Source organism: Rubrivivax rivuli, assembly GCF_004016505.1.
GTDB lineage: Bacteria > Pseudomonadota > Gammaproteobacteria > Burkholderiales > Burkholderiaceae_C > Rubrivivax > Rubrivivax rivuli.
Genome location: NZ_SACR01000001.1, coordinates 787002 through 901170, shown reverse-complemented (window position 1 = coordinate 901170; position 114169 = coordinate 787002). Strand labels below are relative to the sequence as shown.

General features: G+C 70.8%; 93 protein-coding genes and 1 riboswitch (2 of these 94 only partly in view). Of the genes, 54 read left to right on the top strand and 39 right to left on the bottom strand.

Going from position 1 to position 114169, the window contains the following annotated elements; all coding sequences use genetic code 11:
* Window positions 1-288, top strand: the end of a protein-coding gene (locus tag EOE66_RS22340) for a methyl-accepting chemotaxis protein (protein WP_128227335.1). It extends 1287 nt beyond the left edge of the window; the window shows 288 of its 1575 coding nt (coding positions 1288-1575); the start codon falls outside the window, past its left edge; the stop codon is at window positions 286-288.
* Between the two features lie 45 nt (window positions 289-333).
* Here EOE66_RS22340 and metH read toward each other — a convergent pair whose 3' ends face one another.
* Window positions 334-3057 carry a methionine synthase gene (gene metH, locus EOE66_RS03865; RefSeq protein WP_128227334.1) on the bottom strand — a complete coding sequence of 908 codons (2724 nt, stop codon included), beginning with the start codon at window positions 3055-3057 and terminating at the stop codon, window positions 334-336.
* A gap of 23 nt (window positions 3058-3080) precedes the next feature.
* Window positions 3081-3197: riboswitch (S-adenosyl-L-homocysteine riboswitch) on the bottom strand.
* Window positions 3198-3240: 43 nt separating this feature from the next.
* Window positions 3241-5157 (bottom strand): glucokinase, encoded by a 1917-nt coding sequence (locus EOE66_RS03860; RefSeq protein ID WP_128227333.1) that lies wholly within the window; start codon window positions 5155-5157, stop codon window positions 3241-3243.
* A gap of 234 nt (window positions 5158-5391) precedes the next feature.
* Here EOE66_RS03860 and glk point away from each other — a divergent pair, with 234 nt between their 5' ends.
* Complete coding sequence (gene glk, locus EOE66_RS03855; protein ID WP_128227332.1) at window positions 5392-6459, top strand: glucokinase; 1068 nt, start codon at window positions 5392-5394, stop codon at window positions 6457-6459.
* Between the two features lie 173 nt (window positions 6460-6632).
* Entirely contained in the window at window positions 6633-6806 is a 174-nt protein-coding gene (locus tag EOE66_RS21720) for a hypothetical protein (protein WP_164884989.1), read from the top strand.
* A 69-nt stretch (window positions 6807-6875) separates the two neighbouring features.
* Here EOE66_RS21720 and EOE66_RS03850 read toward each other — a convergent pair whose 3' ends face one another.
* On the bottom strand, window positions 6876-9467 hold the full coding sequence (locus EOE66_RS03850) for an alpha-amylase family glycosyl hydrolase (RefSeq protein ID WP_164884988.1): 2592 nt from the start codon (window positions 9465-9467) through the stop codon (window positions 6876-6878).
* Between the two features lie 347 nt (window positions 9468-9814).
* Between EOE66_RS03850 and EOE66_RS03845 the strand changes: the two genes are divergently transcribed.
* The 4 genes from EOE66_RS03845 to EOE66_RS03830 all read left to right on the top strand — a co-directional run bounded on the left by EOE66_RS03845 (window position 9815) and on the right by EOE66_RS03830 (window position 17020).
* Complete coding sequence (locus tag EOE66_RS03845; protein WP_128227330.1) at window positions 9815-12541, top strand: TonB-dependent receptor; 2727 nt, start codon at window positions 9815-9817, stop codon at window positions 12539-12541.
* A gap of 86 nt (window positions 12542-12627) precedes the next feature.
* Window positions 12628-14238 (top strand): tryptophan halogenase family protein, encoded by a 1611-nt coding sequence (locus EOE66_RS03840; RefSeq protein ID WP_128227329.1) that lies wholly within the window; start codon window positions 12628-12630, stop codon window positions 14236-14238.
* A 5-nt stretch (window positions 14239-14243) separates the two neighbouring features.
* Window positions 14244-14951: a DUF6445 family protein gene (locus EOE66_RS03835; protein WP_128227328.1), complete on the top strand. Its 708-nt coding sequence runs from the start codon at window positions 14244-14246 to the stop codon at window positions 14949-14951.
* Window positions 14952-14977: 26 nt separating this feature from the next.
* The gene (locus EOE66_RS03830) at window positions 14978-17020 is read left to right on the top strand and encodes a S9 family peptidase (protein ID WP_128227327.1); all 2043 of its coding nucleotides are present in this window, start codon (window positions 14978-14980) and stop codon (window positions 17018-17020) included.
* Window positions 17021-17030: 10 nt separating this feature from the next.
* On the opposite strand, the gene EOE66_RS03825 is transcribed toward EOE66_RS03830, so the two are convergent.
* The gene (locus EOE66_RS03825) at window positions 17031-18434 is read right to left on the bottom strand and encodes an MATE family efflux transporter (RefSeq protein ID WP_128227326.1); all 1404 of its coding nucleotides are present in this window, start codon (window positions 18432-18434) and stop codon (window positions 17031-17033) included.
* Window positions 18435-18560: 126 nt separating this feature from the next.
* Here EOE66_RS03825 and EOE66_RS03820 point away from each other — a divergent pair, with 126 nt between their 5' ends.
* The 3 genes from EOE66_RS03820 (at window position 18561) to EOE66_RS03810 (ending at window position 21872) form a co-directional block, all read left to right on the top strand.
* Window positions 18561-20066 (top strand): S41 family peptidase, encoded by a 1506-nt coding sequence (locus EOE66_RS03820; protein WP_128227325.1) that lies wholly within the window; start codon window positions 18561-18563, stop codon window positions 20064-20066.
* Window positions 20067-20189: 123 nt separating this feature from the next.
* Window positions 20190-20885, top strand: coding sequence for a P-loop NTPase family protein (locus tag EOE66_RS03815; RefSeq protein ID WP_128227324.1), 696 nt, complete (start codon window positions 20190-20192; stop codon window positions 20883-20885).
* 75 nt (window positions 20886-20960) lie between these two features.
* On the top strand, window positions 20961-21872 hold the full coding sequence (locus tag EOE66_RS03810) for a caspase family protein (protein ID WP_128227323.1): 912 nt from the start codon (window positions 20961-20963) through the stop codon (window positions 21870-21872).
* Here the strand turns inward: EOE66_RS03810 and EOE66_RS03805 are convergent.
* Window positions 21862-22842 (bottom strand): alpha/beta hydrolase, encoded by a 981-nt coding sequence (locus EOE66_RS03805; RefSeq protein ID WP_128227322.1) that lies wholly within the window; start codon window positions 22840-22842, stop codon window positions 21862-21864. The two genes, EOE66_RS03810 and EOE66_RS03805, sit on opposite strands and share 11 nt — an antisense overlap.
* Window positions 22843-23005: 163 nt before the next feature.
* Here EOE66_RS03805 and EOE66_RS03800 point away from each other — a divergent pair, with 163 nt between their 5' ends.
* Entirely contained in the window at window positions 23006-23194 is a 189-nt protein-coding gene (locus EOE66_RS03800; RefSeq protein ID WP_128227321.1) for a hypothetical protein, read from the top strand.
* 17 nt (window positions 23195-23211) lie between these two features.
* On the opposite strand, the gene EOE66_RS03795 is transcribed toward EOE66_RS03800, so the two are convergent.
* From EOE66_RS03795 to EOE66_RS03770, 6 genes are read right to left on the bottom strand one after another with little or no spacing between them, the layout of a single operon-like run.
* Complete coding sequence (locus EOE66_RS03795) at window positions 23212-25938, bottom strand: glycoside hydrolase family 13 protein (protein ID WP_164884987.1); 2727 nt, start codon at window positions 25936-25938, stop codon at window positions 23212-23214.
* 29 nt (window positions 25939-25967) lie between these two features.
* Window positions 25968-27569, bottom strand: a complete 1602-nt coding sequence (locus EOE66_RS03790; RefSeq protein WP_205702615.1) for a glycoside hydrolase family 13 protein — start codon at window positions 27567-27569, stop codon at window positions 25968-25970.
* Window positions 27566-28456, bottom strand: coding sequence for a maltose ABC transporter permease MalG (gene malG, locus EOE66_RS03785; protein WP_128227319.1), 891 nt, complete (start codon window positions 28454-28456; stop codon window positions 27566-27568). Before malG ends, EOE66_RS03790 begins: the two co-directional genes overlap by 4 nt.
* A gap of 3 nt (window positions 28457-28459) precedes the next feature.
* Entirely contained in the window at window positions 28460-30013 is a 1554-nt protein-coding gene (gene malF / locus EOE66_RS03780) for a maltose ABC transporter permease MalF (protein ID WP_128227318.1), read from the bottom strand.
* Window positions 30010-31215: a maltose/maltodextrin ABC transporter substrate-binding protein MalE gene (malE, locus tag EOE66_RS03775; protein WP_128227317.1), complete on the bottom strand. Its 1206-nt coding sequence runs from the start codon at window positions 31213-31215 to the stop codon at window positions 30010-30012. Before malE ends, malF begins: the two co-directional genes overlap by 4 nt.
* The gene (locus EOE66_RS03770) at window positions 31205-32320 is read right to left on the bottom strand and encodes an ABC transporter ATP-binding protein (protein ID WP_128227316.1); all 1116 of its coding nucleotides are present in this window, start codon (window positions 32318-32320) and stop codon (window positions 31205-31207) included. Before EOE66_RS03770 ends, malE begins: the two co-directional genes overlap by 11 nt.
* A 174-nt stretch (window positions 32321-32494) precedes the next feature.
* On the opposite strand from EOE66_RS03770, the gene glgX reads away from it, so the two are divergent.
* From glgX to EOE66_RS03750, 4 genes are all read left to right on the top strand, one after another.
* Entirely contained in the window at window positions 32495-34570 is a 2076-nt protein-coding gene (gene glgX / locus EOE66_RS03765; protein WP_128227315.1) for a glycogen debranching protein GlgX, read from the top strand.
* 20 nt (window positions 34571-34590) lie between these two features.
* Entirely contained in the window at window positions 34591-36126 is a 1536-nt protein-coding gene (gene malQ / locus EOE66_RS03760; RefSeq protein WP_245478881.1) for a 4-alpha-glucanotransferase, read from the top strand.
* A gap of 35 nt (window positions 36127-36161) precedes the next feature.
* Complete coding sequence (locus tag EOE66_RS03755; RefSeq protein WP_205702614.1) at window positions 36162-37586, top strand: MFS transporter; 1425 nt, start codon at window positions 36162-36164, stop codon at window positions 37584-37586.
* 70 nt (window positions 37587-37656) lie between these two features.
* On the top strand, window positions 37657-38547 hold the full coding sequence (locus tag EOE66_RS03750) for a PEP-CTERM sorting domain-containing protein (protein WP_128227314.1): 891 nt from the start codon (window positions 37657-37659) through the stop codon (window positions 38545-38547).
* 43 nt (window positions 38548-38590) lie between these two features.
* Here the strand turns inward: EOE66_RS03750 and EOE66_RS03745 are convergent, their stop codons facing one another.
* Window positions 38591-40411: an alpha-amylase family glycosyl hydrolase gene (locus tag EOE66_RS03745; RefSeq protein ID WP_128227313.1), complete on the bottom strand. Its 1821-nt coding sequence runs from the start codon at window positions 40409-40411 to the stop codon at window positions 38591-38593.
* A gap of 193 nt (window positions 40412-40604) precedes the next feature.
* Here EOE66_RS03745 and pulA point away from each other — a divergent pair, with 193 nt between their 5' ends.
* The 6 genes from pulA to EOE66_RS03715 all read left to right on the top strand — a co-directional run bounded on the left by pulA (window position 40605) and on the right by EOE66_RS03715 (window position 47131).
* Complete coding sequence (pulA, locus tag EOE66_RS03740) at window positions 40605-43415, top strand: pullulanase-type alpha-1,6-glucosidase (protein WP_128227312.1); 2811 nt, start codon at window positions 40605-40607, stop codon at window positions 43413-43415.
* A 36-nt stretch (window positions 43416-43451) separates the two neighbouring features.
* Complete coding sequence (locus tag EOE66_RS03735; protein WP_128227311.1) at window positions 43452-44072, top strand: lipocalin family protein; 621 nt, start codon at window positions 43452-43454, stop codon at window positions 44070-44072.
* Window positions 44073-44220: 148 nt separating this feature from the next.
* Window positions 44221-44739: a hypothetical protein gene (locus EOE66_RS03730; RefSeq protein WP_128227310.1), complete on the top strand. Its 519-nt coding sequence runs from the start codon at window positions 44221-44223 to the stop codon at window positions 44737-44739.
* Window positions 44740-44760: 21 nt separating this feature from the next.
* On the top strand, window positions 44761-45054 hold the full coding sequence (locus tag EOE66_RS03725) for an HPr-rel-A system PqqD family peptide chaperone (protein ID WP_128227309.1): 294 nt from the start codon (window positions 44761-44763) through the stop codon (window positions 45052-45054).
* Window positions 45054-46004 carry an HprK-related kinase A gene (locus EOE66_RS03720; RefSeq protein WP_164884986.1) on the top strand — a complete coding sequence of 317 codons (951 nt, stop codon included), beginning with the start codon at window positions 45054-45056 and terminating at the stop codon, window positions 46002-46004. Before EOE66_RS03725 ends, EOE66_RS03720 begins: the two co-directional genes overlap by 1 nt.
* Window positions 46001-47131 (top strand): nucleotidyltransferase domain-containing protein, encoded by a 1131-nt coding sequence (locus EOE66_RS03715; protein WP_164884985.1) that lies wholly within the window; start codon window positions 46001-46003, stop codon window positions 47129-47131. The genes EOE66_RS03720 and EOE66_RS03715 overlap by 4 nt, the downstream gene beginning before the upstream one ends.
* Window positions 47132-47139: 8 nt before the next feature.
* Here the strand turns inward: EOE66_RS03715 and EOE66_RS03710 are convergent, their stop codons facing one another.
* From EOE66_RS03710 to EOE66_RS03700, 3 genes are read right to left on the bottom strand one after another with little or no spacing between them, the layout of a single operon-like run.
* On the bottom strand, window positions 47140-49566 hold the full coding sequence (locus tag EOE66_RS03710; RefSeq protein WP_128227306.1) for a xanthine dehydrogenase family protein molybdopterin-binding subunit: 2427 nt from the start codon (window positions 49564-49566) through the stop codon (window positions 47140-47142).
* A complete protein-coding gene (locus EOE66_RS03705; protein ID WP_128227305.1) occupies window positions 49563-50084 on the bottom strand; it encodes a (2Fe-2S)-binding protein in 522 nt (173 codons plus the stop codon). The genes EOE66_RS03710 and EOE66_RS03705 overlap by 4 nt, the downstream gene beginning before the upstream one ends.
* Window positions 50081-50944: an FAD binding domain-containing protein gene (locus EOE66_RS03700; protein WP_128227304.1), complete on the bottom strand. Its 864-nt coding sequence runs from the start codon at window positions 50942-50944 to the stop codon at window positions 50081-50083. Before EOE66_RS03700 ends, EOE66_RS03705 begins: the two co-directional genes overlap by 4 nt.
* A 134-nt stretch (window positions 50945-51078) precedes the next feature.
* On the opposite strand from EOE66_RS03700, the gene EOE66_RS03695 reads away from it, so the two are divergent.
* The 14 genes from EOE66_RS03695 (at window position 51079) to EOE66_RS03630 (ending at window position 66248) form a co-directional block, all read left to right on the top strand.
* Complete coding sequence (locus tag EOE66_RS03695) at window positions 51079-51813, top strand: TetR/AcrR family transcriptional regulator (protein WP_164884984.1); 735 nt, start codon at window positions 51079-51081, stop codon at window positions 51811-51813.
* A gap of 20 nt (window positions 51814-51833) precedes the next feature.
* Complete coding sequence (locus EOE66_RS03690; protein WP_128227302.1) at window positions 51834-52298, top strand: VOC family protein; 465 nt, start codon at window positions 51834-51836, stop codon at window positions 52296-52298.
* Between the two features lie 8 nt (window positions 52299-52306).
* The gene (locus EOE66_RS03685; protein WP_128227301.1) at window positions 52307-53539 is read left to right on the top strand and encodes an FAD binding domain-containing protein; all 1233 of its coding nucleotides are present in this window, start codon (window positions 52307-52309) and stop codon (window positions 53537-53539) included.
* 41 nt (window positions 53540-53580) lie between these two features.
* Window positions 53581-54831: an ABC transporter substrate-binding protein gene (locus EOE66_RS03680; RefSeq protein ID WP_128227300.1), complete on the top strand. Its 1251-nt coding sequence runs from the start codon at window positions 53581-53583 to the stop codon at window positions 54829-54831.
* A 28-nt stretch (window positions 54832-54859) separates the two neighbouring features.
* Complete coding sequence (locus tag EOE66_RS03675; RefSeq protein WP_054137535.1) at window positions 54860-55741, top strand: branched-chain amino acid ABC transporter permease; 882 nt, start codon at window positions 54860-54862, stop codon at window positions 55739-55741.
* A gap of 9 nt (window positions 55742-55750) precedes the next feature.
* On the top strand, window positions 55751-56701 hold the full coding sequence (locus tag EOE66_RS03670; RefSeq protein WP_128227299.1) for a branched-chain amino acid ABC transporter permease: 951 nt from the start codon (window positions 55751-55753) through the stop codon (window positions 56699-56701).
* Window positions 56698-57447: an ABC transporter ATP-binding protein gene (locus EOE66_RS03665; protein WP_128227298.1), complete on the top strand. Its 750-nt coding sequence runs from the start codon at window positions 56698-56700 to the stop codon at window positions 57445-57447. The genes EOE66_RS03670 and EOE66_RS03665 overlap by 4 nt, the downstream gene beginning before the upstream one ends.
* A 5-nt stretch (window positions 57448-57452) precedes the next feature.
* The gene (locus EOE66_RS03660) at window positions 57453-58157 is read left to right on the top strand and encodes an ABC transporter ATP-binding protein (protein ID WP_128227297.1); all 705 of its coding nucleotides are present in this window, start codon (window positions 57453-57455) and stop codon (window positions 58155-58157) included.
* A gap of 45 nt (window positions 58158-58202) precedes the next feature.
* Window positions 58203-59207, top strand: coding sequence for an XdhC family protein (locus EOE66_RS03655; RefSeq protein ID WP_128227296.1), 1005 nt, complete (start codon window positions 58203-58205; stop codon window positions 59205-59207).
* A gap of 66 nt (window positions 59208-59273) precedes the next feature.
* Window positions 59274-60083, top strand: coding sequence for a Rossmann-fold NAD(P)-binding domain-containing protein (locus EOE66_RS03650; RefSeq protein WP_128227295.1), 810 nt, complete (start codon window positions 59274-59276; stop codon window positions 60081-60083).
* 189 nt (window positions 60084-60272) lie between these two features.
* Entirely contained in the window at window positions 60273-62228 is a 1956-nt protein-coding gene (locus EOE66_RS03645) for an alpha/beta hydrolase family protein (RefSeq protein ID WP_164884983.1), read from the top strand.
* Between the two features lie 35 nt (window positions 62229-62263).
* Window positions 62264-63361 (top strand): uroporphyrinogen decarboxylase, encoded by a 1098-nt coding sequence (hemE, locus tag EOE66_RS03640; protein WP_128227293.1) that lies wholly within the window; start codon window positions 62264-62266, stop codon window positions 63359-63361.
* A gap of 451 nt (window positions 63362-63812) precedes the next feature.
* Window positions 63813-65861, top strand: coding sequence for a primosomal protein N' (locus EOE66_RS03635; protein ID WP_128227292.1), 2049 nt, complete (start codon window positions 63813-63815; stop codon window positions 65859-65861).
* Window positions 65862-65885: 24 nt separating this feature from the next.
* On the top strand, window positions 65886-66248 hold the full coding sequence (locus tag EOE66_RS03630) for an ArsC family reductase (RefSeq protein ID WP_128227291.1): 363 nt from the start codon (window positions 65886-65888) through the stop codon (window positions 66246-66248).
* On the opposite strand, the gene EOE66_RS03625 is transcribed toward EOE66_RS03630, so the two are convergent.
* From EOE66_RS03625 to EOE66_RS03615, 3 genes are all read right to left on the bottom strand, one after another.
* The gene (locus tag EOE66_RS03625) at window positions 66229-67254 is read right to left on the bottom strand and encodes a Bug family tripartite tricarboxylate transporter substrate binding protein (protein ID WP_245478880.1); all 1026 of its coding nucleotides are present in this window, start codon (window positions 67252-67254) and stop codon (window positions 66229-66231) included. The two genes, EOE66_RS03630 and EOE66_RS03625, sit on opposite strands and share 20 nt — an antisense overlap.
* 211 nt (window positions 67255-67465) lie before the next feature.
* Window positions 67466-68800 carry a tetratricopeptide repeat protein gene (locus EOE66_RS03620; RefSeq protein ID WP_128227289.1) on the bottom strand — a complete coding sequence of 445 codons (1335 nt, stop codon included), beginning with the start codon at window positions 68798-68800 and terminating at the stop codon, window positions 67466-67468.
* Between the two features lie 72 nt (window positions 68801-68872).
* On the bottom strand, window positions 68873-70402 hold the full coding sequence (locus EOE66_RS03615; RefSeq protein ID WP_128227288.1) for a YifB family Mg chelatase-like AAA ATPase: 1530 nt from the start codon (window positions 70400-70402) through the stop codon (window positions 68873-68875).
* Window positions 70403-70710: 308 nt separating this feature from the next.
* Between EOE66_RS03615 and EOE66_RS03610 the strand changes: the two genes are divergently transcribed.
* The 4 genes from EOE66_RS03610 (at window position 70711) to EOE66_RS03595 (ending at window position 76064) form a co-directional block, all read left to right on the top strand.
* On the top strand, window positions 70711-71049 hold the full coding sequence (locus tag EOE66_RS03610) for a P-II family nitrogen regulator (protein ID WP_054154110.1): 339 nt from the start codon (window positions 70711-70713) through the stop codon (window positions 71047-71049).
* Window positions 71050-71075: 26 nt separating this feature from the next.
* The gene (gene amt, locus EOE66_RS03605) at window positions 71076-72584 is read left to right on the top strand and encodes an ammonium transporter (protein ID WP_128227287.1); all 1509 of its coding nucleotides are present in this window, start codon (window positions 71076-71078) and stop codon (window positions 72582-72584) included.
* Between the two features lie 223 nt (window positions 72585-72807).
* Window positions 72808-74097, top strand: a complete 1290-nt coding sequence (gene gshA / locus EOE66_RS03600; RefSeq protein WP_128227286.1) for a glutamate--cysteine ligase — start codon at window positions 72808-72810, stop codon at window positions 74095-74097.
* 80 nt (window positions 74098-74177) lie between these two features.
* Window positions 74178-76064, top strand: a complete 1887-nt coding sequence (locus tag EOE66_RS03595) for a potassium transporter Kup (protein WP_128227285.1) — start codon at window positions 74178-74180, stop codon at window positions 76062-76064.
* Between the two features lie 106 nt (window positions 76065-76170).
* Here the strand turns inward: EOE66_RS03595 and EOE66_RS03590 are convergent, their stop codons facing one another.
* The 7 genes from EOE66_RS03590 to EOE66_RS03560 form a co-directional block, all read right to left on the bottom strand.
* Window positions 76171-78315: a M14 family metallopeptidase gene (locus EOE66_RS03590; protein ID WP_128227284.1), complete on the bottom strand. Its 2145-nt coding sequence runs from the start codon at window positions 78313-78315 to the stop codon at window positions 76171-76173.
* Between the two features lie 116 nt (window positions 78316-78431).
* Entirely contained in the window at window positions 78432-79493 is a 1062-nt protein-coding gene (locus EOE66_RS03585) for a homocysteine S-methyltransferase family protein (protein ID WP_128227283.1), read from the bottom strand.
* A gap of 40 nt (window positions 79494-79533) precedes the next feature.
* Window positions 79534-80340 carry a hypothetical protein gene (locus tag EOE66_RS21715; RefSeq protein WP_164884982.1) on the bottom strand — a complete coding sequence of 269 codons (807 nt, stop codon included), beginning with the start codon at window positions 80338-80340 and terminating at the stop codon, window positions 79534-79536.
* Window positions 80341-80401: 61 nt separating this feature from the next.
* Window positions 80402-81898, bottom strand: coding sequence for a putative bifunctional diguanylate cyclase/phosphodiesterase (locus EOE66_RS03575; RefSeq protein WP_128227282.1), 1497 nt, complete (start codon window positions 81896-81898; stop codon window positions 80402-80404).
* An 86-nt stretch (window positions 81899-81984) separates the two neighbouring features.
* A complete protein-coding gene (locus EOE66_RS03570) occupies window positions 81985-82611 on the bottom strand; it encodes a cohesin domain-containing protein (protein WP_128227281.1) in 627 nt (208 codons plus the stop codon).
* A gap of 77 nt (window positions 82612-82688) precedes the next feature.
* Window positions 82689-85373 carry a C25 family cysteine peptidase gene (locus EOE66_RS03565; RefSeq protein WP_128227280.1) on the bottom strand — a complete coding sequence of 895 codons (2685 nt, stop codon included), beginning with the start codon at window positions 85371-85373 and terminating at the stop codon, window positions 82689-82691.
* Window positions 85374-85611: 238 nt separating this feature from the next.
* Window positions 85612-86700, bottom strand: coding sequence for a DUF3108 domain-containing protein (locus EOE66_RS03560; protein WP_128227279.1), 1089 nt, complete (start codon window positions 86698-86700; stop codon window positions 85612-85614).
* A gap of 63 nt (window positions 86701-86763) precedes the next feature.
* On the opposite strand from EOE66_RS03560, the gene EOE66_RS03555 reads away from it, so the two are divergent.
* From EOE66_RS03555 to EOE66_RS03545, 3 genes are all read left to right on the top strand, one after another.
* A complete protein-coding gene (locus tag EOE66_RS03555) occupies window positions 86764-87852 on the top strand; it encodes a fumarylacetoacetate hydrolase family protein (RefSeq protein WP_128227278.1) in 1089 nt (362 codons plus the stop codon).
* Window positions 87853-87865: 13 nt separating this feature from the next.
* Window positions 87866-88345, top strand: a complete 480-nt coding sequence (locus EOE66_RS03550; RefSeq protein ID WP_128227277.1) for a retropepsin-like aspartic protease family protein — start codon at window positions 87866-87868, stop codon at window positions 88343-88345.
* A gap of 215 nt (window positions 88346-88560) precedes the next feature.
* Window positions 88561-90213 (top strand): DUF418 domain-containing protein, encoded by a 1653-nt coding sequence (locus EOE66_RS03545; protein WP_164884981.1) that lies wholly within the window; start codon window positions 88561-88563, stop codon window positions 90211-90213.
* Here EOE66_RS03545 and EOE66_RS03540 read toward each other — a convergent pair.
* Window positions 90179-92701 (bottom strand): penicillin acylase family protein, encoded by a 2523-nt coding sequence (locus EOE66_RS03540; protein ID WP_128227275.1) that lies wholly within the window; start codon window positions 92699-92701, stop codon window positions 90179-90181. The two genes, EOE66_RS03545 and EOE66_RS03540, sit on opposite strands and share 35 nt — an antisense overlap.
* A gap of 90 nt (window positions 92702-92791) precedes the next feature.
* Between EOE66_RS03540 and EOE66_RS03535 the strand changes: the two genes are divergently transcribed.
* The 9 genes from EOE66_RS03535 to glcF all read left to right on the top strand — a co-directional run bounded on the left by EOE66_RS03535 (window position 92792) and on the right by glcF (window position 101509).
* Window positions 92792-93760, top strand: a complete 969-nt coding sequence (locus tag EOE66_RS03535) for a TraB/GumN family protein (protein ID WP_164884980.1) — start codon at window positions 92792-92794, stop codon at window positions 93758-93760.
* A gap of 52 nt (window positions 93761-93812) precedes the next feature.
* The gene (locus tag EOE66_RS03530) at window positions 93813-94451 is read left to right on the top strand and encodes a PhaM family polyhydroxyalkanoate granule multifunctional regulatory protein (RefSeq protein ID WP_128227273.1); all 639 of its coding nucleotides are present in this window, start codon (window positions 93813-93815) and stop codon (window positions 94449-94451) included.
* A gap of 35 nt (window positions 94452-94486) precedes the next feature.
* Entirely contained in the window at window positions 94487-95698 is a 1212-nt protein-coding gene (locus tag EOE66_RS03525; protein WP_128227272.1) for an FIST signal transduction protein, read from the top strand.
* 139 nt (window positions 95699-95837) lie between these two features.
* Complete coding sequence (locus tag EOE66_RS03520) at window positions 95838-97352, top strand: FAD-linked oxidase C-terminal domain-containing protein (protein WP_128227271.1); 1515 nt, start codon at window positions 95838-95840, stop codon at window positions 97350-97352.
* Window positions 97353-98438 carry a glycolate oxidase subunit GlcE gene (gene glcE, locus EOE66_RS03515; protein WP_128227270.1) on the top strand — a complete coding sequence of 362 codons (1086 nt, stop codon included), beginning with the start codon at window positions 97353-97355 and terminating at the stop codon, window positions 98436-98438.
* Window positions 98439-98442: 4 nt separating this feature from the next.
* A complete protein-coding gene (locus tag EOE66_RS03510; RefSeq protein WP_245478879.1) occupies window positions 98443-99123 on the top strand; it encodes a class I SAM-dependent methyltransferase in 681 nt (226 codons plus the stop codon).
* A gap of 12 nt (window positions 99124-99135) precedes the next feature.
* Window positions 99136-99510 carry a CidA/LrgA family protein gene (locus EOE66_RS03505; RefSeq protein WP_128227269.1) on the top strand — a complete coding sequence of 125 codons (375 nt, stop codon included), beginning with the start codon at window positions 99136-99138 and terminating at the stop codon, window positions 99508-99510.
* On the top strand, window positions 99507-100223 hold the full coding sequence (locus tag EOE66_RS03500; RefSeq protein ID WP_128227268.1) for an LrgB family protein: 717 nt from the start codon (window positions 99507-99509) through the stop codon (window positions 100221-100223). The genes EOE66_RS03505 and EOE66_RS03500 overlap by 4 nt, the downstream gene beginning before the upstream one ends.
* Before the next feature lie 29 nt (window positions 100224-100252).
* A complete protein-coding gene (gene glcF / locus EOE66_RS03495; RefSeq protein WP_128227267.1) occupies window positions 100253-101509 on the top strand; it encodes a glycolate oxidase subunit GlcF in 1257 nt (418 codons plus the stop codon).
* Between the two features lie 27 nt (window positions 101510-101536).
* Here the strand turns inward: glcF and EOE66_RS03490 are convergent, their stop codons facing one another.
* On the bottom strand, window positions 101537-101842 hold the full coding sequence (locus tag EOE66_RS03490; RefSeq protein WP_128227266.1) for a hypothetical protein: 306 nt from the start codon (window positions 101840-101842) through the stop codon (window positions 101537-101539).
* A gap of 102 nt (window positions 101843-101944) precedes the next feature.
* Here EOE66_RS03490 and EOE66_RS03485 point away from each other — a divergent pair, with 102 nt between their 5' ends.
* Window positions 101945-102718 (top strand): fumarylacetoacetate hydrolase family protein, encoded by a 774-nt coding sequence (locus EOE66_RS03485; RefSeq protein WP_128227265.1) that lies wholly within the window; start codon window positions 101945-101947, stop codon window positions 102716-102718.
* A gap of 38 nt (window positions 102719-102756) precedes the next feature.
* Here EOE66_RS03485 and EOE66_RS03480 read toward each other — a convergent pair whose 3' ends face one another.
* Entirely contained in the window at window positions 102757-103170 is a 414-nt protein-coding gene (locus EOE66_RS03480; protein WP_245478878.1) for a high-potential iron-sulfur protein, read from the bottom strand.
* A 57-nt stretch (window positions 103171-103227) separates the two neighbouring features.
* On the bottom strand, window positions 103228-104196 hold the full coding sequence (locus tag EOE66_RS03475) for a DMT family transporter (protein ID WP_128227510.1): 969 nt from the start codon (window positions 104194-104196) through the stop codon (window positions 103228-103230).
* 200 nt (window positions 104197-104396) lie between these two features.
* Between EOE66_RS03475 and glpK the strand changes: the two genes are divergently transcribed.
* Window positions 104397-105917, top strand: coding sequence for a glycerol kinase GlpK (glpK, locus tag EOE66_RS03470; protein WP_128227264.1), 1521 nt, complete (start codon window positions 104397-104399; stop codon window positions 105915-105917).
* Here the strand turns inward: glpK and EOE66_RS03465 are convergent.
* The 8 genes from EOE66_RS03465 to EOE66_RS03430 form a co-directional block, all read right to left on the bottom strand.
* Window positions 105910-106263, bottom strand: coding sequence for an H-NS histone family protein (locus tag EOE66_RS03465; protein WP_128227263.1), 354 nt, complete (start codon window positions 106261-106263; stop codon window positions 105910-105912). The two genes, glpK and EOE66_RS03465, sit on opposite strands and share 8 nt — an antisense overlap.
* A gap of 253 nt (window positions 106264-106516) precedes the next feature.
* Window positions 106517-107710, bottom strand: coding sequence for an FAD-binding domain-containing protein (locus EOE66_RS03460; RefSeq protein ID WP_128227262.1), 1194 nt, complete (start codon window positions 107708-107710; stop codon window positions 106517-106519).
* On the bottom strand, window positions 107707-109242 hold the full coding sequence (locus EOE66_RS03455) for a cryptochrome/photolyase family protein (protein ID WP_128227261.1): 1536 nt from the start codon (window positions 109240-109242) through the stop codon (window positions 107707-107709). The genes EOE66_RS03460 and EOE66_RS03455 overlap by 4 nt, the downstream gene beginning before the upstream one ends.
* A complete protein-coding gene (locus EOE66_RS03450) occupies window positions 109239-109403 on the bottom strand; it encodes a DUF2256 domain-containing protein (protein ID WP_128227260.1) in 165 nt (54 codons plus the stop codon). The genes EOE66_RS03455 and EOE66_RS03450 overlap by 4 nt, the downstream gene beginning before the upstream one ends.
* A gap of 10 nt (window positions 109404-109413) precedes the next feature.
* A complete protein-coding gene (locus EOE66_RS03445) occupies window positions 109414-110925 on the bottom strand; it encodes an FAD-binding domain-containing protein (RefSeq protein ID WP_375137451.1) in 1512 nt (503 codons plus the stop codon).
* A gap of 54 nt (window positions 110926-110979) precedes the next feature.
* Entirely contained in the window at window positions 110980-111834 is an 855-nt protein-coding gene (locus EOE66_RS03440; RefSeq protein ID WP_128227259.1) for a M90 family metallopeptidase, read from the bottom strand.
* Between the two features lie 58 nt (window positions 111835-111892).
* Window positions 111893-112432: a GNAT family N-acetyltransferase gene (locus EOE66_RS03435; protein WP_245478877.1), complete on the bottom strand. Its 540-nt coding sequence runs from the start codon at window positions 112430-112432 to the stop codon at window positions 111893-111895.
* The gene (locus EOE66_RS03430) at window positions 112432-112902 is read right to left on the bottom strand and encodes an OsmC family protein (protein WP_128227258.1); all 471 of its coding nucleotides are present in this window, start codon (window positions 112900-112902) and stop codon (window positions 112432-112434) included. The genes EOE66_RS03435 and EOE66_RS03430 overlap by 1 nt, the downstream gene beginning before the upstream one ends.
* Window positions 112903-112960: 58 nt before the next feature.
* Here EOE66_RS03430 and EOE66_RS03425 point away from each other — a divergent pair, with 58 nt between their 5' ends.
* Window positions 112961-113608 (top strand): glutathione S-transferase family protein, encoded by a 648-nt coding sequence (locus EOE66_RS03425; RefSeq protein ID WP_128227257.1) that lies wholly within the window; start codon window positions 112961-112963, stop codon window positions 113606-113608.
* A gap of 18 nt (window positions 113609-113626) precedes the next feature.
* On the opposite strand, the gene EOE66_RS03420 is transcribed toward EOE66_RS03425, so the two are convergent.
* Both EOE66_RS03420 and EOE66_RS03415 read right to left on the bottom strand, forming a co-directional pair.
* A complete protein-coding gene (locus EOE66_RS03420; RefSeq protein ID WP_128227256.1) occupies window positions 113627-114004 on the bottom strand; it encodes a DnaJ family domain-containing protein in 378 nt (125 codons plus the stop codon).
* Window positions 114001-114169, bottom strand: partial view of a tetratricopeptide repeat protein gene (locus EOE66_RS03415; RefSeq protein WP_128227255.1) — the end only. 1184 nt of this gene lie beyond the right edge of the window; only the last 169 of its 1353 coding nucleotides appear in the window; the start codon falls outside the window, past its right edge — the gene reads right to left on this strand; the stop codon is at window positions 114001-114003. Before EOE66_RS03415 ends, EOE66_RS03420 begins: the two co-directional genes overlap by 4 nt.

The window sequence follows — 114169 nt, the reverse complement described above, 5'->3', positions numbered from 1 at the left end:
GTGGAGCAGGGCACGTCGCTGGTCGACGAGGCTGGCAAGACGATGAACGAGATCGTCAGCAGCATCCAGCGCGTGAGCGACATCGTGGCCGAGATCAGCGCCGCCAGTGTCGAGCAGAGCAGTGGCGTGTCTCAGGTCGGCGAAGCCGTCACCCAGATGGACCGCGCCACGCAGCAGAACGCCGCGCTGGTGGAAGAAAGCGCCGCAGCAGCGCAGAGCATGCAGCAGCAGGCCGAGCAGCTGGTGCGCGCCGTGGCCGTGTTCAAGCTCGCGCCGCAGGCGCACTGAGCTTGCGGCTGCGCGGCAAGGCCCTCCGGCCTTGCACGCGCGGGCTCAGCCCAGCGCCGGCGCCAGCGCGCGCCGCGCGTCGTGTTCGGCCAGCCCCTGGCGCTGCGCCCAATCGGCCAGCTGGTCTTCACCGATGCGGCCGACGTTGAAGTAGCTCGCCTCCGGGTGGGCCAGGTAGAAGCCGCTGACGCTGGCCGCCGGCGTCATGGCCAGGCTGTCGGTCAGGCCCATGCCGATGCTTTCGGCCTGCAGCACGCGGAACATGTCGCGCTTGACGGTGTGGTCGGGGCAGGCCGGGTAGCCCGGCGCCGGGCGGATGCCGCGGTATTGCTCGGCGATCAGCTGCTCGTTGCTCAGCGCCTCGTCGGCCGCGTAGCCCCACAGGTCGGTGCGCACGCGCTGGTGCAGGCGCTCGGCGAAGGCTTCGGCCAGGCGGTCGGCCAGGGCCTTGAACATGATGGCGCTGTAGTCGTCGTGGTCGTCGTTGAAGATCTTCTCGCGCTTGTCCACGCCCAGGCCGGCCGTCACGGCGAAGCAGCCGATGTAGTCGGCCTTCACGCCTTTGGGCGCGATGAAGTCGGCCAGGCTGCGGTTGGGCCGCTTCACACCGTCCACCACCGGGCGCTCGGTCTGCAGGCGCAGCGGGTTCCAGCGCAGCGCGACCTCGCTGCGGCTCTCGTCGGTGTAGATCTCGATGGTGTCGTCGCCCACCGTGTTGGCCGGCAGCAGCGCCACCACGCCGTTGGCCTGCAGCCAGCGGCCTTCGATCAGGCGCTGCAGCAGGCGCTTGCCGTCGCTGAAGACACGCTGCGCCTCGTGGCCCACGACCTCGTCGCGCAGGATCTCTGGGAACTTGCCGGCCAGGTCCCAGGTCTGGAAGAACGGTCCCCAGTCGATGGCCGTGGCCAGGTCGGCCAGGTCGTAGTTGCGCAGTTCGCGGCGGCCGATGAACTTGGGCACCGGCGGCGTGTAGGCCGCCCAGTCGATGGCGTGCTTGTTGGCGCGCGCAGCGGCCAGCGTCACCAGCGGCGTGGCCTTCTTCTGCGCGTGCAACTGGCGCACCTGCTCGTAATCGGCGCGCAATTCGTCGATGTACTTCGCCGCGCGCTCGTCGCTCAGCAGGTCGCTGCACACGCCCACGCTGCGGCTGGCATCGGGCACGTAGACCACCGGGCCTTCGTAGTTCGGCGCGATCTTCACCGCCGTGTGCACGCGGCTGCAGGTAGCGCCGCCGATCAAGAGCGGCGTGCCGCGGCTGCGGAAGTAGTCGTCGCGCTGCATCTCGGCCGCCACGTGCTGCATCTCTTCGAGGCTGGGGGTGATCAGGCCGCTCAGGCCGATGATGTCGGCGCCCTCTTCCTTGGCCTTCTTCAGGATGTCCTGGCAGGGCACCATCACGCCCATGTTCACGACCTCGAAGTTGTTGCACTGCAAGACCACCGTGACGATGTTCTTGCCGATGTCGTGCACGTCGCCCTTCACGGTGGCGATGACGATCTTGCCTTTCGGCTTGGCCTCGCCGCCGCCGGCGATCAGCAGCTTCTTTTCCTCTTCGATGTAGGGCAGCAGGTGGGCCACGGCCTGCTTCATCACACGCGCGCTCTTCACCACCTGCGGCAGGAACATCTTGCCCTGGCCGAAGAGGTCGCCCACCACGTTCATGCCGGCCATCAGCGGGCCTTCGATCACGTGCAGCGGCCGGCCGCCGGTGGCTTCGATGGCGCGCCAGGCTTCCTCGGTGTCTTCGACGATGAACTCGGTGATGCCGTGCACCAGCGCATGCGAGAGGCGCTCGTTCACGCCCGCGGCGCGCCAGGCCAGGCGCGCGCTGTCGTCCTTGGCCGCGCCCTTGGCGCTTTCGGCCACTTCGATGAGGCGTTCGCCGGCATCTTTCCGGCGGTTGAGCACCACGTCTTCCACGCGCTCGCGCAGCGTGGCCTCCAGGTCGTCGTACACGCCCACCATGCCGGCGTTGACGATGCCCATGTCCAGCCCGGCGCGGATGGCGTGGTACAGGAAGACGGTGTGGATGGCCTCGCGCACCGGGTCGTTGCCGCGGAAGCTGAAGCTCACGTTGCTGACGCCGCCGCTCACCTTCGCGCCGGGCAGGTTCTGCTTGATCCAGCGCGTGGCCTCGATGAAGTCGACCGCGTAGTTGTCGTGCTCTTCGATGCCGGTGGCGATGGCGAAGATGTTGGGGTCGAAGATGATGTCTTCGGCCGGGAAACCCACCTCGTCCACCAGCACGCGGTAGGCGCGTTCGCAGATCTCGATCTTGCGCTGGTAGGTGTCGGCCTGGCCCTTCTCGTCGAAGGCCATCACCACGGCGGCGGCGCCGTAGCGGCGCACCAGCGTGGCCTGGCGCTTGAACTCGGCTTCGCCTTCCTTCAGCGAGATGCTGTTGACGATGCCCTTGCCCTGGATGCACTTCAGGCCGGCCTCGATGACGCTCCACTTCGAGCTGTCGATCATGATGGGCACGCGCGCGATCTCGGGCTCGCCCGCGATCAGCTTGAGAAAGCGCTCCATGGCGGCGGCGCTGTCGAGCATGGCCTCGTCCATGTTGACGTCGATGACCTGGGCGCCGTTCTCCACCTGCTGGCGCGCGACGCTCAGCGCGTCTTCGAAGCGCCCTTCGAGGATCATGCGGGCGAAGGCCCTGCTGCCCGTGACGTTGGTGCGCTCGCCGATGTTGACGAAGAGGCTGCCCGTGCCGATGGCAACGGGCTCCAGGCCCGACAGGCGCATGGGGGGCGGTAGGCGATGCATGGCGGCACTCCGGCAGAACGTTTCAGGAGTGAGCGCCGTTGCCACCGGCTGCAGGCCATCTGCCGCGGGCCGGACCCCGAGCCTGGCAGCCCACGCCGGGCTCTGGGCCACGGGCGGCTGTCGCAACGCTCCTCGGGAAGCGCCTGATTTTAGGCGCGGCCGGCCGCGCCGGCCGGGGCCGGTTCAGCGGCTGTGTGAAGTCAGGCGCGAGAGCGGGCCCGAGGTGCTGATGCCCGGCCCGGCGCGGCGCGCGGTGGGCAGCACGGCATTGGCCGGCGCTTCGTCCAGCCCCACGGCGGCCACGTCGGGCAGGGCCGAAACGCTCTCGGCGCCGCGGCGCATGGCCAGGCCCACGGCCAGGATGTCGATCACCAGCAGGTGCAGGATGCGGCTGACCATGGGCACGTGCGTGGCCACGTCTTCCACGTGGTCGACGATCAGCGCGACATCGGCCTTGCGGGCCAGCGGGCTCTGGCTGGCGGTGATGGCCACCACCGGGGCACCGCGCGCATGCGCCGTCTCGCAAACGGCCAGCAGGTCGTCCACGCGGCCGCTGCTGCTGATGATCACCACCACGTCCGAAGGCCGCAGCACCTTGGCCGAGAGCAGCTGCAGTCGCGGGTCGGTCACGCTCGCGCTCGGCACGCCGAAGCGCAGGAACTTGAACTGCGCGTCGTCGGCCACCACGCCGTAGTGGCCCACGGCGTAGAACTCGATGCGCTCGGCCGCGGCCAGCAGGTCGATGGCGCGCACCAGGGTGTCGCGGTTGAGCTGCTCGCGCACCTGCAGGATGGCGCTGGCCGTGTTGCCCAGCACCTTCACGCCGAGCTCCAGCACCGAGTCGGAACCCGTGACCTGCGTGTGCGTCAGCGGCACCGTGGCCGAGAGGCCCGAGGCCAGGCGCAGCTTGAAGTCACTCAAGCCCTCGCAGCCCAGGCTGCGGCAGAAGCGGATCACGGTGGGCTGGCTCACCTGCGCCGCCTTGGCGATCTCGGCGATGGGGTCGTTCAGCGCCGAGCGCGGGTGCGCCAGCACGTGGTCGGCCACGCGCTTCTCGGCCGGCGAGAGGCCTTCGCGCGCGCGCTGGATCTGCCCCAGGATGGCCGAGCCATGTTCGGCATGCAGCGTGCGCAGCTGTGCGGCCAGGATGGCGGCCACGCCGTCGAAGGTGGCGTGCTCGGCCGTCACCACGAAGGTGGGGATGACCTTCACGTAGTCGCTGAAACGGCCCTTGTCCTCGAAGCGCGCGCGGAAGGGGCTGGCGTCGAAGTACTCGCCCAGCCGCGGCACGATGCCGCCGCCGATGTAGACGCCGCCCAGGGCGCCCAGCGTCACCGCCAGGTTGCCGGCCGCCGTGCCCAGGATGCTGCAGAAGGCCTGCAGCGTCTCTTCGCACAGCGGGTCGGCGTGGTCGAGCGCGCGGCGCGTGATCTCCGGGGCCGACAGGCCCTCGGGCACGAGCCCGGCGCGCTCGCTGAGCGCGCGGTGGATCAGCTCCAGCCCCGGGCCCGAGAGCAGGCGCTCGAAGGACAGGTGCGAATACAGCGTCATGCCGTAGCGCAGGATGGCGATTTCTCGCTCGTCGCGCGGCGCGAAGTTGGTGTGGCCGCCTTCGGTGCCCAGCGCCACGTAGCCGTCGCTCAGGGGAATGAGGCCGCTGACACCCAGGCCGCTGCCGGCGCCGATGACGCCGATGACGCTGTTCTCGCGCGCCTGCCCGCCGCCCACCTGGCGCCGCTGGCTGGGTGCCAGTCGCGGCAGCGCCATGGCCAGCGCGGTGAAGTCGTTGACCACCACCAGCGTGGACAGCCCCAGCCGCTGGCGCATCTGCTCGATGCTGAACTGCCAGTGGTAGTTGGTCATCCGCACTTCATCGCCTTCCACCGGGTTGGCGATGGCGATGGCGGCGTGCTCCACGGTGGGCGCCAGGCCCTCGGGCAGCCGGCCCAGGTAAGCGGTGACGGCGGCGTGGAAATCGGCGTGCTCAGCGCACAGCAGCGAGGCGGTGTGCTCGAAGCGTGATGGCGCCACCTGCAAAGTGAAGCGGGCGTAGGTGCCGCCGATGTCGGCAAGCAGGCGCGGGCTGTGCGAGGGCGTCATGGCGGGCGATTGTGGCGGAGCGGGCACGGCATCTGCATGCGGGTAAGGCCGAGACGACAGCACTGTAGCTTCACTACAGCAACACGGGCCCTGGCCGGGGACCGTTCAACAGGGAAACCGGTGGCCGCCTCGGGCAAAGCCGCTTGTTCACATCATGTAGTTTTGCTACCGTGCACAGGTTTGGGGCTGGCACCTGCCGCGGCAAGTTCCAGCTTTCGACGTTCACCACCCGCCATGTCAGACCCAGAAGCCCTCACCCGCCCCGCTGCCGCGGCCGGCCCTGCAGCAGCAGGCACGGCCGCAGCCGGCCTGCCCCGCCCCTGGCTGGTGGCCGACATCGGCGGCACCAACGCGCGCTTCGGCTGGCTGGCCGAGGGCGCCGACCACATCAGCCATGTCGCCACCCTGCCGGCAGCCGGCCACGCCGGGCCGGCCGATGCCGCCGCCGACTACCTGGCCCGCGTGGCGCGCAGCCTGGGCGGCGTCTACCGGCCGCCCCGCGCCGCCGCCTTCGCCGTGGCCACGGCCGTGGGCACCGACCGCATCGCCTTCACCAACAGCGGCTGGGCCTTCTCCTGCCGCGAGGCGCAGGCGGCGCTGGGGCTGGAAGCACTGCTGGTGCTCAACGATTTCGAGGCCTTGGCGCTCTCGCTGCCCCGGCTGCAGGCCAGCCAGGTGCAGCCCTGGCCCGGCGCACCCGAGCGGGCGGCACTGCCTGGCCGCGCCACACTGGCGGTCATCGGCCCGGGCACCGGTCTCGGCGTCGCCGGCTTGGTGCCCGCACCCGGCGGTGGCTGGGTGGCCGTGCCGGGCGAAGGCGGCCACGCCAGCCTGTCGGCGGCCGACGACTTCGACGCCGCGCTGCTCGCCGCCGTGCGGCGCGAGCATGCGCACGTGTCGGCCGAGCGCCTGCTCTCGGGCATCGGCCTGCCGGTGCTGCACAGCGCGGTGGCCACAGTGCTCGGCCAGCCGGCCGAAACGCTGGCGGCCGAACTGATCGTCGAACGAGGCCTGAACGGCAGCTGCGCGGTGTGCAGCCGCACGCTGGACAGTTTCTGCGCGCTGCTGGGCAGCTTTGCAGGCAATGTCGCGCTGGTGATGGGCGCGCGGGGCGGCGTCTACATCGGCGGCGGCATCGTGCCGCGCCTGGGCGAGCGCTTTTTCCAGAGCCATTTCCGCCAGCGCTTCGAGGCCAAGGGCCGCTTCCAGGCCTACCTGCAGGCCGTGCCGACCCTGCTGATCACCGACACCCTGGCCGCGCTGAACGGTGGGGTGCAGGCACTCGCTCAGCACAAACCCTGAGCCCTTGCAGAGCGCACGGAAATTTTTGCCCGGCCTTGTCAACCCTTCGCTTGACGATGCGTTGTGATCACAGCCTGAGCTGCGGTGCACCGCGATCGGGCTCTCGGCGCCCCGGAATGGTTCGGGTTGACGAGGTTTTCGAAAACCTGACTTTCCTCTGAGAGAGAGACATCATGATCAAGTTCATCAGCGCTCTGGCCCTGGCCGCTTTCGCTATCGGCGCCCAAGCCGCTGCCCACGCTGGCAAGGCTGACGCCGCCAAGCCGGCCGCCAGCGCCGCCAAGAAGGCCGACGCCAAGAAGGACGACGCCAAGCCGGCCCCCAAGAAGGAAGAAGCCAAGAAGTAATCTTCTGGTTTCCATGTGACAAGGGCGGGAGCGCAAGCTCCCGCCCTTGTTGCTTTCCGGGCCTGTGGCTCAGGGCAGCGTCAGCACGCCGCTCTCGTCCATCACGCGCGGACCGTCCTCGCGGCCACCGCCCATGGCGTAGGCGCGGGGCTCGGGGCCCAGGGCACGGTAGCCGCCGTCGTAGTCCCAGGTCGTGACGTAGATGCGCGCGCCGCGCAGCGAAGGCAGCCGGCCCAGCGCCGCCGCCGGCAGCGTGAAGCTCACGGTGTTGCTGGCGCGGTCCACGGCCAGCGTGGCGCTGGGCGTCACCGGCGTGCCTTCGTTCGTGGCGCTGGCGCCCTCGGCCCCATGCAACGCGTTCGACCACCCGCCCGCCCGCAGCCGCAGGTGCCAGCGCATGCCGCCAGGCAGGCTGGCGTTCTGCAGCGGCATCACCGTGGCGCCGCCGGGCACGCCAGGCAGTTCGATGTAGACGGTGAAGTTGACGTGGTCGAAGCCGTTGGGCGGGCTCCAGGGCGTGGTGATGCGGTGCAGGCCCAGGTGCAGGCGCAGCGCGCCGCCGGCGGTCTCCACGCGCACGCGGCGCAGGTCCATCTGACGGTTCTCGCCCCAGCCGGGGTCGGTGGGGTAGGTGTAGGCCGCGCCGGGCGGGCCGGTGTCGTCGCCGGCCGGGTCGGGCTGGTCGAGCACGGTCTGCCACATGCGCTCTACGCGGAAGCTGCGCGGCGCTGAGACGGCTTGGCCCTCCGCCCAGGCCACCACGCTGTGCTCGGTGGCAGGGTCGACCATGGCTGCGGTGTCCACGCGCGCCTGCCAGCGGCCGCTGGCGTCGGGCTGCACCTCGAGGGCACGCGCCAGGTCGCCATCCACCACCAGCTGCAGGCGGGGCACGGCCGGGCTCACGGTGCCGCTGACCTCGAAGTCACCCCGCTGCACGGCGCCCCCGGCCAGCGCCAGCTGCACGCGCGTTGCCACGACGGCCGGCGCCGCACGGCGCGCGGTGGCGCGCCACACCTGCCCGCTGCGCGGCGGCAGACGCAGCGTGAGCAGGCCCCCAGCCCCCACCACGGCATCGGCAGGCCGGCCTTCCAGCCCGTGCAGGCCTTCCAGCACGGTGCCAGCGGGCAGGCCGGTGGCCAATGCCGGCAGCAGCGTGTCGCTCTCGGCGGTGTTGAAGACGACGAAGACCGGCTGGCGCTCGGCCGGCTTGCGGCGCTGCGCCTCCGGACCGCGCCAGTCCATGCGCCACGCCAGCGCGCCCGGCGTGGCCGCGTTGCCGTGCAGCACGGTGGGCCAGCCGCGCGAGAGCACGCGGTGCGTGCGGCGCAGCTGCGTCATCTCGGCGATGGCGCGGTACAGCGGTGCTTCGGTGTCGTAGCGGTCGCGCCCGCCCGAGCCCCAACCGGCCGCGAACATCGAAGCCCGCGGCTCGGTGAAGCCCTGCTCGGTGCCGTAATACAGCACCGGCACGCCAGGCAAGGTCATCATGGCCAGCAGCGCCTGCTTCAGGCCGGCCACGCTGCCGCCAGCCAGAAAGCGGTCGACGTCGTGGTTGTCGATGAAGCTCACCATGCGGTGCGGGTCGCTGTGCACCTTCAGCATGCGCGTGATGCGGTCGCCCAGTTCGGCCGGCGGCCGGCCCCGCGCGAAGGCATCACCCAGGGCGCCGTAGAGCGGGAAGTTCAGCATGCCCGGCAGGCGGGGTTCGCCGCGCGGGCCGCGCACGTAGCTCTCGATCTTGCGCGCCTGCGCATCCTGCCCCGGGCGGTCGATGCCGAAGCCCTCGCCGAAGACGAAGAAGTCGCGCCGGCCCGTGCGCCGCGCCACCTCGGCCAGGCCGGGCGCGAGCGGGTCGCGGGCGCGCATGAAATCGGTGAAGTACTCGGGCGCGACGTAGAAGGCGGTGTCGACGCGGAAGGCATCCACGCCCACCTCGCGCACCCAGTGGCCGTAGCTCTCGCGCAGCGCGCGGCGCACCACGGGGTTGTCCGTGGCCAGGTCGTCCAGGCCGCCCATCTGGAAGCGGCGCTCCTGCTCGGGGTCGGTGTAGTCGGTGATGTCCGGCGTCCAGTGGTAGATGCCGGCGGCACGGTGCGCAGGGTCGCGCGGGTCGTTCTGGTCGAAGGGGGGCTGGCTCGGCCGCGGCACCGGGCGCGTGTGGGTGTTCGGCGTGTAGCCAAGGGCGGGATCGCTGCGCTGCCAGCCGCTGTAGCCGAAGAAGTTGCCGGTGTGGTTCACCACGATGTCCTGCACCAGCACCATGCCCTGGCTGTGCAGCGCGTGCGAGAGGGCCTTGTAGTCGTCCAGCGTGCCGAGGTGGGGGTCGAGCCGCTTGAAGTTCTCGGCCCAGTAGCCGTGGTAGCTGGTGTAGTGGCCGGCCGGATCGAGCCACTGGTTGGCTACGGGCGGCGTGATCCACACGCCCGTGGCGCCCAGGCCCCGGATGTAGGCCAGGCGCTGCTGCAACCCGCGCAGGTCACCGCCCTGGTAGCGCGTGCGGTCGCCGGGCTTGTACTCGCCAGCGCCCTGGTCGTTGTTGGCCGGGTCACCATCGGCGAAGCGGTCGGTCATCACGAAATAGAGGACCTGGTCGCGCCAGTCGGGAGAAGGCGCGTGCAGTTGCAGCGGGGCACCGGCGGCCCAGGCCGAGGCTGCAGCCATCGCTGCAACACCGGCCCAGGTCCGTCTGACAAGCCGGCAAACGCGCAGGGTGTTGCTTTTTTGCAATGTAGTTTCGCTACAAACACACGCCGCAGAGTCCGCCATCAGCCCCGTTGCGGTGCGTTCTGATCAGTGTACCCAGGGCACACACCGCCTGTACAGGCCAGAAATTCGCCACAACTCCGGCCTGGGAACGCACCGATCTAGGGTTTCCGCAGGGTGCCGCGAAATCTAGTTTTGGTACAAAGTTCCGGTCGCCAATCCTTTCCCATGCCCGATCAGCGCCGCCAGCAGCGGCAGGCGCCGGCGGAAGTTGTCGTGATCCCGTGAGTCTCAGGAGACAAGCCATGAAGAGTTCCTACCCCCGCAGCAGCGCCCAGCGCGCCTTGCTGCAGGCCACCCCGGTGGCCGCTGCCGTGGCCGCCATGCTGATGGCCAGCGGCGTGGCGCAAGCCCAGACGGCACCCGCCGCCGGCGCCAGCGCAGCCCCCCAGGTGATCACGGTGACCGGCATCCGCCGCGGCATCGAGAGCGCCATCAACACGAAGAAGAACGCCGACGCCATCGTCGAGAGCATCTCCGCTGAAGACATCGGCAAGCTGCCCGACAGCAGCATCGCCGAGAGCATTGCGCGCCTGCCCGGCTTGACGGCCCAGCGCGTGAACGGCCGCGCCACCGAGATCAACATCCGCGGCCTGTCGGGCGACTTCGCCAACACGCTGCTGAACGGCCGCGAGCAGGTCTCCACCGGCAACAACCGCAGCGTCGAGTTCGACCAGTACCCGAGCGAACTGCTCTCGGGCGTGAGCATCTACAAGACGCCCACCTCCGACCTGCTGGGCCAGGGCCTGTCGGGCACCATCGACCTGCAGACCGTGCGCCCGCTGAATTTCGGCCAGCGCGTCATCGGCGTGAACGTGCGCGGTGAGAAGAACGGTGGCGGCACGCCCTTCGAAGGCGACGGCACGCGCTTCAACTTCACCTACATCGACCAGTTCGCCGACCGCACCCTGGGCGTGGCCTTCGGTGTGGCGCGCCTGAGCCAGAAGGTGGGCAAGTCGCGCAGCGAAACCTACGACACCAACAACACCGGCAACTTCGCCAACGTCAACGGCGGCCAGAACTTCACCTTCAACCAGGGCTTCAAGTACTTCGTCGACGACACCGACGAGACGCGCACCGGCGCCATGGCCGTGCTGGAGTACAAGCCCAACAAGGACTTCACCAGCGTCGTCGACCTGTTCTATTCGAAGTTCGAGAAGGACGTCATCAGGCGCGGCCTGGAGATCCAGGTCAACGACAGCTGGAAGGGTGGCAGCCTGGCCTTCCAGTCGCCCACGCTGACCAACGCCACGGTCACCAACGGCCGCCTCGTCAGCGGCACCTGGGGCAACGTGAACCCGCTCTCGCGCACCATCTGGGAACCGCGTGAAGACGAACTCAAGTCCTTCGGCTGGAACAACAAGCTGAAGTTCGCGGGCGGCTGGACCGGCATGGCCGACCTGAGCTTCTCGTCGGCCGAAAGCCGCGAGCAGATCATCGAGATGGAAGCCGGCGTCTTCGACACGGTGAACAACCGTCCGCTGCCCGGCACCGTGACGGTGAGCAACTACAACAGCATCACCGGCCTGCAGTACGACCACGGCAACCCTGCCATCGTGCGCCTGACCGACCCCGAGAGCTGGGGCCAGAACGGCTACGACAAGATCATCACCACCAAGGACGAGCTGAAGGCCATCAAGCTGGTCGGTCAGAAGGACCTGGAAGGCTTCTTCTCCCGCGTGAGCTTCGGTCTGAACCTCACCCAGCGTGACAAGACCAAGGGCTCGGCCGAGAACTTCCTGCGCCTGCCCGCGCGCAGTGCCACCAACACCAACCCTGGCACGCCGCTGCCGGCCGGTGCGGGTTCGCTCGCTCTGCCGGGCCTGGGCTTCAACACGGTGAGCTTCGACCCGGGTGCGGCCTACCCCTCGCTGTACCGCCTGGACCGCAACATCAACGGCGACATCCTGCGCAAGGGCTGGGAAGTCAACGAGGACATCAAGACCGTCTTCGTGAAGGCCGACATCGACACCGAACTCTTCGGCCTGCCGGTGCGCGGCAACGTGGGCACGCAGATCGTCAAGAGCGACCAGAGCTCGACGGCGCCGGTGGTGGACAACACCAACCAGGGCACCTTCACGCTGCGCACGGCCGGCAAGAGCTACACCGACTTCCTGCCCACGCTGAACGTGACGATGGAACTCGCCAGCGACCAGTTCCTGCGCCTGGGCGTGGGCCGGCAGATGGCCCGCCCCCGCATGGACCAGCTCAGCGCCTTCACGCGTTCTGAAGTGAACGACCAGCTGAAGTGGACCGGCAGCGGCGGCAACCCAAACCTCGACCCCTACCGCGCCACCGCGCTGGACGTGTCGTACGAGAAGTACTTCGGCACCAAGGGCTACATCTCGGCCGCCGCGTTCTACAAGGACCTGAAGAGCTACATCTTCGACTTCAAGAACACGCAGTTCAACTTCAGCGGCTTCCCCAACCTCTCGGGCCGCGTGCCGACCTCGAACATCGGCGAGTTCACCGCGCCGGTCAACGGCAAGGGCGGCACCATCAAGGGTCTGGAACTGGCCGTCGACGTGCCGCTGAACCTGCTGTTCAAGCCGCTGGATGGTTTCGGCATCCAGGCCAGCTACAGCGACACCAAGAGCGCCATCAAGCCTTTCGGTGACGCCGACGTGCGGCCGCTGCCGGGCCTGTCGCGCAAGGTGCAGACGCTGACGGCGTACTACGAGAACAGCGGCTTCTCCATCCGCGTGGCCAACCGCAAGCGTTCGAGCTTCATCGCCGAGATCGAAGGCTTCGGTGCCGACCGCGAGTACAAGTACGCACGCCCCGAGACCATCACCGACCTGCAGCTCAGCTACGAGATCCAGAGCGGCATCGCCAAGGGCCTGAACTTCCTGTTGCAGGTGAACAACCTCAACAACGAGCCCTATGTCGAGTACGACGGTGGCACCGGCCGCGACACCAAGAAGGACGAGTACGGCCGCACCATGCTCTTCGGCGTGAGCTACAAGTTCTGACGTAGCCACGTGCAAAGCCCCTGCCGATCCCGGCAGGGGCTTTTTTCATTGCGCAGAATCCTGCACCGTTCCGACGAAAGCACGCCATGCCCACGCAGCCCACCCACATCCAGCACATCGTCATCGCCGGCGGCGGCACCGCAGGCTGGATGGCCGCCGCGGCGCTGGCCAAGCTGCTGGGCACGGCCTGGCGCATCACGCTGATCGAGAGCGAGGAGATCGGCACCGTGGGCGTGGGCGAGGCCACCATCCCGCTGATCAACATCTACAACAACGCGCTGGAGTTGGACGAGAACCTCTTCATGCGCGAGACCGCGGCCACCTTCAAGCTCGGCATCGAGTTCGTGAACTGGGGCCGCCAGGGCGACCGCTACATCCACGGCTTCGGCCCGCTGGGGCCGGACATCGGCCTGACCAAGTTCCACCACTACTGGCTGAAGATGCGCGCGCTCGGCCAGGCCGACGACCTGGACGCCTACAGCATCAACAACGCCGCGGCCAAGGCCAACAAGTTCATCCGCGCGCAGCGCGACATGGGCAACTCGCCGCTGGCCGAGATCGCGCACGCGTACCACTTCGACGCGGGCCTGTACGCCGCCTTCCTGCGCCGCTACGCCGAGAAGCTGGGCGTGGTGCGGCTGGAAGGCAAGATCAGCGGCGCCACCACGCGGCCTGAAGACGGCTTCGTCGACGCCGTGGTGATGGAAGGCGGCCGCCGCATCGAGGGCGACCTCTTCATCGACTGCACGGGCTTCCGCGGCCTGCTGATCGAACAGGCGCTGCACACCGGCTATGACGACTGGAGCCACTGGCTGCCGGCCGACCGCGCCTGGGCCGTGCCTTGCGAATCGGTGAACCCGCTGACGCCCTACACGCGCAGCACCGCACGCACGGCGGGCTGGCAATGGCGCATTCCGCTGCAGCATCGCACCGGCAACGGCCATGTCTTCAGCAGCAAGTTCATCGGCGAGCAAGACGCCGCCGACGTGCTGATGCAGAACCTGGACGGCGCGCCGCTGGCCGACCCGCGCATGCTGAAGTTCGTCACCGGCAAGCGCAAGCAACTCTGGAACAAGAACGTGGTGGCGGTGGGCCTGGCCAGCGGCTTCATGGAGCCCCTGGAGAGCACCAGCATCCACCTCATCCAGAACACCATCGCGCGGCTGACCACCTTCTTCCCGTACCGCAAGTTCGACGCTGCCGACATCGCCGAATTCAACCGCCAGAGCGACTTCGAGTTCGAGCGCATCCGCGACTTCATCATCCTGCACTACAAGGCCACCGAGCGCGACGACACGGCGTTCTGGAACTACGTGCGCACGATGCCGATACCGGACACCCTGCAGCACAAGTTCGACCTCTTCCGCAGCAACGGCCGCGTCTTCCGCGAGAACGGCGAACTCTTCAGCGAGATCAGCTGGGTGGAAGTGTTCCTCGGCCAGCGTGTGATGCCCGAGGCCTACCACCCGCTGGTGGACACGCTGCCCGAAGCCAAGATCGCCGATTTCCTCAAGAGCGTGCGCCACACCATCGCGCGCTGCGTCGACGCCATGCCCACGCACGCCGAGTTCGTGGCCCAGCACTGCGCCACCGACATCCCGAAGCGCAAGGCCGAGGCCGAAGCGGCGGCGATGGCGATGAAGAAGATGCAGGCTGCTGCAGGGGCCGGGCCCAAGCCGGCCGTGCAGACCGCCTGAGTGCGATGTTCAACCCCCGCCCGCGCATCGAGCGCGTGTCCGTGGGAGGCGTTCACGACGTCTGGGTCGTCGACGACGTGCTGCTCGACCCCGAGGCGCTGCGCGAGCGCGCGATCGCCGGCCGCGCCAGCTTCCGCGCCGCGCCCTTCAATGCCTACCCGGGGCTGGAGTGGCAGCAAGGCCCCGACATCGACGGCCCGCTCTCCGACTTCTTCATGCTGCACCTGCGCCAGCGCCTGGGCGCACGGCGCACGCAAAGCATGTACAGCCGGCTCTCGCTGGCCACGCTGCAGCCGGCACAGCTGCGACCGCTGCAGCGCCTGTGCCACCGCGACCGCTTCGGGACCACGGCCGAGCAGACGGTGGCGGCCTGCACGCTCTACCTCTTCCATGACGCCGCCCTGGGCGGCACCAGCTTCTACCTGCCGCGTCGGCCCATCGAAGACATCAACGCCGACATCCGGCGCTGGGCCGCGATGGACGACGCCGCCTTCACGGCCGAGATCGGCGCCCCGCCGGGCTACATCGGCGCCAGCAACGCCCACTTCGAACTGGCCGCCGTGGTGCCGGCGGCCTACAACCGCGCGGTGTTCTACGACGGCGGCCACTTCCACAGCAGCCACATCACCCAGCCCGAGAAGCTGAGTGCCGACCCTGCGCAGGGCCGGCTCACGCTCAACGGCTTTTTCATCTGCCGCCGCGCAGCGGCCTGATCGGCGCCTCTTCCCGCCGTTCGTCCATGAGCCCATCCCCCGCCCTGCCACACGCCGCCCGCCGCCACCTGCTGCAAGCCACCGCGGCCGGCCTGGCCGGCTGCTGGCTGCCCACCTGGGCGCAGCCTGCGGCCGCGCCGGCCGCGGCGCCACTGCCCGTGGCGCAGTTCTTCCAGCGCCCGGTCTTCAGCGGCGCCAAGCTCTCGCCCAGCGGCCAGCGCGTGGCCGTGCGCGCCAGCGCCGCGGGCCAGCGCGACCGCCTCGCGGTGCTGGACACGGCCACGCTGAAGCTGCAGGTGGTGGCGGCCTTCAAGGACGCCGACGTGCGCCGCTTCCACTGGGTGAACGACCAGCGCCTGGTCTACGACCTGGCCGATCACCAGTCGGCCGATGCCGACCTGCAGTTCGCGCCGGGCCTGTTCGCCGTCAACGCCGATGGCAGCGGCTACCGCAGCCTGGTGCACCGCGAGCACGTCACCGAGCGCTACGACCGCCACCTGCGCGAGCTGCCCTGGAATACCTTCCTGCTGGAGCAGGGCGGCGCACAGGACGGCGACCACGTCTTCGTCGTGCAGCCCGATGCCGTCACCGACAAGGGCTTCGACTACTTCCGCCTGCTCAAGCTCAACACCGTCACCGGCCTGGCCGAGGAGATCGAAGCGCCGCGGCAGGCCTTCCAGTGGCTGATCGACGCGCGCGGCGAGCTGCGCGCGGTGTTCACCGCCAAGGGCGCACGCGCCGCCATCCACTGGCGCAACCCGGCCGATGGCCGCTGGCAGGCGCTGCGCGAGTTCGATCGCTTCGGCTTGAACGCCGATTTCGCGATGCACGCCGTGGCCCCCGACGGCCGCCTGTACGTGACCGCGCGCCCGGGCACCGACACCGAAGGCGTCTACCTCTTCGACCCCGCCACCGACCAGCTGCAGCAGCCCGCCGTGCTGGCGCTGCCGCAGTTCGACATCGACCCCAGCTTCGTCTGGCGCGGCGAGCGCGTGGCGGGCCTGCGGCACACCGTGGACGCCGAGGTCACGCAGTGGTTCGACGAGGCGATGCGCGGCCACCAGGCCGAGGTCGACCGCCTGCTGCCGGCCACGGCCAACCGCCTGACACCGCCGCGCCGCGGCGACGGGCCCTTCATGCTGGTGCGCGCGCAGGCCGACGTGCAGCCGGCCGTGCACCTGCTCTACAACAGCAGCACGCGCAAGCTGGTGCGCCTGGGCGCCGAGCAGCCGCACATCACGCCTGCGCGCATGGCCGCGATGGACTTCGTGCGCTACAAGGCGCGTGACGGGCTGGAGATCCCGGCCTACCTGACGCTGCCGGCCGGCCACAGTGCCAATGCGGGCACCGAGCGCAAGCCGCCGCTGGTGGTGCTGGTGCACGGCGGGCCCTGGGTGCGCGGCGCCGAGTGGGAATGGCAGGCCGAGGTGCAGTTCCTCGCCTCGCGCGGCTACGCGGTGCTGCAGCCCGAGTTCCGCGGCAGCACCGGCTTCGGCCAGAAGCACTTCACCGCCGGCTGGCGCCAGTGGGGCCGCGCGATGCAAGACGACCTGGCCGACGGCGTGCGCTGGGCCGTGGCCCAGGGCCATGCCGATGCGCGCCGCGTGGCGGTGCTGGGCGCCAGCTACGGCGGTTATGCCGCGCTGATGGGGCTGGTGCGCCAGCCCGAGGTCTTCCGCTGCGCGGTGGCCTGGGCTGGCGTGAGCGACCTGCTGCTGATGTTCGACGCGCGCTGGAGCGACACCAGCGATGCCTTCAAGCGCCACGGCATGCCGCAGCTCATCGGCGACCGCGAGAAGGACGCGGCCGAGCTGGCCGCTCATTCACCGCTGCAGCAGGCCGCACGCATCCGTGCGCCGCTGCTGCTGGGCCATGGCCGGGTCGACCGCCGCGTGCCCATCGAACACGGCCGCCGCCTGCGCGACGCCGTGCGACCGCACAACCCGGCGCTGCAGTGGGTGGAGTACGAGAAAGAAGGCCACGGCTGGGCGCTGCCCGAGACCCAGGCCGATTGGTGGGGCCGGGTGGAAAGCTTCCTGGGCCAGCACCTGGCGCCCGTGGCCGCCTGAGCCCGGCCGTTCACGCCGCAGCCAGCCGCCGCCGCGCCGCGCGTGCGTGCGGCACCCAGGCCAGCGTGGCCCAGCGGCGCCACATCAGCAGGCCGCGCAGCCATTCGTCGGCGGCGTAGGCGATCCACACGCCCACCAGGCCCCAGCCCAGCTTCACGCCCAGCAGCCAGCTGCCGAAGGCCATCACCACCACCATGCTGCCGGTGCCCACCATCACCGGGTAGCGCGCGTCGCCGGCGGCGCGCAGCGCGTTGATGACCACCAGGTTGAAGGTGCGGCCGGGCTCCAGCAGCACCGTCCACCACAGCAGCACGGTGGCGGTGGCGATGATCTGGGCATCGGCGGTGAAGATGCGCATCAGCCAGGGCGAGGCCAGCGCCGCCACAGCGGCCACCGCCACGCTGACGGCCAGCCCCCGCGCCAGCCCGCGCCGCACCACGCGGTGGGCACGCTTGAACTGCCCGGCGCCGATGAGGTGGCCCACCACCGTCTCGGCACTGAGCCCGGTGGCCAGGCCGAAGAGCAGCACCACCATCATCACCTGCTGCACGTAGGCGTGGGTGGCCAGCGCGGCAGCGCCCAGCGTGCCCACCACCGCCACCGTCACCATGAAGGCCAGGCGCCAGGCGATGTTCTCGGCCGCGCCGGGCAGGCCGATGCGGGCCACTTCGGCCAGCTCGGCCCGGCGCAGGCGCCACCAGTCGCTGCGCCGCGGCCGCAGGTTCAGCCGCGTGCGCCACAGCCACAGGTGCAGACCGATGGCCACGGCGCGCGCCATCAGCAGCGCCAGCGCAAAACCCGGCAGGCCCAGCGCCGGCAGCTGCAGCGGCCCCAGCTGCAGCCCGAACATCAGCGGCCCCATCAACGCCAGGTGCAGCAGGTGCATGGCCACCATCACGGCCAGCGTCTCGCGGGCGCGAAGGTGGGCGCGCATCACGGCCGTCATGCTGGCGTTCCAGGCGTCCAGCAGCATGGCCGGGGCCAGCGCCATCAGCAGCGGCGCGGCCAGCGGCAGCACCGCAGCGGGGGCGTTCATCACGCCCAGCAGCGCCCCCGGGAACAGCAGCGCCGGCAGCGCCACGGCCACGCCCATCCAGGTGCTGGCGCCCAGCACGGCGCGGGCCACCGCATCGGCGGCGTCGCGCCGGCCGGCGCCCAGCGCCTGCGTGAGCACCACGCCCACGCCCGCGCCGATGACGCGGAACAGGATGAACAGCGTGCCGAAGACGTGGTGCGAGAGCGCAAAGGCGGCGCCGGCCGCGTCGCTCAGGCGCGCAGCCAGGGCCGTGCCCACCACGCCCACGGCGATGCCCAGCAAGAGCTCCAGGAACAGCGGCCAGGCCAACGAGAACAAGCGCGGCTGCGGGCGGTGCAGGGTGCGCGCGGCGGGCGCCGGCGGCGAGGTCAAGGTCATCCCGCGAGCTTAGGGCGGAACCTCGGTGTAACCCGGGCACGGCTCGCGCGATGATCGCGAAAACACCGCGCTGTCGCGCGGTGGCCGCAAGCGCCTGCCCCGCCTCCGTCCGCCCTGAGCCCTGCCATGCCCCTGAACCGCCGCGATGCCCTGCAACACCTGCTCGCCACGCCGGCACTCGCCGCCGCCCTGGCCAGCCCGTCCGCCCGGGCCCAGGGCCCAGCCCCTCTGAGCGCGGCCGAGGCGCGCAGCGATCTGCAGACCCTGCGCCGCGCGCTGCAAGCCCTGCATCCGGGCCTGCAGCGCCGCGCCACGCCGGCGCAGATCGAGGCCGCCTTCGCCACCGCCGAGGCCGCCATCGCCGGGGGTTGCACGCGGCCGGCCTTTTTCCTGAATTGCTCGCGCGTTGCAGCGGCCGTGAACTGCGGCCACACCTGGGCCAGCCGCTACAACACACGCGCCGATCTGCGCTCGCTGCTGTTCGACGGCCCCGACAAGCTGCCCTGCACGCTGCGCTGGCTGCAGGGCCGTGCGCTGGTCACCGGCAGCGCTGCCCCGGGGCTGGCCACCGGCAGCGAACTGCTGGCCATCGACGGCCGGCCGGTGGGCGAGATCGCCGCGGCGCTGCTGCCGCTGCTGCGCGCCGACGGCACGCACGCGGGCGCTGTCGGCAAGCGCTGGGCGCAGCTCGACACCGGCGCCAACGGCAGCGCGATGGACTGGCTCTTCCCCATCGCCTTCCCGCCACAGGCCGGCCGCTGGCGCCTGGCGGTGCGCAGTGCTGCAGGCCCTCAGACGGTGGAGGTGCCCGCCATGACCCTGGCCGAGCGCCAGCGCACGCTGCCCGAAACGCCCCCGCCCTGGGGCCTGCAGCGCGAGGGCGACACCGCGGTGCTGCGCATCACCACCTTTGCCTTCTGGAACAGCAGCTTCAAGGCCGATGCCTTCCTGGCACGCACCTTCCAGGCGATCCGCGGGCTGCCCTACCTCGTGCTGGACCTGCGCGAGTGCGAAGGCGGCGACGACAGCATCGCGCGGCAGTTGCTGGCCCACCTGCTGCGCCAGCCTTACGAGACCCCGGCCGAACGCCGCGAGAGCGCCTACGAGCTGGCCCCGGCCGAGTTGCTGCCGCTGCTGGGCACCTGGGACAACAGCTTCTTCGACCGCCGCGGCCAGGCCACGCGCACGCCCGAGGGCCGCTGGCAGCTGGCCCCGCGCCCGCCGCAGCGCGTGGAGCCCGTGGCCGAGCCCTACCCCGGTCGCACGGTGGCGCTGGTGGGGCCGCAGAACAGCTCGGCCGCCTTCCTGCTGGCGCGCGACCTGCAGCGCAGCGGCGCCGCGGTGCTGATGGGCGAGCCCACGGCCGGCCACCTGCAAGGGCTCAACGGCGGGCAGATCGCCTGGCTGACCTTGCCCGCCTCGGGCGTGGCGGTGGACATCCCGCTGCGCGCCAACCATGTGCAGCCCGACGACGGTGACACACTGCCCGACCGCGGCGTGCTGCCCGAGCTGCCCGTGGCACCGCGCTGGGAGGACGCCGTGGCCGGCACCGACACCGTGATGGAGGCGGCGCGCGCGCTCATCCGGGGCTGGCGGCCGGGCCGGGCACCGACCGTGGCACCCACGTCCTGAGCCCCGCATGTCCTGCGCATGGCCCCTGCGCCAGACCCCTGCGCTACGATGCCGCCGCCCGGCCGGGCTGCCCTTGCGGCACCGGCCTTCCTTCCAACCTGCACGCACATCCTCAAGGCACGCATGAGCCACATCCACTTCATCGGCGGTGAAAAAGGCGGGGTCGGCAAATCGCTGCTGGCGCGCGTGCTGGCGCAGCACTTCATCGACCGCAACCAGCCGTTCATCGGCTTCGACACCGACCGCTCGCACGGCGCGCTGCTGCGCTACTACGCCGACTACGCCGCGCCGCTGCCGCTGGACGGCCACGACAGCCTCGACCCCGTGATCGAAGCCGCCACGGCCGAGCCCGGCCGGCGCGTGCTGGTGGACCTGGCCGCCCAGACCCAGGCGCCGCTGCTGCGCTGGCTCGACGAAGCCGCCGTGCCCACGCTGGCCCAGGAACTGGGCCTGAAGATGACGTACTGGCACGTGATGGACGCGGGCCGCGATTCGGCCGACCTGCTGGGCCGCTGGCTCGATGGCGCCACCGGCGGCGCGGCCGGCCTGCCGCTGGTGATGGTGCTCAACGAGGTGCGCGGCGACGGCTTCGAGCAGCTGGAGGCCTCCGGCCTGGTGCCACGCGCCCAGGCCCAGGGTGCGCGCAGCCTGCGCCTGCGCAAGCTGCCCGACTCGCTGCTGCAGAAGGTGGACGCCAAGGGCCAGAGCTTCTGGGCCGCCACACAGGCCGCCACCAGCGGCCTGGGCCTGCTCGACCGGCAGCGCCTGAAGCTGTGGCTGCAGCGCACGCAGGCCGAGCTGGCCACGCTCGACATCTGAGCCCGGTGAACTAGGGCTGGGCCGGCGGGTGCCGGCAGCGCATCATCCCGGCCCCACCTGCCGCCGGAGCGCGCCATGCCCACCGTCAAACCTGCCAAGCCCACCGCGCCGAAGGCGCTGTCCCTGCACCTGGGCCTGAACACCGTCAGCGCCGCCGCCTACGCCGGCTGGGAAGGTCCGCTGGCGGCCTGCGAGTTCGACGCCCGCGACATGGCCGACATCGCGCGCAGCCGCGGCATGAAGCCGACCGTGCTGCTGACGAAGCAGGCCACGCGCAAGGCCGTGCTGGGCGCGATGCGCGGCGCCGCCAAGGCGCTGAAGGCCGGCGACTTCTTCTTCCTCAGCTTCAGCGGCCACGGCGGCCAGGTGCCCGACACCAACCGAGACGAGCCCGACCGCAAGGACGAGACCTGGTGCCTCTACGACGGCCAGCTCATCGACGACGAGCTCTACCTGGAGCTGAGCCGCTTCGCCAGCGGCGTGCGTGTTCTGGTGCTCTCCGACAGCTGCCACAGCGGCAGCGTCACGCGTGACGGCCCGCTGCCCCCGCCGCCACCCGGCCAGCGCTACAAGCTCATGCCCGAGGCCGTGGGCCGGCGCGTCTACAGCGCGCACCAGGCCTTCTACGACGGCCTGCAAGCCGAGGTGGCGAAAGCTTCCAAAAACACCATCGTCGACCCCGATGCAGCCCTGGCCCAGGTGGCCCACACGGTGGCCGCCGCACAGGCCACCTCGGTGGTGGGCAGCTTCAAGCCCGCGGTGCTGCTCATCAGCGGCTGCCAGGACAACCAGACCAGCATGGACGGCGAGCACAACGGCGCCTTCACCGAGAAGTTGCTGCGCGTGTGGGGCAGCGGCAGCTTCAAGGGCAACTACCTCAGCTTCCACCAGCGCATCCGCGCCGCGCTGCCGCCCAGCCAGAGCCCCAACCTCTTCACGCTGGGCCCGGCGGCCGAGTTCGTGAAGCAGGCGCCGTTCAGCGTCTGACCGGCGGGGCCCCGGGCGTGCCGGCCGGGGCCATCAGAAACAGCAGCGGCACCTCCAGCCGCGCCGCCCAGGCGCGTTCGTTGTGGCCGGTGCCCTCGAAGACGCGAAGCAGGCTGTCCTGCGCGGTGTAGCCGCGGTCGCGCACGAGTTCGTTCACGAAGGCCTGGTAGGGCGCGTAGATCGCGTCCAGCTCGGTGGTGCCGTGATCCATGTAGAGGCGCCGGCCGTCGGGCGGCGCGAGGTGGTCACGCAGGTAGTTGAAGGCCGCCAGCGGCAGCGCCGCGTTGGGCTGGTGGCTGCCCACCCAGTGCGTGGACAGGCCCGCCGCGCCGCCGAAGACCTGCGGGTACTCGTTCATCGCGTAGACCGAGATCAGCCCGCCCATGCTGCTGCCCATGATGAAGGTGCCCTCGCGGCCCGGGCGCGTGGCGTAGCGGGCGTCGATAGCGGGCTTGAGCTCTTCCACCAGGAAACGCAGGTAGGCGTCGGCCTGCGGCTTGCCGCGCAGGGCTTTCTCGACGAACAGCTCGCGCACGGCCGGGGCCAGGTGCGGCAGGAACTTCTGCGGGTAGTACTCGCTGTGCCGCCAGGGGCCGTTGTTCCACACACCCACCACGAGGGTGTCAGGGATGCGGCCGGCGCGCACCAGGCGGTCGACCGCCAGGTGCACGTCCCAGGCCTGCTTGTTCCAGCTCTTGCGCGCGTCGAAGAGCATCTGCCCGTCGTGCATGTAGAGCACGTTGTAGCGCTTGGCCGGGTTGTAGTCGGCCGGCAGCCACACATCCACCGGGCGCGGGTCGACATGGCGCGAGGCGATGGCCGGCAGGCGCTCGACGCGGCCGACCTCCACCTCCGGCATCGGGAAGGCCGGCGGCGCGCCCGCCGGCGCCTGGGCCTGCACGGACGAACCGACGGCCAGCAGGCAGAGCGCAGCGGCCCCCCAAAAGGGGCGGTTCCAGGGCTTGTTCATCGAAGGCCTCCTGTCCTGTGCGGACTGTCACAACTTGCAAGGCTTTGCATCCAGCGCAGCGTCAGCGGCGTAACGACGGTGTCACGCCCGGTGACCAAACTGCCGATACACACCCAAGCAACGTTCCTGCACCGCTCACCGCCGCCCGAACCGGAGCCCGACCATGCAAAGCCACCTCCTGCCCCCCGAAGCCTGGCGCAGCGAAGCCTTCGCTGAAGACCTGTTCGAGCCCGCCCAGCCGAGCCCGGTCGTCCCGGCCCGGCAACTGCGCACCGGCCGCCTGCTGCTGAGCGTGCTGCCGGTGATGCTGGTGCTGGCCGGCGCGCTGGCGCTGGGCCTGGGCGTCGCCTGAGCGCCACCGCCGTGCCTTCAGCGGCCCGGGGCCACCAGCACCCGCCCGAACAGCGGCGGCAGCGTCAGGCGCCAGCGGCCCTCTGAGGCCGAGCCCACCGCCTGCAGCGCGGGCGCCCCGCCCGGCCCATCCCCCAGCACATCCTTCAAGGCCGCCACGGGCACGCCGGGCGGCAACTTCACTTCCACGTTGCGCGCCTCGGTGGCGTTGTTCAGACCCACCAGCGCCCAGGTCGCCCCAGCACCGCTGCCCAGGCGGCGCAGCAACACGATCACCTGCTTGTCGGCATGCAGCGGCGCCTCCAGGCTGCCGCGGCGCAGCACGGCGTGCTGGTTGCGCATCGCGATCAGGCGCTTGAAGTCGGCGTGCAGCGCCTCGTCAGGCTGGCCGCCCTGGTCGGCCCAGGGGAAGGTGGCGCGGTTGTAGGGGTCGTCGCCGCCGGTCACGCCCACCTCGTCGCCGTAGTAGACGGTGGGCGCGCCGGGGTAGCTCATCTGGAACAGCACCGCCAGCCGCAGGCGCTGCTTGGCCTGGGCGATGGCGGCGGGATCCTTCGTGTCGTCGTGCCAGCCGAAGTGGTGCAGCGCGCGCGCCTGGTCGTGGCTGCTGAGCAGGTTCATCAGCGCATACAGGGCCTGGGGCGGGTAGGCCTCGCGCAGGTGCTCCAGGTGCGTGTACAGCGCCGCGCCGTCGCCGCCGGCCGCGTACTCGAGCACGGCGTTGCGGAAGACGTAGTTCATGGTGCTGTCGAACATGTCGCCCAGGAAGTACTTGCTGGCGTCGAACCAGGTCTCGGCCACCGTCAGCGCATCGGGCTTGTGGGCCTTGAGCGCGGCGCGCCACTCGCGCCAGAAGTCGTCGGGCACCCAGGGCGCCACGTCCATGCGCCAGCCGGCAGCGCCGCGGTCGAGCCAGAGCTTGGTGACGGAATCGCGGTCGCGGTAGAAGAAGTTGCGCAGGCTCTCGCTGTTCTTGTTGAGTTCGGGCAGGTCGGTCACGCCCACCCAGCCCTTGAACTGCTTGTCGGGCTCGGCCTGCGTGGTGTCGAAGCTGTACCAGCCGGCCCAGGGCGAAGCCGGGTTGACCTTGCCGCCCTGGAAGGCGCCCTGGCTGCCGTAGTTGCCGTAGCGGTTGAAGTACAGCGAATCGGCGCCGGTGTGGTTCAGGCTGGTGTCGGGGATGACGCGGATGCCGCGCTTCGCAGCCTCTTTCGTCAGGCGCTCGAAATCGGCGTTGCTGCCGAAGGCGGGGTCGATCTCGCGGTAGTCGGCGGTGTCGTACTTGTGGTTGCTGCTGGCCTTGAAGACCGGCGTCATGTAGATCGTGTTGGCACCGAGTTCCTTGATGTGGTCGAGCTTCTGGATCAGGCCTTCGAGGTCGCCGCCGAAGAAGTCGTTGTTGAAGAACGCGTCGCTGCCGTCGCCGCTGTTCGGGCGGTAGGGGCGGTCGGTCCAGTTCCTGTGCACTTCCACCGTGTGCTGGTGGTAGCGCGTGATGCCGGGTTTCGGGTCGTTGGCCGGGTTGCCGTTGCGGAAGCGCTCGGGGAAGACGTAGTAGTAGACGATGTCGGGCGCCCACGCGGGCACCTTGAAATCGGGGCTGTAGACGGTCTGGCGGAAACGGCGGATGCCGGCCGTGCCTCTTCCGGATGCAGGCCTGTCGGCCACCTCGGCGCGGCCGCCGGCGCCCTTCTCGCGCGTCCAGAACACCGGTGCGGCGTTGTTCTGCAGCACGTAGGTCTTCCCGCCGATCTGCGCCTCGAACCAGTGGCCATAGACGGCCACGTCGGCGTAGCGGTGGCGCGCGGTCCAGCGCAGGTTCGCACCGTCACGGCGGGCCTGCATCGGCACGCGCGCGACTTCGGTGTAATCCAGCACCTCCTGGTTGCCTTCGAGCCGGCGCTTCTCCACCACCAGCGTGAGGCGCTGCACGCCGGGCAGCGAAGTCACCGCGTACTGCACCGGGGTGCCGGCCTTCACGGCGCCGAAAGGGCGCTTGTGGGCCAGGTTGCGGCTGTCGTAGCGCAGGCTCAGCGCGACGGGATCGGTGACGCTCTTGGCCGCCGGGTCGGCAAAGGTCTTCGGGCCCACGCTCAGGCGCGGCTTGCCGTCTTCGAAGGCCACGCGCACCGTGTGTTCGCCATTGAAGACGTGCGCGAAGTTGCCGCCGCCTTCGCCAAAGCTGCTGGCGTCTTTCCAGCCGGCGTCGGCCACCTTGAACTCGTGCCGGCCGCTGAGCTTGACGTTGAGGTAGTAGGCGTCGCAGCTGTACTGGAAGGCCCAGTCGTCGAGTGCGGCCCAGTTGTTGGGCGTGCCGCGCAGGTAGAGCACGGTGTCGCCGAAAGGGGCGGGCGCGGGGCAGGCGCTGACCTGCAGTTGCGGGGTCGCGCTCGATGCATCCATGGTCAGCGTGAAGCGGTGCACGCCGTCGAAGCGGCGCTTGAGTTCGGGGCCGCGCAGCGACAGCCGTTCGGCGCTGCCTTCGGCCGCACCGCGGCCGAAATCGGCATCGCCGCTCCAGCCCTCGTCGGCCACCTTGAAGCTGTGCTCGCCCTGCAGGCGCGTGACCAACTCCCAGCGCTGGCAGGCCCAGGTGAAACGCTGCGTCTCCAGCGCGTTCCAGCTGTTGAAGGTGCCGCGCAGGTAGAGGCTGCGGCCCTGCAGCGGGTCGGGCCGGCAGGCCTCGGCCGCAGACGCGCCCAGGCCGGTGCCCAGCAGGGCCAGCCCCAGAAACCAGGCCCGCATCACTGCAGCCGTCATCACTGCACGCACCATCACTGCACGCGCTTGTAGGCGCTGTAACCACCGCCCGGGCTGGCCTCGGGCTTCAGCACCAGAAAACCACCCGGCGGCAGCGTGACGTGCAGCATGCCCACCAGGATGGGCAGCTTCACCTGCCCGTCCAGCGAGACCAGGTTCCAGTTGTTCATCAGCTTGCTGTTGCCCACGAGCACGCTTTCGCTCACCGGCTGGTCACTGGGGTTGGCGATGACGACGATGGTGTCCAGCGCGCGGTCGGTGTAGCGCTCGAAGGCCAGCAGCTTGTGCGCGGTGATGGGCCGGTAGTCGCCCACGCGCAGCGCGCGGTGGGCCTTGCGCAAGGCCACGAGCTGCTTCGTCCACGTCAGCTCGGGGTGGCCCTGGTCCACCAGGTCCCAGCGCATCGGGCCGCGCATCTCGGGGTCTTGCTCGCCCGTCATGCCCACCTCGCTGCCGTAGTAGAGGTTGGGTGAGCCCGGCAGCGAGAACTGCAGCACTTGCGCCATCCGGCGGCGCTGCGTGTCGGGGATGGTGCTGGCCAGCCGCGGCGTGTCGTGGTTGTCCAGCATGATCCAGCTCTTGAGCAGGCCGCCGGGCGGTGAGTCGGCCATCATGCGGTCGATCATCTTCTGCGCCAGCGGCACCTCCAGCTGGCCTTTCGCGGTGCGCACGATGATCTCGCGCAGCGTGAAGTTCATGGCGCCGTCCACCGCGGGCATCCAGTCTTTCGGGTAGTTGGCGATCTCGCCCACCACCAGCGAGCCGGGCTTCTCGGCGTGCGCCGCGCGCGTGAGCTCGTTGAGGAACTGGAAGCCGATGTCCACCGCCACGTCGAGCCGCCAGCCGTCGACGCCGTCGCGCAGGTAGCTGCGCACCACGGAGTCCTTCGCGCCGTAGATGTGGTCGCGCACGGCCTTGTTCTCGAGGTTGATCTCGGGCAGGTTCTCGGCCAGCCACCAGGTGCGCGTGCCGCTCTGGTACTGGGGGCCGAAGTAGAACCAGTCGCGCCATTTCGACTGCGGGTTGGCCTGCGCGTCCTTGAAGATGGGCGCGTTGCGGCCCATGTGGTTGAACACGCCGTCCAGCACCAGCTTCATGCCGCGGGCATGCACGTTCTTCGCCAGGGCCTTGACGTCTTCGCGCGTGCCGAACTCAGGGCTCACGGCGTTGTAGTCGAAGGCGTCGTACTTGTGGTTGGTGTAGGCCAGGTGGATGGGGTTGAGGTAGAGCACGTCGGCGCCGAGCGCCTGCACGTGGTCGAGCTTGGTGACCAGGCTGGCCAGGTCACCGCCCCAGAACTCGATCTCGTGGCTCCACAGGCGCGCGCTCTCGACGTAGCTGCCGCGCTTGGGGCTTTCGTCCCAGCGGCGCAGCACCTTGGGCGCGGGGTAGAGGTGGCGCTTGGCCTCCAGGTTGGCCGCCGGCGCGAAGCGGTCGGGCAGCACCTGGTAGACGACGGCGCCGTTGCGCCAGTCTTTCTCGCGCGCCTCGTACACGCCCTTGAGGGCTTCGTCGGCAGGGTTGCCGGCGGGGGTGTTCACGCCGGTGGCGAAGTTGGCGGCATGGGCCATGCTGAAACCGGCCGCCAGCGCGGCCACGAGGGCAGGGGTCTTCATCCTTTGACGCCGCCGGCGGTCAGCCCGCTGACGATCCAGCGCTGCGCGAACAGGAACACCAGCGTGATGGGCAGGCCGCTCAACACCGCAGCGGCGGCGAAATCGCCCCACAGGTACTTCTGCTCGTAGAGGTAGAACTTGCTGCCCACCGCCAGCGTGAGGTTGGGCTCTTCACGCAGCAGGATGGAAGCCACCGGGTACTCGATGATGGTGCCGATGAAGGCCAGCACGAACACCACCATCAGGATGGGCACGGCCATGGGCAGCAGCACGTGGCGGAAGGCCTGCCAGTGCGTGGCGCCGTCGACCTTGGCGTTCTCCTCGATCTCCATCGGGATGGTCTCGAAGTAGCCCTTGATCGTCCAGATGTGCATGGCCACACCGCCCATGTAGGCCACGATGAGGCCGGCGTGGGTCTCGATGCCCAGCCAGGGCAGCTGGGTGCCGATGCCTTCGAAGATGGCGTAGATGGCCACCAACGCCACCGCCACCGGGAACATCTGCAGCAGCAGCATGCTGTTGAGGATGAGGTTCTTGCGCGCGAACTTCATGCGCGCGAAGGCGTAGGCCGCCGTGGTGCTGATGCCCACGATGAGCAGCGCAGAGATGGTGGCGATCTTGATGCTGTTCCACAGCCACAGCAGCACCGGGAAGGGCGGCTGCACGACCGTGCCGTCGGGCTGCGTGTAGGGGATGCCCAGGGCCAGCTGCCAGTGCTCGAAGCTGATGGTGGTGGGGATCAGGCTGCCGGTGGCGAAGTTGCCCGGCCGCAGGCTGATGCTGATGACCGCCAGCAGCGGAAACAGCGTGAAGGCCAGCAGCACCCACATGAAGGCGTGCGCGCCGATGACGCGCCAGCGCTGGCTCTTGCCGGTGACGATGGCCATGCCTTACCTCTTGTTCTCGGTGCGTTGCGTGATGCGCAGCTGCACCAGCGCCATCACCGCCACCATCACGAAGATCAGCGTGCTGATGGCCGCGGCCAGGCCGAAGTTCTGGCCGCTGTCGGTGAAGGCGATGCGGTAGGTGTAGCTCACCAGGATGTCGGTGGTGCCCGCCGGCAGCTTGGTATTCAGGAAATCGGGCCGGCCGTCGGTCAGCAAGCTGATCAACACGAAGTTGTTGAAGTTGAAGGCAAAGGCGCTGATGAGCAGCGGCGTCAGCGGCTTGGCGATCAGCGGTGCGGTGATCTTGAAGAAGTTGGTCAGCGGCCCGGCACCGGCGATGGCGCTGGCTTCGTACAGGTCGCTCGGGATGGCTTTGATCAGCCCCGAGCACAGGATCATGATGTACGGGTAGCCCAGCCAGGTGTTGACGACGAGGATCATCGCCTTGGCCAGCAGCGGGTCGGCGAACCACGCCGGGCGGATGCCGAAGAGCGCATCGAGGATGGCGTTGATCTCGCCGAAGTTCTGGTTGAACAGGCCCTTGAAGACCAGGATGCTGATGAAGCCCGGCACCGCGTAAGGCAGGAAAAGCAGCGTGCGGTAGAGCGCGCGGTACTTCAGGTTCTGCCACTCCAGCATCACGGCCAGCGTCATGCCCAGGGCGGTGCTGAACAGCACCGTGAGGCCGGCGAAGAGCACCGTCCAGATGAAGATGCTGACGAAGGGGCCGCGGAAGTCGGCGTCCAGCAGCATGCGCGTGTAGTTGGCAAAACCGATGCCCACCTTGAAGCCCGGGGGCATGCGTTCGCCGGCGGCGCTTTCGAAGAAGCCGGTCTCGAAGTTCGGCTTGAACACGGTGCCGGTGGCCAGCTGCTTCAGGCTGCCATCGGGCCCGGCCTGCCACAGCGGCTGGATGACGCCGAACTCGCGCAGGCCGGCATAACGCAAGGGCGCTGAGACACCGGGCACCTGCAGTTGCAGGCCCATCAGGCCCGGGCGGTGGGCGATGAGGCCGCGCAGGTCGAGCGCAGGGCCAAGCTTCAGGTCGCCCTGCGGCTGCAGCAGCACGGGGCCGGCGGGCGCCGAGCCCTCCAACGCCAGCAGCGGCGTGACGAGTGCCGGGCCGCGCGTGCCGTCGGCCTGCTCGGGCGGCAGCAGCCGCAGGCGGTGCTGGCTGCCTTCGCTGTGCAGCGTGTAGCTGTAGGCCTGGCGCTCGTCGACGACGCTCTGCTCCATCAAGTAGGTCTGGGAGCGCTCGAAATCGAGCAGGTTGCTCGACGAGTAGTTCGTGAAGCCGATCTGCACCGTGTAGACCAGCGGAAAGGCCACGAACACCAGTATGCCGGCCACGCCAGGGAAGAGGTACTTCCAGGCCACGCTCGTGGCCGTGCCGTAGACCACCAGCGCGGTGCCGCCCAGCGCCAGCACGCCCACGGCCGCCAGCGGCTGCGCCGCGGCCCAGAGGCTGAACACGAACCAGAGCAGGCCCAGCGCCGCCAGCGTGGCAATGGCCGGGCCCAGCCAGCGGGCCAGCGAAGATGCAGGCGCGCGGCTCATCGCGTCTTCATCCGCGCTGCGGCGCCGTCCATCGCCGCCTTGGGCGCCTGCCGGCCGTTGGTGATGGCCTCCAGCGCGGCATCCATGGCCGGGAAGAAGCGACCCATCTCGGGGATGTTGGGGATGGGCTCGCCCGCGCGCGCGTTGGCCATGGTGGCGGCGATGCGGGGGTCGCTGCTGAGCTCGGCGTAGTAGGCCTTGTTGGCCGGCACGCCCAGCGGCACGTCGGCGGCCACGGTCTTCAGCGCCGGCACCTTCAGCAGGTGGTGTTCGATGAACTCCAGCGCGATGTCCTTCTGGCGGCTGGCGGCGCTGACCATGCAGCCCAGCACGCCCACGAAAGGCTTGCCCGGCTTGCCGCCGACGGTGGGGATGGGTGCCACGCCGAAATCGATGCCGACCTTGCGCACGTTGTCCCAGGCCCAGGGGCCGTTGATCATCATCGCCACCTGGCCGCGCGCGAAGGCGCCTTCCATCTCGGAGTAACGCGCGCCGCGCGGCATGTGGCCGTCCTGCACCAAGCGCTGCAGCAGCGTGGCGCCCTGCACCGCGCCGGCGTTGTTCACGCCCAGGTCGGCGGTGTTGAGTTCGCCCTGCGGCGTGCGGCCGAAGACGTAGGCGCCCGAGCCGGCCAGCAAGGCCCAGCTGAAGAAGCTGTTGTTGTAGGCCCAGAGGATGGCGCTCTTGCGTCCCTGCGATTCGGCCTTGAGCTTGCGGTCGAGCGCGATGACCTCGTCGAAGGTCGCCGGCGGCGTGGCCACCAGCGCCTTGTTGTAGATGAGGCCGACGGTCTCGATGGCCAGCGGGTAGCCCCAGACCTGGCCGCGGTAGGTGAAGGCAGCCCAGGCGCTGTCGTCGATCTCGGCACGCGTGCTGCGCGCGGGCTTCACGGGCACGATCAGGCCCGACTTCACCCACTCGCCCACGCGGTCGTGGGGCCAGCACATCACGTCGGGGCCCTTGCCGGCGGCGGCGGCGGCGGTGAACTTGTCGGGCGCACCCTCGGGGTGCTGCACGACCACGGGCACGCCGCTCAGGCGGGCGAACTCGTCGCCCACCTTCTGCAGGCCGTTGTAGCCCTTGTCGCCGTTGATCCACACCAGCAGGCGTTGCGGGGCCTGGGCCCAGGCAGGCGCGGTGGCGGAGAGGCCCGCCACCAAGACCGCGGCGAGCGCACGGCGCTGGGAACGATCACGCCGCATCGGTTTGCCCGGCAACTTGCAGGCGGGTGAAGGCCTGGCCTTGCGCATCGAAGAGATAGGCCTTGTGCACCGGCACGCCCAGCGGCAGCACGCCACCGATGTGCACGGGGCGGTCGCCCTCCACGGCGCAGGTGATCACGTCTTCCAGCCCCGGGTTGCTGCAGTAGGCGTAGGTCATGCTGCCCAGGCTTTCGACGAAGGTCACCTGGGTCTGCAGCGCGTTGGCGGCATCGCCGGCGCGCAGGTGCTCGGGGCGCACGCCCAGGGTCACTTCGTCACCCGCCTTCGCCTGCGCGGCATCCACGGCGCAGCGGATGTGCTCGCCACCGCCCAGCTTCACCAGCGCATGCGTGGCGCTGGCTTCCAGCACCGTGGCCTTCAGGAAGTTCATGCCCGGGCTGCCGATGAAACCGGCCACGAAGGTGTTGCAGGGGTGTTCGTACAGCGCCATCGGCGCGCCCACCTGCTCGATGCGGCCAGCCTGCAGCACGACGATGCGGTCGGCCAGCGTCATGGCCTCCACCTGGTCGTGCGTGACGTAGACCATGGTCGTCTTGAACTGCTCGTGCAGCTTGGCGAACTCGTAGCGCATCTTCACGCGCAGCGCGGTGTCCAGGTTGGACAGCGGCTCGTCGAAGAGAAACACTTCGGGCTTGCGCACGATGGCGCGGCCGATGGCCACGCGCTGGCGCTGGCCGCCCGACAGGTCTTTGGGCTTGCGCTGCAGCAGGTGGTCGATGTGCAGGATCTTGGCCGCCTGGTTCACGGCGGTCTCGATCTCGGCTTGCGGCACCTTCGCCAACTTCAGCCCGAAGGCCATGTTGTCGAACAGGTTCATGTGCGGGTAGAGCGCGTAGCTCTGGAACACCATGCTGATGCCGCGCTCGGCCGGCGGCACGTCGTTGACCACGCGGCCGCCGATGGAGAGTTCGCCTTCGGTGATGTCTTCCAGGCCGGCGATGGTGCGCAGCAAGGTGCTCTTGCCGCAGCCGCTGGGCCCGACGAAGACCATGAACTCGCCGTCACGGATGTGCAGGTCGATGCCCTTCAGGATCTTGACGTCGCCGTAGGCCTTGCCGACCCCGGACAGCTTGACTTCGGCCACGCGCTTGTCTCCAGAACACGGGCTGCAGACCCGCGGTGATGTAGCGAATATACCGCCGCATCTCCGCCAGCCACATCCGCAACAGCCCTAGGTGCAAAGCTGCAAGTTATTGAAAATCAACAACTTGCGTGCCAGCGCGATGACACCGCAGCCGCGCAGATGTAGCATAACTACATGAACAACGCGCCTTTGACGCCGTCCCCCGGCCGCCTGGAACCCTGGGGTGCGCAAGCCCGCGACGGCGGCGTGAACTTCGTCGTCTTCGCAGCGCATGCCCGCGCGCTGCAACTGTGCCTCTTCGACGAACAAGGTGCGGAGGAACGCCGATACCGCCTGCACGGCCCCACGGCCGACGGCCTGTGGCACGGCTTCGTGCCCGGCCTGGCGCCCGGGCAGTTGTACGGCCTGCGCGCCCACGGGCCCTGGGCGCCGGCCGAGGGCCACCGCTACAACGCGCACAAGCTGCTGCTCGACCCGGCGGCGCAGGAGATCGTCGGCAGCTTCAGCTGGCGGCCCGAGCACCATGGCTACGTGCTGGGCCAGGACCCCGACACCGCCTTCGAGGCCAGCGACAACGCGGCCTGGGCGCTGAAGGCCCGGGTCCCTGCACCGATGCCGGCACTGCGGCCGGCGCAACACAAGCCCCGCATCGCCGCGGCCGAGCGCGTGCTCTACGAAGTGCACGTCAAGGGTTTCAGCCAGCAGCACCCCGGCATCCCGCCCGAACTGCGCGGCACCTACGCAGCGCTGGCGCACCCGGCGGCCCTCGCGCACTTCAAGCGCCTGGGCATCACCACGCTGAGCCTGCTGCCGGTGCACTACGCGCTGAACGAGCCGATGCTGCCGCCGGGCCTGGTGAACTACTGGGGCTACAACACCCTGGGGTTCTTCTGCCCCACGCCGCGCTACAGCCGCACGCCGCAAGACCCGGCCGCGGTGAACGCCGAGTTCCGCGCCATGGTCGATGCGCTGCACGCGCAGGGGCTGGAGGTGGTGCTGGACGTGGTCTACAACCACACCCCCGAAGGCAACCACTTCGGGCCCACGCTCAGCTTCCGCGGGCTCGACCAGCGCAGCTGGTATCGGATCGACGGCACCGGCCGCCCGCTGAACTGGAGCGCCTGCGGCAACACGCTGAACTTCGCGCACCCGCAGGTGGTGGCTTTCACGCTGGCCAGCCTGCGCCATTGGGTGCAGGTGATGGGCGTGGACGGCTTCCGCTTCGACCTGGCCGCCGTGCTGGGCCGCGGCACCGAGGGCGGCTTCGACCGCGACCACCCCTTTTTCCAGGCGCTGGACACCGACCCCGTGCTGAAGGAAGCCCTGCTCATCGCCGAGCCCTGGGACGCCGGCCCGCAGGGCTACCGCGTGGGCGATTTCCCCGGCCGCTGGCTGGAGTGGCACGACCGCTTCCGCGATGCCGCCAACGGCTACTGGCTGCACAAGCCCACGCCCCATGGCGAGGTCAGCCGCACCGAGTTCGCCGCACGCTTCGACGGCAGCGCCGAGACCTACCGCGATCGCCACCCCGCGCAGCAGCGCGCCCCGCAGGCGGGCGTGAACTACCTCGCCGTGCACGACGGCTACACGCTGGCCGACCTGGTGGCCTACGAGCGCAAGCACAACCACGCCAACGGCGAGAACAACCGCGACGGGCGTGACAACGAGGTCTGCGCGAACTTCGGCGTCGAAGGGCCGAGCGCCGACCCCGCCGTGCTGGCCACACGGCTGCGCGTGCGCCGGGCCCTCGTGGCCACGCTGCTGCTGGCTGCCGGCACGCCCATGCTGGGCGGCGGCGACGAGGTCGGCAACACGCAGCACGGCAACAACAACGCCTGGAGCCAGGACAACCCCACAGGCTGGATCACCTGGCCCGACCCGGCCGATGCCGCCGCCGGCGCCGAGGCCGCGGCCTTCACCGCCTTCATCGGCGAGCTCAACGCCCTGCGTCACCAGCAGCCGCTGCTGCGGCCGGGCGCCTTCAGCGAGATCGTGCGCCGATGGGAAGGGCTGGTGTACGGCGATGACACGCCGCTGCTGTGCCACCTGCACCGCGCCGGCGAGGCTGCAGGCGCCGCGCCGCTGCTCATCGCCTTCAACCGCAGCGCCGAGGTGCTGCCACTGGCCCTGCCCCCGGGCCGCTGGCAGGTGCTGCTGTGCAGCGAGCCCCCGGACCTCACCCCACCGCCCGCCACCGCCGGCGCCCCGCTGCCCCCGCGCGGCCTGCGCGTGCTGCAGCGCCTGCCCTGAACCTGAGAGCGCCGAACACCATGGACCTGCGTCAACGCGCCAGCGGCCTCGTGCTGCACATCACCTCGCTGCCCGGGCCGCATGGCATCGGCGACCTGGGCGAGGAGGCCTACCGTTTCGTCGACTGGCTGGCCAGCGCCGGGCAGACGATCTGGCAGACGCTGCCCGTCAACCCCATCGGCCCGGGCAACTCGCCTTACCAGTGCCCCTCGGCCTTCGCGGGCAGCGGGCTGATGGTGGCGCTGGCGCCGCTGGTGCAGCGGGGCTGGCTGCCGGCCGAGGCGCTGCACGACGTGCCGGCCTTCGACGCCGCGCGCGTGGATTGGGGCGCCGTCATTCCCTGGCGCTGGTCGCGGCTGCGCGAGGCCGCAGAGGGCTTCTTCGCGAACGCGAGCGAGCCCGACCGCGCCACCTTCGCGGCCTGGCGCGCCACGCAGGCCAGCTGGCTGGAGGAATGGACCCTCTTCGCGGCCCTGAAAGACGCCCACGGCGGCCAGCCCTGGTGGGCCTGGGCGCCCGAACTCGCCCGGCGTGAGCCCGCAGCGCTGCAGGCCGCGCGCACGAGCCTGGCCGCCGCGCGCGACACCCACGCCTTCGTGCAGTGGTGCTTCGACGAACAGCTCGCCGCGCTGCGCGCACACGCCCAAGCGCGCGGCGTGCGGCTGATGGGCGACCTGCCCATCTTCGTGGCGCACGACAGCGCGGATGTCTGGGCCCGGCCCGATCTCTACTTCCTCGACGAACATCACCAGCCCACGGTGGTGGCCGGCTGCCCGCCCGACGGCTTCAGCCCCGACGGCCAGCGCTGGGGCAACCCGCTGTACCGCTGGGACCGCATGGCCGCCGAGGGCTACGCCTGGTGGGTGGCGCGGGTGCGGCGCGCGCTGGCGCAGGCCGATGTCTTCCGCATCGACCACTTCCGCGGCTTCGCCGGCTACTGGGAAGTGCCCGCCAGCTGCCCCACCGCGCGCGAAGGCCGCTGGGCCCCGGGCCCGGGCGTCGCGCTGTTCCAGGCGATCCAAGATGCGCTGGGCGCGCTGCCCATCGTGGCCGAAGACCTGGGCACCATCACGCCCGACGTCATCGCGCTGCGCGACCACTTCGGCTTCCCCGGCATGCGCATCGTGCAGGAGGCCTTCAGCGGCGACGCGAACCACGGCTTCCTGCCCCACCACCACGTGCCGGCCTGCCTGGCCTACAGCAGCACGCACGACAGCGACACCGCCCTGGGCTGGTGGCGCCACGCGCCGGCCGCGCACCGGGCCTTTGCGGCCGAGTACCTGCAGGCCGGCGGCCCCGGCGGCACGGGCGATGGCAGCGACGTGCCGATGGCCCTGGTGCGCGCCGCCAGCCGTTCGGTGGCGGCGCTGGCGCTGTTCACGATGCAGGACGTGCTCTCGCTCGGCGGCGAGCACCGCATGAACCTGCCTGGCACCGACCGCGGCAACTGGAGCTGGCGCTTCACCTGGTCGCAGGTGCCGGCCGATCTGGCGCCCACCCTGGCGCGCATGGCAGCAGCCACGGGACGCGCGGCCTTCCCGCTGCTCGCGGCCTGAGCGCGCGAAGGCCGGCTGCCTAGAATCGGCGGGTTTTGTCGACCCCAGACGCCCCCTCCGCCCCCGCCCCCACCGCGCCGCCCCGGCTGCTGCCGGTGCTGTTCATCGGCGTCTTCATGGCCGCGCTGGACACGGCCGTGCTGGCGCCGGCCATCCCCGTGCTGCGCGCGAGCTTCGGGCTCAGCCTGCAAGAGGCCGGGCTGCTGATGGTGGCCTTCATCCTCTTCAGCCTGCCCAGCACCGCGCTGATGGCCAACCTGGGCGACCGCCACGGCCGCCGGCCCGTCTTCCTCTCCAGCGTGGGCCTGTTCGCCGCCGGCTCGCTGCTGGTGGCACTGGCGCCGAACTTCGCCACGCTGCTGGCCGGCCGCGCGCTGCAGGGCCTGGGCGGTGGCGGCATCATCCCCACGGCCAGCGCCGTGATCGGCGACGCGCTGCCGCCGGCGCAGCGCGGCCGCGCCCTGGGCCTCATCGGCGCCACCTACGGCATGGCCTTCGTGCTGGGCCCGCCCCTGGCCGCGCTGCTGATGACGGTGGCCAGCTGGCACTGGATCTTCCTGCTGAACCTGCCGATTGCGGCGCTGGTGATGGCGCTGGGCCTGCGCGCACTGCCGCGCCAGGCCGCCGCGCCGGGCGCACTGCCGCGGCTGGACTGGGCCGGCCTCGTGCTCGTCTTCGTCACGCTCATCTGCCTGGTGCTAGGCATCACGCGCGGGCTCGACGGACTGCCGGGCCGGACGCTGTGGCCGGGCCTGCTGGCGGCCGCCGCCGCGGGCCTGGTGCTGCTGCTGTGGGTGGAAACGCGCGCCGCGGCGCGCGGCCAGCGGCCGATGATCCCGCTGGCACTGCTGCAACAGCGCCAGCTCGCGCTGACCTACTTGCTCACCGCAGGCGCCGGCTTCGGCATGGGCAGCGTGATCTTCCTCACCAGCATCGCCACGCTGGCGCACGGCGTGGCGCGCGAGAACGGCGGCTTCGTGCTGCTGCCGATGGTGCTGTGCTCCATGCTGGGCTCGGTGGGTGCGGGGCGCCTGCTGCTGCCCTGGGGCGCGCGGCGCGTGGTGCTGGCCGGCTTCATGCTGCTGGCGCTGGGCTATGGCGCGAGCGCCTGGCCGGGCTGGGGCTGGTGGGGCTTCATCGCCGCCACCCTGCCCGTGGGCCTGGGCGTGGGCGTGGTGGTGGGCGGCGCGCTGCGCAGCATCGCCATCGACGAAGCACCCGCAGCGCAGCGCGGCGCGGCGCAAGGGCTGGTCAACATCTTCACCAGCGTGGGCACGCTGCTCTCGGCCACGGTGATCGGCGCGGTGGCCGACTTCGCCGGTGGCGGCGCCCACGGCCTGATGCTGGCCTACGCCGGCGTGGCCGCCGCGATGGTGCTGATGGCCGCGGTGACGCTGGCCTTGCGCGCAGCACCCGGCGCACAGCACCAAGGGGCAGAGCCCCTGGAAACACGGGCTTGACCGCCCCCCGGGCAGCGGCAGACTGGCAGCCCCTGTTCCACCGCGTGCCCCCTGACGGGGCCTTGTCACCATGCGCCTGCACCTCCTGAATACCTTCGCCCTGGCCGCCACCCTGGCGCTGGGCACCACCTCGGCCGCCGCCCAAGGCACGGTGCAGAGCGGCAGCACCTACCTGCAGTTCACGGGCACGCCGCTGGCCGCGGGCACGGGCAACGCCAACCTCTTCTTCGGCAGCAACGGCGCCTTCGCCACCGACATGCTCTACCGCTACGGCTGGAGCTACAACCAAGGCGTGGGCACCACCAACCGCCCCTTCAGCGCGCTGGACACGCCCGCAGCCAGCTACGCCGGCAACGTGGCCACCTTCACCTGGACCAACGCCGGCGCCGGCACGGCCGGCTTCGCGCGCTGGGACGCGGTGATGACGATCACCCTCACCGAACTGGCCGCCGGCACCACCACAGTGCCCGGGCAGGCGCGCGTGGACACGGCGCTGAGCTTCCGCGCCAGCAGCGGCAACGCCGCGCCCATCGCCTTCAACCTCTTCCACGAGCTCGATCTCGACATCACCGGCGCCAGCGGCCCCGGCGGCGACACCTTCCGCGTGCTGGACGCCAATGCCGTGAGCGGTCGCGCCTTCGACGCCAGCGGCAACTACGCCGAGTTCCAGGGCACGGGCGCGCAGCGCTACCTGTTCGCCACCGGCGCCTCGCTGCGCGGTGGCCTCAACGGCGGCAGCAGCAACCTGGGCACGCTGGCCGGCACGGTGCAGCCCGACTGGGTTTCCAGCGACGGCGCGGTGGGCTTCCAGTGGACCCGCACGCTGGCGCCCGGCGAAGCCTTCTCGGTGAACAGCAGCTTCACCATCAACAGCCCCGTGCCCGAACCCGGCACCTGGGCGCTGATGGCCGGCGGCCTGCTCGCCGTGGCGGGCCTGGCGCGGCGTCGCCGCGCGGGCTGAGGCCCAAGGCCGCGCCGCCGCGCCCCCGCGGGCCGGCGGCCGGTCAGGCCGGCTTCCTGGCCGGCGCCTTCTTCGGCGCGGCCTTCTTCGGCGCCGCCTTGCCGGCGGCCTTCTTTTTCGGCGCAGCCTTGGCGCCCTTCTTCGCCGGGGTCTTCTTCGCCGGCTTGGCCGCCTTGTTCACGGCTTGCGCGCCGCTGTTCACCAGCAGCACCCGCACCGACTGCGGCCCCAGGTAGAGGCTGGCCTGCCCCGCTGCGTTGGCCTTGGTCGCCAAGGCGCCGCCGGCCGGCAAGGCCGAGTGCAGACGCGCGTTGGGCGGCAGCTTGTCCATCTGCGCCTGCGCCAGCTGCGTGCCGTAGTTCACCAGCACCACCGCGCGCTCGCCTCCGTGCACCCGCTGCCAGCCCGCCACCAGACCCTGGGCGAAGCCGTGCTCCATGCGCCCGCGCGCGAGGCTGGGCCGCGTGTTGCGCAGCGCCAGCAGCGTCTTGTAGAAATTGAAGAGGCTGCCAGGGTCGGCGCGCTGCGCCTGCAGGTTGTGCGTGGCGGCGTTGGACGCCACGGGGCGGAAGGGCGTGCCGGCGGTGAAGCCCGCCGCGCCGGGTTCGGCCGTCCAACTGTAGGGGCCGCGCAAGGGCAGGTCGCCCGGCAGGCCGGGCACGCCGGCCTGGCCGATCTCTTCGCCGTAGTAGATGAAGGGCGTGCCGGGCTGCAGCAGGTAGCCGGCCGCGGCCAGGCGGTAGGCGCGTTCGTTGCCGCCGAGCTGGTCCCACAAGCGCCGGCCGGCAAAGATGTCGTGGTTGCTCAGGAAGGTGGCCATGGTGGGTGAAGCCCCGCCCTGCGCCACGTCGTAATGCGTGGCCACCTTCTGCACCGACTCGGCCTCGCCCTGTGCCGCCTTCACGTAGTGGTGCACGAAGCCGAAGGCGAATGCGCCGCCGCAGACGGCCGGGTCGCCATAGGCCGCCGGCTCGGCCGTGGCCTCGCAGACGACGTAGCGGTGTTCGTAGCCCTTGATCAGGTCTTGCAGGCGCTTGGTGAGCGCGCGGCTCTCGGGCTGGTCGTTCCAGCGCACGGCGTCGCCTTCCAGCAGGTGGGGCACGGCGTCGAGCCGGTAGCCATCGAGCCCGCGGTTGAGCCAGAAGCGCAGGCTGTCCTCGTGGTACTGCAGCACTGGCGGGTGGCGGAAGTTGAAGTCGGGCATGTGCGGCCCGAAGGTGCCGAAGTAGAAGTTCTTCGCGCCGGCGCTGGGCGGGGGCAGCTGCTTCACGTCACCGGTGAACAGCCAGGGCTGGTCTTCGGCGGCGTACCAGGGGTTCTTGCCCCAGATGTCCCAGCCCACGGGCATCGCCTCCGACCACACGAACCAGGGGCGGAAGGGGTTGTCGGGGCCCTTCAGCGCCTGCAAGAACATCGGGTGCTGGGCGGCGCTGTGGTTGATCACGTAATCCATGATCACGCCGATGCCGCGCCGGTGGGCTTCGCGCAGCAGTTCGTCGAAGTCTTCCAGCGTGCCGTACTCCGGCGCGATGGCGCGGAAATCGGTGGTGGCATAGCCGTGGTCGCCGTCGGCGTTGGCGGTGATGGGCATCAGCCACAGGCCGCGCACGCCCAGTTCCTGCAGGTGGTCGAGGCTCTGCGTGAGGCCGCGCAGGTCGCCGATGCCGTCACCGTTGCTGTCGCGCCAGCCGCGCACGAAGATCTCCATGAAGGCACCGTGGTGCCAGCCTTCCGGCAAGGCACTGCGGGTGTTCGTGGGCGGCACGGGGCGGGTGTCCAGCACCGGCGACGGCCACGCAGCCAGCGGCAGCAGGCCCGCCAGGGCCAGGGCCAGGCGCGACAGGATCGAGGCTTTGCGGGTCATGGGCGGGGCGCAGGTGCGGGCGGTCGGAGCGGATCTGAAATGTAGGCCGACTACAGGCTTTGCGGCCTGCAGAAGAACCCGCCCCGCATCCAGCCCGCACTTGGCACACCGCCCGGGCCGACACCACTACACGAAGGGGTGTAGTTTTACTACGCTACGATGCCCCACACCCTGCCGCCACCCCAAGCCCCCCATGCGCCCAGTCATCCCCTTCTTTGCTCTCGGTGCCTGGCTCTGCGCCGGCCTGGCGCACGCGGCCACGCCCACGCCGGCGGCCTGCGCCGCCGGTTTCGAGACGGTGCTGCAGGCCGCCCCCGCTGCGGCCCCATCACTGCCCGCCCAGGCGGTGTGGCTGAACCGCCAGTGGCTGCGCTGGCCCGGCGCAGGCGCGGTACCCGCGGGCGGGGGCTACCGCCTGCATTTCTCGGCCACCGGGCAGATCAGTGCCCGGCCGGGTGAGCCCGTGGCCGGCGCCGATGGCGCGCTGACGCTGGACCTGCGCAACCCCGCACTGCCTGCCGCGCTGCAGCAGCGCTGGCGCTGGGTGGGCGCCGGCCCCACGCTGGCCGTGCGCGCCGCCGACCAGCACCGCCTGCGCGAACTGCACCGCGGCCAGTTGGTGCTGGCGCTGGAAGACGCGCAAGGCCGCGTGCTGCAGGCCACGCGCACGCAGACGCCCGGGGCGCTGGACGATCTGTACGCCCGGGCCGAACAGCTGCCCGACCTGGGCGCCACCATCACCCGCACCCGCGTACGCGGCGGGGGCGACGCGAAGGGCTGGCGCACCGGCTTCCGCCTCTGGGCGCCCACCGCACAGGCCGTGCACCTGTGCCTGCACCCCGGCGCCGACGCACCGGCCAGCGCCGTGCACACGCTGCAGCGCGACAACGCCACCGGCGCCTGGGGCTTGCAACTGCCCGGCGACCTCAGCCAGCCCCAGCCTCACTACTACACCTACCTCGTCGACCTGGCCCTGCCCGGCGGCGGCGTGGTGCGCAACCGCGTCACCGACCCCTACTCGCTGAGCCTGAACGCCAACTCGCAACGCAGCTGGATCGGCCGCCTCGACGACCCGCGCTGGCAACCCGAAGGCTGGGCGCAGACCCAGCGCCCGGCCACCGTGCGCCACAACACCGATCTCGTCATCTACGAGCTGCACCTGCGCGATTTCTCGGTGCGCGACACCAGCGTGCCCGCCGCCCACCGCGGCAGCTACCTCGCCTTCACGCACCCGCAGTCGGCCGGCATGCAGCACCTGCGCCTGCTGCGCGCTGCGGGCCTGACCGACGTGCACCTGCTGCCCGTCTTCGACCTGGCCACCGTGCCCGAGCAAGGCTGCACCACGCCCGACGAAGCCCGCCTGGCCGCGCTGCCCCCCGACAGCGAAGAGCAGCAGGCCCTGGTGGCGGCCAGCGCCGCGCAAGACTGCTTCAACTGGGGCTACGACCCGCTGCACTTCACCGCACCCGAAGGCAGCTACGCCACCGATGCCAACGAGGGCGGCACGCGCATCCTCGAGTTCCGCCGCATGGTGATGGCGCTGCACCGCGCCGGGCTGCGCGTGGGCATGGACATGGTCTACAACCACACCAGCGCCAGCGGCCAGAACGCGAAAAGCGTGCTCGACCGCATCGTGCCCGGCTACTACCACCGGCTGAACGCACAAGGCGGCGTGGAGACCAGCACCTGCTGCGACAACACGGCCACCGAGCACCGCATGATGGCCAAGCTGATGATCGAATCGGCCGTGGTGTGGGCGCGCGACCACCGCATCGACAGCATGCGCTTCGACCTCATGGGCCACCAGCCGCGCGCGGCGATGGAGCGGCTGCAGCGCGCCGTGAACCGCGCGGCCGGCCAGCCCATCCACCTGCTGGGCGAAGGCTGGAACTTCGGCGAGATCAAGGACGGCGCGCGGTTCGTTCAGGCCGCGCAGAAAAGCCTCAACGGCAGCGGCATCGCCACCTTCAGCGACCGCGGCCGTGATGCCGCCCGCGGCGGCGGCTGCTGCGACGGCCCGGCCGAGGTGCTGAAGCACCAGGGCTGGCTCAACGGCCTGCACTACGCGCCCAACCCGCAGGCCCAGGCCGCCGGGGCCGGCACCCGCGCCGAGTTGCTGCGCAGCGCCGACCTCATCCGCGTGGGCCTGGCCGGCACGCTGCAGGGCTACCGGCTGCAGACGGCCGACGGCAGCGTCAAACGCCTGGACCAGATCGACTACGCCGGCCAGGGCGCGGGCTACGCGAGCCAGCCCGGCGAGGTGGTGAACTACGTCGAGAACCACGACAACCCCACGCTGTGGGACCTGAACGTGCTGAAGCTGCCGCCCGACACGCCGCGCGAAGACCGCGCGCGCGTGCAGGTGCTGGGCGGCGCCCTCACGGCCTTCAGCCAGGGCGTGGCCTACCTGCATGCCGGCGTGGAACTGCTGCGCAGCAAGAACCTCGACCGCAACAGCTACGACAGCGGCGACTGGTTCAACCGCGTCGACTGGACGCTGCAAGACAACTTCTTCGGCGGTGGCCTGCCCCCAAGGAAGGAAGGCGAAGGCCTTTGGCCGGCGGCGCGCCCGCTGCTGGCGCGTGCCGCAGAGATCAAGCCCACGGCAGCGGAGATGCGCTTCACGCGCGACGCCTTCCTCGATCTGCTGCGCATCCGCGCCAGCACGCCGCTCTTCCGCCTGCGCACGGCCGATGACGTGCAGCGCCGGCTGACGATGCTGAACACCGGCCCCGACCAGACCCCCACCGTGGCCGTGGGCCATCTCGACGGCCGTGGCCTGCGCGGCGCGCGCTTTGCCGAAGTGCTTTACGCCATCAACGTGGCGCCCGAGGCGGCCACGCTGAGCCTGCCCACCTTGCGCGGACGGCCCCTGGTGCTGCACCCCGTGCACCGGGGCCCCGGCGCCGCCGACCCGCGCCCGGCGGCGCAGGCGCAATGGGACCCGGCCACCGCCACGCTGCGGGTACCGCCCCGCACGGCGCTGGTGTATGTGCGCGAGTGAACGGTGCCGCGGGCCCTGGCGGCCGACAATCGCCCGATGACATCGCCCACGCCCCTGAGAACTTCATCGACCCGTTTGCAGGGGGCCCGCAGCCTGGTCTTGAGCCTGGGCCTGGCCGGCGCCCTCTTCGTCGGCACCGCGCAGGCGCAGACGGCAGCGCCCGCCCCGCTGGCCACCGTGCCCAGCGTGGACCTGGAACGCTACATGGGCCGCTGGTACGAGATCGCGCGCTTCCCCAACCGCTTCCAGAAGGACTGCAGCGGCCCGGCCACCGCCGACTACCTGCTGCAGCCCGGTGGCCGCGTGCAGGTGACCAACCGCTGCCCGCAGGCCGACGGCAAGACCGACGAGGCCATCGGCGAAGCCCGCCGTGTCGGCGAAGCCGGCTCGCCCAGGCTGGAAGTGCGTTTCGCGCCGGCCTGGCTGTCTTGGCTGCCCATGGTCTGGGGCAACTACTGGGTGATCGATCTCGACCCGGCCTACACCCTGGCCGTGGTGAGCGAGCCGAAGCGCGAGTTCCTGTGGGTGCTGGCGCGGCAGCCGCAGGTGGATGCGGCGACGTGGGAAGCGCTGATGGCCCGCCTGCGCGCGCAGGGCTTCGACCTGGCGCGGCTGAAGCCGGCCGGCCCCACGCCGGGCGCGCCCGCCCGGCCCTGAGCCCAGCCGCCACGGCACCGGAAGTGCCGCCTAATGCACACACCAGCCCGGCATGTACGGAAGCCCCCTGCGGCTGGGGGTGCGGAATGGAGGGAGCCCCTGGGATAATCTGTGGAAGAGTGTGACCGGATCCCCAGGAGAACCCCAGATGACCAGCCCCGACAAGACGCCCACCCCGGCGCAGGCTGCCCGACGCCAGCTGGTGCGTGGCGCGTTCGCGGCACCCACGCTGCTGACGGTGTTCAGCGGCAGCGCGCTGGCCACGAGTTCGGCCAAGAAGTGCCTGACCAACCAGACCGCCATCCCGCGGATGGAGCCTGTCAGCGACACGCAGGGCACCCTGGTGCGCATCCAGTTGCACCAGAGCGGCACCGCGCCGGTGAAATACTGGGTCAGCGGCGCCACCTTGAACAACTACAAGCGCAGTTCGACCACGGTCTACCTCAGCAGCACGCACTGGCAGGAATTCGACATCAACACCAACAAGGTGGTCGGCTCGGGCATGACCCTGAGCACGCCGCCAACGCTGTCGAACCCGCCGAAGTGGGCCGCGGTGCGCTTCCATTCCTCGGGCAGCGTGCGGGGCGTGGGCATCTCGCTGTCCGCCGTGACCGAAGAGTCGGCCCTGGCCAGCACCTGCTGGAACTCCGTCGCGCCAACCCTGTAAGGCCAGCAGAGACCTGCGGCCATGCAGGCCTACCTTCGGGCGCCCCGGGCGCAGTTTGCGCAACTCGGCGAGTCCTGGGTGGCCTTCAGCGGCGTGTCTGGCGAAACGCACGTGCTGAACACCGAGAGCGTGGCCCTGGTGGAGACGCTGGATGAGCACACCCCCCGCACGGCCGAAGCGGTCGCCGCCGATCTGGCGCTGGAGACCGGCACCCCAGTCGAAGAAATGACGGCCATGTTGAGCGACGCCTGGCCGATGCTGCTGCAGGCAGGCCTGGTACGGGTGTGCGGCAGCACGGCATGCGACCCGGCCTGATGGCCGCGGACGCCGCCCCACCGAACCTCGGCACCGCCGGCCTGCAGCCGATTCGACAGGCCCTCGGCGGCGACGGCCTCTGGCTGGACGTCGGGCTGGTGCGCATGCGCGTGCGCAGCAACCTGCCCGTGCTGGCCGCCCACCTGCAATCCGTCTATCGCCACTTCGGCTTCCAGACGCAAGGCGAGTGGGCCGATCTTCACTTCGACCTGCGCAGTCCTGGCAACCTGCGGCGCTGGATCGCGCCGCAGGTGCGGTTCTTCTGCGATGGGCAGGTGCCTTTCGAGCCCTTCCCTGCCAGCGCCGCGCTGCCCTTGATGGAGTGGGGCGCGAACTGGCTGATCGGTCGCCGCTGCAACCACCTGCTCTTGCTGCACGCCGGCGTGGTGGAGCGCCAAGGCCGGGCACTGGTGATGCCCGCCTTGCCAGGATCGGGCAAGAGCACGCTCACCGCCGCCCTGTCGCTGAGCGGCTGGCGCCTGCTGTCTGACGAGTTCGGCGCCTACGACCTGGCCGCCGGCGCCTTCAGGCCCGCCATCAAGCCCATCGGCCTGAAGAACCAGTCGATCGACGTCATACGCGCCTTCGCCCCCTCGGCGCCGCTGGGCCCGAGCTTTCCCAAGACGCGCAAAGGCACCGTGGCCCATCTGGCACCTGACCAGGCTTCGGTGCTGGGCGTGCACGAAACGGCCCGGCCCGGCGCGGTGCTGCTGCCTCGCTGGGAGGCGGGCAGCGCCACCCAACTGCAACGTGTGCAACCGCACCTGGCGTTCTCGGCGCTCGCCTTCAACGCCTTCAACTACCAGGTGCTGGGCGCGCAGGGCTTCCAGGCCGTGGTCGCGCTGTGCGAGCAATGCCCCGTGTGGCAGTTGGTCTACAGCGACCTCGACGACGCGCTGGCGCGCATCGACGCCTTGTGGTCCGAGGTCATGGCAGGGCACTCACCATGACATCGGCGCAGCGCCGGGTGCCGGCGTCCATGCGCTGGCTGGCGGCGCTCCACCAGGCCGAGGTGGTGCTGGCATGGAGCCTGCCCGAGTGGCAGCGGGTGCTTCGCCTGTCGCGCCGCCTGCGCCTGCTGGGCCGCCTGGCCGAGCAGGTGGAGGCCGCCGGCCTGATGGACCGCCTGCCGCCGCCGGTGGTGAACCCCCTGCGCGCCGAGTTGCAGTTCTCCCGCTGGCGAACCAACCAGATGCGCTGGACGGTGGAAAGGGTGTCGGCCACGCTGTCGGACGTCACGCACCCGCTGGTTTTGCTCAAGGGTGCGGCCTATGCCGGGCTCGGCCTGCCGATCGCACGGGGGCGGCTGCCTTCCGATCTGGACATCCTGGTGCCACAAGCCCACCTGGCCGAGGTGCAGGCCCGGCTGGTGGCGGCAGGCTGGGTGGAAGCCGAGCTCGACGCGCACGACCAGCGCTACTACCGCGAGTGGAGCCACGAAGTGCCGCCCATGCGCCACCCCGTGCTGCCCCTGGAACTGGACCTGCACCACAACATCCTGCCACCGGTGGCCCGGGTCTCGGTGCCGGCAGCGCCGCTGCTGGCGCGCCTGCAGCCCTCGAAGTGGCAGGGCTGGCAGGTGCTGCACCCGGCAGACCAACTGCTGCACAGCGCCGTGCACCTCTTCCATGATTCCGAGGCCCGGGACCGCCTGCGCGACCTCGTCGACATGGACGGCCTGGTGCGCCACTTCGGCCCGACCGTGCCCGACTTCTGGCCCGCCCTGCTGAGCCGCGCGCAGGAACTCAAGCTGAGCGAGGACCTGGCCCTGGCCTGCCACTTCCTGCAGGCCTGGCTGGACACGCCGATCCCCGAGGCGGTGGGGGCCACCCTGGCGCAGGGCAGGCGCTCACGGCACCGCTGGCTCCTGCCACTGTGGGCGACGGTGCTGCACCCCACCGAGCCCGACCGCGAACCCGGCCTCGGCCAGAGCCTGGCCGCCGGCGTGGTGCTCGTGCGCCACCATCTGGGCCGCATGCCGCTGCGCCTGCTCATCCCGCACTTGTTCCACAAGGCGCGTGCCCAGCGCGCCAAGGCCGCACAAGCCCTGATCGCCGACACCCCTTCAGACGACTGAGCAGCCCGCTAGATCTTGCCCAGTGCCCGCAGGATCTTCTCGGGCGTGATGGGCTGCGAACTCACCCGCGCCCCGAAAGGCGCCAGCGCGTCGTTGATCGCGTTCATCACCGCGCCCGGCGCGCCGGCCGTGCCGGCTTCACCCGCGCCCTTGGCGCCCAGCATGCTGCTGCGCGTGGGGCTCTGCACGTGGCTGACCACGATGTCGGGCATCTCGCCGGCCATGGGCACCAGGTAGTCGGCCATGTTGGCGTTGCGCAGGGTGCCGTCGGTGTCGTACAGGCACTCCTCGAACAGCACACCGCCGATGCCCTGCACGATGGCGCCGCGCATCTGCTCGTCCACCAGCATGGGGTTGATGACCCGCCCGCAGTCTTCCACGGCCCAGTGCTTGAGCAGCTTCACGAAGCCGGTGTCGACGTCCACCTCCACGTGGCTGACCTGCACGCCGTTGGTGAAGATGAAGGGGTAGTCGCGCTGCGCGTAGTGGCGCGTGACCATCAGCTCGGGCGTGAAGTCTTTCGGCAGCGTGTCGCTGCGGAAGTAGGCGATGCGGCCGAGTTCGGCCAGGTCGAGCAGCGTCTCACCGCTGGCGCCATCGACGATGGCGTTGCGGTAGACGCGCAGCCCGGCGCGTTCGCGCTTGAGAATCGCTTCGGCCACGGCCAGGATGTTCTCGCGCAGCACACGGCCGGCCTGCAGCACGGCTTCGCCGCCGATGCCGGCGCCGCGGCTGGCCCAGGTGCCGCCGCCATAGGGCGTGGTGTCGGTGTCGCCGGTGCTGATGCGCACGCGGTCCAGGCTCACGCCCACGGCATCGGCCGCGATCTGCGCGAAGATGGCTTCGGCACCCTGGCCTTGCTCACCGACGCTGCTGCTGACGGTGATCACGCCCGTGGGCTCCAGGCGGATCGTCGCGCCGTCTTGCGACGCGATGCGCGCGCCGCCCACGCCGTAGAAGGCCGCGCTCGGGTTGGTGAGTTCGATCAGCGCCGCCACGCCGATGCCGCGGTAGACGCCCTGCTGGCGCAGCTCGGCCTGCTCGGCGCGCAGCGCGTCGTAATCACACACACGCCGCGCCTCGCGCAGGCAGGCCTCGTGCGACAGCACCTCCAGCTTGATGCCACTGGCACCCGTGGCCGGGTAGGCGTCATCCGGAATCACGTTCTTCTGGCGGAACTCGATGGGATCGAGACCCAGCTTGGCCGCCACGCCATCCACCAAGGCCTCGGTCACCGCGCAGGCAATCGGGTGGCCCACGCCGCGGTACTGGCAGGTCGGCACCTTGTTCTGGAACACCACCTTCAGCTTCGCGCGGTAGTGCTTGTGCTTGTAGGGCCCGCCGGTGAGGTTGACGACCTGGTTGCCTTCGATACCGCTGGTGCGCGGGAACATGCTGAAGGGGCCGATGCCGGTGAGGTCGTCGATCTCGAAGGCCAGGATCTCGCCGGCTTTGCTCGCCGCGATCCTGGCGTGGATGCGGTGCTCGCGCGCATGGATGTCGCTGACAAAGCTCTCCAGCCGGTCGGCCACGAACTTGATGGGCCGGCCCAGCATCAGGCTCAGCGCGACGGTGGCGAAGTCGTCGGGGTAGGCGTGCACCTTGATGCCGAAGCTGCCGCCCACGTCGCGGCAGATCACGCGCACCTGCCCCTCGCTCAGCTCGAACTGGCGGCAGTACAGGTCCTGCATCATGTGCGGGGCCTGGAAGGAGTGGTACACGGTCAGCCGGCCCTCGGCCAGCGTGCGGCCGGGCTGCCAGTCGGCGATCTGGCAGCGCGGCTCCAGCGTCACGCCGGTGTGGCGGCCGAAGACGTAGGTCTCCTCGAACACCACCGCGTCTTCGCGCGAAAAAGCTTCGTCCACGCCGCCGGTGTCCAGCTGGCGCTGGAAACACAGGTTGTCGCCGAGCTCGGGGTGGATCAAGGGCGTGGCCGCGTCCAACGCGGTTTCGGTGTCCAGCACGGCGGGCAGGTCTTCCCACGCCACCTCCAGCAGCGCCAGCGCGTCTTCGGCGCGCGCGCGCGTTTCGGCCACGATGGCCACCACCGGCTCGCCCTGCCAGGTGGCGCGGTCGATGGCCAGCGGGTACTGCGGCGCGCTCTTGATGCCGGCCAGGTGCATCAGCGTGGCCACCCAGGGTTTGCAGACCTGGGCGATCTCGGGGCCCGTCACCACCGCAATCACCCCCGGCAGCGCCGCCGCGGCCGTGCGGTCGATGCGCGTGATGCGCATGTGCGCCACGGGGCTGCGCCAGAACACCACGTGCGCCAAACGCGGCAGGTCGATGTCGTCGATGTACTGGCCGCGGCCCTGCGTGAGGCGGCGCACGCCTTCGCGCGGGTGGGCCACGCCGATGTGGCGCTGGTCTTCGGTGATGGCGGGCAGCTCGCCGCCCAGGTCGCGGTGCGCGGGCTTCTCGGTGGGGTGGTTCATGCGCGCACCTCGCTGGCCTGCAGACCGCCGGCCTTCTGTTTCTCCAACACCGCGCACACCGCGTCGACGATGGCGTGGTAGCCCGTGCAGCGGCAGTAGTTGCCGCTCATCCACTCGCGCACCTGCTCGCGGTTCGCGTCGGGCTTGTGTTCCACCAGGTCCAGCGCCGCCATCAGCATGCCGGGCGTGCAGTAGCCGCACTGCAGCGCGTTGTGGGCGACGAAGGCGTCTTGCAGCGCGCGCAGCGCGGGGCTGGGCGTGAGCGTTTCCACCGTCTCGATGTGGCGGCCGTCGGCCTGCGCGGCCAGCACCAGGCAGCCGCGCACGATCTGCCCGTCCACACGCACGGTGCAGGCCCCGCAGACGCCGTGCTCGCAGCCAACGTGGCTGCCCTTCAGGCCACAGTCTTCGCGCAGGAAATCGATCAGGTGCTTGCGGCATTCCACCTGGCGCACCAGCGCCTGGCCGTTGACCTGCACGCTCACGCGCATGCTGGGGTTGTCGAGCGGCGTGTTCATGCGGGGGTCTCCATCAAGGCCTTCACCGCGCGGCGCATCAGCGTGGCGGCCATCTGCGTCTTGGCGGCGGCGGAATGGGTGAGGTCGGCAAAGGGCTGCAGTTCGGCGCGCAGCGCGGCGTCGGCTTGCTCCAGGCGTGCCGGCGTCAGCGGGCCGGCGGCGAGCACGGCCTCGGCCGCGCGGGCGCGCACGGGGCGGTCGCCCAGGCTCAGGAAGGCCAGGCGCACGTCGCTCAGCTGCGCACCCTGTACCGTGGCGCAGGCTGCCAGCCCGGCGATGGCGTAATCGCCATGCCGGCGCGCCAGCTCGCTGAAGTGGTGGCGCTGGCCCGGGGCGACGAGGGGCAGCTCGCAGGCCACGAGCAGCTCGTCGTCGCGGCGCGCGGTGGTGAAGAGGCCCTGGAAAAAGTCGGCAGCGGCCACGCGGCGCTCGCCGGACGCGCCCAGCAGCACCAGCGTGCCGCCGAGGGCCACCACGCAAGCCGGCCACTCGGCCGCCGGGTCGGCATAAGCCAGCGCACCGCCGAAGGTACCCAGGTTGCGGATGGCGCGGTGCGCGATGTGCGGCGCGGCCTGCGCCAGCAGCGGCGCGTGCTGCGCCACCAGCGGCGACTCTTCCACCTCGACATGCCGCGTCATCGCGCCGATGCGCAGCATGCTGCCTTGCACCGCAATGCCGGCCAGCTGCGTGAGCCCGCCGATGTCCACCAGCAGCGCCGGCTGCGACAGCCGCATGTTCAGCGTGGCCAGCAGCGTCTGCCCGCCGGCCAGCAGGCGCGCGTTGTCGCCGTGCTCGGCCATCAGTTGCAGCGCGTGCTGCGGCGAACTGGCGCGGACGTAATCGAAGGCCGGGGATTTCATGGCCGTGTCTCCATCCGTTTTTGAAAGGGCGCGAGGGCTGCCGAAGCCGGCCCGCCACCCCGCGCAGCGCTTCAGGGTTTGTCGGGATGGGGCTTGTTGAGCACGCGCTCAACAATTTCAGCAGAGTTGAGCAGATGGTCAATACCGCAGAAACCCGGCCCAAGCGCGGCGCCCCGAAGGCGCCTGCGGCGGCGCCTGCGCCTTCTTCGGCAGCACCCGCCGCCCGCAAGCGCCTGGACGCGCGGGAGCGCGAGCAGCAGATCATCGAAGGCGCCACCGAGTTCTTCGCGCGCCGCGGGCTGGACGCGCAGATGCGCGAGCTGGCCGCCGAGCTGGGCATCGCGCACACGCTGCTGTACCACTACTTCCCCACCAAGCGGCAGCTGATCGAACGTGTCTACGAAGAGACCATCGCCGGCCGCTGGGACACGCGCTGGGAGACCTTGCTCGACGACCCGCAACTGCCCGTGGCCGAGAAGCTGCAGGCCTTCTACCGCGAGTACCTGCCCGCCATCCTCACACCCGAGTGGCTGCGCATCCTGGTGCACTCGGGCCTGAGCGACGGGCTCATTCCCAACCGCTATTTCGCGCTGGTGCGCGAGCGGCTCTTCCCGCGCCTGCTGCGCGAGGTGCGCCGCGCGGCCGGCAGCCGCAGCAAGGCCAAAGCCAGCGCACGCGAGGAAGGCCTGCTGATGGCCTTCCACGGCGGGCTGATCTACCACCTGGGCATCTGGCCGCTGGTCTACCAGCAGAGCTACACGGGCCAGGGGGATGCCGCGCTGACCGACAGCTTCATCGCCGACCGCATCCGCGGCTTGCTCTTGCAAGCCCCGGAAATCGTCACGCAGGTCGCCAGCGCGCGCGCCTGAACCGGAGAAGGACCGACACCATGTCGCTGAGCCTGAACCACTACTCCATCCGCACCGCCGACCTGGCCGCGTGCGAGCGTTTCTATTGCGGCCTGCTCGGCCTGCAGGTGGGGCCGCGGCCGCCGTTTCCCTTCCCGGGGCTGTGGCTCTACCAGGGCGACACCGCGGTGTGGGCCAACGCCGCGGTGCACATCATCGGCATCGACCGCAACGACCCCGAAGGCCTGAAAGCCTACCTCGGCGACCGCGAAGAAGTCAGCCTGCAAGGCAGCGGCGCGGTCGACCACGTGGCCTTCTTCGCCACCGGCCTGCCCGCGATGCTGCAGCGCCTGCAAGCGCAGGGCATCGAGCTGCGCGAGCGCACGGTGCCGCTGCTGGGCCTGCACCAGGTGTTCGTCGACGACCCCAACGGCATCGTCGTCGAGTTGAACTTCCCGGCGGCCGAGAAGGCTGCGCTGGACGCTGCAGCCGCCACGGTGGCCTGAACACCGCCATGGCGCGCATCCTCGTCGTCGGTGGATCGCTCGGGGGCCTGATGGCCGCCAACCTGCTGCTGCGCGCCGGGCACGACGTGACGGTGCTGGAACGCTCGCCGCGCTCGCTGCAGGGGCGCGGCGCGGGCATCGTCACGCACGAAGGCCTGCGCCAGACCTTGCGCGCTGCCGGCGCGGTGGTCGACGAGACCCTGGGCGTGCCCGTGGCCGAACGTGTGGTGCTGGGCCCCGAGGGCCAGGCCTTGTGCCGCTGGGCGCATCCGCAGATCCTCACCTCGTGGGGGCGCCTGTACACGCTGCTGAACGAGGCCCTGCCCGCCGAACGCCACCGGCTGGGCGCGGCCGTCGACAGCGTCACGGCACTGAAGGACAGCGTGCAGGTGCAGCTGGCCGGCGGCGAAGTGCTGCAGGCCGACTTGCTGATCGCCGCCGATGGCATCCGCAGCACGGTGCGCCAGCAGTGGCTGCCCGAAGTGAAGCCGCTGTACGCCGGCTACGTGGCCTGGCGCGGCGTGTGCGACGAGGCCGTGCTCTCGCGCCACACGCGCGAAACCTTGTTCCCGCACTTCGGCTTCGGGCTGCCGGCGGGCGAGCAGATGATCGGCTACCCCGTCGCCGGCGACCACGGCGCGCAAGGCAACAGCACCGCCGTGGGCCAGCGGCGCTGGAACTTCGTCTGGTACCGGCCCGCGCCCACGCCGGCCGAGCTGCAGGCCCTGCTGACCGACGCCGACGGCGTGCACCACGCCGAAGGCATCCCGCCGCAGCTGGTGAGCCGGCGCCACATCGCCGCCATGCGCCAGGCCGCGCGCGAGAAGCTCGCGCCGCAGTTCGCCGAGATCGTCGAGAAGACCGCGCAGCCCTTCCTGCAGCCCATCTACGACCTGGTCTCGCCACAGTTGGCCCACGGCCGCATCGCGTTGATGGGTGACGCCGCCTTCGTCGCGCGGCCGCACGTGGGCATGGGCGTGGCCAAGGCCGGTGACGACGCTGCGGCCCTGGCCGCCTGCATCGCCTTACACGGCGCCACGCCCGAGGCCCTGCAGCGCTACGAGGCCGAGCGCCATGCCAGCGCCGCCGCCGTGGTGCAGCGCGCGCGCCTGCTCGGCGCGCCGCTGGCCCTGCCGCCGGGCAGCGCACCGCCTTACCGCGATCCGCGCGGCCCCATGCAGCAGACGGCCATCGACCCGGCCCTGTTCGAAACCTACCCCCCCGAAGCGCTGGCCGCCTGAAGAAGCCCGCCTTTTCTTTCAACCCGAAGGAGACAAGCCCGATGAACGACCTGCCCGTCAAGCCCGTGAACAGCCCCCGCCGCCGCCAACTGGTGCTGGCCGGCGGTGCCCTGGCCACCGCCCCTGCGCTGTTCAACATCGCCCGTGCACAAGCGGCGCCCATCAAGATCGGCTTCCCGGTGCCGCTGACCGGCCCCTTCAGCGCCGAGGCGCAAGACCAGGTGCGCGCCGCCGAGCTGGCCGTCAAGGAGTGGAATGCCGCTGGCGGCCACAAAGGCCAGAAGGCCGAGCTGCTGGTGCGCGACGACAAGCTCAACCCGGGCGAGGCCGCCACGCGCACGCTGGAGCTGATCGAGAAGGACAAGGTCAACTTCGTCGTCGGCAGCTTGAGCGCGGCCACGCAGCTCAGCATCAACGCCGTGACGCGCGAGCGCAAGGTGCTGTTCAACAGCATCAGCCAGAGCGACGCCATCAATGAGGCCAAGGACTGGAGCCTCTACACCTTCCACGAAGCGCTCAACCCGCACCTCACGGCCGGTGCCGTGGCGCGCTACGCCTTCCCGAAGTTCGGCAAGAAGATCGTGTACCTGACGGCCGATTACGCCTATGGCCACGAGATGGTGCGCGGCTTCCAGCGCGCGGGCCAGGCCCTGGGCGCGCAGACGCTGGCCGACATCCGCCACCCGCTGGGTGCCGCCGACTACAGCGCCTTCCTGCCGCGCATCCAGGCGCTCAAGCCCGACATCCTGGTGCTCTGCAATTTCGGCCGTGACCTGGTCAACAGCGCCAAGCAAGCCACCGATTTCGGCCTCAAGCAGGGCACGAAGATCATCGCGCCCGTGCTGCTGTACACCAGCCGCGTGGCCGGCGGTGCCGACGCCTTCGAGGGCATCCTCGGCGGCACCAGCTACTACTGGGGCATGGAAGACAAGATCCCCAGCGCGAAGAAGTTCAACGACGCCTTCCGCAAGGCCTACAACGGCGCCGTGCCTTCCGACTACGGCGCTTTGGGCTACGCCGGCATCCTGAGCGTGCTGCAGGCCGTGAAGAACGCCGACGCCACCGATTCGCAGCGCGTGGCCATCGCGCTGCGCCAGCTGAAGTACGACTGGTACAAGGGCCCGCAGTTCTATCGGAAGTGCGACCACCAGAGCGTGCAGAGCGTGGTCATCGTCGAATCGAAGTCCAAGGGCATGAAGGACAAGAACGACGTCTTCAACGTGCTGGCCATCGAAGACGCCAACGAGAAGAACCTGCGCAGCTGCGAAGAGATGGGCCACAAGCCGGCCTGAAGCTGCACAGCCCACGAAGGTCGCTTCCATGGAGATCACCCCCTCGCTGCTGGCCCTGCAGCTCGTCACCGGCATCGCCTTGGGTGCCATCTACGCGCTGCTGGCCATCGGCCTGAGCCTCATCTTCGGCATGCTCACCGTGGTGAACTTCGCCCACGGCGCGTTTTTCATGGTGGGGGCCTTCATCGGGCTGTACTTCCTGGGCCTCACGGGCAACTTCTGGTTCAGCCTGGTGCTCACGCCGCTGGTGGTGGGCGGCATCGGGCTGCTGACCGAACGGTTCCTGGTGCGGCCGCTCTACGGCCGCGGCATCGACTACCCGCTGCTGCTGACCTTCGGCCTGAGCTGGGTGCTCATCGAGGCCATGCGCCTGGCCTTCGGCGTGGAAGGCCTGCCGTCTTCCACGCCGCCCGAGCTGCGCGGCGCGGTCGACCTGGGCATCGGCTACTTCCCGAAGTACCGGCTCTTCCTCATCTTCGCCACCGCGGTGGTGGTGGTGGCGCTGTGGCTCTTCCTGGAGAAGACGCGTTACGGCCTCATCGTGCGCGCCGGCAGCCGCGACGGCGAGATCTGCCGCGTGCTGGGCATCGACATCTCGCGCGTGTGGCTGGTGGTCTTCGGCATCGGCTGCGCCATCGCGGGCCTGAGCGGCGTGCTGGCCGCGCCCACGCGGGCGGTGAACCCCGAGATGGGCGTGCACGTGCTGGCCGAGAGCTTCGTCGTCACCGTGGTCGGCGGCATGGGCAGCCTGGTGGGTGCGGTGGTGGCCGGGCTGCTGGTGGGCGTGGTTTTCGCGCTGACCTCGCTGTTCGCGCCCGACCTGGCCGAGTTGAGCATCTTCGTGCTGATGGCGCTGGTGCTGCTGGTGCGGCCGCAGGGCCTGTTCGGCAAGCCGGGCCTGATGAGCTGAGTTCCGCGCATGAAAGACGCCATCCTCTTCATCCGCCGCCACCGCGTGGCCGCGGTGATCGCCTTCCTGCTGGTGTTTCCGCTGCTGATGCCCTACCAGGCGCTGGCGATCAACATCCTCATCTTCGGCCTCTTCGCGGTGGGCTTCAACCTGCTGTTCGGCTACACCGGGCTGCTGAGCTTCGGCCATGCGGCCTTTCTCGGCGTGGGCAGCTACCTCACCGGCATCGGCATGGTGCATTTCGGCATGCCCTGGGGCCTGGCGGTGCTGCTGGGCGTGGCCAGCGCGGCGCTGGTGGGCGTGGTGATGGGGTATCTCGCCATCCGCACGCGCGGCATCTACTTCAGCATGGTGACGCTGGCGCTGGCGCAGATCGTTTACTACGCCTTCTACAAGGCCGAACGCTGGACGGGCGGCGAGAACGGCCTGCGCGGCATCCAGGTGCCGCAGATGGAGGTGTTCGGGTTCACGCTCGACTTCCTCAACCCCAACGTCAAGTACTACGTCATCCTGGCCTTCGTGGCGGTGGCGCTGTGGTTCGTGTCGCGGCTGCTGGCCTCGCCTTTCGGCGCGGTGATTGAAGCCGTGCGTGAGAACGAAAAGCGCGCCGCCGCCTGCGGCTACGACGTCGCGCGCACCAAGCTGCTGGTCTTCGTGATCAGCGCCGCGCTGTGCGGCCTGGCTGGCGCCTTGCGCGCGCTGCACCTGAGCGTGGTGCCCATCGAGAGCCTGCACTACCTGCTGTCGGGCCAGGCCGTGATGATGTGCCTGCTGGGCGGCATGGGCACCTTCTTCGGGCCCTTCATCGGCGCCGGCGTCTTCCTCACGCTGGAAGACGTGGTGACGACGATGACGAAACACTGGATGGCCATCGTCGGCACCGTCTTCATCATCTTCGTGCTCTTCTTCCCCGCCGGCATCTGGGGCACCTTCATGAAGAAGCTGGAGCAGCGCGCATGACGGCGGCGGCACCGATTCTTGAAGTGCAGGGCGTCAGCAAACGCTTCGGCAAGTTCGTGGCGCTGAACGACGTCTCGGCGAGTTTCCAGCCCGGCAAGCTCAGCGCCATCATCGGCCCCAACGGTGCGGGCAAGAGCACCTTCTTCAACGTGGTGAGCGGCGCCTTCCCGCCCAGCAGCGGGCGGCTGAAGTTCAAGGGCCACGACATCACGGGCCTGGCGCAGCACGAGTTCGCGCGCATCGGCATTGCCAAGAGCTTCCAGATCACGAACGTGTTCAAGCAGCTCAGCGCCCACGAGAACGTGCGCGTGGCGGTGCAGATGCGGCATGCGCGCTACCAGCTCTTCAAGCCGCGCGCGGGCATGGCCGAGGTGGACGACCGCGCCCACGCCCTGCTGCAGCGCGTGGGCCTGGCCGCGCACGCCAGGCGCCCCGCGGCCGACCTGGCCCACGGCCAGCAGCGCGCGCTGGAAGTGGCCATGGCCCTGGCCGCCGAGCCCGAGCTGCTGCTCATGGACGAGCCCACCGCCGGCATGAGCCCGGAAGAGACGGTGGTGATGATGGACCTCATCACCGCGCTGGCCGCCGAGCGCAGCGTGATCCTGGTGGAACACAAGATGAAGCTGGTGATGGGCATCTGCGAACGCCTCCTGGTGCTGCACCACGGCGAGTTCCTCGCCGAAGGCACGCCGGCCGACATCAAGGCCAACGCCGACGTGCGGCGCGTCTACCTCGGGCAGGGCTGAACAAGATGCTGAAAGTCGAAAAACTCGACGCCTGGTACGACACCAGCCACGTCGTGCAAGGGCTGAGCTTCGAGGTGCGCACCGGCGAGATCGTCACGCTGATGGGCCGCAACGGCGCGGGCAAGACGACGACGCTGAAGACCCTCATGGGGCTGATCTCGCGCCCGGGCGGCAGCGTGACCTTCGACGGGCAGGAGATCCTCACCCAGCCCGCGCACAAGCGTTACCACCTGGGCCTGGCCTATGTGCCCGAAGACCGCCGCATCGTGCCCGGCCTGACGGTGCGCGAGAACCTGCGCCTGGGGCTGATCGCCGGCAAGGACGTGAAGCACGAGGCCACGCGCATCGAGGAGATCGCCAAGACCTTCCCGCGGCTGGCCGAGCGCATGGACCAGGAGGGCACCAGCATGAGCGGTGGCGAGCAGCAGATGCTGGCCATCGCCCGCGCGATGATGAGCAAGCCGCGCATGATCCTGCTGGACGAACCCAGCGAGGGCATCATGCCGGTGCTGGTGGACGAGATGTTCGAGCTCTTCGCGCGCATGAAAAGCGAAGGCACCACCATCCTGCTGGTGGAGCAGAACGTCGAACGCGCGCTGAACGTGAGCGACCGCGCCTACATCCTCGACCAGGGGCAGATCGTGCACGAGGGCGACGCCCGCGCTTTGCTGGCCGACAAGGACATCCAGGACAAGTACTGCGCAGTCTGACCGAGCTGTGGCACGCTAGGCACATTGACAGTGAAGGAGCGACGCATGAACAGCATGGACGTCGAAGTCATCCGCACCGCGATGGACTGGATGAACCGTGGCCACCGCGTGGTGCTGGGCACGGTGGTGCGCACCTGGGGCAGCAGCCCGCGGCCGCCGGGCAGCCTGATGATCATCCGCGACGACGGGCAGGTGGCCGGCAGCCTCTCGGGCGGCTGCATCGAAGACGACCTCATCGACCGCGTGAAGCGGGGCGAGCTCGCCCCGCGCCTGCCGCAGGCCACGACCTACGGCGTCACGGCCGAGGAAGCGCAGCGTTTCGGCCTGCCCTGCGGCGGCACGGTGCAGATCGTGCTGGAGCCGCTGTCGGCGCAGAGCCTGCTGCGCGACATGCTGGCCGCCATCGAAAGCCACCGCGTCATCCGCCGGCGGCTGGAACTGGCCACGGGGCTCGTCAGCCTGCGCCCTTGCGACGACGGCGACGCCTTGCGTTTCGACGGCCAGGTGCTGGAGACCGTGCACGGCCCGCGCCTGCGGCTGGTGATCATCGGCGGCGGACAACTCAGCCGCTACCTGGCCAGTATGGCGGTGATGCTGGATTACCGCGTGACAGTGTGCGACCCGCGCGAGGAGTACCACGAAGGGTGGGCCGAGATGGAAGGCGTGACCCTGTCGCGCCTGATGCCCGACGACCTCGTCATCGCGATGAACCTCGACGCCAACAGCGCGCTCGTGGCCGTCACGCACGACCCCAAGCTCGACGACCTGGCGCTGATGGAAGCGCTGAAGACGCCGGCCTTCTACGTGGGCGCCTTGGGCAGCCGCCGCAACAACGACAACCGGCGTTTGCGCCTGAAGGACTTCGACGTCAGCGAGACCGAGTTGCTCAAGCTGCGCGGCCCGGTGGGCCTGAACCTGGGCGCGAAGACACCGCCCGAGATCGCGATGAGCATCGTCGCGGAGATGACGGCAGCGCGCCGCGGCGTCGATCTCACCGGCCCGCTGGCCGACTGGAGCGGCTCGCAGACCGAGTGCCGGGTGAGCGCTTGAGGCCCTGACACGGCCGTCTTCGGCGCCGGCCCTGCACTTGGGTCGGGCGGCCGCGACAATGCGGCCATGCCTGTCCCCGATCTGCTGCACGAGGCCTTGCGCGGTGGCATGGCACCGCGCACAGAGACTCCTGGGCGCCTGCCGCGCGTGGTGGTGGCAGGCGGTGCGGGCCCCTTGGGCTCCGCGGTGCTCGAGCAACTGCTGGCCGGCCCCTTCAGCCCCGTGGGCGTGCTGGTGCAGCAGACCATGGGCACAGCGCTGCGCGACCTGCAGGTGTGGTACACGGCCGGCTGGCAGACCGCGCCACTGGCGCAGCAGCAAGCCGACATCGCTGTGGTGGTCTTCGACCGCGGCCGCTCTCGGCACGGTCGAGAAGAGGCCTTCGTCCAACCGGCCGCCGAAGAGTTGCCGGCGCTGGCCGCCTGGCTTCTGGCCTGCGGTGTGCAGCACCTCGTGGTGGTGCTGCCGCACGCACCGGGCCTGCTGCCCCAGGCGCTGCGTGCTGGCCTGGCCAGCCTGGACGAGCAGGCCGTGGCCCAACTCGGCTTCCAGCAGTTGGTCTTCGTACGGCCGGCACGCCCGGGTACCGGCGCTGCGCCCAGGCCGGGCGCCCTGCTGGCCCGCCTGGGCCGCGGCCTGCTCGCGCAACTGCACTGGATGGTGCCGCAGCGCGACCAGGCCTTGCGCGCCGCCAAGGTGGCGGCTTTCGTCAGCGACTTGGCCGCAAGCTTGCCCGCCGCACCGCCCGGCACCCGCGTGGTGGCGCCCGACCTGATCTGGGACTGGGCCCAGCCCGAGGGCGGCAGGCCGCTGCTGCAGGCCTGGCTGCAGGGCCGCACCTTGCCCGAAACCCGCGCTGCAAGACCCCGCTGGTGAGTGCCTCGCCCCCGTGCATTTCCGGGGGCAGGATGCATGGACAAGGACGTGGCGCCCTGGGCAGAATCGACGCAAGAGGGCGGCCATGGTGATCGCCCCAGCAGGGAGTTACCAGTGCCTCGTTTCAACCTCCGGCCGCGTCGACTTGCGCTGGCCCTGATTGGTCACGCCCGCATCGTCGGTGCTGCCTTGACCCTTTGCTTCACGGCCGGGCTTCCCGCCTTGGCGCAGACCACGCCCGCGGCCTTGCCGGTGGAGGCCTTCTTCAAGCCCTCGGCCCTGCGCGCGCCCGAACTGTCGCCCTCGGGCCGGTGGCTGGCCGTGCTGACCAGCGTGCCCGGCAAGCGCGTGGGTTTCCTGTTCATCGACCTGGAAGGCGGTGAAGCCCAACGCTTCATCGAGGCAGCGCCCAACGCCGATGTGATGTGGTTCCAGTGGGTCAACGACGACTGGCTGATCTTCGGGCTGGAGGAGCCGGGCCGTACTGGCAGCGATCGCCGCGGTCCCGGCCTGATGTCGATGAAGCGCGACGGCAGCGAGAGCAAGCAGCTCATCCGCCGTTCGTATGACGCCTTTGTCAGCGGCGACGATGGCCCGGCGCGCCGCCGCGCGCTGCCCGCCAACCACAGCTTCGTCGGCCTGGGCACGCCAGGCTCGCGCGAGATCATCGTGGAGGAGTGGGTCTTCGACGTGCGCGGCGAGTACAGCCACAGCAATGCGATGGTGCTGGACGTGGGCACGCTTGCCGTGCGCACCATGCTGAAGGACGCCCCCCGCTCCACCGATGTGCTGCTGGACAACCAGGGCCGCGCGCGCGTGCTCATCGACGAGCGCGACGGCCAGATCTCGATGCACTGGTCCGAAGACGGCAACGCCCCCTGGCGCCTGATCAGCAAGACACCGCGCTTCGAAACGGGCTTCTGGCCGTCGTATGTGGACGACTCGGGCAATCTGATCGTCGAAACCGACACAGGCACTGGCGGCGAGTTGCGCCGGCTCGACCTTGCCACGGGCAAGCTCGCGCCCGAACCCCTTGTCGCCACCCCAGGCTTCGAGCCCAACGTGCGGCCGCGCACAGCGCCGGGCTCCGGCAAGGTGTCGGGCATCTCTCTGCAGGTGGACGCCCGCACGACAGTGTGGTTCGAGCCCGCGATGCAGCGCATCCAGGCAGAGATCGACGCCAAGTTGCCGGGCCGGGTGAACCTGCTCAGCTGCCGGCCCTGCGACAAACCCAAGGTGGTTCTGATCGCGTCGTATTCCGACGTGATGCCAGGCGAATTCCTGATCTACCGTCCTGAGAAAGGCCAGTTGCTCGCCCTCGGCCCCAGCCGACCCGACATCGATCCACGGCGCATGTCGCGCCTGGAGTTCCACCGCACGCAGGCCCGCGACAAGCGCGACCTGCCGATCTGGGTGACGCGCCCGGCATCGGCCAACGGCAAGCCGGCGCCGGCCGTGGTGCTGGTGCACGGCGGCCCCTGGGTGCGCGGCAATGAGTGGGAATGGAGCGCGCAGGCCCAGTTCCTGGCCTCGCGCGGTTATGTGGTCATCGAACCCGAGTTCCGTGGCAGCCGTGGCTACGGTGACGACCACTTCCGCGCCGGCTTCAAGCAGTGGGGCCTGACGATGCAGGACGACGTCACCGACGCGCTGAAGTTCGCTGTCGACAAGGGCTGGGCCACGCCCGGCAAGGCGTGCATCGTCGGCGGCAGCTACGGCGGCTACGCCACGCTGATGGGCCTGGCCAAGGACCCCGACCTCTACCAGTGCGGCGTGGCCTTCATGGCCGTGGCCGACCAGCGTTTCATGTTCTCGATGCACTGGTCGGACGTCAGCACAGAAGGGCGCAAGTACGGCTATGGCACGCTGCTGGGCGACCCGGTGAAGGACGAAGCCCGCTTCATCGCGACCTCACCACTGGAGCAGGCGGCGAGGATCAAGGCCCCGCTGCTGCTGATCCACGGCAAGCTCGACCGCCGTGTGCCCATCCAGAACGGAGAGCGCATGCGCGACGCGCTGTTGAAAAACGGCAAGAAGGTCGAGTGGGTGACCTACGACGACGAAGGCCACGGCTTCTCGCTCGATGCCAACCGCATCGACTTCTGGCGTCGGGTAGAGACTTTCCTGGGTGCGCACCTGAAGTGACGGAAGGGGCGAAAGCGCCCGTGATAATGGTCCGCATGACTTCGCCCCACCTGCACAACGACACCTTTCTCCGCGCCTGTCTGCGCCAACCCACCACGCACACGCCGGTGTGGCTGATGCGCCAGGCCGGTCGCTACCTGCCCGAGTACAAGGCCACGCGGGTGAAGGCCGGCAGCAGCTTCATGGGGCTGGCCACCAACCCCGAGTTCGCCACCGAGGTGACGCTGCAGCCGCTGGAGCGCTACCCGCTCGATGCCGCCATCCTGTTCAGCGACATCCTCACCGTGCCCGACGCCATGGGCCTGGGCCTGAGCTTCGGCGCCGGCGAAGGGCCGCGCTTCGCGCACCCGGTGCGCGACGAAGCTGCCGTGATGGCGCTGCGCTCGCCCGACCTGGACAAGCTCCGCTACGTCTTCGACGCCGTCAAGTCCATCCGCACGGCGCTGGCCGGCAAGGTGCCGCTGATCGGCTTCTCGGGCAGCCCCTGGACGCTGGCCAGCTACATGGTCGAAGGCGCCGGCAGCGACGACTACCGGCTCATCAAGACCATGCTCTACAGCCGGCCCGACCTGATGCACCGCATCCTGTCTGTGAACGCTGAAGCCGTGACGGCCTACCTCAACGCGCAGATCGACGCCGGCGCGCAGGCCGTGATGGTGTTCGACAGCTGGGGTGGCGTGCTCGCCGACGGCGCCTTCCAGGAATTCAGCCTCAACTACACCCGCCAGGTGGTGGCCGGCCTCAAGCGCGAGGCCGAGGGCCGCCAGGTGCCGGTGGTCGTGTTCACCAAGGGCGGCGGGCTGTGGCTGGAAGAAATCGCCGCCATTGGCGCCGACGTGGTGGGCCTGGACTGGACCATGAACCTCGGCACGGCACGCGCCCGCGTGGGCCACCGCGTGGCGCTTCAGGGCAACCTCGACCCCAGCGTGCTCTTCGCGCCGCCCGAGGCCGTGGCGCGCGAAGGCGTGAAGGTGCTGGAGAGCTTCGGCCGCCCGCAGCGCGCCGATGGCAGCTGGGACGGCCACATCTTCAACCTCGGCCACGGCATCAGCCAGTTCACCCCCCCTGATCACGTGACGGCCTTGGTCGAGGCCGTGCACGCACACTCGCGCCGCCAGCGCCAGCCGGCCTGAGGTCCGCCCGGCGCTTCGCAGCGCCGGGGCCCACCACAACGCCATCGCGGGGTGAGTGAGCGCTCAGCCCGCCGGTCGGCCAGGAGCCCTGCCACGGCCAGCATTCGCTGCGCTGCAGCAGCAAAAAATGTCGGGTGAGTGAGCGCTCAGGGCTTGACTTATCCCCATTTTCCCGCCTCACGCCCCGGCTTGTGCACAGCACAACGCCAAGTGAGAGAAATTGGGCCAGATTGGTGCTAAGTTGTTGATTCTTATGAATTCGCCGCACTGCCACCAAAACGGGCAACCGGGCCCGAGGCCCCGCAGAATCAAGCACTTGGCGCAGCTTGGCGCAGCTTCCCCACAAACTTATCCACAGATTTCGTGGACAGCCGGAAAAAGCCTTGTTGATCATGGACTTGCGGCACTTGCTTGAAGTGGAGCCGAGATTTGTGACGCAAGTGACAGTCCGATGACAGCCTCTTGGCCTGGCCGCGTGGCGGTGGCGGTGGAAACCCCGCGCCACACCAGCGTGAGTGGCTTGCTCGACTACGCGAGTGAGCAGCCGCTGGCGCCAGGCACCCTGGTTCGTGTGCCGCTGGGCAAACGCGATGTGCCGGGCTTGGTGTGGGAGCCCGGCCCCGAGGCCGAGGCAGCACCGCCCGTGCTGCGCCCGGTGACGGTGGCACTGACGGCTTTGCCGCCGATGGGTGCCGACTGGCGCGCGCTGGTGGCCTTCGCCGCGGCCTACTACCAGCGCGGTCTGGGCGAACTGGCGCTGGCCGTGCTGCCGCCCGAGCTGCGCAAGCTGGACGACACCCAACTCGCCCGCCGCCTGAAGAAGCTGGCCGGTGCCCCGCCCGCGGCCGCCGCCGCGCCGCCCCCGGCACTGCCCGAGCTCAGCGAAGAACAGGCCGCCGCGCTGGCAGTCCTGGGCACGCCCGAGGGCCGCGCCAAACCCGTGCTGCTGCACGGCGTGACGGGCAGCGGCAAGACCGAGGTCTACCTGCGCGCCGCCGCCGATGCGCTGGCGCGCGGCGAGCAGGCCCTGGTGCTGGTGCCCGAGATCAACCTCACGCCGCAGCTGGAGGCGCGCTTCGCCGAGCGCTTCCCGGGCCGGGTGCTCGTCAGCCTGCACAGCGCGCTGACGCCCGCGCAGCGCCTGCGCCACTGGCTGCAGGCCCACCTGGGCCAGGCCGACCTGGTGCTCGGCACGCGGCTGGCGGTGTTCGCCTCGTTGCCGAGGCTGGGCTTGATCGTCGTCGACGAGGAGCACGACCCCAGCTTCAAGCAGCAGGAAGGCGCGCGCTACTCGGCGCGCGACCTCGCCGTCTGGCGCGCCCACCACGCCGGCGTGCCGGTGCTGCTGGGCTCGGCCACGCCCTCGCTGGAGAGCTGGCAGCGCGTGCAGGAAGGCCGCTACCGGCGACTGCCGATGCTGCAGCGCATTGGCGGCGGGGCGATGCCGCGTGTGCGGCTGGTGGACATGAACCTCTTGCCGCGCGGCACGCAAGAGCGTGTGCTCGCGCCGCAGCTGCTGGAAGCCATCGAGAAACGCATCGCCGCCGGCGAGCAGAGCCTGCTGCTGCTGAACCGCCGCGGCTACGCGCCGGTGCTGCACTGCGGTGCCTGCGCCTGGAAAAGCGGCTGCCCGCACTGCAGCGCCTGGCGCGTCTTCCACAAGCTCGACCGCACGCTGAAGTGCCACCACTGCGGCTACAGCGAACGCGTGCCGCGCGCCTGCCCCGAGTGCGGCAACCTCGACATCGCGCCCATCGGGCGGGGCACCGAGAAGCTGCAGGAGCAGCTCGCCGCGCTGCTGCCGCAGGCGCGCGTGGCGCGGCTGGACGCCGACACCACGCGCGCTGCCGGCAGCCTGCAGCAGCAGCTGGCCGAGGTGCATGCGGGCGAGGTGGACGTGCTCGTGGGCACGCAGATGCTGGCCAAGGGGCACGACTTCAGGCGTGTCACGCTGGTGGCAGCCATCAACGCCGATGGCGCGCTGTTCAGCAGCGACTTCCGCGCGCCCGAGCGGCTGTTTGCACTGCTCATGCAGGCCGCCGGCCGCGCCGGGCGCGATGCCGAGCAGGCCGCGCGCAGCGAGATGTGGGTGCAGACCTGGAGCCCTACGCACCCGCTCTTCGCGGCGCTGCGCAAACACGACTACGACAGCTTCGCCGCCGCGCAGCTGGAAGAACGCCAGGCCGCCGGCCTGCCGCCCTTTGCGCACCTGGCCTTGCTGCGTGCCGAGGCGCGCACGGCCGAGGCCGCCACCGGCTTCCTGCACGACGCCGCGGCGCTGATCGACGCGGCCACGGCCGGTGTCACCATCTACCCGCCCGTGCCGCCCTTCGTGGCCAAGCTCGCCGATGTCGAACGCATGCAGATGCTGCTGGAATCGCCCTCGCGCGCCGCGCTCCAGCGCACGCTGGCGGGCTGGCTGCCGCAGCTGAACGGCCTGCGCGGCGCCCACAAGGGCCTGCTGCGCTGGGCGGTGGACATCGACCCGCTGGCCATCTGAACCCGAACCCACAGGCGCACACGCATGAGCACCACCGTCTACGGCATCCCGAACTGCGACACCGTCAAGCGCGCCCGCGCCTGGCTCGCCGAGCACGGCGTGGCGCACGATTTTCATGACTTCAAGAAACAAGGCCTGCCGGAAGACGCGCTGCAGCGCTGGCTGGCCGCGGCCGGCTGGGAGACGCTGCTCAACCGCAAGGGCAGCACCTGGCGCCAGCTGCCACCGGCCGAGCAGGCGGCGGTGGTGGATGCGGCCAGCGCCGCCGCGCTGATGCGCCGCGCGCCCAGCGTCATCAAGCGCCCGGTGGTGGCCTGGGCCGACGGCCGGCTGACCGTGGGCTTCGACGCCGAGGCCTGGGCCGCGGCTACTTCTTCGGCGCGCTAGCGGTCGGCATTGCGGGCGCGGCCACTGGGACAGCGGGCGCCTTGAACCGGGCCTCGCGCATCAGCACACGGTGGAAGCGCTCGGTGCGGTCGAGCCAGGCCTCGAACTCGGCGCCCTTCATCACGGTGGCACTGAAGGCCCCGCGGGCCATGAAGGCCTGCCACTCGGGCAAGGCGCGCAGGCGGTCGAGCACGCCGTCGTAGTAGGCGCGCTGCGCCGGCGTGAGGCCGGGCGCCGCGAAGATGCCGCGCATCATGAGGTACTGCACCGGCATGCCCGCCGACATGCAGGTGGGCAGATCGGCCCAGGACTGCGTGCCCGCGACCGGGACGCGCTGGGCCAGCGGCTTGCCGTCGAACACGCACAACGGCCTCAGCACGCCCTGGCGCCACAGGGCCTCGGCCTCGATCGGGTTGTTCACCGTCAGGTCGACCTCGCGCGCGGCCAGGGCCTTGGCCACGTCACCGCCGCCCTTCAAGGGCACGTAGGCGATGCGCGTGGCCGCGGCGGTTTCCAGCAGTACGCTGATGAGCTGGTCTTCCTGGCGGCTGCCCGTGCCGCCCAGCTTCAGGCTGCCCGGCGGCGCACTGCGCAGCGCCGCCAGCATCTCGGCCGCGTTGCGCTGAGGCGCCTGTGCGTGCACCCACAGCACGAACTGGTCTTGCGCGAGCAGTTGCACCGGTGTCAGGTCGCGCCAGCCGACGTCGGCCCCGGCGGCCAGCGGCGCAGTGAACAGGTTCGACAGCGTGATGACGAGCTTGTGCGGGTCGCCTTGCGCTGCCTTCATGTAGAGCAGGCCTTCCACACCCGAATTGCCGGCCTTGTTGCTGACCTGCACGGGCTGCGGCATCAGGCGGTGGTCGGCCACCAGCTTCTGGATCAGCCGCGCCATCTGGTCAGCGCCGCCGCCGGTGCCGGCCGGCACCACCAGTTCCACAGGCTGCGTCGGCTGCCAGCCCTGCGCCTGTGCGCTGCCCAGCAGCCCCGCGGCGGCGACCACCGCCACCAAGCCCCCCCGACAGACAGCAAACCAACCCAACCAGCCAGCAACTCGGTTCATGGGCACAGCGGCCATCGGGGCCGGTGGAGCGCGGGCGGACCGCGGAGTGCCGATTCTGCGTTGGCACCCCGGGGCACGGCGCAGCCGCGATTCTGCGAATGTGAGCTTTTGTCTCCGTCGGCGCTGCAGCGCGGCGGGTGCGATGCCGTCACCGCCGTCAGGCGTGGGGCTGCAGCACCATCACGCAGCCTGGCACGGGCTGCTGCTGTTCCTGCCGCAGCACCACGGCCTCGGCGCTGCGCACCTGCAGACCTTGGGCCGCCGCCGTGGCCCGCAGGCCGGCTTCGGTGTGGGCGTAACGCAGGCTGCGGCGCAGCACGAAGGCCACGCCCGGCAACACCGTCTCGCTTTCGGTGGCCTGCTCCACCGAGAACGCGAAGCAACCGCCAGGGGCGAGCACCCGGGCCACTTCGGCAAACACCGGACCGAGCTCGCCCAGGTAGATGAAGACATCGGCCGCGACGATGACATCGGCGCTGGCGGCGGGCTGCGCGCGCAGGTGCTGCAGCAACTCGGCCTCGTGCACCGTGTCGTAACAAGCGCGGTTGCGGGCCAGGCGCACCATGGTCGGCGAAAGGTCCACGCCTTCCAGGCGCTGCACCCAGGGCCGCAGCAGCGGGCCGCACAGGCCGCTGCCGCAGCCGAGGTCCAGCGCCCGCAGCGGCGTGGGCCTGCCGGCCGGTGCCGCCGCTTTCGCCGCGGCCACCACCGCCTCGTGGCCACGGTAGTGCAGCTGCTGCACGAGGTGCTCGTCGAAGCTCTCGGCGTAGGGGTCGAACAGCAGGCGCAGGTAGACCGCCGGGGCCACCGGCGGCGTGGCACTGCCGGCGAGCGGGGCCGAGAGGTAGTCCAGCAAGGCAGCGTCGCCGCCCGCTTCACGGGCGCGTTGCAGCGCCGCGCGGGCGGCCTCGGCCTGGCCGGCTTCGGCCAGCAGCACGCCCTGGTGCAGCCAGGCGTCGGGCAGCGCGGGGTCGGCCGCAGTGGCGGCGCGGTAGGCCGCCAAGGCTTCATCGGGGCGACCCAGGGCCTGCAGGGTCTGGCCGCGCAGCAGCTCGGCATCGGCCAGCGCGGGGTGCTCGGCCAGCAGCGCCTGCAGCACGGCCAATGCCTTGGCATGCCGGCCCTGGCGGTTGAGCAGCGTGGCCTGCAGGCAGCGCGCGGCCGGCGGCAGCGGGGCCAGCGCCTGCGCGCGGGCCAGGTTGTCCAGCGCCTCGGTGTCGCGCCCGATTTCGCTGCAGGCGCTGGCGCGGTGGCACCAGGCGTCGGGCTGGGCGGCGCTGGCGGCCAGCGCTTCGTCCAGCGGCGGCAGCGCCTCGGCCGGCCGGCCCAGGGCCAGGCGCGCGGCGGCCAGGTTCACCAGCGTCGAAGGCCGGCCGGGCAGGTGCTGCAGCGAGGCCAGCAGGTGGGCTTCGGCCGCAGCAGCATCACCCGCCTCGAAAGCCGCCACGCCCTGCTGGAAGTGCGCGCGGGCGGTGTCGAAGGCAGCAGACATGGGGCGGCGGCTGTGGAAGGCTGAAGGCGGCGGAGTTTAGGCGCGGACCGCCCCCGGCGCGCCAACGGGCGCTCACCCTGGCAGCACACGCTGCAGCTGCAGCGCCTCGGCCAGATGCAGCGTGCCCACCGACTCGGCGCCGGCCAGGTCGGCGATGGTGCGCGCCACCTTCAGCGTGCGGTGCAGGCGGCGGCCGCTCCAGCCCAGCGTTTCGGCCGCGCTGCGCACGAAACGCGTGGCGGTGTCGTCCAGCGCGCAGTGGCGGTCGATGGCGGCGGCCTCCAGCCGTGCGTTGGGCTCGCCCTGGCGTGTGAGCGCCCGCTCTCGCGCAGCCGCAGCGCGCTCGGCCACGGCAGCGCTGGGCTCGCCGTCGGGCAGGGCCAGAAGCTCGGCCGCGGGCGCGGCGCGCACGTCCACCTGCAGGTCGATGCGGTCGAGCAGCGGGCCCGAGAGCTTGCCCTGGTAGCGCGCCACGGCCTCGGGCGAGCAGCGGCAGTGCCGGCCGGTGGCCGCTGCCGCGCCGTGCCAGCCGCAGGGGCAGGGGTTCATCGCCGCCACCAGCTGGAAGCGCGCCGGAAAGCTGGCCTGCCGCGCCGCGCGCGAGATGGTGATGCGGCCGGTCTCCAAGGGCTCGCGCAGCGCCTCCAGCGCGGCGCGGGGGAATTCGGGCAGTTCGTCCAGGAACAGCAAGCCGCCATGGGCGAGCGAGATCTCGCCCGGCCGCGGCGGCGAGCCCCCGCCCACCAGCGCCACCGCGCTGGCCGTGTGGTGCGGGCAGCGCACCGGGCGTTGCGCCAGCCTCTCGGCATCGGCACCGGCCGTGGTGAGGCCGCGCAGCGCGGCGCTGGCCAGCGCTTCTTCGTCGGCCAGCGGCGGCAGCAGGCCGGCCAGGCGCTGGGCCAGCATGCTCTTGCCGGTGCCGGGCGGGCCCACCAGCAACAGGCTGTGCGCCCCGGCTGCCGCGATTTCCAGCGCGCGCTTGGCGGCGGCCTGGCCCTTGACCTCGCGCAGATCGGGCGTCGTCGCTGCGCCCGCCGCCGACGCGGGCGCGGGCCGAGCCACGGGCAGGGGATCGGCCGCCTCGCCCGGCCGCAGCGCTGCCACCACCTCGGACAGATGGCGGCCGGAGCGCACGTCCAGCCCCGGCACCTGCGCCGCGGCGCAGGCGCTCAGGGCGGGCAGCACCAGGGTGCGGCCGGCGCCGCCGCGCAGCGCGGCCAAGCCGAGCGCCAAGGCACCGCGCACCGGCCGCAGTTCGCCCGCCAGCGAGAGTTCACCGGCGAACTCGCAGGCTGCCAGGCGCGCCGCATCCAGCTCACCCGCCGCGGCCAGGATGCCCAAGGCGATGGGCAGATCGAAACGCCCGCTCTCCTTGGGCAGGTCGGCCGGCGCCAGGTTCACGGTGATGCGTTTGTTGTGCGGGAAGTTGAAGCCGCTCTGCTGCAGCGCCGCGCGCACGCGTTCGCGCGACTCTTTCACCTCGGTGTCGGCCAGGCCCACGAGCGTGAAACTCGGCAGGCCGTTGGCGAGCTGCACCTCCACGTGCACCTCGGGCGCTTCCAGGCCGTCGAGGGCCCGGCTCATCACCAGCGCCAGCGTCATAGCCACCTCCTTTGTGTGGCGCAAATTCTCGGCAGCCGGTCGGCGGCCCGGTATCCGCACCAAGAGCGTGCGAAGAGGGTGTCTGCACCGTCTTGGTGCGAAGAATGCTCACCCTTCCGAGGGCCACCGCCCGCCGGGGCGGCGCGGGGCCGCCCGCGCTGTGGCATGGAATCTGCAAACCTGCCCGCCAGACCGGCCCACAAGGCCTGCTGCCCGATCGACCCCACCCGTTTCGAATTCCAGAACCCCCGAGACCCGGCACCTGTGCAGCGCCGGGGCTTGTCCACCGTATCCAAGGAGCAACGACCATGAAGATGGTGACTGCGATCGTCAAACCCTTCAAATTGGACGAAGTGCGCGAAGCCCTCAGCGGCATCGGCGTCCAAGGCATCACCGTGACCGAAGTCAAGGGCTTCGGTCGCCAGAAAGGCCACACCGAGCTGTACCGCGGCGCGGAGTACGTGGTCGACTTCCTGCCCAAGGTAAAGATCGAAGCGGCCGTGGACGACGGCATCGTCGACCGTGTCATCGAGGCCATCGAGAGCTCGGCCCGCACCGGCAAGATCGGCGACGGGAAGATCTTCGTCACCACGCTGGAACAGGTGGTTCGCATCCGCACCGGCGAGACCGGCAAGGACGCGCTGTAAGCACGCATCCCCACGAGAGCCCCAACATGAAAAAACTTCTTGCTTTGATGACCCTGGGCGTTGCGCTCCTGGGCCTGGGCGGCAGCGCCTGGGCGCAGGACGCCGCCGCTTCGGCCGCCGCTGCGGCCTCGGCCGTGGTGGACGCGGCTTCGGCGCCGGCGGCCGCCGCCGCACCGGCCGCTGAGGCCGCCTCGGCCGCCGCCCCCGCGGCCGCCCCGGCCCCCGTGCCCAACAAGGGCGACACGGCCTTCATGACGATGTCGACCATGCTCGTCATCCTGATGACCATCCCCGGCCTGGCGCTGTTCTACGGCGGCCTGGTGCGCAGCAAGAACATGCTGTCGGTGCTGATGCAGGTGTTCATGATCTTCGCGCTGATCTCGGTGCTGTGGGTCATCTACGGCTACAGCGTGGCCTTCACTGGCGGCAGCCCCTTCTTCGGCGGCTTCGACAAGCTCTTCTTGAAGGGGGTCACGCCAGACAGCATCGCGGCCACCTTCAGCAAGGGCGTCTACATCCCCGAGCTGAGCTTCGTGGCCTTCCAGGGCACCTTCGCGGCCATCACGGTGGCGCTGATCGTCGGCGCCTTCGCCGAGCGCATCAAGTTCAGCGCGGTGCTGCTGTTCGCGGTGCTGTGGTTCACCTTCAGCTACCTGCCGGTGGCGCACATGGTCTGGTACTGGGACGGCCCTGACGCCATCACCGACGCCGCCAGCCTGGAGAAGGTGACGGCCGCAGCCGGCTTCATGTGGGCCAAGGGCGCGCTCGACTTCGCCGGCGGCACCGTGGTGCACATCAACGCCGCCGTGGCGGGCCTGGTGGGTGCCTACATGATCGGCAAGCGCGTGGGCTACGGCAAGGAAGCCATGGCCCCGCACAGCCTGCCGCTGACCATGGTGGGCGCCTCGCTGCTGTGGGTGGGCTGGTTCGGCTTCAACGCCGGCTCCAACCTGGAAGCCAACGGCATCGCTTCGCTGGCCTTCGTGAACACGGTGGTCGCCACCGCCGCCGCCACGCTGGCGTGGACGGCCGGTGAGGCGCTGCTCAAGGGCAAGGCCTCGATGCTGGGTGCAGCTTCGGGCGCGGTGGCCGGCCTGGTGGCCATCACCCCGGCCTGCGGCTTCGTCGGTGTCGGCGGTGCGCTGGTCATCGGCCTGGTCTCCGGCCTGGTCTGCCTGTGGGGCGTGAGCGGGCTCAAGAAGATGCTGGGCGCCGACGACTCGCTGGACGTGTTCGGCGTGCACGGCGTGGGCGGCATCATCGGTGCGCTGCTGACCGGCGTGTTCGCCAGCCCCGACCTCGGCGGCCTGGGCGCCTGCGACTACATCGCCAACAAGTGCGGCGTGTTCCCGGGCATCGGCGCGCAGCTGTGGATCCAGGCGCAGGGCATCATCTACACCGTGATCATCTCGGCGGTGGTGGCCTTCATCGCCTACAAGATCGTCGACCTGACGGTGGGCCTACGCGTGCCGGAAGACGAAGAGCGCGAAGGCCTGGACATCTCGTCGCACGGCGAGACCGCCTACAACAAGTGATATTCGGGACACCCGGGCTGGCGCCCGGGTGCTCGAATATCTCGCCTCGATCGACACGACGGGCTTGGCCCGCGTGTCATCTCGGCGGGGCTCGAAAAGGGCGCCCTTCTGGGCGCCCTTTTCGTTGCCTCGTGCGCGTTCGTGCTCAGCGCCACTTGGCGGGGTCGGGCAGAATTCCCGGCTCTCTGCGGCCCCTTGGCCGCAGACCTACCGAGCACGCGCCATGGTTCCCCACCTCACCACCGCCCTGAACGGGCCCATCAACGAGCTCGAGCAGCGCATCCTCGAGTCGATGCCGGCCATCGAACGCTGGTTCCGGCTCGAGTGGATGGAGCACACGCCGCCCTTCTACACCTCGGCCGACCTGCGCAACGCGGGCTTCAAGCTGGCCCCGGTGGACACCAACCTCTTCCCCAGCACCTTCAACAACCTCACGCCCGAGATGCTGCCGCTGGCGGTGCAGGCGGCGATGGCGGCCATCGAGAAGATCTGCCCCGAGGCCAAGAACCTGCTGCTCATCCCCGAGCAACGCAGCAACAGCTTCTACCTGCAGAACGTGGCGCAGCTGGTGCAGATCTTCAACCAGGCCGGCCTGAACGTGCGCCTGGGTTCGATGGACCCGGCGCTCACCGCGCCCATGCCCGTGGCGCTGCCCGATGGCAGCGAACTCACGCTGGAGCCACTGCTGCGCAACCGCGGCCGCCTGGGGCTGAAGGACTTCGACCCCTGCACCATCCTGTTGAACAACGACCTCTCGGGCGGCGTGCCGCGCGCGCTGCAGCACCTGCACGAGCAGTACCTGCTGCCGCCGCTGCACGCGGGCTGGGGCGTGCGCCGCAAGAGCCGCCACTTCCAGAGCTACGAAGAGGTGGCCAAGAAGTTCGCCAAGCTGCTGGGCATGGACCCCTGGCTCATCAACCCCATGCACGGCCAGTGCGGCAAGGTCGACTTCGACACGCCCAGCGGGCTGGACTGCGTAAAGAGCAACGTCGACGCCCTGCTCACCAAGGTGCGCCGCAAGTACAAGGAATACGGCATCAACGAGAAGCCGTTTGTCGTGGTGAAGGCCGACAACGCGGCCGGCCAGGGCATCCTGACCGTGCGCGACGTGAAGGATCTCGACGACCGCGAGCGCGTGATGCGCGGCCGCGAAGGCCTGGTCAGCGAAGGCCAGGTGCCCGATGAACTGATCATCCAGGAAGGCGTGCCCACCTACGAGCGCATGAACGACGCCGTGGCCGAGCCCGTGGTGATGATGATCGACCGCTATGTGGTGGGCGGCTTCTACCGCGTGCACGCCGACCGCGGCATCGACGAAGGCCTGTGCTCGCCGGGCTCGCGCTACGTGCCGCTGGCCTTTGCCGGCAGCCACACGCTGCCCAAGCCCGGCAGCAAGCCGGGCGCCAGCGCGCCCAACCGCTTCTACATGTACGGCGTGATCGGCCGCCTGGCCATGCTGGCCGCGGCCTACGAGTTGGAAGCCACCGACCCCGACGCCGAGAGCTACGAGTGAGCACGGGCCCGCGTGCGATGCTGCACTGCAACACCCGCAGCAGCCGCTGACGCAGGCAGGCGCACAATGCGCGGCCGACCATGAGCCGCGAAAGCCCGCAGACCCACACGCCCGCCGCGCTGGCAGCGCTGACCATCGCCGCCATCGGCGTGGTCTACGGCGACATCGGCACCAGCCCGCTTTACGCGCTGAAGGAAGTGTTCGCGCACGGCCGCGTGCCGCTGACGCCCGAGAACATCCTGGGCATCCTCTCGCTGGTGTTCTGGACACTGACGGTGGTGGTGTCTCTGAAGTACGTGGTGCTGATCCTGCGCGCCGACAACCATGGCGAAGGCGGCCTCATCGCGATGCTGGCGCTGGCCTCGCAGGCCGTGAAAGACCACCCCAAGCTGCGCGAGCGGCTGCTGCTGCTGGGCATCTTCGGCACCGCCATCTTCTTCGGTGACGGCGTCATCACCCCGGCCATCAGCGTGCTGTCGGCGGTGGAGGGCCTGGAGGTGGCCGCCCCCGCGCTGCACCGCTACGTGGTGCCCATCACGCTGCTCGTGCTGACGCTGCTGTTCTGGGCGCAGCGTTTCGGCACGGCGGTGGTGGGGCGGTTGTTCGGCCCCATCACGCTGGCCTGGTTCGGCGTGCTGGCGCTGCTGGGCGTGATGCACATCGCCAAGAACCCGGCGGTGCTGGTGGCGCTGTCGCCGCACCATGCGCTGGGCTTCATGGCCGCGCACCCGGGCATCGCCTTCGTCGCCCTGGGCGCGGTGGTGCTGTGCGTCACGGGCGCCGAAGCGCTGTATGCCGATCTCGGCCACTTCGGCCGCCGCCCCATCCGCCTGGCCTGGTTCAGCGTGGTGATGCCGGCGCTGGTGCTGAACTACTTCGGCCAGGGCGCGATGCTGCTGCAGCACCCCGAGAACGTGAACAACCCGTTCTACGAGATGGCGCCGCACTGGGCGCTCTTCCCGCTGATCGGGCTGGCCACGCTGGCCACCGTCATCGCCTCGCAGGCGCTCATCACGGCGGCGTTCTCCGTCACCAAGCAGGCCACACAGCTCGGCTACCTGCCGCGGCTGCGCATCCTGCACACCAACGTGCGTGCCACGGGCCAGATCTACGTGCCCTTCGTGAACTGGGCGCTGTACGGCTGCGTCGTGTTCGCGGTGGTGGTGTTCGGCAGCAGCGGCGCATTGGCCAGCGCCTACGGCATTGCCGTCACCATCGACATGAGCATCACCACGGTGATGACCTTCTTCGTCATCCGCTACGCCTGGAAGCTGCCGATGGCGCTGTGCGTGGCGGCCACGGGCTTCTTCTTCCTGGTGGACATCACCTTCTTCGCGGCCAATGCCGTGAAGGTGCTGGACGGCGGCTGGTTCCCCTTGCTGATCGGCGCAGCGATGTTCACGCTGATGGTGACGTGGCAACGCGGCCGTGCGCTGCTCGGCTCACGCCTGCGTGAAGAGGCCATCGAGCTGCAGCCCTTCCTCGAATCGCTGTTCATCAGCCCGCCCACACGCGTGGCCGGCACGGCGGTGTTTCTCAACGCAGAGCAAGGCAGCACGCCGTTCGCGCTGCTGCACAACCTCAAGCACAACAAGGTGCTGCATGAGCAGAACCTCTTCGTGACGGTGCAGCACCACGAGGTGCCGTGGATCGGTTTCGACAAGCGCTGCCAGATCGAGCCGCTGGGCCACGATTGCTGGCAGGTGACGCTGCACTTCGGCTTCAAGAACGAGCCCGACGTGCCCGAGGCCCTGGCCCTGCTGGCCGGCCGCGGCGTGAACCTGGAAGAGATGGAGACCAGCTACTTCCTGAGCCGCGACACCGTGGTACCCAGCTTCGGCGGCGGCATGCCGATGTGGCGCGAGAAGCTCTTCGCCAGCATGCACCGCAACGCCGCCGCCGCGGCCGACTTCCTGCATCTGCCGACGAACCGCATCGTCGAGCTGGGCACCAAGATAGAGATCTGAGCCCCCAAGCTCCCGCTGGTCGCTACCCCCAGGGGGGGCGAGCCGGCGGCCCGGCAGAGCCGGCTCCGCGGGCGGAAGCTTGATCGGGGAAGACCCCTTCGGGGCTCTATTGGCTCAATGCCAACGTGTAGCGGCCGTCCACCGGCCCCTTGCCGCCACTGCCGTAGCCCACGCGCACGTAGACCGTCATCGAGGCGGCGCCGGTGTTGCTGTAGCTCACGGTCTCCACCTGCCCCGTGCCCAGGAAGTTGGCGGCCAGGCGCTGGCCCGCGCTGTTCAGAAGCTCGACGTTGTAGTCGCCGCCCGCGTTGGGGGTCATCACGGCCGTGAGCGTCTTGCCCGCACCCAGCTCGATGCGGAAGAAGTCGGTGTCGCTGCGTTCGCTGCGTTCCGGCGTGTCCATGGTGGCGTTGACCAGCGACGGGAAGACCGACACCGTCTGCGCCAGCGCGGGCCGGCCGTTGCTTTCCACCTCCGGCAGCTGGGTCACCACCGCCGGCGTGACGTTCAGGAACACCGCCGACACGGGGCCCCAGATGCCGCTGGCGTCACGCGCGCGCACGAACACCGTGTGGCGGCCCGGGGCCAGGCCCGCCGTGCTGATGCTGCCGGCCAGCGCCTCGGTGGCGCTGTTGAAGCTGCCATCGGCAGCTTGCAGCACGCGCGGCACGGCCGCGGCCTCCCAGGGCGGGGTGTCGATGGTGTATTCGGCGGCGCTCACGGCCTGCGTGGCTTCGGTGCCGTTGGTCTGGTTGAAGCGGGCGTCGGTGGCGCTGGCGCTCAGGGCCACGGCCGTGCCGGCGGCCACGCCACTGCCCGAGGCATTGCCTTCCAGCGCCAGCGCCGTCACCTCGGGCCCGCCGGGCGTGACGTAGGGCGTACGCACCACCTTGGCAGCGTAGATCAGCGCCGGCAGGTTGCCCGGCTTGACGGTGCTCTCGTAGACCGAGCAGCTCTGGAAGAAGGCCGTTCCCAGCTCGAAGGTGAAGGCGGCCACACCCAGCTCGCCATAGCTCGGGCCGTCGCTCGTGCCATCGGTGGGGTACAGGCCGATGGACTGCGTGGGCTGGTAGCCGTTGAACCAGGCGAAGCGCCGACCCAGGGTCTGCAGCGCCGGGCCGTTGGGCGCCGGCGAGGCCGTGGCGCCCCAGGGCCATAGCACCAGTTCGCTGAAGCTGTGGATGTCGATGTGGATGCCGCTGGTGTCGGCTGGCGCGGGGTCGTTCACGCCCGGACCGCGGCGGTCGGGCCAGAGGCTGCGCGCATAGTTCTGCACCGCCTGCGTCTCCGGCTCGCTGCCGGCCGAAGGGCCGCGGTAGGTCAGGCTGCAGGCGCTGCCGCTGCTGCCCTGCCCGGCCGTGCTGTTCCACTCGAAGCTGAAGTTGCGGTTGAGGTCGACACCGCGCGTGTTGGTGTTGGCGCAGAAGTTGTTGTTGACGTTCTTGCGCCAGCTCAGGCCCGTTTCGGCGCGCTTGCGGCCGTCGGGGTTGGTGTGGAACAGCAGGTGGACCTCGTGGTGGTCGAGGATCCAGGTGGCGTCGGCGTTCACGCCGTAGCCATTGACGAGCCAGCGGGCAAACTCCAGCACCAGCGGGGCCGTCGTGTACTCGCGGGCGTGGATGGCGCTGGTCAGGAAAAGCCTGGGCTTGGCCGTACCGGCAGGCGCGGCCACGGCGCTGTTGGTGAGCTTGAGCACCTTGATGTCGTAGCCGCCCTGCCCCTGCGTCTTCAGCCAGCTGCTGCCGGCCGTCACCCAGCTGGCCAGCGTGGGCTGCGCGGCGATCAGCCCATCGGCAGCGCTGAAGGTCTCTTCCACCGTCTCGTAGCAGGCGTAACCCGGGATGGACAGCGGCTCGGGCTGGCCGGCGATGCGCCGCGTGCGTTCGATCTGGAACTCGGTCAGCGCGCGGTTGCGGCGCTCGATGAACTCGGTGGCGCGCTCGAAGCGGAAGCCGAATCGCTGCAACTGCCGCATTTCGCGCTCGTCGAGTTGCATGACGAGGAAGCCGCCGGCGTAGTCGCTCTCCAGCAGCTGGGCATGGAAGGTGACCGCCGCCCTGCGCGCGATGTCGCGGCTGGGGAAGTAGGCCTTGTAGACGTTGTAGACGCCCTTCTCCGCTTCCAGCTGCTGGTAGATGTCGTCGCCGGCCGGCGTGGCGGTGCGGCTCTGGGCCTGTGCCGGCAGCGCCAGGCCGAACGCCAGGCCCACGGCCAGGCCGAGCGCCGAAAGGCGGGGAAGGAAGGTGTGCATGAAGGCCGCTCCCGCCCCGGTGTTCATGGGGCTTTCAGGCCATCATAGGTGTCGTGGTGCCGCGCACTCGACCCCGCCCGCCCCCTGCCTGCGGGGGCAAGGCGACGCCCTGCGCCTCAGGCCGCCAGCAGCGTGCTGAACAACGGGTCTTGCCGGCTGCGCGGCCGGTAGGGGCGCAGGCGCCGCGCGATCTCTGCGATGTGCTCGGGTGTGGTGCCGCAGCAGCCGCCGGCGATGTTCAGGAAGCCCGCCTTCGCGAACTCTTCCATCAGTGAACCCGTGACCTGCGGCGTCTCGTCGAAGCCGGTGTCGCTCATCGGGTTGGGCAGGCCGGCGTTGGGGTAGCAGCTGATGTAGGTGTCGGCGGCCACCTTGCTGAGCTCTTCGATGTAGGGCCGCATCACCGCGGCGCCCAGGGCGCAGTTCAGGCCGATGGCCAGCGGGCGGGCGTGCCGAACGCTGTGCCAGAAGGCGGCCACGGTCTGGCCGCTCAGGATGCGGCCGGACGCGTCCGTGACGGTGCCGCTCAGGATGACGGGCAGGCGCTCGCCGGTCTCGGCCATCAACTCGTCCAGCGCGAAGATCGCGGCCTTGGCGTTGAGCGTGTCGAAGATGGTCTCGACGAGGAAGACATCGCAGCCGCCTTCCAGCAGCCCTTCGGCCTGCTCGCGGTAGGCCGCGCGCAGTTCGTCGAAACTGGTGTTGCGCGCACCCGGGTCGTTCACGTCGGGGCTGATGCTGGCCGTGCGCGGCGTGGGGCCGAGGGCGCCGGCCACGAAACGCGGGCGGTCGGGGGTGCTGTGCTCGTCGGCCACGCTGCGGGCAATGCGGGCAGCGGCCACGTTCATCTCGCGCGCGATGTGCGCCAGGCCGTAGTCTTCCTGCGCCACGCTGGTGGCGCCGAAGGTGTTGGTCTCGATCAGGTCGGCACCGGCCGCGAGGTACTGGCCGTGGATCTCGCGGATGACGTCGGGGCGCGTCAGCACCAGCAGGTCGTTGTTGCCCTTGAGGTCGGTGGGATGGTCCGCGAAACGCTCGCTGCGGAAATCGGCCTCGGCCAGCTTGTAGCGCTGGATCATGGTGCCCATGGCGCCGTCGATGATGGCGATGCGGTCCTGCATCAGCGCAGCCAGGGCAGCGCCGCGCGTGTAGGCCGGGGCAGAAGGCGAAGTTTTCATGCACCGATTGTAGGAAGGCTGCCTTGAAGCTGCTGGCAGCTCACAGCGTGCGGATGCGCTGGCGGCGCTTGCGGCGCTTGCCGGGCTGGAAGTCGCCCACGCTGCGGCTGCGGCGCTGGTGGCGGCGCAACCAGAGGTCGAGCGACGCGGCGGCCAACAGCAGCGGCAGCAGCACGCCGGCCACCAGGCTGAGCACCGTGCCGGGCACCTGCCGCTGGTGGATGGTGCCGACCTGCGCGCCCAGGCCTGCGGCCAGCGCCAGCAGCTCTTCGCCAGCCATCAGGCCCACCGCTGCGAGCGCCACGCCCACAAAGCGCCACACCGTGCGGCGCGGGCTTTGCTCGCCGGCGGCGCAGAAGGACACCCAGCGCGCCAGCGGCAACACCAGCAAGAGCAGCAAGGTGGCCGCAGCCAGCATGTCGCGCCGCCAGATCACGCCGGGTCGGAAGCCCGCAGCCCACACCCAGCCGGCATCCATCGCCACCACCACCAGGGCCAGCACGGCCCCCGAGGCGGGCAGCGCCCAGGCCGCGCGCACGGCCAGCGGCAGCACCACCACCGGCAGGCAGACGACGAGCGCCAGGCCCCACAGCAGCAGCGCCGGGCCCCAGGCGTAACCCACGACGAAGCTGAGGGGCTGCGCCTGCATGCCCAGCACCAGCGCCGCATTCACCCCCAGGCCCAGCGCCGCGCCAGCCATGGCCAGCGCCGGCCATTGCGCCCGCAGCGTGGGGCCGCGCTGCGCCCTGCGCACCCAGCCGTTGCTCAGGTGCAAGGCCAGGGCCACCACCAGGACGCCGAGCGTCCACAGCAGCAGGGAGAACTCGGAAGTGGACGAATCGCTCATGGTCGGTCTGGCATGCGGGGCGGCATCTTCGCACCGCCGAGGGCGGGGTGCGCGGCGGCGCTCACTTCAAGGGCGCCGGCGCCGTGGCTTCGAAGATCGAGGCCCGGAAACCGGGGCCCGCCTCGCCGTCGGCCGGCGGCTCGTCGGTGTCGGCCCACAAGGCCAGCGCCGTGGCACTCATGGGCTTGGCGAAGAGGTAGCCCTGCAACTCGTTGCAGCCGAGCCCCACGAGCACATCACGCTGCGCGGTGGTCTCCACACCTTCGGCCACCACGCGCAATTCCAGCGTGCGCGCCATCTGCACCACGGCCTGCACGATCGAACGTGCGCGCTCGCTGTGGCCGAGGTCGGTGATGAAGGCGCGGTCGATCTTCAACTCGGCCGCTGGCAGCCGGCGCAGCGTGGCCAGGCTGCTGTGCCCCGTGCCGAAGTCGTCGATGGAGACGTGCAGCCCGGCTTTGCGCAGGCGCTCGAAGGCCGCGCGGGTGTGCGCCGTGTCGTCCATGGCCACCGATTCGGTGATTTCCACCGTCAGGCGTTCGGCAGGGATCTTGTGGCGCTTCAGACAGGCCTGGATGTGCGGCACGAGGTCGTCCTGCCGCAGTTGGTGCCCCGACAGGTTCACCGCCACACGCATGCGCATGCCCTGCTGGCGCCATTGCGCAGCCTGCCGGCAGGCTTCTTCGATGACCCAGCGGCCGATGCCGTTGATGAGCCCGTGCCGCTCGGCCAGCGGGATGAAGACCACCGGGCTGATGGTGCCGCGCTGCGGGTGCTGCCAACGCAGCAGGGCCTCGGCCGCGGTGATCTGCAGGTTGCGCGCGTCCACCTTGGGCTGGTAGACGAGCTGCAGCTCGCCGCGCTGCACCGCATGGCGCAGGGCCTGCAGCAGTTCGGCCTGCTCGCGCTGGTCCACCGCCAGCGCCGGCGTGTAGAAGGCGTGGCTGGCCCCGCCCACCTGCTTGACCGATCGCATGGCCAGCGCGGCATGGGCCAGCAGGCGCGGCCGCGAGCCGTGGTCGGGGTACAGCGCGATGCCCACCGAGGCGCTGAGCTGCAACTCCAGCGCCTCCACGCGGAAGGGCTCCTGCAGCGCGCGCAGGATCTGCTGCGCGGCGAACGAGGCCTCGTCGGCGCCCAGCACCAGCAGCAACGCGAACTCGTCACCGCCCACACGCGACAAGGCCAGCGGCACCCCGGCGCAGCGGCCCAGGCGCTCGCCGGCCTGCGCCAGCACCGCGTCACCCACGCGGTGGCCGTAGCCGTCGTTCAGGGGGCGGAAATCGTCGAGCCCCACGTACATCAGGGCCAGCGGCGCCGTGCCGCGGTCGGCACTCAGCGCGGCCTCGTTGAGCACCGCCTCGAACTCGGTGCGGGTCGACAGGCCGGTCAGCGCATCGCGGCCGCGCAGGCGCTCGATCTGCTCGCGCAACGCCGCCAACCGGGCTTGCAGCCGCTGGCCTTGCCACAGCGCCAGCACCAGCAGCAGCACACAGGCGCCCAGCGCCCAGGCGAGCAGTTCGGGCGGCAGGTCGAAGGCATCGGCAGCGGGGCGCATCCGTGGCTTTATCGGCCGCGGAGCCGGGCACTTGAGCCGGCGCCCGGGCGCCGGCTTCGCCGCCCACCCCCTGCGGGGCCCCGATGTCAGGCGGTCTGCAGGCGGCGGCGCAGCAGGGGCAGCAAGGCGACGAGGCCCAGGCCGAAGCTGGCCCAGGTGCCGGGCTCGGGCACGGCGCCAACCTGCACGGTGCCGTTGCCGTAGGTGACCGAGAGCACCTCGACGTTGGTGTTCACCCAGGGGAAATCGATGCTGGGTCGCAGCGTCAGCGCGCTCGTGCCCTCGGCCACCGCCGTGAAGTTGAGGGTGGCGATATCGAAGCCGCCGCCGCTGGGCAGGACGCCGTTGAAGCTGGCGAAGAAGACGTCGCTGACGGTGCCGCTGGCCGGGTCGTGCAGGCCGGTGCCCGCTGCGAATTCCCACACCGTGCGGTTGATGCTGATGCTGGCCAGGTTGAGCACGGTCGGGTTGTAGCTGAAGCCGAAGCCACCCCCGATGACGGTGTCGGCAAAGCCGGTGCCGCGCACCTGCACCGAGAAGCTGTTGCCAACCTCGGTGCTGGTGTTCACGGGCGTGAAGACCACGCTGTTGGCCGTCTGGGCCTGTGCGCCGGCGCAGAACCCGGCCAGGGCGGTGACCGCGAGCGCAGCCTTGAAGGTGGCGCCCAGCGTGGCGGGCAAACGGGCGGTGGTGAAGGACTGGATCGTGTTCATGTCGGTGTTCCTTGAGCTTGAAGATGCGGCCGCTTCTGGCGGCCAGGGGTGGGGGTGAAGGATGCGAAGCAGGGTCTTCAGCGTTTGGCCTCTTCGCCGGCGGGCAGGCGCATGGCCGTGGCCGTGCCGGCGGCGTGCCAGGCCGACGGCCCGGGCCGGGTGGCGAAGAGCTGCCGCACCAGGCCGAGGTCGAGTGCGTTGACGACGCCATCGCCATTGAGGTCGGCACGGGTGACACCCCGGAAGCCGAAGTTGCCGCGCACGAGGGCGAGGTCCAGGCTGTTGACGATGCCGTCGTTATTGGCATCGGCATCGCAGGCGTCGCCGTAGCCGTCGCCGTCGCTGTCGCGCTGGTTGGTGTTCTTCGTGTGGGTGCAGTTGTCGCGGCTGTCCGGCACGCCGTCGTCGTCGCTGTCGGTCTCGTTCAGCGCGGCCTGCTGGCTGGCGCCATCGCCCGAAGCCACGCGCACCCAGAAGTTGCCCTGCCAGCCGCGCAGGTCGATCTTGGCGTTGCCCTCTTCGTCAACCAGGCCGCGGCCGATGCTGCGCCCGGTCTCGGGGTCGAAGGCGAACACGGTGACCAGTTCAGGCCGGGGCGCGAAGGGCGGGCAGTTCAGGCACTCTTGCGGCACCTTGATCTGCGCGATGCCCTGCAGCACGCGGATGTTCACCACCGGAAAGCGCCACGGTGCGGCCGTGCGCAGCTTCAGCGTCGGGTCGCCCAGCAGGTTGTAGAGGTTCAGCTCCTGGCGCAGGTTGAACACCGCCGGCCGAGCGCCGCCCACGTCCAGCGGGTGGTGGTTCACCGCCGTGCCGGCGTCCACCGCGGCGATGTAGCTGCGCGCGTGGTTCAGCACGTCCCCGAGTCGGCGCACCGCCGTGCCAGGGCCGAAACTCGGCACCAGGCCCGGGAAGATGGCATCGAACAGACCCATCGTGAGGTGGTTGTTGTCGATGGTGCTGCTGGAACGCGTGTCGCCGATGACGGCCAGGGCCCCGTCGGTCTTGCGCAGGAAGCTCTCGCCCCAGTACAGGCCCGTGACCGAAGGCCCGTAGCCGGGCGAGACCACGTTGCCCGGCAGGTCGACCGTCTCGTTGTCGAAGATGCCGCTGGCGCAGTTGATGCTGAACACCACCGGGTACTGGTTGCCGGTGACCGAAACGCTGCTCAGGTTGGCGGTGGAGAAGGACGGGTCGCCCCAGCCCGTCCACCAGCCGTGCCCGCGGTGGTAGAGCAGCGCCGTGCCCTTGTTGACGGCATCGACGATGTCGCTGGTCTTGCCGTCCCAGGCGAAACCCGGCTTGCGCAGGGCCGCGGGCACGGCGCCGCCGCCCCGCCAGCTCAGCGGGTTGGCGCTGGCGCTGGCCTTGTAGATGCGCTGCACGCCGTAGCCCAGGCCCACGGCGTGGTTGCGCACCACTTCCGAGGTCTCCGCGAACCAGCGCTCGTCGGTGGTGCCGGCGCCCTGGAAGTAGCTGGCGAAGGTGAGACGGCTGTAGAAGTCCTGGCCGAAAACCGCGTCGGTGGGCGGCGCGGTCTCGAAGGCGACCACCTTGCTGACGATGGTCTGGGCCTGCGCCAGGGTGTCCACCGGAAAGCGGCCGATGCCGAAGGGCGGCACGGTGGTGGCGGTGGCGCCAGGCAGGAACTGGCCGAACCAGATGTCGCCGGCGTTGCGTGCGCTGTCCCAGCTGTTGGGCTGGTCGTAGTGCGTGGGCACCCACTCGGCATCGCCCATCAGCAGCACCCACTTCGGCCGGATGATGCTGGTGTTCCAGTGGTTGCTGAGCCAGTTGCGGATCTGCGTGGCCGAGGCGGTGTTGCTGCTGCCGCCGGTGATTTCCAGCGTGGTGACGACGCGGGTCTGGATGCCCAGCGCGTCCTTGTGCGCCTTCAGCGTGTTGGCGGCCACGACGAAGTTCGGGTGCGTGATGATCAGGAAGCGCGCGCCGCCCACGAACTGGGGCGTGAGGCTGGGGGCGCACACGCGCTGCAGCTGCAGCTGGTTGGCCGCGAAGCGCAGGCCCGGCAGCGGCAGGCGCTCGATGAACCGGTCGACGTCGTCGTAGGCGCCTGCCTGCTTGATGTCGCGCAGGTTGTCGATGAGGAAGCAGTCGCTCCCGGCGTGGCGCACGGTGACGAGGTAGCTGTCATGCCAGCTCACCAGCCCCTGGCCGGGGTCGTAGCCGTAAGGGGAGAAGCGCAGCGTCTCCAGGTTGGCATCGCCCTTGAACAGCGCGTTGCGACCCAGCGCGGCGCCGGGGTCGCGTTTGCCGCGGTTGTAGACCTCGGGGTTGAACTCGAAGTCGGGCAGGCCCTGGTTCTGCACCTGGCCGGTTTCAGGGGCCTGCGTGGGGTACACGCGGGCGGTGATGCGGCGCAGCGTGCCTTCGGGCAGCACGCTCACCACCGGCGCATCGCGCAGGTCCACCGGCAGGGCCAGCGTCACGCCGGTGGCGGGCAGTTCGGGCAGGCTGCGGCCGTCGCTGGCCACGCCGCCGACATTGCTCTCGCGCAGCGAGAAGCGCGAGAAGCTGCCGGCAGGCGTGTCGACGGTCTCGAACTTGGGCGGGTCGACCTTGATGCGCAGCACCGTGGTGCTGGCACCTTGTTCGACCACGGTGACGGTGACGGCCGCCAACGCCGGTGCGGCGGTGAAGAAGGCGGCGCAGGCGCTGGCACAGGCCAGGGCCACCGGCAGGCGGCGTGTGCGCAGGGCGGCGGTGACGCAGCCAGCGCTTGTGAGCTTCGGCAGGGGCATGGGAATCTCTCCAGGGTGTCTCGGGCAGCACGTCGGCGCGGGGCAGGTTTGCCGGGTGTCGGGCTGTGGCGGCAGTGTCGAGACGGGGCCCCGCGGCGCCCATGGCCCGACAGAGGGTGATCCCTAGGAAATTCGCTACTCGATCTAGGGCCCTAGCTTGCAAACCTCCTGCGGTGGAAGGAGGTTCTGGCGCTCGCGCGGCAAGCGCAGCGTGTGCGCCGGCGCGCGTGGAAGCGGCTCAGGGCTGCAGCGTCCAGGCCAGCAGCTCGAATTCGGTCAGCGGTGCGTTGGGGCCTTGCCGCATGCGCAGGCGCACCGGCAGGAAGTGGCGCGCGGGGTCGAGCCACACGTCGATGCGGCTGTCCCACGCGCGGAGCGGCTCGCGCCGCAGGTGCAGCGCACCGCGCACCAGGCCGGCCGGCAGGTCCAGGTCTTCCAGGGCCACGGCCTCGAAACGCCAGGGCAGCGCATCGCCGCGCACGCCGGCCACCATCATCAGCACCTCGCGGCCCGGCTGCGCCAGCGCGGGCTCGGCCGCCAGCACGGCGGGCAGTTGCACCAGCCAGCTCAGGCGGTCTTGCACGCCGGGCCACAGCGGGTGGGCGAAACGCGGGCCGCTGAAGGTGATGCGGCCCGGGCCTTCCACCCCTTCCATGCCCGGGCGCTGGAAGTTGGCGGCGCGCAGCTCGCGGCCGCGGCGGGTCTCGACATGGCGCTCGGGCGCCAGGCCCTGGGCAATGAACCCGCCCACGCTGGCCCAGCCCACCGCACCCATGCCCATCGTCAGCGTGTAGCTGCCGGCCGCGTGCTGCCAGCGCAGCTGCGCCTGCAGGCCGCCCCGCGGTGCCGCCGCGAGCGGGGCCTCCGCGCCCTCTCGCCGAACGGCGAACTGCAGCGTCACCGGCGGCGGCAGACGCGTCGCATAAGTGGGCAAGGGTGTGCCGGCCGGCGGCGCGGCGGCCTGCAAGGCGGCTTCGGTGGTGTCAGCCGCTTCGGCAGCTTCTGCCGCGGCTGGCGCAGGGGCCGGTGCCGATTCGGCGACACGCCCGGGTGCTTCGTCTGCGGCCTGCCGGGGTGCTGCGGGCGCAGCCCGCGGCGCGGGGGTCGGCGCGGCCGCGCGGGCGGCTGGCGGCACGCTGCCTTCCACGGTTGCCACCGGCGCGGGCGCGCTCAGGCTGCGCAGCTGCAGCGCCGGGCGCGGGCTGTCGGCCAGGCCAGGCCGGGCCGGCCACAAGCCCGCCAGCCCGAGGTGCAGCACCAGCACCAGCAGGCCAAGGGCAAGGGCAGCGCCGGCGCGGCGTGGGCGCGGTGGGAAGAAGGTGGCCACCCCACAATACTGCCACCCGACCACCCCGCCCCTGGGGCGGCCCCAGCGCACACCCCACCCCGCATGAAACTCGCCACCCTGCACGACGGCTCGCGCGACGGCCTGCTCGCCGTGGTCTCGCGCGACCTGAGCACCGCCCACTTCGCCACCGGCATCGCCACCACGTTGCAGCAGGTGCTGGACGACTGGAACTTCCGCAGCCCGCCGCTGGAAGACCTGTACGCCACGCTCAACGGCGGCAAGGCGCGCCACGCCTTCCCCTTCAACCCCAAGCACTGCATGGCGCCGCTGCCGCGCGCGCACCAGTGGGCCGACGGCTCGGCCTACCTCAACCACGTCGAACTCGTGCGCAAGGCGCGCGGCGCCGAGGTGCCGGCCAGCTTCTACGAAGACCCGCTGATGTACCAGGGCGGCAGCGACGACTTCCTCGGGCCGCAAGAGCCGGCCCGCTTCGCCAGCGAAGACTGGGGCATCGATTTCGAATCGGAAGTGGCCGTGGTGACGGGCGATGTCGACATCGGCACCGATGCCGAAGCTGCCATCGACAGCGTGCGCCTGCTCATGCTGGTGAACGACTGGAGCCTGCGCAACCTGATCCCCGGCGAATTGGCCAAGGGCTTCGGCTTCCTGCAGAGCAAGCCGGCCACGGCCTTCGGCCCCGTGGCCGTCACGCCCGACGAACTCGGCCCGGCCTGGCAAGGCGGCCGCGTGCACCTGGCGCTGGAGAGCCGCTGGAACAAGCACCGCGTGGGCCTGTGCAACGCCGGGCCGGAGATGACTTTCCACTTCGGCCAGCTCATCGCCCACGTGGCCAAGACGCGGCGCCTGCGCGCCGGCAGCATCGTCGGCAGCGGCACCGTCAGCAACAAGGACTGGGCGAACGGCTATTCCTGCGTGGCCGAGAAGCGTGCCATCGAGACCATCGAACACGGCGCGCCGCGCACCGGCTTCATGAAGTTCGGCGACACCATCCGCATCGAGATGCTGGACGGCGACGGGCACAGCGTTTTCGGCGCCATCGAACAACGCGTGGCGCCGCTGCACGACCCGGCCCCGGCAGAGAGCGCAGTGCCCCCGGTGGCCGAAACGGCGCCAGCGCCCCAAGCGCAAGCCCAGGGCGACAGCGACAACGACGGCGCAGCCGAAGCCTGAACACCACGCCGCCATGCAAGAACTGCCCGGCTGGCTGAAACACACCACCGTCTGGCTGCTGCTGGCCGGTGCGCTGTTTCTCGGCGTGCAGGCCTGGCAGCGCCAGGCCGCAGCGCCGCGCGTGGCCATTAGCGGCGAGGTGGTGGAGATCCGCCGCAGCGCCGACGGCCATTACCACTGGCCCGGGCGCATCTCGGGCCGCGAGGTCGATTTCCTCGTCGACACCGGCGCCACCGGCACCGCCATACCCCTGGCGCTGGCACAGCAGCTGGGCCTGCCGGTGGAAGGCGCGGTCACCTCCAACACCGCCGGCGGCGTGGTGCAGGGCCAGCGCGTGGTGGCCGACATCGAGTTGGAAGGCGGCCTGCGCGCCGACCGCTTGCGCGTGACGGCGCTGCCCCAGCTCGACAAGCCGCTGCTCGGCATGGACGTGCTGGGCCGGCTGCGCTGGCAGCAGCAGGACGGCGTGCTGCGCTTCGAACCGCGGCGCTGAAACCAGGGGCCGGGCCTGCGCCATGCGACAGGCCCCCTGAACGAGGCGACGAACGGGCTTGAAGGGGCTTGGTGCGGCCGGAAGCCCCACGCAGAATGGGCCCATCTTCTGCGACCGGGCCCCGCCCCATGACGACATCCCTGCCGGCCGACCCCACACCCGCCTCGGCCGAGCCCCCGGCTCCGCCGGCCCCGCCCCCGCCCCCGCCCCCGCCCATGACCCCCTTGCCCGCGGCCCAGCGCATCGAGGCGCTGGACGTGGTGCGCGGCTTCGCGCTGCTGGGCATCTTCCTGATGAACATCGAGTGGTTCAGCCGCCCCTTCACCAGCTTCGGCGAAGGCATGCCGCGCGGGCTGACGGGGCTGAACTGGCTGGCCAGCTGGTTCATCGCCTACTTCGTGCAGGGCAAGTTCTGGACGATCTTCTCGCTCGTCTTCGGCATGGGCTTCGCGGTGATGCTGCTGCGGGCCGAGCAGACCGGGCGCGAGTTCAAGCGTGTCTACCTGCGCCGCGTGCTGGCACTCGGCGTCTTCGGCGCGGCGCACTTCATCTTCCTGTGGGACGGCGACATCCTCTTCACCTACGCCGTCTCGGCGCTGATGCTGATGGTGGTGCTCTACGGCCGGCCCAAGCCGCTGCTGCTGGCCATCGCCGTGGCGGTGGGCCTGGGTGCGGCGCTGGACGCAGAAGGCTTCTTCGGCGTGGCTGCCGGCCTGGCGCTGGCGGGCCTGCTGGCCCTGTTCATGCGCAGCGAGAAGAAACCGCTGCGCGTGCCGCTCTTCGCTTTCCTGCTGCTCTTGCTGGGGCTGGGCCTGAGCGCCGGCGCTGCCGCCTTGTGGGTGCTGCCCGATGCGCCGCTGGAGCCGCGCCTGCCGCTCACCGTCTTCGGCCCGCTGACGCTGCTGATGGCCGGCCTGGCCTGGCGCTACCACCAGCCGCCGGCGCAGCGTGCGCTGCGCATGGGCGCCACGCTCTACCTCTTCGCCGCCACGGCCATGACCCTGATGGGTGCCGTGCAGTACTTCGGCCCCGACCCGCTCGCGCTGCCGGCCGCCTCGGCGGCCAGCGCGGCATCGGCCCCGGCGGTGGCGGCGAAGGCACTGCCGCCGGCTTCGGCCGCCAGCGGCGCCGAGAAGAAGAAAAAGACGCGTGAGGAACGTGTGGCCGAAGCCAAGGCCGAACGCGAGAAGCGCCTGAAGGAGCAGGCCGAAGAGAAGGCGCTGGAGATCAAGACCTTCACCACCGGCAGCTATGGCGACGCGGTGGACTACCGCGCCCGCCGCTTCCTGGAAAAGGCCGCCGGCGACTTCGGCGCCTCGGTGCTCTTCATCGGCATGTTCCTGCTGGGCGCGTGGTTCGTGCGATCCGGGGTGATGGAACGCACGCAGGACCACCTGCCCCTGTTCCGCCGCCTGGCCCTGTGGGGCCTGCCGCTGGGCATCGGCCTCGGGCTGGCCAGCAGCCTGATCGCCATGCACCACACCCCCGGCGACCGCCACGACGGCTGGGTGATGGCGCAGGGCCTGCACATGCTGGGCAACCTGCCGGCCTGCCTGGGCTACGTGAGCCTGGTGGTGCTGATGCTGCACGGTGGGCCGCTGGTCTCGCGCATCCGCCTGCTGGCGCCGATGGGCCGCATGGCGCTCACGAACTACCTCACGCAGTCGCTGATCTGCGCGCTCTACTTCCACGGCTACGCCTTCGGCCAATGGGGCATGCCGCGCGCCTGGCAGGTGGTCTTCGTGCTCGTGGTCTTCGCCGCGCAGCTGGCCTTCAGCCATTGGTGGATGGCGCGCTTCCGCTACGGGCCGGTGGAATGGATCTGGCGCGGCTTCACCTACCGCGAGCTGCCCCGCTTGCGGGTGTAGCGGGCGCACCCGAGGGTGCAGCCGGCTGCAGCACCCAGCGCTGCACCGCCGCGGCCTGCACTGCTGCGCGTGTGTAGAGCAGCGGCACGGTCTCGCCCTTCTGCCACAGCGGCGCGAGGTCGCGGTAGTGCGGGCTGGCCGGGTCGCCGGCCTGGCCCGGCGCATTGATGGCGCGCGAGCGGTCCCAGTCGCCCACGTCCAGCACCAGGCGCAGCGAGGGGCCGGCCACGTGGCGGCCGGTGTCGCTGTCCTGCACCGAGAGGTTCACGGTGCTGCGCCCGCCGGCCTTGGCAAAGGGGCCCACGTTCAGCCGCGCCTGCGTGGCCGCGTCCACGCCCGGCGCCAGCGGGTGCGGGAACACGGCCTGGTGCACGGCACCCCACTGCCAGCGCGCGGGGTCGGGGCCGGCGCGCTGCACGAGTTCGGCCCAGGCGGCGGCCAGGCTGCTTTCGAGCACGGCATCGCGCCGCGGCACGGCGGCGGCGGTGGCGCCGAAGGCCGCCGCGGGGTTTTCCAGCGCGGCCAGCATGGCGTCTTCGTCGCTCGTGCGCAGCAGCATCGCGGCCGCGGGCGACAGCACCGCCTGGCGGAAGGCTGGGGGCAGGTGGCGCGTCCACCAGCGTTCGAACAGCGCCGCCGCGCCCGATTCGGCCGTGAGCTGTGCGTTCCAGCCGGTGGTCAGCAGGCGCTGCGCGGCCTGGGCGGCCGGCGATGAAAAGCGTGGCGTGCGCAGCAAGGCCTGCACGCGGCGCGCGGGCACCGAGAGCACGTCGCTCTGCAGGCGCACGGCGTCGTCGACGCTGAAACGCGCGTTGGCCGACAGCACCTCGGCCAGGCGCTGGTGGCGCGCGCGGCTGGGCCAGTCGTGGCCCAGGGGTGCGGCCTGCCACGGGCCTTCGGCCGGCAGGTTGTGCTCGTTGGCGCTGGCGAACCAGCCCGCCGCCGGGTTGCGCAGCGCGGGCAACTCAGCGGCGGGCCGGAAGCCGGCCCATTCGTAGCGGCCGTCGCCGGGCACGGGCATCAGGCCGTCCCAGTTGGGCCGCCGCGGCACGCGCGCGCCCACGGCCCAGGCGATGTCGCCGTGGGTGTCGGCGTAGACCATGTTCACCGCCGGCGTGCCCCAGGCGGCCAGGCCGCGCAAGAAGCCGGCGTGGTCGGCCGCCCGCATCAGGCCTCGGCTGGCCATGTAGGCCGCGGTGCCGGGCTCGAACCATACCGAGCGCACGGCGTAGGCGCGCTGCGCCAGCGCCTCGCGGCCGGTGACCGGGCCGTGGCGCGTGAAGCGCAGCGTCACCGTCTGCGCCGGCGCGCCGCGCACCTCGATGCGCTCGGTGAGCAGGCGCATCTTTTCCCAGCCGCCGCGGTAGCGGTACTCGTCGGGCGCGCCGGGGCGGGTTTCGTAGACGTAAAGGTCTTCCTGGTCGGCCGCGAACACCGTCAGGCCGAAGGCGATGCGGCCGTTGTGGCCCATCGAGACGCCCGGCACTGCCGGCTCGCCGCCGCCGATGGCGCTGTAGCCCGGCGCCTCCAGATGCACCAGGTAGCGCAGCGCGGGCGCGGCCTGCAGCCGGTGGGGGTCGGCCGCCAGCAGCGGGCGGCCCGTGGCGCTGCGGCCGGGGGCGATGGCCCAGGCGTTGCTGCCCTCCGATCGATCGGCCATGGCGGCAGCGGCTTGCTGCACCAGGTCCGCTGGCGCGGCCGAGCTGCGCTGTGGCACGGCCTGGGGTGAGCCCAGCGCCGGCATCTGCACCGGCTGCGTGGCCAGCATGTACTCGCGCAGCGCCTCGGGCGGCACGCAGGCGTCCAGGCCCTCGGGCGGGCGCAGCTGGCGCGGCGGCGTGAGCGCCTGGCGCCAGCGGTCGGCGGCCAGCTCACCCCGGCAGTGCAGCGTGGCGCGCCAGAGCTCACCGTAGACATTGCCGGCCAGCGCGTGGCTGCGGATGCGCAGCACGTCTTCGGGGGCCCACTTCTCGGGCGCGTAGCCGAACTGCCTGAACTCGAAGGGCAGGCGCGCCGGCTCGGCCGCCAAGAGATCGATGTAGGCGTTGATGCCCGCCACGAAGCGCGTGACGATGGCCTTCGCCTCGGGGCCATAGGCGGCCCACTCGCGCGCCATGTCGCCGCGGTAGAGGAAGAGCCGCGCCGCGCGGTCGGTTTCCACGAAGGCCGGGCCCAGCGCCGCGGCCAGCCGGCCCAGGCCGCGGCGGCGCCAGAGGTCGATCTGGAACAGGCGGTCGCGCGCGGCGTTGAAGCCCTGCACGAAAAACAGGTCGTCGCGGCTGGCGGCGTACAGGTGCGGCACGCCCCAGGGATCGAGCAGGATCTCGGCCGGCGCGGCCAGGCCCGGCACGGCAAGCGTCTGCGTGGGCGGGGCCGGCCTGGCGGCGGGCGCCGGCTGCGCAGTGGCTGCTGCCAGGCTGCAGGCCAGGGCCAGCACCGCAAAGCCGTGGCGAGCTGGCAGCGGGGGGGTGGGATGGCGGGAGGTCATCGCGACGAAGGAGCTGGCGGGATGATGGCACCACCGAACCCGGGGCCGGCGCGCTGGTGCTGGGGCCGCCTTTCGTGGCATCGTCAGCGCATGCAACGCTGGCTTTCACTTCTGACCCACCGGGTGGTCGCGCTCGGCTGCGCCGTGCTGGCGGCCGGCAGCCTGGCGCAGCAGCCCGCGACGCCGGCAGCCGGTGCAGCCCCTGCGGCCTGCCCGCCACCCCTGCCCGTGCAGGCCAGCACCGCCCCCGAGCGCGACCGCGGCCTGCTCTGGCGCATCAGCCGCGATGGCCGCAGCAGCTGGCTCTACGGCACGCTGCACGTCGGCAAGCCGGCCTGGAAGCGGCTGGGGCCGCAGCTCAGCGCGGCCTTGCGCAGCAGCGAGGTGCTGGCGCTGGAAATCGACCCCAGCGACCCCGCACTGCAGGCAGCACTGCAAGACCTGCAACACACCGGCCTGTTGCCCGAGCCCCTGCAGCGGCGGCTGAACCAGGCCTACGCCCGCGCCTGCATCGCGCCCGAATCGATGGCCACGCTGCACCCGGTGCTGCAGGCCACCAGCCTGATGGTGCTGGAGGCCCGCTGGCTGGGCATGGACCCGAGCCTGGCGATGGAGCAGCTGTTGCTGGCGCAGGTGCGCGGCAGCGCCCGCCGCGTGGTGTCGCTGGAAACCGCGGCGCAGCAGAAGGCCGTGCTGGTGCCGGCCGATCCCGCCGAGGCCCTGGCCGCGCTGGAGCAGAGCCTGGCGCAGCTGGAAGACGGCAGCAGCCGCCGCGTGATGGCGCGCATGGTGGCGGCCTGGGAACGCGGCGACCTGGCCGCGCTGGAGGACTACGCCAGCTGGTGCGAATGCGCCAACACGCCCGAAGACCAGGCCTACATGCGCAAGCTCAACGACGAGCGCAACGGCCCGCTGGCCGCCGGCATCGAGGCCCAGCACCGCAGCGGCAGACGGGTCTTTGCCGCCGTGGGGGCCTTGCACATGACCGGCCCGCAGTCGCTGCCGCGCCTGCTCGAAGGCCTGGGCTTCCGCGTCGAGCGCGTGCGCTTCGGCCGCTGAAGCCCCGGCGCGCGCCCCACAATCGGCGCCACCACCCCGAGGAGAGCGCCGCATGAGCACCGCCAACGACCTGGCCCGCATGGTGCCGGGCTTCGAGTTCCTGCAGAACCTGATGAAGGGCGCCGGCGCGGCGCTGCCGGGCGTGCAGGGTTTCGGCCAATGGGTGGCGCCCACGCTCGACCCGGAAGAGCTCGACAAGCGCATCCAGGAGCTCAAGACCGTGCAGTTCTGGCTGGAGCAGAACGCCCGGCTGCTGGGCACCACGGTGCAGGCGCTGGAGGTGCAGCGCATGACGCTGAGCACGCTCAAGACCATGAACCTGCCGATGGCCGACCTGCGCGCCGCGCTCTCGGCGAAGGTGCCAGAACCTGCCGCCCCTGCCCCCGCCCCGGCCCCGCCACCTGCACCGGCCCCGGCGGCAGAGGCCGCGCAGACCGCCGCCGAGCCGCCAGCCCCGGCGGTGGACCCCATGCAGTGGTGGGGCGCGCTGACCAAGCAGTTCGCCGACATCGCATCGCAGGCGCTGAAGGAACCGGCGGCCGCGGCCCCAGGGACGGCCGCCCCCGCCGCGAAGAAGGCGCCCCGGCCGCGCGGCAGCGCCGCCGCTGCGGCCCCGGCCGGCAAGAAGCCCGCGGCCCGGAAGCCCGCCGCCCGGCAGGCCTCGCCCGCCCCGCGCCGACGAGCGCCCTGACCCCCGCCCGATCCGAACCCGAGGCGCAACGCCCCATGCCCGCTTTCCTCATCGGCCACGCCACGCACCCCGACTGGCGGGCCGCCCTGGCCCTGGCCGCCGCACAGGTGGAGGCCCGCCGCGCCGCGCACGACAGCAGCGACGCCGGACCGCTGAGCCTGGGTTTCGTCTACTTCACCGACCACTACGCCCCCCACGCCGCCGCCTTGCTGGCCGATCTGCGTCAGCGATGGCCCGGCGTGGCCTGGGTGGGCAGCGTGGGCGTGGGCGTGTGCGCCGGCGCGGCCGAATACATCGACGAACCGGCGCTGGCGTTGATGCTGGCGGCACTGCCGGCGGGCCGCTTCGAGGTCTTCTCGGGGGCGCGCAAGCTGCGCCGCATCACGCCCTACACGGCGCTGGTGCACGCCGACCCGGCCACGCCCGACCTGCAGGAACTCATCACCGAGATGAGCGACCGCACCGACAGCGGCTACCTCTTCGGCGGCCTGGCCAGCTCGCGCGCGGCCACGCACCACGTCGCCGAGGGCGTCTGGCAGGGCGGACTCTCGGGCGTGGCCTTCACGCAGGACGTGCCGCTGGTCTCGCGCGTGACCCAGGGCTGCCAGCCGGTGGGCCCCACACGCACCATCACGGCCTGCGAGCGCCACATCGTCACCGAACTCGACGGCGAACCCGCCCTGCCCTGCCTGCTGCGCGACCTGGGCCTGGACGCCCTGGACGACCCGCGCGCCGCGCTGCCGCGCCTGCGCGCCACGCTGGTGGGCTTGAACGACGCGGCCGACGGCAGCCTGGCGCGCCCGGGCCAGTTCGGGGCCGACACGCGCGTGCGCCACCTGGTCGGCCTGGACCCCGGCCGCCACGCCTTTGCCGTGGCCGACCTGGTGCAGACCGGCATGCGCCTGGCCTTCTGCCAGCGCGACGTGCAGGCCGCGCGGCGCGACCTGGTGCGCATCTGCAGCGAGATCCGCGACGAACTCGAACCGCAGGACGACCCGCTCAGCGGCCATGCGCCTGCCCCGGCGCGGCGCCTGCTCGGTGCGGTGTATGTCAGCTGCACCGGCCGCGGCGGGCCGCACTTCGGTGGGCCCTCGGCCGAGCTGAAGACGATCCAGCATGCGCTGGGCGGTGGCCAGGGCGACGGTGAAGAACTGCCGCTGGTGGGCTTTTTCGCCGCCGGCGAGATCGCGCGCCACCACCTCTACGGCTACACCGGCGTGCTCACGGTCTTCACTGAAAGCGCCTGAACGCCCGGCGCGGGGTGCGCCGATCACCCCTGCGGCGGTCAAAACCGTGCTGACCTCGGCACCGCCGCAGGGCCGCGTACAGTCTGGGCGCGCCAGCCAGGCCCTCCTGGGGCCTGCGCGCTTGCCGGAGCCGCCGCCTATGAACGCCCCCCTCGCCCCGAACGCTGTCGCCGATGTCGCGCGCTCGGCCGAACGCGCCGCCCGCCAGCAGCAGGTGGTGGCCGTGCTGGCGCCGCTGCTGCCGGCCCACGCGCTGCTGTGGCACCACGAAGACACCGTGCCCTACGAGTGCGACGGTCTCACCGCCTACCGCCAGTTGCCGCTGTGCGTGGCCCTGCCTGAAACCGAGGCGCAAGTGGCCGCCGTGCTGAAGGCCTGCCACGCGCTGAGCGTGCCCGTGGTGGCGCGCGGCGCCGGCACGGGCCTGAGCGGCGGCGCCATGCCGCACGCCCTGGGCGTGACGCTGAGCCTGGCCAAGTTCAACAAGATCGTGCAGATCGACCGCCTGGCGCGCACGGCCACCGTGCAGTGCGGCGTGCGCAACCTCGCCATCAGCGAAGCCGCCGTGCCCCTGGGCCTGTACTACGCGCCCGACCCCAGCAGCCAGATCGCCTGCACCATCGGCGGCAACGTGGCAGAAAACTCCGGCGGCGTGCACTGCCTGAAGTACGGCCTCACGCTGCACAACGTGCTGCGCGTGCGCGGCTACACGGTGCAGGGCGAGCCGGTGGAGTTCGGCAGCGAGGCGCTGGACACGCCGGGGCTCGACCTGCTGCCGCTCATCGTGGGCAGCGAAGGCATGCTGGCCGTGACCACCGAGGTCACCGTCAAGCTGACCCCGAAGCCGCAACTGGCGCGCTGCATCATGGCCAGCTTCGACGACGTGCGCAAAGCCGGCGATGCCGTGGCCGCGGTGATCGCCGCCGGCATCATCCCCGCCGGGCTGGAGATGATGGACAAGCCGATGACGGCCGCGGTGGAAGACTTCGTGCACGCCGGCTACGACCTCGACGCCGCCGCCATCCTGCTGTGCGAGAGCGATGGCACGCCGGAAGAAGTGGCCGAGGAAATAGACCGCATGCTCGACGTGCTGAGCGGCTGCGGCGCCACGCGGCTGGAAGTGAGCAAGGACGAGGCGCAGCGCCTGAAGTTCTGGAGCGGGCGCAAGAACGCTTTCCCCGCCAGCGGGCGCATCAGCCCCGACTACATGTGCATGGACAGCACCATCCCGCGCAAGCGCCTGGCCGACATCCTGCTGGCCATTGCCGAGATGGAGAAGAAGTACGGCCTGGCCTGCTGCAACGTCTTCCACGCGGGTGATGGCAACCTGCACCCGCTGATCCTCTTCGACGCCAACGACCCCGACCAGCTGCACCGCTGCGAGCTTTTCGGCGCCGACATCCTGGAGACCAGCGTCGCGATGGGCGGCACCGTCACCGGCGAACATGGCGTGGGCGTTGAGAAGCTCAGCAGCATGTGCGTGCAGTTCGCGCCCGAAGAGCGCGAGCAGATGTTCGCGGTGAAGCGCGCCTTCGACCCCATGCAGACGTTGAACCCGGGCAAGGTCATCCCCACGCTGCAGCGCTGTGCCGAGTACGGAAAGATGCACGTGAAAAAGGGCCTGCTGCCCTTCCCCGAACTGGAGCGTTTCTGAATGGACGCCGCGCTGCAGCGCCTGATCGAGCAGGTGCAGACGGCCCGCACCGAGAAGCTGCAGGTCGACATCCGCGGCGGCGGCACCAAGGCCTTCTACGGCGGCACGCCGCAGGGGCTGGTGCTGGACACGCGCGGTCTCACCGGCATCAGCAGCTACGAGCCGAGTGAACTCGTCATCACCGCGCGCGGCGGCACGCCGCTGGCAGAGGTGGAGGCGGCGCTCGCCGAGAAAGGCCAGTGCCTCCCCTTCGAGCCGCCGCGCTTTGCCTGCGGCGGCACCGTGGGCGGCATGGTGGCCGCGGGCCTGGCCGGCCCCGCGCGTGTGAGCGTGGGTGGCGTGCGCGACTACGTGCTCGGCGCCACGCTGCTCAACGGCCGCTGCGAGACCTTGAGCTTCGGCGGCCAGGTGATGAAAAACGTGGCGGGCTACGACGTCTCGCGCGCGCTGGCCGGCAGCCTGGGCGTGCTGGGCGTGATCTGCGAGGTGAGCCTGAAGGTGCTGCCCGTACCCCCGGCCACGCTGACGCTGCGGCTGGAGGCCGACCAGGCCAGCGCCATCCGCCGCTTGAACGAATGGGGCGGCCAGCCGCTGCCCCTGAACGCCAGCGCCTGGTGGGACGGCATGCTGGTGCTGCGCCTGAGCGGTGCGGCGGCGGCGGTGCGCTCGGCGCAAGAGAAGATCGGCGGCGAGGTGGTCGACACCGCCTTGGCCAGCACCTTCTGGGCCGGCCTGCGCGACCACCGCGACGAGTTCTTCATCGGCGCGGCCAAGGCCGTGGAGAGCGGCGCGGCGCTGTGGCGCCTGAGCGTGCCGCCCACGGCGGCGCCGCTGAAGCTTTCGGGCGAACAACTGCTGGAATGGGGCGGCGCGCAGCGCTGGATCTGCACCAGCGCGCCGGCCGCCGTGCTGCGCGGGGCGGCGCAAGCCGCAGGCGGGCACGCGGTGCTGTTCCGCGGGCACGACAAGAGCGCTGGCGCCTTCGCGCCGCTGGCGCCGGCGGTGGCGCGCATCCAGCGTGAGTTGCAGCGCTCTTTCGACCCCGACGGGATCTTCAACCCCGGCCGGCTGCTGCCGGCGGCTTGAAGGCATGCGCGAAACCCTGGCTCCCGGCGAAGACAGCGTGGCCGCCATGGCGGCCTACTACGCGCGCCGCGCCGCCGAGTACGAGAGCGTCTACGCCAAGCCCGAGCGCCAGGCCGACCTGCGCCAGATGGAAGCCGAGCTCGCCGCGCCCTTCGCCGGCCGACGCGTGCTGGAGATCGCCTGCGGCACCGGGTGGTGGACGCCCCACGCCGCGCGCGAAGCAGCCGACTGGCTGGCCACCGATCTCAACCCCGAGACGATGGCCATCGCCCAGGCCAAGGCCTTGCCGCCGTGCGTGCGCTTCGCCACCGCCGACGCCTACACGCTGGCCGAGATCGCCCACGAGCCGCCCTTCAGCGCGGCGTTTGCCGGCTGCTGGTGGAGCCACGTGCCGCTGCAGCGCCTGCCCGGCTGGCTGGCCTTGCTGCACAGCCGCCTGGCCCCCGGCGCGCGCGTGGTGTTCCTCGACAACAGTTATGTCCAGACCAGCAGCACGCCGCTGACGCGCACCGACGATGCCTGCAACACCTACCAGCAGCGCCGCCTCACCGACGGCAGCACGCACGAAGTGCTGAAGAACTTCCCCACGCCCGAGCAAGCCATCGCCATGCTCGGCCCGCGCGCGCGGCAGCCGCAGTGGACGGCGCACACCCACTACTGGGTGCTGCAGTACGAGCTGGCCTGAAGCACACAGCCCATGGATGCACTCAAGGGCCTGACGCTGCTGCTGCTGTGCCAATCGGCCGGTGAGGCCCTGGCGCGCCTGCTCGGCCTGCCGCTGCCAGGGCCCGTGCTGGGCCTGCTGCTGATGGCGGCGCTGCTGCAGTGGGCGCCCGTGCGCGGGCCGGTGGAGGCCGCGGCCACGCCGCTGCTGCAGCACCTTTCGCTGCTCTTTGTGCCGGTGGGCGTGGGTGTCATCGCGCACCTGGGACTTATCACGCAATATGGCGCGCGCATGGCCCTGGCGCTGGCGCTGTCGACCTGGATCGGCCTGGCCGTCACCGCGCTGGTGCTGCAGAAACTGTGGCCGCGTGATGACGCGCCCGCCGCCGATGGCGAGGCGGCGGCATGAACACCAGCTTCGTCGAGCTGTGGGTCTACCTCTCGGCCACGCCGCTGTTCGGCTTGACAGCCACGCTGGCGGTGTACGTGCTGGCCAGCGGCGGGTCGGCCCGGCTGGGCCACCCGCCCTGGGCCAACCCGGTGCTGTGGAGCGTGCTGGCCCTGGCGCTGCTGCTCACAGCCACGGGCACGCCCTACCCGGTGTACTTCTCGGGCGCGCAGTTCATCCACTTCCTGCTCGGGCCGGCGGTGGTCGCGCTGGCGTGGCCGCTGTGGCAACGCCGCGCCGAGCTGCGCGCGCGCGCCGGCGTGCTGCTGCTGGCGGCGCTGCTGGGTGGCGCGGCCGCCAGCGCCAGCGCGGTGGCCATCGGCTGGGCCGTGGGCCTGCCGGTGGACGTGCTGGCCTCGCTGGCGCCCAAGAGCGTGACGGCCCCCGTGGCCATGGGCGTGGCGGCGCAGCTGGGCGGCATCCCCGCACTGGCGGCGGTGTTTGCGGTGCTCACAGGGCTGCTGGGCGCGCTCACGGGCAAGGCCCTGTTCGGCCTGCTGCGCGTGCCAGCGCTGCCGGTGCGCGGCTTCGCCCTGGGCACCGTCTCGCACGGCATCGGCGCGAGCCGCGCGCTGCAGGTGCACCCCGATGCCGGCGCCTACGCCGCGCTGGCCCTGGGCCTGCAGGTGCTGCTGGCAGCGCTGCTGCTGCCGGCCGTGTCCCGCTTGTTCTGAACCTTCTCTTCCCGAACCCTGGCACCGCGATGCAAACCAACCTGGCCCCCGAGTTCAAGGGCACCCGCCAAGGCGAAGCCGCCGAAGCCATCCTGCGCAAGTGCGTGCACTGCGGTTTCTGCACCGCCACCTGCCCCACCTACCAGTTGCTGGGCGACGAGCTCGACGGCCCGCGCGGCCGCATCTACCTGATGAAGCAGGTGCTGGAAGGCGCCCCCGTCACGCGCAAGACGCAAGAGCACCTGGACCGCTGCCTGACCTGCCGCAACTGCGAGACCACCTGCCCCAGCGGCGTGCAGTACGGGCACCTGGTGGACATCGGCCGCGAGATCGTCGAGAAGAAGGTCGAGCGCCCGACTGGCGAAAAGGCCGTGCGCTGGCTGCTGAAGGAAGGCCTGACCTCGCCGCTGTTCGCGCCGGCCATGAAGCTGGGCCAGATGCTGCGCCCGCTGCTGCCGCAGACGCTGCAGAACAAGGTGCCGGCCAAGAGCTCACCGCGCGCCGCGCTGTGGCCCACGCGCAGCCACCCGCGCAAGGTGCTGATGCTGCTGGGCTGCGTGCAGCCGGCGATGATGCCCAACATCAACAGCGCCACCGCGCGCGTGCTCGACGCCGTGGGCATCCAGACCCTGGTGGCCGACGGCGCCGGCTGCTGCGGCGCCTTGCGCACCCACCTGAACGACAGCGAAGGCGGCCTGGCCGATGCGCGCCGCAACATCGACGCCTGGTGGCCGCTGGTGGACGGGCTCACGTCTGACGGCCAGGTGGAAGCCATCGTGATGAACGCCAGCGGCTGCGGCGTGCACGTGAAGGACTACGGCCACGCGCTGGCCCACGACCCCGAGTACGCCGAGAAGGCGCGCCGCGTGAGCGCGCTCACACGCGACCTGAGCGAGCTGCTGCCCGAGATCGCGCCGAAGCTGCAGGGCCGGCTGCGCGCCAGCCGCCAGCCGGCGCTGGCCTTCCACCCGCCTTGCACGCTGCAGCACGGCCAGCAACTGCGCGGTGGCGTGGAAACCCACCTGCGCACCTTGGGCTTCGAAGTGCGGCTGGCGAATGCCGAGAGCCACCTGTGCTGCGGCAGCGCCGGCACCTACAGCGTGCTGCAGCCCGAACTGGCCACGCAGCTGCGCGACCGCAAGCTGCAGCACTTGGCGCCCGCGCCGGGGCAGGAACCGGTGGACGCCATCGTCAGCGCCAACATCGGCTGCATCCAGCACCTGCAGAGCGGTACCGCGCTGCCCGTGAAACACTGGGTGGAGGTGGTGGACGAGGCGCTGGCCTGAAGGCCAGGCCCGGCCGGGTTCCGCGGCTCAGGCCGCAGCGGCGACGACGTAGATGTCGGTGTCCGGCAGCAGCCGGCGCAGGGTGTCGAAGGCCAGTTCGGCCGGGGCGCTGCCCAAACGCGGCGTGACCTTCAGATGAGCCTCGGCGTGTTCGCTGTCCAGGCGCAGTTCGCGCAGCCAGCGTTCCAGCGGCAGCGAGAAACCCAGGGCCGGGCTGTCCATCGCCGAACTCAAGGCGCTCAGCACCCGCTGCACCCGGGCCGGCTCGCCGCTGAGCTGCGGGGCCTGCGCCTGCGGCCAGGCGGGCGCGATGGGGATGACGCGGTACTGCATGCCCGGCAGTGTGCGCCCGGCGCCTGACGCCGAACTTGATCTTTGTCATGCGGCGTGCACGGCGCTATCGTCCGCCACCTTCGAATTGCCCGGAGTCTGCCCATGCGATGGCTGCGTTTCACCCACCAGGGCCAGCCCACCCTGGGCCTGCTGCAAGACGGCCAGGTGCTGCTGCACCGCGGCCTGCCCTGGGCGGCGCCCGAAGCCACCGGCGAGAGCGTGGCGCTGGCGGATATTCCGCCCAGCGCCTGGCTGCCCCCGGTGCAGCCCGGCCAGATCATCGGCCTGTGGAACAACTTCCGCGCCGCGGCCGAGAAGAACGGCTGGGCCGCGCCGGCCGAGCCGCTGTACTTCCTGAAGAGCCCGCACTGCGCCACCGGCCACGGCCAGGCCATCCCGGCGGCGCCGGCCGAGGTGGGGCGCGTGGCCTACGAGGGCGAGCTGGCGCTGGTGATCGGCCGCCCGGCCTACCGCATCCAGCGCGAAGAGGCCGCGGCCTGCCTCTTCGGCTGCACCGTGGCCAACGACGTGACGGCCATGGAGCTGCTGAACCGCGACGCCAGCTTCGCGCAGTGGAGCCGCGCCAAAAGCCTGCCGGGCTTCGGCGCCCTGGGCCCGTGGGTGGACACCGATTTCCAGCCCGCCACCGCCACGCTGCACACGCGCGTGGGCGGCCGCGAGCGCCAGAACTACGCGCTGGCCGACATGTTCTTCCCGCCCGAAGAGCTGGTCTGGCGCATCAGCCAGGAACTGCCGCTGAGGCCGGGCGACGTCATCCTCTGCGGCACCTCGCTGGGCGTGCTGCCGATGAAGCCGGGCACGCTGGTGGAGGTGGAGATCGCCGGGCTGGGCGTGCTGGCCAACACCTACGGCTGAGCCGCCGGGCGCTCAGGCCTTCCGTGAAGGCCTTCCGTTCAGGCCTTCTTCACCCAGGCGCTGCACCAGCCCGCGGCGGCCACCTCGCGGCCGCCGAAGATCGAGCAGGGCCCGGCAGCACTGCCGGCAGCGCCGCTGTAGAGCGAGCAGCCCGCGCATTGCTGTGCGGCCGTGTGGTTGGGGTATCGGGCCGCGTCCACCTGGCTGGCCAAGGCCACGTAGCCCAGCGCCACAGCCTGCGGCTCGGCCGGGCTCAAAGGGCCCAAGGCGGCCGGTGACGGCCCGGAAGCGGAGGTGGCTGCGGGTTCGGCCGGCGAAGGCGCCGGGGCCGGCATGGGCGCCGGCAGGGGAGCGGGCACCGGTGTGCGTTCGGAACACGCGGCCAGCAGCACGGCGGTGCTGCCCAGGGCCCACCAGGGGGTGAGGGCGATGAAACGGCGGCGTGGGTTCATGGGCGAGCTCCGGTGCACAGGGTTGAACCCCATGCTCGCCCGCAAGCGCGCCGCCTGTCAGTGCGCTACAGGACGCACGCGCAAGGCCATCACCACGCCGGCGATCAGCAGCCCCACCCCCGCCAGCGTCACCCCGCCCGGCCACTGCGCGCGCCACAGGTAGGCGTAAGCCAGCGCCGCCAGGGTCTCGAAGACGATCAGCTGCCCGGCCAGCGCCGGCGGCAGGCGCTGGCTGGCCTCGTTCCAGCACAGCGTGCCCAGCCAGCTGGCGAAGAGGCCAATGGCCAGCATCAGGCCGATGAACAGGCCCGGCTGTGGGCCGAAGGGCATGGCGAAAGCCGTCGCGCCTGCAGCGGGCGTCTGCGTGGCTTGCCAGCCCCAGAAGAGCGCGTAGCCCACGGCCGCCATCGGCAGCGTGGCCAGGCCCTGCGCGGTGGCCCAGGCGCGCGGGCTGCGGTCGGCATGCAGGCGCAGCCATTCGCTGTTGCGGATGGGGTACCAGGTCCAGCAGGCCACGGCCGCCACGGCCAGCAGCGCGCCCAGGCCGTAGCGCAGCAGGTCGGTGTCGGCCGGCAGCTGCGTGACCTCGGCGTGGTTCACGCAGGCCAGCCCGGCGGCGATGAGCCCCAGCGAAGGCGCCAGCCGCGCCCAGGGCAGGCGCCCTTCCTGCCGCTGGCCGGCGCGCGTGTTGCGCAGGTTGGCGGTGATGGCGATGACCACCGGCAACGTGCCGATGATCATGGTGGGCAGCGGCCCGCCGGCGCGCTGGATGGCCGCGGCCAGGCACAGGTAGTACAGCACGTTGCCCACCAGCGCGAGCTTGGCGGCTTCCACCCAGTCGGCCCGCGTCAGCTCTGCCAGGCGGGCGCGGTCCCACCAGGCCAGCGGCAGCGCGATCAGCCCGAAGGCGAGGTAGCGGCCCATGGTCAGCAGCACGGCCGGGTACTCGGCCAGCATGGTGGGCGCCACGAAGACCAGGCCCCACATGAGGCCGGCTGCCAGCGCGAAGAGCGTGCCGGTGATCAAGGCGTGGCGGTGGCTGGGCATGCGGGGCGGGATCGGAACAAGGCCGCCACGGGAGCGGGGCGCAGCCGGCGAATCTAACCCGCCGCCGTGGCGGCCCGCTACAGCGCGGACGGGCAAGCCCTGAGCGCGGTGATTCCCCGGGGCCGCGCGGGCGCTGCACGCGCGTAGGCTCGGCACTCCCACCGCCGCACGCCCACGCCATGCCCCACCTCCTGGCCCTCGACCAAGGCACCAGCAGCACGCGCAGCATCGTCTTCGACGACAGCGGTCGCATCGTGGCGCTGGCGCAGCGTGAACTGCCCCAGCACTTCCCGCAACCCGGCTGGGTGGAGCACGACGCGCTGCAGATCTGGGCCGACCAGCTGGCCACCGCGCGCGAAGCGCTGGCCCATGCCGGCCTGGGGGCGCGCGACATCGCCGCCATCGGCATCACCAACCAGCGCGAGACGACGGTGCTGTGGCACCGGCGCACGGGCCAGCCCTTGCACCGCGCCATCGTCTGGCAAGACCGCCGCGGCGAGCCGCTGTGCGCCGAGCTGCGCGCCCAGGGCCACGCGGCGCTGATCCGTGAACGCACGGGCCTCGTGGTGGACAGCTACTTCAGCGCCACCAAGCTGCGCTGGCTGCTCGACCACGTGCCCGGTGCGCGCGCGCTGGCCGAAGCCGGCGAACTCGCCTTCGGCACCATCGACAGCTGGCTGCTGTGGCAGCTGAGTGGCGGGCGGGTGCATGCCACCGACGTGAGCAACGCCTCGCGCACCATGCTCTTCGACATCGGCCGCCAGCGCTGGTGCCCCGAGTTGCTGGCGCTGCTGCAGATCCCCGCCGCGGTCCTGCCGGCGGTGCACCCTTCCAGCCATGTGTTCGGCGACTGCGACGCGCAACACCTCGGCGCGGCGCTGCCCTTGGCCGGCGTGGCCGGCGACCAGCAGGCCGCGCTCTTCGGCCAGGCGTGTTTCGAGCCGGGGCTGGTGAAAAACACCTACGGTACCGGCTGCTTCATGCTGATGCACACCGGCCCGCAACAGCAGACCAGCACGCACGGCCTCATCACCACCACGGCAGCGCAGGCAGGCGCACAGGCTGCGCCCGGCTATGCGCTGGAAGGCAGCGTCTTCGTGGGCGGTGCGGTGGTGCAGTGGCTGCGCGACGGGCTGAAGGCCATCCGCAGCAGCAGCGAGGTGCAGGCCCTGGCCGAAACCGTGCCCGACGCCGGGGGCGTGGTCTTCGTGCCGGCTTTCACGGGCCTGGGCGCGCCTTACTGGGACGCCAACGCGCGCGGCGCCATCGTGGGCCTGAGCCGGGGCAGCACGGTGGCGCACATTGCCCGGGCGGCGCTGGAAAGCATCGCCTTCCAGAGCGCGGCGCTGCTGCAGGCCATGGCGCAGGACGTGCTCGCCTCAGGCGGCACGGCCCCGCTGGAATTGCGCGTGGATGGCGGCGCGAGCGTGAATGCGCTGCTGATGCAGACCCAGGCCGATGTGCTGGGCCTGCCGGTGCTGCGCCCGGCGGTGACCGAAACCACCGCCTTGGGCGCGGCCTGGCTGGCGGGGCTGGCGGTGGGCGTCTACCGCAACACCGCCGAACTGGCGCAGCTGTGGCGCGACGGGCAACAGCAAGGCCAGCGTTTCGAGCCGCGCCTGCCCCCGGCGCAGGCGCTGGCGCAGATGGCCGCCTGGGAGGCGGCGGTGCGCCAGGCGCGTGCCGGCAGCTTTACTTGACGGCGAAGTCGGCCAGGGTCTTGCCGGCGGCCAGCGCGTCGCGCAGCCACTGCGGGCGCTTGCCACGGCCGCCCCAGGTCTGACCGGCTTCGTTGCGGAACTTGGCTTCGGCAGGCGCCTTGGCCACGGCCTTGCGGCCGCGCTTCTTCGCGGGCGCCTTGGCCTTGGGGCTGGCGGGGGCCTTGGTGGCCGTGGCCAGGCCCAGATCAGCGGCGGTGAGGCCATAAACGGTGATGGCTTCGCGAATGCGGCCGATCACGCCTTCCACTTCCTTGCGGCGGAGCTTTTCGGCGTCCTGCTTGAGAACTTCGATTTGCTTGACGATCTGGGCGTAGGTCTTGGTCATGGTTGTGCTCTTGAAATGAGCTCCCTGTTCAGTACCGATGCGGCGTCGGACATCAAGATGGGCCTTTATTGAATTGGGCCTCTGTGCACGCAATTATGGCCGCAAAGGCCACGGCAGCTGTTTCAATCCGTCTACAGATTCATCAACGGCCATTACCGCAGCGAATATCCCGAGCTAATGACCGCGCAAACAAACGAGTTCGCCAGATGGAATCTGCGGGCTGCGCGGCAAAGGTTGCGACACCACGGCCGAATCAATCCACCGCCAATTCGGCCGCCTGTCGCAAGCCCCGTGTGGCCGCGCTGAAGAATTTGGAGAACGAACCCGCTCGTGACTTGGGGGCCTGGAACAGGCGTGGCACATCACGCCAAGGCAGGCTCTTCCACGCGCGGCCGAGATGGGCGCTGTGCGTGCCGCTGCAGGTGGCGGCGGCCTGCAAGGCGGGCAGCAGCTCGGCCGCTTCACCCCACCAGCGCTGCGCTGGCGCCAAGGCCTGCAGCCGCGTGCCCACGAACTGCCAGCGCCGTGCGCTCCAAGGCCAGCGGCGGTGGAAGGCGGCGTCGAACACGGCCACGCCGGGCTGGCCGGCCTGCGCGGGCCCGGGGTCTGCCAGGTCCCAGGCATGCAACACGCGCACGGCCTGCCCTTGCACCGCCGCGGCCGCGGGCGCACCGAACCCGGCGTGCAGCGCTGAGGGTGGCGTGGCGAACAAGGGCGGCTCGGCCACCGGCACACCACGTCCGCCCGGCACGGCGCGGGGGCTGCGGGCCAGGCGGTCGAGGCTGTCGTAATCGGTATCGACGACGCTGCTGCGGCTGTGCCAAGGCGCCGGCGCATAACGCTCGACATTCTCGGCATTGAAAAGATAGGGTTTGTGGCTGCCGGTGCCGGCCACCCATTGCCAACTGAGGTGGTTGCTGGCGAGATCGCCATCCAGCAAATGACCGTAGAGCCAATCGGCGCCCGCGCGCCAATGCACCTTGCGCAGGTGCACCACGTAAGAGGCCAACCACATGCGCGCGTGGTTGTGCAGGTAACCGGTGGCGTAAAGCGTGCGCACCGCTTGGTCGATCACAGGCACGCCGGTGGCGCCCTCGCGGATATCGCGTGGCAATTCACGCGCATAAGCCGCATCGGGCAACACGCCTTCGTGCAGCGATTCGAAGATGCCTTCGCCCTCGTGCGCCCAGACATGGTGGAAATACTCGCGCCACGCGAATTCATAAACCAGCTTGTGGTCCACCGGCAAAGGCCCGCGCTGCAGCACGCCCGCCAGCGCTTGCGGCAAGGTGATGAAGCCGTGCGTGAGGTAAGGCGACAGGCGCGTGACATCGCCATCCAGTGCGTTGCGCGTGCGCGCGTAGGCCGCCGGCCGCACGTCGGCCACACGCGCACGCGCCGCGGCGGTGCTGGGCTCGAATTCGTCGCGTTCGAAAAGGTCGTTCATGCCGCATCCCATTGCCCGGCGCGCACAGCGCTGGCACGGCGGCGGATGGCCTCGCGTTCGGGCTCGGCCAGGCGCGCGACGTTCTTCACCTGCAGCGCCATGCGCGGGTGGCCGGCGAAACGTGCTTCGTGCTGCATCAGGAAGTCCCAGTAGAGCGTGGTGTAGGGGCAGGCCTGCGGCCCGGTGCGCACCGCAGGCTTGAAGCGGCAGCCGCGGCAGTGGTCGCTCATGCGTTCGATGTACTTGCCGGTGGCGGCGTAGGGTTTGCTGGCCATCAGGCCGCCATCGGCGTACTGGCTCATGCCCAGGGTGTTGGGCAGCTCCACCCACTCCACCGCGTCGACATACACGCTCAGGTACCAGGCGTGCACCTGCTTTGGATCCACGCCATGCAGCAGCAGGTACAGGCCCGTGACCATCAGGCGCTGGATGTGGTGCGCGTAGCCGTGCTGCAGCGTCTGCTGAACAGCGTCACGCAGGCAGCGCATCGGCACATCGCCGGTCCAGAACCAGGCCGGCAGGTCTTGCGTGGCACCCAGTTCGTTGAGTTCCAGGTAGCCCGGCATCTGCTGCCAGTAGATGCCGCGCACGTACTCGCGCCAGCCCAGCACCTGGCGGATGAAACCTTCGGCCGCGGCAATCGGCACGCGGCCGGCACGCCAGGCAGCCTCGGCGGCCTCGATGACCTCGCGCGGGTGCAGCAGCTTGAGGTTCAGCCCCACCGAGATGTGCGAGTGGTAGAGCCAGGGCTGGCCTTCCCACATCGCGTCCTGCCAGCGGCCGAAATCGGGCAGGCGCTCTTCGATGAAGGCGTGCAAGCCGCGCAGCGCTTCGGCGCGCTTGACGGGCCAGCCGAACTCGGCCACCGAACCCGGGTGCATGGCGTAGCGCTCTTGCACCAGCGCCAGCACCTGCTGCGTGATGGCATCGGGCGCGGTGCGCACCGGCGGCGGCACGAAGCCGGGGCCCTGGGGGCCGAAACCTTCGCGGTTCTCGGCGTCGTAATTCCATTCGCCGCCGGCGGGCTGGTCGCCGTCCATCAGCACGCGGTGGCGGCGGCGCATCTCGCGGTAGAAGTACTCCATGCGCAGCTGCTTGCGGCCGCGTGCGTGGGCCGCGAACTCGGCTCGGCTGCAGAGGAAGTGACGGTCTTGCAACTCGCGCAGCGGCACACCAGCGGCGGCGCACGCCGCCTGCAGCGCCTGCTGCACACGCCACTCGCCGGGCTCGGTCATCAGCACGGCCTGCACGCGGGTGGTGGCCAGCGTCTGCGCCAGCGCTTCGGCCAGCGAGCCTGGATGCTGCTCGGTGTAATTCACCGGCCAGCCTTCATCGCGCAGCGCCTGCGCAAAGTGGCGCATGGCCGACAAGAACACCGCCAGCCGCTGCTGGCTGCACCAGACGTGCGTGGCTTCTTCGGCGGCTTCGCACATCCAAACGGCGTCTAACGCGGGGTCGAAGCCGTCGAGGGCCGCAGCCTGACGGTCGAGCTGGTCGCCCAGCACCACGACGAGGTGGCGCAAATTCTTCATGGGGTGGCTTTCTTGCGTTGTCGGCAGGCGTCGGAGCAGTAGCGCACCTCGTCCCAGTTCCTGGCCCAAGCCTTGCGCCAGCTCATGGGCCGGCCGCAGACGAGACAGGGCTTGCTTGGCAAGGCGGCCTTGTTGCCCTTGAAGCCCGGTTCTCGTTTCATCGCGCGGCTTTCAGAAGAGTTCGCCTTGCGGGCTGGGGGCTGCCGGGGTCTTGCTGCGCCCCGTGCTGCGTTTCATGCCCGAAGGCGGCAGACCGGCCTTGCGCGAGCCGTGGCGCTGCTGCACGGCATCGGCCTCGGCACGGGCTTCGGGCTTGGCACGCTGGCCGTACATCAGCTCTTTCGTGGCCTTCAGCGCGGACTTCTCGTCGACGATGGGCGCAGGGTAGTCAGGAGTGCCGAACTCGGGCACCCAGCGTCGCACGAACTCGCCCTGCGGGTCCTGGTCTTGCGCCTGCTTGCTGGGCGAGTAGATGCGCAGCGTGTTGATGCCCGTGGTGCCGCTTTGCATCTGCATCTGGCTCCAGTGGATGCCGGGCTCGAAATCGAGGAACTGCCGCGCGAGAAACAGCCCCGGCTCGCGCCAGTGCAGGCCCAGGTGGTAGGCCGCAAAACTCACCAGCATCGCGCGCATGCGGAAGTTCAACCAGCCGGTGGCACACAGGCTGCGCATGCAGGCGTCCACCATCGGAAAGCCCGTGCGGCCTTCGCACCAGGCCTGCAGGCGCGCGGCGTGCACCTCGTCCATGGGCACGCCATCGCCCGGGCGCAGCCCGTCGTAGGCGCGCGCGAAGTTGCGGAACTCGATCTCGGGCTCGTCTTCCAGCTTCTGCATGAAGTGGCAGTGCCAGCGCAGGCGGCCGGCAAAACCGTGCAGCGCGTAGGCCAGCGTGCGGTCGGGCGTGCTGGCCATCGCGCCCTCGGTGGCCTGGTGCACCTGGCGCATCGACACCGTGCCGAAGGCCAGGTGCGGGCTGAGCCGGCTGCAGCCGCTTTCGGCCGTGAGCGGGCTGCTGAGCGCGCGGCGGTAGTCGCGCCCGCGGCCGGTGATGAAGCTCAACAGCGTGGCGCGCGCGGCTCTTTCGCCGGCGGGCTGCAGCGTTTGCGTGAGCGGGCCAGCGCCCAGGCGGGCCAGCGTGGGCAGGTCGGGCTGGTCGGCCAGCGCCGCGCCGGCAAAACCGGCCGCAGTGTGGAACTGCGTGGGCGCCGGCAACAGCGGCGCGTCCATGCGCTGCGCCCAGCGGCCGGCCCAGCCTTCGCGGCTGCGCAGCCGGCGCACCACGCCAGTCTGCGGGAACTCCTGCCAGGCCACGCCCGCCGCGCGGCACCAGCGGCCGACCGCGATGTCGCGCTGGTAGCTCCAGCCGGTGCCGGTTTCTTCGTGGCTCAGCAGGTGCTGGAAAGGCCACTCGGCGTGCAGTTGCTGCAGCACCGCGGGCACCTCGCCCACCCGCACCAGCAGCGGCAGGCCGCGCGCGGCGAGTTCACGCCGCAGCTCGGCCAGGCACTGCAGCGTGAAGTGCAGATGACTCGGGCTGAACTCGGGGCTCTGCAGCCAGGCCGGCTCGATGACGAACAGCGCCGCGGCCGCACGCGCACCCTGCGCCGCGTGCAGCGGCGCGTGGTCGTGCAGGCGCAGGTCGCGCTTCAGCCAGACGAGGGCGCTGTTCATGTCGGAGGGCATGGCGGCGCATTCTGGTGGCGCCCGCCGCGCGCTGCCGGCGCGGCCGCACTTGCCCTACCAAGCCAACGGGTCGGTGCGGTAGAGCCGGGCGAACTCGGCATACAGCGCCGGGTGCTCGGCCGCCAGCGCGCGCGGCTGCTCGAAGAAGTGCTCGCTGACCACGGCGAAGAACTCGGCCGGGTTGGTGGCGGCGTAGGGGTCGATCACGCCCACCAGGCCTTGACCCAGGCGCCAGCGCAAGGCGTCGAACTCGCGCTGCAGCACGGCGGCCCAGCGCGCATAGCCCTCGCGCCGGCCCAGCCAGGGCGCGCCGTTGGCGTGGCCGCGTTCCTGGTCGAGCTGGTGCGCGAATTCGTGGATGACGACGTTGTGGCCGTCGTCGGGGTGGGCGGCGCCGGCCAGCACATCGTCCCAGCTCAGCAGCACCTGGCCCTGCTGCCACGATTCACCGGCCAGCGCACGCCGGGTTTCGTGGGTGAGGCCGCCCTCGCCGGGCTCGGCACGCTGCACGATGAAGGCGCCCGGGTACAGCAGCACCTGGCGCAGGTTGGGGAAGTAGCCCGCACCGCGGTTGAGCAGCAGCAGCGCCGCCTGTGCCGCCACCAGCACCCGCATCTCGTCGGTCACCACCAGGCCGGCGCAGCCGATGAAGGGCTTTTCGGCCAGCAGCACCTGCACGTGCTTCTTCAGCTGCATCTGCAGGGGCGGCGGCAGGCGTGCATAGGCCGGCATGCGCCGGCGCAGCACCTCGCGCCAGGCGCCGGGGAAGGGTTGGCGGCGGATGCGCGCCCGCCGCCAGGTGCGCCACAGGGCCGGCCCGGCCAGCCAGGCCAGCACCACGGCCGCCAGCCCCGCAAAGAAGAGCGCTGCCGAGAGGGCCGGCCCGAGCCAGGAGAGAAAGTCATCCACCCGGCCATCTGGGCGCAGGCCGTCGGGCTTTCAAGCCCCGGGCCCGCAGACCCGGGGGTCAGCCGCCCTGGCGCCCGGCCACGGGTGCGGCTGCCGGATGCAGGTAACGCAGCGCGCTCGCACCCATGAAATCGATGGGGCCGGTGTTCACCGCACCCAGGGTCTCGGCCAGCTTGATCGAGCGGGCGTTTTCCGGGCGGATCAGGCTGATGAGTTCGCCCACGCCGAGCGCATCGCGGCTGAAACTGCGCGCGGCCAGCGCCGCCTCACGCGCGTAGCCCTGGCCCCAGGCATCGCGCGCCAGCAGCCAGCTCAGCTCCATGCCTGGCCACCCTTCGGGGTGCAGCACGCCCACGCTGCCGATGAGGCGGCGCTCGGCACGCAGTTCCACGGCCCACACGCCATACCCACGCATCGCCCACTGGCCGAGGTAGAGCGCCAGGTGGCGCCAGGCGACGTCACGGCCCACCGGGCCGCCGGCGCCGATGTGCTGCATCACCTCGGCATCGGCACAGACGGCGGCCCAGGTGTCGAGGTCGTGGGCGGTGAAGCCGCGCAGGCGCAGGCGCGGTGTGCTCAGGGTCGGCACGCTGGGCATCACGCGGCCTCCTGCGGCACCACGCGCACCTCGGTCTTCACCGAGTTGGCGATGAAGCAGCGCTCGTGCGCGGCGTGGTGCAGCGCGGCCACGGCGGCGGCACCGGGCACCGGCGATGCGAAGGCCACACGCGGGCGCAGCGTCACCTGGGTCATGGCCAGGCGCTGCTCGGCGTCGCGTGCCAGCACGCCCTCGGCAGCGTCTTCGTACTGCTCGACGACGTGCCCCTGGCCCGCGGCCAGACTCAGGAACCACAGCATGTGGCAGCTGGAGAGCGAGGCGACGAACATCTCTTCGGGGTCGACGGCGCTGGCGTCGGAGTAGGGCAGCGGCACCGAGGTGGGCGCCGACGAGGCGGCCAGCACCGCGCCGCCGTCGAACTGCAGCGTGTGGCGGCGGCTGTAGCGCTGGTCGGTGAAGGCCTCGCCGGCCGTGCGCTGCCAGCGCAAATGAGCGGTGTGGGTAGACATGCAGGGGTCGATAGCATCAACAGCTTCGCATGCTGCCACGGCCCTGGCGTCCGCACCCATGATCACCCTGCACCACTACCCCAGCAATGCCAGCTTCGCACCGCACGTGCTGCTGCGCGAGATCGGCACGCCCTTCCAGCTGCAGCTGGTGGACCGCGACCAGAACGCGCACAAGAGCGCGGCCTACCTGCGGCTCAACCCCAACGGGCTGATCCCGGTGCTGGTGGACGGCGATCTCGTGCTTTACGAGACCGCCGCCATCCTGCTGCACCTGGCCGACACCCACCCCGCCGCCGGCCTGGCGCCGGCCCTGGGCAGTGCCGAGCGCGGGCACTTCTACAAGTGGATGTTCTGGGCCAGCAACACGCTGCAGTCCCTGCTGATGCACTACTACCCCGAGCGCATGGTGGCCGAAGGCAATGCCGCCGGCGCCGCCGAGGTGAAAGCCGCGGCCGAAGCTCGCGTGGGGCCTTGCCTGGCACAGATCGACGCGCACCTGGCCGCTGCAGGCGGGCCGTGGTTCATGGGTGCGGGCTACAGCGCGCTGGACCCCTTCGTCTTCATGCTGTGCCGCTGGACACGCGGCTTTGCCAGCCGGCCGGCGCGTGACTACCCCAACATCGGCCCCTACCTGCAGCGCATGCTGGCGCGGCCGGCGGTGCAGGCGGCCATCGCGGAAGAGAAGCTGCCGCAGCCCTGGGTCTGAGCGACCCAGCCGCTGCGCCTACAGGCTGCCGGTGGTGCGCAGCCGCTCCAGGCGCAGTTGCAAGGCCAGGCGCAGTTCGCCGGCTTCACGGCGCAGTGCAGCGGCCTGCGTGGCATCGGTAGCGGCCGCGGCCCGGGCTTCCAGCGCGGCGATGCGCTGCATCGTCTCCACCTCGGGCGGCACCACGCCGGCGTCCTTCAACACCTTCATGGGCATGCGCAGCTCGGCGGGTGTTTCGTCGTAGCCGTCGCCGAAGTTCAGCGGCTTGCCGTAGCTCGGCGCGGCCTGCAGCTCGCCGCTGCGCTGGCTGTCGGCCAGGGCGCGGCCGATGTCGTCTTCCAGCAGCCTGAGGCGCTGCTCGCGCTCTTCGGCGGTCTCGCGGCGGGGCGTGTTCATGCCTGGGCGGCCTCCGGCAAGGCCAGCTTCTCCAGCCAGTGCCGCGTGAGCGGCGTCACGGGCTTGGCCATGCAGCGTTCGTTGACCAGCGCGCGGCCGAGCGCGCGGCGCTGGCCCAGGGCGGCCGCCGCGAGCAGGGTCTGGTCGATGAGGTCGCGTTGCGCG

Excerpts from the sequence above, each read along its gene's own strand:
- glpK (WP_128227264.1), top strand. The coding sequence starts at position 104,397 with ATGCCCCACCTCCTGGCCCTCGACCAAGGCACCAGCAGCACGCGCAGC.
- EOE66_RS03455 (WP_128227261.1), bottom strand. The coding sequence starts at position 109,242 with ATGAAGAATTTGCGCCACCTCGTCGTGGTGCTGGGCGACCAGCTCGAC.
- EOE66_RS03715 (WP_164884985.1), top strand. The coding sequence starts at position 46,001 with ATGACATCGGCGCAGCGCCGGGTGCCGGCGTCCATGCGCTGGCTGGCG.
- EOE66_RS03575 (WP_128227282.1), bottom strand. The coding sequence starts at position 81,898 with ATGCGCCCCGCTGCCGATGCCTTCGACCTGCCGCCCGAACTGCTCGCC.
- glcF (WP_128227267.1), top strand. The coding sequence starts at position 100,253 with ATGCAAACCAACCTGGCCCCCGAGTTCAAGGGCACCCGCCAAGGCGAA.
- EOE66_RS03650 (WP_128227295.1), top strand. The coding sequence starts at position 59,274 with ATGCCTGTCCCCGATCTGCTGCACGAGGCCTTGCGCGGTGGCATGGCA.
- EOE66_RS03850 (WP_164884988.1), bottom strand. The coding sequence starts at position 9,467 with ATGGCTGCAGCCTCGGCCTGGGCCGCCGGTGCCCCGCTGCAACTGCAC.
- EOE66_RS03825 (WP_128227326.1), bottom strand. The coding sequence starts at position 18,434 with ATGACCTTGACCTCGCCGCCGGCGCCCGCCGCGCGCACCCTGCACCGC.
- EOE66_RS03570 (WP_128227281.1), bottom strand. The coding sequence starts at position 82,611 with ATGAACACGATCCAGTCCTTCACCACCGCCCGTTTGCCCGCCACGCTG.
- EOE66_RS03500 (WP_128227268.1), top strand. The coding sequence starts at position 99,507 with ATGAACACCAGCTTCGTCGAGCTGTGGGTCTACCTCTCGGCCACGCCG.
- EOE66_RS03520 (WP_128227271.1), top strand. The coding sequence starts at position 95,838 with ATGAACGCCCCCCTCGCCCCGAACGCTGTCGCCGATGTCGCGCGCTCG.
- glk (WP_128227332.1), top strand. The coding sequence starts at position 5,392 with ATGTCAGACCCAGAAGCCCTCACCCGCCCCGCTGCCGCGGCCGGCCCT.
- EOE66_RS03540 (WP_128227275.1), bottom strand. The coding sequence starts at position 92,701 with ATGACCTCCCGCCATCCCACCCCCCCGCTGCCAGCTCGCCACGGCTTT.
- EOE66_RS03610 (WP_054154110.1), top strand. The coding sequence starts at position 70,711 with ATGAAGATGGTGACTGCGATCGTCAAACCCTTCAAATTGGACGAAGTG.
- EOE66_RS21720 (WP_164884989.1), top strand. The coding sequence starts at position 6,633 with ATGATCAAGTTCATCAGCGCTCTGGCCCTGGCCGCTTTCGCTATCGGC.
- EOE66_RS03635 (WP_128227292.1), top strand. The coding sequence starts at position 63,813 with ATGACAGCCTCTTGGCCTGGCCGCGTGGCGGTGGCGGTGGAAACCCCG.
- EOE66_RS03465 (WP_128227263.1), bottom strand. The coding sequence starts at position 106,263 with ATGACCAAGACCTACGCCCAGATCGTCAAGCAAATCGAAGTTCTCAAG.
- EOE66_RS03630 (WP_128227291.1), top strand. The coding sequence starts at position 65,886 with ATGAGCACCACCGTCTACGGCATCCCGAACTGCGACACCGTCAAGCGC.
- EOE66_RS03490 (WP_128227266.1), bottom strand. The coding sequence starts at position 101,842 with ATGCAGTACCGCGTCATCCCCATCGCGCCCGCCTGGCCGCAGGCGCAG.
- EOE66_RS03485 (WP_128227265.1), top strand. The coding sequence starts at position 101,945 with ATGCGATGGCTGCGTTTCACCCACCAGGGCCAGCCCACCCTGGGCCTG.
- EOE66_RS21715 (WP_164884982.1), bottom strand. The coding sequence starts at position 80,340 with ATGAGCGATTCGTCCACTTCCGAGTTCTCCCTGCTGCTGTGGACGCTC.
- EOE66_RS03805 (WP_128227322.1), bottom strand. The coding sequence starts at position 22,842 with ATGAACAAGCCCTGGAACCGCCCCTTTTGGGGGGCCGCTGCGCTCTGC.
- glcE (WP_128227270.1), top strand. The coding sequence starts at position 97,353 with ATGGACGCCGCGCTGCAGCGCCTGATCGAGCAGGTGCAGACGGCCCGC.
- EOE66_RS03725 (WP_128227309.1), top strand. The coding sequence starts at position 44,761 with ATGCAGGCCTACCTTCGGGCGCCCCGGGCGCAGTTTGCGCAACTCGGC.
- EOE66_RS03835 (WP_128227328.1), top strand. The coding sequence starts at position 14,244 with ATGTTCAACCCCCGCCCGCGCATCGAGCGCGTGTCCGTGGGAGGCGTT.
- EOE66_RS03430 (WP_128227258.1), bottom strand. The coding sequence starts at position 112,902 with ATGTCTACCCACACCGCTCATTTGCGCTGGCAGCGCACGGCCGGCGAG.
- EOE66_RS03700 (WP_128227304.1), bottom strand. The coding sequence starts at position 50,944 with ATGAAATCCCCGGCCTTCGATTACGTCCGCGCCAGTTCGCCGCAGCAC.
- EOE66_RS03695 (WP_164884984.1), top strand. The coding sequence starts at position 51,079 with ATGGTCAATACCGCAGAAACCCGGCCCAAGCGCGGCGCCCCGAAGGCG.
- hemE (WP_128227293.1), top strand. The coding sequence starts at position 62,264 with ATGACTTCGCCCCACCTGCACAACGACACCTTTCTCCGCGCCTGTCTG.
- EOE66_RS03820 (WP_128227325.1), top strand. The coding sequence starts at position 18,561 with ATGCCCCTGAACCGCCGCGATGCCCTGCAACACCTGCTCGCCACGCCG.
- EOE66_RS03445 (WP_375137451.1), bottom strand. The coding sequence starts at position 110,925 with ATGCCCTCCGACATGAACAGCGCCCTCGTCTGGCTGAAGCGCGACCTG.
- gshA (WP_128227286.1), top strand. The coding sequence starts at position 72,808 with ATGGTTCCCCACCTCACCACCGCCCTGAACGGGCCCATCAACGAGCTC.
- malF (WP_128227318.1), bottom strand. The coding sequence starts at position 30,013 with ATGAGCCGCGCGCCTGCATCTTCGCTGGCCCGCTGGCTGGGCCCGGCC.
- EOE66_RS03530 (WP_128227273.1), top strand. The coding sequence starts at position 93,813 with ATGAGCACCGCCAACGACCTGGCCCGCATGGTGCCGGGCTTCGAGTTC.
- malG (WP_128227319.1), bottom strand. The coding sequence starts at position 28,456 with ATGGCCATCGTCACCGGCAAGAGCCAGCGCTGGCGCGTCATCGGCGCG.
- EOE66_RS03665 (WP_128227298.1), top strand. The coding sequence starts at position 56,698 with ATGACGGCGGCGGCACCGATTCTTGAAGTGCAGGGCGTCAGCAAACGC.
- EOE66_RS03420 (WP_128227256.1), bottom strand. The coding sequence starts at position 114,004 with ATGAACACGCCCCGCCGCGAGACCGCCGAAGAGCGCGAGCAGCGCCTC.
- EOE66_RS03845 (WP_128227330.1), top strand. The coding sequence starts at position 9,815 with ATGAAGAGTTCCTACCCCCGCAGCAGCGCCCAGCGCGCCTTGCTGCAG.
- EOE66_RS03705 (WP_128227305.1), bottom strand. The coding sequence starts at position 50,084 with ATGAACACGCCGCTCGACAACCCCAGCATGCGCGTGAGCGTGCAGGTC.
- EOE66_RS03685 (WP_128227301.1), top strand. The coding sequence starts at position 52,307 with ATGGCGCGCATCCTCGTCGTCGGTGGATCGCTCGGGGGCCTGATGGCC.
- EOE66_RS03735 (WP_128227311.1), top strand. The coding sequence starts at position 43,452 with ATGACATCGCCCACGCCCCTGAGAACTTCATCGACCCGTTTGCAGGGG.
- EOE66_RS03710 (WP_128227306.1), bottom strand. The coding sequence starts at position 49,566 with ATGAACCACCCCACCGAGAAGCCCGCGCACCGCGACCTGGGCGGCGAG.
- EOE66_RS03595 (WP_128227285.1), top strand. The coding sequence starts at position 74,178 with ATGAGCCGCGAAAGCCCGCAGACCCACACGCCCGCCGCGCTGGCAGCG.
- EOE66_RS03750 (WP_128227314.1), top strand. The coding sequence starts at position 37,657 with ATGCGCCTGCACCTCCTGAATACCTTCGCCCTGGCCGCCACCCTGGCG.
- EOE66_RS03460 (WP_128227262.1), bottom strand. The coding sequence starts at position 107,710 with ATGAACGACCTTTTCGAACGCGACGAATTCGAGCCCAGCACCGCCGCG.
- malQ (WP_245478881.1), top strand. The coding sequence starts at position 34,591 with ATGGACCTGCGTCAACGCGCCAGCGGCCTCGTGCTGCACATCACCTCG.
- EOE66_RS03790 (WP_205702615.1), bottom strand. The coding sequence starts at position 27,569 with ATGAAGACCCCTGCCCTCGTGGCCGCGCTGGCGGCCGGTTTCAGCATG.
- EOE66_RS03615 (WP_128227288.1), bottom strand. The coding sequence starts at position 70,402 with ATGACGCTGGCGCTGGTGATGAGCCGGGCCCTCGACGGCCTGGAAGCG.
- EOE66_RS03450 (WP_128227260.1), bottom strand. The coding sequence starts at position 109,403 with ATGAAACGAGAACCGGGCTTCAAGGGCAACAAGGCCGCCTTGCCAAGC.
- EOE66_RS03435 (WP_245478877.1), bottom strand. The coding sequence starts at position 112,432 with ATGCCCAGCGTGCCGACCCTGAGCACACCGCGCCTGCGCCTGCGCGGC.
- EOE66_RS03680 (WP_128227300.1), top strand. The coding sequence starts at position 53,581 with ATGAACGACCTGCCCGTCAAGCCCGTGAACAGCCCCCGCCGCCGCCAA.
- EOE66_RS03810 (WP_128227323.1), top strand. The coding sequence starts at position 20,961 with ATGCCCACCGTCAAACCTGCCAAGCCCACCGCGCCGAAGGCGCTGTCC.
- EOE66_RS03505 (WP_128227269.1), top strand. The coding sequence starts at position 99,136 with ATGGATGCACTCAAGGGCCTGACGCTGCTGCTGCTGTGCCAATCGGCC.
- EOE66_RS03815 (WP_128227324.1), top strand. The coding sequence starts at position 20,190 with ATGAGCCACATCCACTTCATCGGCGGTGAAAAAGGCGGGGTCGGCAAA.
- EOE66_RS03525 (WP_128227272.1), top strand. The coding sequence starts at position 94,487 with ATGCCCGCTTTCCTCATCGGCCACGCCACGCACCCCGACTGGCGGGCC.
- amt (WP_128227287.1), top strand. The coding sequence starts at position 71,076 with ATGAAAAAACTTCTTGCTTTGATGACCCTGGGCGTTGCGCTCCTGGGC.
- EOE66_RS03535 (WP_164884980.1), top strand. The coding sequence starts at position 92,792 with ATGCAACGCTGGCTTTCACTTCTGACCCACCGGGTGGTCGCGCTCGGC.
- EOE66_RS03620 (WP_128227289.1), bottom strand. The coding sequence starts at position 68,800 with ATGTCTGCTGCCTTCGACACCGCCCGCGCGCACTTCCAGCAGGGCGTG.
- metH (WP_128227334.1), bottom strand. The coding sequence starts at position 3,057 with ATGCATCGCCTACCGCCCCCCATGCGCCTGTCGGGCCTGGAGCCCGTT.
- EOE66_RS03840 (WP_128227329.1), top strand. The coding sequence starts at position 12,628 with ATGCCCACGCAGCCCACCCACATCCAGCACATCGTCATCGCCGGCGGC.
- EOE66_RS03555 (WP_128227278.1), top strand. The coding sequence starts at position 86,764 with ATGAAACTCGCCACCCTGCACGACGGCTCGCGCGACGGCCTGCTCGCC.
- EOE66_RS03670 (WP_128227299.1), top strand. The coding sequence starts at position 55,751 with ATGAAAGACGCCATCCTCTTCATCCGCCGCCACCGCGTGGCCGCGGTG.
- pulA (WP_128227312.1), top strand. The coding sequence starts at position 40,605 with ATGCGCCCAGTCATCCCCTTCTTTGCTCTCGGTGCCTGGCTCTGCGCC.
- EOE66_RS03510 (WP_245478879.1), top strand. The coding sequence starts at position 98,443 with ATGCGCGAAACCCTGGCTCCCGGCGAAGACAGCGTGGCCGCCATGGCG.
- EOE66_RS03585 (WP_128227283.1), bottom strand. The coding sequence starts at position 79,493 with ATGAAAACTTCGCCTTCTGCCCCGGCCTACACGCGCGGCGCTGCCCTG.
- EOE66_RS03730 (WP_128227310.1), top strand. The coding sequence starts at position 44,221 with ATGACCAGCCCCGACAAGACGCCCACCCCGGCGCAGGCTGCCCGACGC.
- EOE66_RS03830 (WP_128227327.1), top strand. The coding sequence starts at position 14,978 with ATGAGCCCATCCCCCGCCCTGCCACACGCCGCCCGCCGCCACCTGCTG.
- EOE66_RS03860 (WP_128227333.1), bottom strand. The coding sequence starts at position 5,157 with ATGACGCCCTCGCACAGCCCGCGCCTGCTTGCCGACATCGGCGGCACC.
- EOE66_RS03690 (WP_128227302.1), top strand. The coding sequence starts at position 51,834 with ATGTCGCTGAGCCTGAACCACTACTCCATCCGCACCGCCGACCTGGCC.
- EOE66_RS03675 (WP_054137535.1), top strand. The coding sequence starts at position 54,860 with ATGGAGATCACCCCCTCGCTGCTGGCCCTGCAGCTCGTCACCGGCATC.
- EOE66_RS03550 (WP_128227277.1), top strand. The coding sequence starts at position 87,866 with ATGCAAGAACTGCCCGGCTGGCTGAAACACACCACCGTCTGGCTGCTG.
- EOE66_RS03720 (WP_164884986.1), top strand. The coding sequence starts at position 45,054 with ATGGCCGCGGACGCCGCCCCACCGAACCTCGGCACCGCCGGCCTGCAG.
- EOE66_RS03480 (WP_245478878.1), bottom strand. The coding sequence starts at position 103,170 with ATGAACCCACGCCGCCGTTTCATCGCCCTCACCCCCTGGTGGGCCCTG.
- EOE66_RS03800 (WP_128227321.1), top strand. The coding sequence starts at position 23,006 with ATGCAAAGCCACCTCCTGCCCCCCGAAGCCTGGCGCAGCGAAGCCTTC.
- EOE66_RS03745 (WP_128227313.1), bottom strand. The coding sequence starts at position 40,411 with ATGACCCGCAAAGCCTCGATCCTGTCGCGCCTGGCCCTGGCCCTGGCG.
- EOE66_RS03655 (WP_128227296.1), top strand. The coding sequence starts at position 58,203 with ATGAACAGCATGGACGTCGAAGTCATCCGCACCGCGATGGACTGGATG.
- EOE66_RS03795 (WP_164884987.1), bottom strand. The coding sequence starts at position 25,938 with ATGCGGGCCTGGTTTCTGGGGCTGGCCCTGCTGGGCACCGGCCTGGGC.
- EOE66_RS03545 (WP_164884981.1), top strand. The coding sequence starts at position 88,561 with ATGACCCCCTTGCCCGCGGCCCAGCGCATCGAGGCGCTGGACGTGGTG.
- EOE66_RS03565 (WP_128227280.1), bottom strand. The coding sequence starts at position 85,373 with ATGCCCCTGCCGAAGCTCACAAGCGCTGGCTGCGTCACCGCCGCCCTG.
- EOE66_RS03590 (WP_128227284.1), bottom strand. The coding sequence starts at position 78,315 with ATGCACACCTTCCTTCCCCGCCTTTCGGCGCTCGGCCTGGCCGTGGGC.
- EOE66_RS03425 (WP_128227257.1), top strand. The coding sequence starts at position 112,961 with ATGATCACCCTGCACCACTACCCCAGCAATGCCAGCTTCGCACCGCAC.
- EOE66_RS03660 (WP_128227297.1), top strand. The coding sequence starts at position 57,453 with ATGCTGAAAGTCGAAAAACTCGACGCCTGGTACGACACCAGCCACGTC.
- malE (WP_128227317.1), bottom strand. The coding sequence starts at position 31,215 with ATGCGGCGTGATCGTTCCCAGCGCCGTGCGCTCGCCGCGGTCTTGGTG.
- glgX (WP_128227315.1), top strand. The coding sequence starts at position 32,495 with ATGAACAACGCGCCTTTGACGCCGTCCCCCGGCCGCCTGGAACCCTGG.